The sequence below is a fragment of the Sphaerospermopsis sp. LEGE 08334 genome (assembly GCF_015207205.1).
GTDB lineage: Bacteria > Cyanobacteriota > Cyanobacteriia > Cyanobacteriales > Nostocaceae > Sphaerospermopsis.
The window spans coordinates 1-115,343 of record NZ_JADEXH010000009.1; the positions used below are offsets into that span (position 1 = coordinate 1).

General features: G+C 37.0%; 116 protein-coding genes, 1 tRNA gene, 1 other RNA gene, 4 pseudogenes and 2 CRISPR repeat arrays (1 of these 124 running past the window's edge). Of the genes and pseudogenes, 56 read left to right on the top strand and 66 right to left on the bottom strand.

All coding sequences use genetic code 11. The annotated features are described in order from the left end of the window. Positions 1–181: 181 nt before the first annotated feature. The 7 genes from bioD to IQ237_RS06625 all read left to right on the top strand — a co-directional run bounded on the left by bioD (position 182) and on the right by IQ237_RS06625 (position 7,941). Positions 182–859 (top strand): dethiobiotin synthase, encoded by a 678-nt coding sequence (gene bioD / locus IQ237_RS06595; protein ID WP_194053501.1) that lies wholly within the window; start codon positions 182–184, stop codon positions 857–859. 140 nt (positions 860–999) lie between these two features. Beyond that, the gene (locus IQ237_RS06600) at positions 1,000–2,217 is read left to right on the top strand and encodes a M20 family metallopeptidase (RefSeq protein ID WP_194053730.1); all 1,218 of its coding nucleotides are present in this window, start codon (positions 1,000–1,002) and stop codon (positions 2,215–2,217) included. 87 nt (positions 2,218–2,304) lie between these two features. Next, on the top strand, positions 2,305–2,670 hold the full coding sequence (locus IQ237_RS06605) for a VOC family protein (protein ID WP_194053503.1): 366 nt from the start codon (positions 2,305–2,307) through the stop codon (positions 2,668–2,670). Between the two features lie 48 nt (positions 2,671–2,718). Further along, the gene (gene ylqF / locus IQ237_RS06610; protein WP_194053505.1) at positions 2,719–3,600 is read left to right on the top strand and encodes a ribosome biogenesis GTPase YlqF; all 882 of its coding nucleotides are present in this window, start codon (positions 2,719–2,721) and stop codon (positions 3,598–3,600) included. Between the two features lie 240 nt (positions 3,601–3,840). Beyond that, positions 3,841–5,208 (top strand): NAD-dependent succinate-semialdehyde dehydrogenase, encoded by a 1,368-nt coding sequence (locus tag IQ237_RS06615; protein WP_194053507.1) that lies wholly within the window; start codon positions 3,841–3,843, stop codon positions 5,206–5,208. 142 nt (positions 5,209–5,350) lie between these two features. Next, the gene (locus tag IQ237_RS06620) at positions 5,351–6,994 is read left to right on the top strand and encodes an acetolactate synthase large subunit (RefSeq protein WP_194053509.1); all 1,644 of its coding nucleotides are present in this window, start codon (positions 5,351–5,353) and stop codon (positions 6,992–6,994) included. Between the two features lie 389 nt (positions 6,995–7,383). After that, on the top strand, positions 7,384–7,941 hold the full coding sequence (locus IQ237_RS06625; protein ID WP_194053512.1) for a Uma2 family endonuclease: 558 nt from the start codon (positions 7,384–7,386) through the stop codon (positions 7,939–7,941). A 79-nt stretch (positions 7,942–8,020) separates the two neighbouring features. Here the strand turns inward: IQ237_RS06625 and IQ237_RS06630 are convergent, their stop codons facing one another. Then, positions 8,021–8,749 carry a Uma2 family endonuclease gene (locus IQ237_RS06630; RefSeq protein ID WP_194053514.1) on the bottom strand — a complete coding sequence of 243 codons (729 nt, stop codon included), beginning with the start codon at positions 8,747–8,749 and terminating at the stop codon, positions 8,021–8,023. A 248-nt stretch (positions 8,750–8,997) separates the two neighbouring features. Between IQ237_RS06630 and IQ237_RS06635 the strand changes: the two genes are divergently transcribed. The 5 genes from IQ237_RS06635 (at position 8,998) to IQ237_RS06660 (ending at position 14,414) form a co-directional block, all read left to right on the top strand. Beyond that, the gene (locus IQ237_RS06635; RefSeq protein WP_194053731.1) at positions 8,998–9,744 is read left to right on the top strand and encodes a sucrose-phosphate phosphatase; all 747 of its coding nucleotides are present in this window, start codon (positions 8,998–9,000) and stop codon (positions 9,742–9,744) included. Beyond that, positions 9,741–10,394: a Holliday junction branch migration protein RuvA gene (gene ruvA / locus IQ237_RS06640; RefSeq protein WP_194053516.1), complete on the top strand. Its 654-nt coding sequence runs from the start codon at positions 9,741–9,743 to the stop codon at positions 10,392–10,394. The genes IQ237_RS06635 and ruvA overlap by 4 nt, the downstream gene beginning before the upstream one ends. A gap of 181 nt (positions 10,395–10,575) precedes the next feature. After that, entirely contained in the window at positions 10,576–11,766 is a 1,191-nt protein-coding gene (bioF, locus tag IQ237_RS06650) for an 8-amino-7-oxononanoate synthase (RefSeq protein ID WP_194053520.1), read from the top strand. Positions 11,767–12,012: 246 nt separating this feature from the next. Continuing rightward, a complete protein-coding gene (locus IQ237_RS06655) occupies positions 12,013–13,440 on the top strand; it encodes an ATP-binding protein (protein WP_194053522.1) in 1,428 nt (475 codons plus the stop codon). Beyond that, a complete protein-coding gene (locus IQ237_RS06660) occupies positions 13,437–14,414 on the top strand; it encodes an O-methyltransferase (RefSeq protein ID WP_194053524.1) in 978 nt (325 codons plus the stop codon). The genes IQ237_RS06655 and IQ237_RS06660 overlap by 4 nt, the downstream gene beginning before the upstream one ends. Positions 14,415–14,482: 68 nt before the next feature. Here the strand turns inward: IQ237_RS06660 and IQ237_RS06665 are convergent, their stop codons facing one another. From IQ237_RS06665 to IQ237_RS06675, 3 genes are all read right to left on the bottom strand, one after another. After that, a complete protein-coding gene (locus IQ237_RS06665; protein ID WP_194053526.1) occupies positions 14,483–14,815 on the bottom strand; it encodes a hypothetical protein in 333 nt (110 codons plus the stop codon). Between the two features lie 213 nt (positions 14,816–15,028). Then, positions 15,029–15,892: an oxaloacetate decarboxylase gene (locus IQ237_RS06670; protein WP_194053528.1), complete on the bottom strand. Its 864-nt coding sequence runs from the start codon at positions 15,890–15,892 to the stop codon at positions 15,029–15,031. A 42-nt stretch (positions 15,893–15,934) separates the two neighbouring features. Further along, positions 15,935–16,192 carry a hypothetical protein gene (locus IQ237_RS06675; RefSeq protein ID WP_194053529.1) on the bottom strand — a complete coding sequence of 86 codons (258 nt, stop codon included), beginning with the start codon at positions 16,190–16,192 and terminating at the stop codon, positions 15,935–15,937. A 173-nt stretch (positions 16,193–16,365) separates the two neighbouring features. On the opposite strand from IQ237_RS06675, the pseudogene IQ237_RS26155 reads away from it, so the two are divergent. The 4 genes and pseudogenes from IQ237_RS26155 to IQ237_RS06690 all read left to right on the top strand — a co-directional run. After that, positions 16,366–16,534 (top strand): annotated as a pseudogene (locus IQ237_RS26155) (nitrilase); the annotation flags it as partial. A 24-nt stretch (positions 16,535–16,558) separates the two neighbouring features. Continuing rightward, the gene (locus IQ237_RS06680; protein WP_194053530.1) at positions 16,559–17,980 is read left to right on the top strand and encodes an aldehyde dehydrogenase family protein; all 1,422 of its coding nucleotides are present in this window, start codon (positions 16,559–16,561) and stop codon (positions 17,978–17,980) included. Between the two features lie 373 nt (positions 17,981–18,353). Beyond that, on the top strand, positions 18,354–19,757 hold the full coding sequence (gene hisS, locus IQ237_RS06685; protein WP_194053531.1) for a histidine--tRNA ligase: 1,404 nt from the start codon (positions 18,354–18,356) through the stop codon (positions 19,755–19,757). Between the two features lie 308 nt (positions 19,758–20,065). Then, entirely contained in the window at positions 20,066–20,464 is a 399-nt protein-coding gene (locus tag IQ237_RS06690; protein ID WP_194053532.1) for a nuclear transport factor 2 family protein, read from the top strand. Positions 20,465–20,548: 84 nt separating this feature from the next. Here the strand turns inward: IQ237_RS06690 and IQ237_RS06695 are convergent, their stop codons facing one another. Further along, positions 20,549–21,013, bottom strand: coding sequence for a hypothetical protein (locus IQ237_RS06695; protein ID WP_194053534.1), 465 nt, complete (start codon positions 21,011–21,013; stop codon positions 20,549–20,551). Between the two features lie 85 nt (positions 21,014–21,098). On the opposite strand from IQ237_RS06695, the gene IQ237_RS06700 reads away from it, so the two are divergent. After that, the gene (locus IQ237_RS06700; protein ID WP_194053732.1) at positions 21,099–21,230 is read left to right on the top strand and encodes a WD40 repeat domain-containing protein; all 132 of its coding nucleotides are present in this window, start codon (positions 21,099–21,101) and stop codon (positions 21,228–21,230) included. Positions 21,231–21,402: 172 nt separating this feature from the next. After that, a CRISPR array of direct repeats spans positions 21,403–22,603; the repeat unit is 37 nt; unit sequence GTTTCAATCCCTAATAGGGATTATTGTTAATTGCAAT. Between the two features lie 638 nt (positions 22,604–23,241). Here IQ237_RS06700 and ald read toward each other — a convergent pair. Next, positions 23,242–24,333 carry an alanine dehydrogenase gene (ald, locus tag IQ237_RS06705; protein ID WP_194053536.1) on the bottom strand — a complete coding sequence of 364 codons (1,092 nt, stop codon included), beginning with the start codon at positions 24,331–24,333 and terminating at the stop codon, positions 23,242–23,244. Between the two features lie 313 nt (positions 24,334–24,646). Here ald and IQ237_RS06710 point away from each other — a divergent pair, with 313 nt between their 5' ends. After that, complete coding sequence (locus IQ237_RS06710) at positions 24,647–24,817, top strand: chlorophyll a/b-binding protein (protein WP_096569692.1); 171 nt, start codon at positions 24,647–24,649, stop codon at positions 24,815–24,817. 359 nt (positions 24,818–25,176) lie between these two features. After that, positions 25,177–25,476, top strand: a complete 300-nt coding sequence (locus tag IQ237_RS06715; RefSeq protein WP_194053538.1) for a hypothetical protein — start codon at positions 25,177–25,179, stop codon at positions 25,474–25,476. Between the two features lie 427 nt (positions 25,477–25,903). On the opposite strand, the gene IQ237_RS06720 is transcribed toward IQ237_RS06715, so the two are convergent. From IQ237_RS06720 to IQ237_RS06730, 3 genes are all read right to left on the bottom strand, one after another. Continuing rightward, the gene (locus IQ237_RS06720) at positions 25,904–26,521 is read right to left on the bottom strand and encodes a heme-copper oxidase subunit III (RefSeq protein WP_194053540.1); all 618 of its coding nucleotides are present in this window, start codon (positions 26,519–26,521) and stop codon (positions 25,904–25,906) included. A gap of 138 nt (positions 26,522–26,659) precedes the next feature. Next, positions 26,660–28,354, bottom strand: a complete 1,695-nt coding sequence (gene ctaD / locus IQ237_RS06725; RefSeq protein WP_194053542.1) for a cytochrome c oxidase subunit I — start codon at positions 28,352–28,354, stop codon at positions 26,660–26,662. Positions 28,355–28,482: 128 nt separating this feature from the next. After that, positions 28,483–29,559 carry a cytochrome c oxidase subunit II gene (locus IQ237_RS06730; protein ID WP_194053544.1) on the bottom strand — a complete coding sequence of 359 codons (1,077 nt, stop codon included), beginning with the start codon at positions 29,557–29,559 and terminating at the stop codon, positions 28,483–28,485. Positions 29,560–30,134: 575 nt separating this feature from the next. Between IQ237_RS06730 and IQ237_RS06735 the strand changes: the two genes are divergently transcribed. Further along, positions 30,135–31,058: a heme A synthase gene (locus IQ237_RS06735; protein ID WP_194053546.1), complete on the top strand. Its 924-nt coding sequence runs from the start codon at positions 30,135–30,137 to the stop codon at positions 31,056–31,058. A gap of 145 nt (positions 31,059–31,203) precedes the next feature. Further along, positions 31,204–32,160 (top strand): heme o synthase, encoded by a 957-nt coding sequence (locus tag IQ237_RS06740; protein ID WP_194053548.1) that lies wholly within the window; start codon positions 31,204–31,206, stop codon positions 32,158–32,160. Between the two features lie 180 nt (positions 32,161–32,340). Here IQ237_RS06740 and IQ237_RS06745 read toward each other — a convergent pair whose 3' ends face one another. The 18 genes from IQ237_RS06745 to csx18 all read right to left on the bottom strand — a co-directional run bounded on the left by IQ237_RS06745 (position 32,341) and on the right by csx18 (position 47,795). Next, positions 32,341–32,616, bottom strand: a complete 276-nt coding sequence (locus IQ237_RS06745) for a Calvin cycle protein CP12 (protein ID WP_194053549.1) — start codon at positions 32,614–32,616, stop codon at positions 32,341–32,343. Positions 32,617–32,986: 370 nt separating this feature from the next. Next, positions 32,987–33,391, bottom strand: a complete 405-nt coding sequence (locus IQ237_RS06750; protein ID WP_194053550.1) for a HEPN domain-containing protein — start codon at positions 33,389–33,391, stop codon at positions 32,987–32,989. 55 nt (positions 33,392–33,446) lie between these two features. Continuing rightward, positions 33,447–33,923 (bottom strand): hypothetical protein, encoded by a 477-nt coding sequence (locus tag IQ237_RS06755; protein WP_194053551.1) that lies wholly within the window; start codon positions 33,921–33,923, stop codon positions 33,447–33,449. Between the two features lie 32 nt (positions 33,924–33,955). Next, a complete protein-coding gene (locus tag IQ237_RS06760) occupies positions 33,956–34,177 on the bottom strand; it encodes a hypothetical protein (RefSeq protein WP_194053552.1) in 222 nt (73 codons plus the stop codon). 403 nt (positions 34,178–34,580) lie between these two features. Beyond that, on the bottom strand, positions 34,581–35,201 hold the full coding sequence (locus IQ237_RS06765) for a hypothetical protein (RefSeq protein WP_194053553.1): 621 nt from the start codon (positions 35,199–35,201) through the stop codon (positions 34,581–34,583). A gap of 2 nt (positions 35,202–35,203) precedes the next feature. Further along, positions 35,204–36,235 (bottom strand): RAMP superfamily CRISPR-associated protein, encoded by a 1,032-nt coding sequence (locus tag IQ237_RS06770; RefSeq protein WP_194053554.1) that lies wholly within the window; start codon positions 36,233–36,235, stop codon positions 35,204–35,206. 8 nt (positions 36,236–36,243) lie between these two features. Further along, positions 36,244–36,705, bottom strand: a complete 462-nt coding sequence (locus tag IQ237_RS06775) for a hypothetical protein (RefSeq protein ID WP_194053556.1) — start codon at positions 36,703–36,705, stop codon at positions 36,244–36,246. Positions 36,706–36,876: 171 nt separating this feature from the next. Then, a complete protein-coding gene (locus tag IQ237_RS06780) occupies positions 36,877–37,803 on the bottom strand; it encodes an RAMP superfamily CRISPR-associated protein (RefSeq protein WP_194053557.1) in 927 nt (308 codons plus the stop codon). A gap of 27 nt (positions 37,804–37,830) precedes the next feature. Then, complete coding sequence (locus IQ237_RS06785; protein WP_194053559.1) at positions 37,831–38,460, bottom strand: hypothetical protein; 630 nt, start codon at positions 38,458–38,460, stop codon at positions 37,831–37,833. Between the two features lie 121 nt (positions 38,461–38,581). Continuing rightward, entirely contained in the window at positions 38,582–39,445 is an 864-nt protein-coding gene (csx7, locus tag IQ237_RS06790) for a CRISPR-associated RAMP protein Csx7 (protein ID WP_194053561.1), read from the bottom strand. Positions 39,446–39,469: 24 nt separating this feature from the next. Then, positions 39,470–40,036, bottom strand: a complete 567-nt coding sequence (locus tag IQ237_RS06795) for a Uma2 family endonuclease (RefSeq protein WP_194053563.1) — start codon at positions 40,034–40,036, stop codon at positions 39,470–39,472. 68 nt (positions 40,037–40,104) lie between these two features. Continuing rightward, the gene (locus IQ237_RS06800; RefSeq protein ID WP_194053565.1) at positions 40,105–41,421 is read right to left on the bottom strand and encodes a TIGR02710 family CRISPR-associated CARF protein; all 1,317 of its coding nucleotides are present in this window, start codon (positions 41,419–41,421) and stop codon (positions 40,105–40,107) included. A 39-nt stretch (positions 41,422–41,460) separates the two neighbouring features. Beyond that, a complete protein-coding gene (locus IQ237_RS06805) occupies positions 41,461–42,033 on the bottom strand; it encodes a hypothetical protein (RefSeq protein WP_194053567.1) in 573 nt (190 codons plus the stop codon). Between the two features lie 3 nt (positions 42,034–42,036). Then, positions 42,037–43,275, bottom strand: coding sequence for a CRISPR-associated RAMP protein Csx10 (csx10, locus tag IQ237_RS06810; protein ID WP_194053569.1), 1,239 nt, complete (start codon positions 43,273–43,275; stop codon positions 42,037–42,039). After that, entirely contained in the window at positions 43,272–43,994 is a 723-nt protein-coding gene (locus IQ237_RS06815; protein WP_194053571.1) for an RAMP superfamily CRISPR-associated protein, read from the bottom strand. Before IQ237_RS06815 ends, csx10 begins: the two co-directional genes overlap by 4 nt. Continuing rightward, positions 43,991–46,318: a type III-B CRISPR-associated protein Cas10/Cmr2 gene (gene cas10 / locus IQ237_RS06820; RefSeq protein WP_194053573.1), complete on the bottom strand. Its 2,328-nt coding sequence runs from the start codon at positions 46,316–46,318 to the stop codon at positions 43,991–43,993. Before cas10 ends, IQ237_RS06815 begins: the two co-directional genes overlap by 4 nt. A 156-nt stretch (positions 46,319–46,474) precedes the next feature. After that, complete coding sequence (crn3, locus tag IQ237_RS06825) at positions 46,475–47,488, bottom strand: CRISPR-associated ring nuclease Crn3/Csx3 (RefSeq protein WP_194053575.1); 1,014 nt, start codon at positions 47,486–47,488, stop codon at positions 46,475–46,477. Then, complete coding sequence (gene csx18, locus IQ237_RS06830; RefSeq protein ID WP_228019793.1) at positions 47,481–47,795, bottom strand: CRISPR-associated protein Csx18; 315 nt, start codon at positions 47,793–47,795, stop codon at positions 47,481–47,483. The genes crn3 and csx18 overlap by 8 nt, the downstream gene beginning before the upstream one ends. Before the next feature lie 180 nt (positions 47,796–47,975). On the opposite strand from csx18, the gene cas1 reads away from it, so the two are divergent. From cas1 to IQ237_RS06855, 5 genes are all read left to right on the top strand, one after another. Further along, positions 47,976–48,986, top strand: coding sequence for a CRISPR-associated endonuclease Cas1 (gene cas1 / locus IQ237_RS06835; RefSeq protein WP_194053579.1), 1,011 nt, complete (start codon positions 47,976–47,978; stop codon positions 48,984–48,986). A gap of 72 nt (positions 48,987–49,058) precedes the next feature. Continuing rightward, positions 49,059–49,280 carry a DUF2281 domain-containing protein gene (locus tag IQ237_RS06840; RefSeq protein WP_194053581.1) on the top strand — a complete coding sequence of 74 codons (222 nt, stop codon included), beginning with the start codon at positions 49,059–49,061 and terminating at the stop codon, positions 49,278–49,280. Next, positions 49,277–49,663 (top strand): type II toxin-antitoxin system VapC family toxin, encoded by a 387-nt coding sequence (locus IQ237_RS06845; protein ID WP_194053583.1) that lies wholly within the window; start codon positions 49,277–49,279, stop codon positions 49,661–49,663. The genes IQ237_RS06840 and IQ237_RS06845 overlap by 4 nt, the downstream gene beginning before the upstream one ends. Positions 49,664–49,682: 19 nt before the next feature. Continuing rightward, positions 49,683–49,967, top strand: coding sequence for a CRISPR-associated endonuclease Cas2 (gene cas2, locus IQ237_RS06850; RefSeq protein WP_194053592.1), 285 nt, complete (start codon positions 49,683–49,685; stop codon positions 49,965–49,967). 334 nt (positions 49,968–50,301) lie between these two features. Beyond that, a CRISPR array of direct repeats spans positions 50,302–51,825; the repeat unit is 37 nt; unit sequence GTTTTTCATAACCAATTCCCCGCAAGGGGATGGAAAC. 257 nt (positions 51,826–52,082) lie between these two features. Beyond that, positions 52,083–53,522: a TIGR03985 family CRISPR-associated protein gene (locus tag IQ237_RS06855; RefSeq protein ID WP_228019795.1), complete on the top strand. Its 1,440-nt coding sequence runs from the start codon at positions 52,083–52,085 to the stop codon at positions 53,520–53,522. Here the strand turns inward: IQ237_RS06855 and IQ237_RS06860 are convergent. After that, positions 53,519–54,748, bottom strand: coding sequence for a glycosyltransferase family 4 protein (locus tag IQ237_RS06860; protein WP_194053594.1), 1,230 nt, complete (start codon positions 54,746–54,748; stop codon positions 53,519–53,521). The two genes, IQ237_RS06855 and IQ237_RS06860, sit on opposite strands and share 4 nt — an antisense overlap. Before the next feature lie 74 nt (positions 54,749–54,822). Then, on the bottom strand, positions 54,823–55,560 hold the full coding sequence (gene psb32, locus IQ237_RS06865) for a photosystem II repair protein Psb32 (RefSeq protein ID WP_194053596.1): 738 nt from the start codon (positions 55,558–55,560) through the stop codon (positions 54,823–54,825). A 156-nt stretch (positions 55,561–55,716) separates the two neighbouring features. On the opposite strand from psb32, the gene surE reads away from it, so the two are divergent. Further along, the gene (surE, locus tag IQ237_RS06870) at positions 55,717–56,397 is read left to right on the top strand and encodes a 5'/3'-nucleotidase SurE (protein WP_194053598.1); all 681 of its coding nucleotides are present in this window, start codon (positions 55,717–55,719) and stop codon (positions 56,395–56,397) included. A gap of 145 nt (positions 56,398–56,542) precedes the next feature. On the opposite strand, the gene IQ237_RS06875 is transcribed toward surE, so the two are convergent. Next, positions 56,543–56,902, bottom strand: coding sequence for a hypothetical protein (locus IQ237_RS06875; RefSeq protein WP_194053600.1), 360 nt, complete (start codon positions 56,900–56,902; stop codon positions 56,543–56,545). Positions 56,903–57,313: 411 nt separating this feature from the next. Next, a complete protein-coding gene (locus IQ237_RS06880; protein WP_194053602.1) occupies positions 57,314–57,997 on the bottom strand; it encodes a HupE/UreJ family protein in 684 nt (227 codons plus the stop codon). 230 nt (positions 57,998–58,227) lie between these two features. Between IQ237_RS06880 and IQ237_RS06885 the strand changes: the two genes are divergently transcribed. The 7 genes from IQ237_RS06885 to vap15 all read left to right on the top strand — a co-directional run bounded on the left by IQ237_RS06885 (position 58,228) and on the right by vap15 (position 61,081). Then, positions 58,228–58,572: a translation initiation factor gene (locus IQ237_RS06885; RefSeq protein WP_194053604.1), complete on the top strand. Its 345-nt coding sequence runs from the start codon at positions 58,228–58,230 to the stop codon at positions 58,570–58,572. Between the two features lie 110 nt (positions 58,573–58,682). Next, positions 58,683–58,841: a YqaE/Pmp3 family membrane protein gene (locus tag IQ237_RS06890; protein ID WP_096559101.1), complete on the top strand. Its 159-nt coding sequence runs from the start codon at positions 58,683–58,685 to the stop codon at positions 58,839–58,841. Between the two features lie 203 nt (positions 58,842–59,044). Next, positions 59,045–59,695, top strand: coding sequence for an isoprenylcysteine carboxylmethyltransferase family protein (locus IQ237_RS06895; protein ID WP_194053606.1), 651 nt, complete (start codon positions 59,045–59,047; stop codon positions 59,693–59,695). A 72-nt stretch (positions 59,696–59,767) separates the two neighbouring features. Beyond that, positions 59,768–60,175: a hypothetical protein gene (locus tag IQ237_RS06900; protein ID WP_194053608.1), complete on the top strand. Its 408-nt coding sequence runs from the start codon at positions 59,768–59,770 to the stop codon at positions 60,173–60,175. Positions 60,176–60,327: 152 nt separating this feature from the next. Continuing rightward, the gene (locus tag IQ237_RS06905; RefSeq protein ID WP_194053610.1) at positions 60,328–60,558 is read left to right on the top strand and encodes a UPF0175 family protein; all 231 of its coding nucleotides are present in this window, start codon (positions 60,328–60,330) and stop codon (positions 60,556–60,558) included. Positions 60,559–60,589: 31 nt separating this feature from the next. Next, positions 60,590–60,805, top strand: a complete 216-nt coding sequence (locus tag IQ237_RS06910; protein WP_194053612.1) for a hypothetical protein — start codon at positions 60,590–60,592, stop codon at positions 60,803–60,805. A gap of 33 nt (positions 60,806–60,838) precedes the next feature. Further along, positions 60,839–61,081 carry a type II toxin-antitoxin system VapB15 family antitoxin gene (gene vap15 / locus IQ237_RS06915; protein WP_194053614.1) on the top strand — a complete coding sequence of 81 codons (243 nt, stop codon included), beginning with the start codon at positions 60,839–60,841 and terminating at the stop codon, positions 61,079–61,081. Positions 61,082–61,286: 205 nt separating this feature from the next. Here vap15 and nifJ read toward each other — a convergent pair whose 3' ends face one another. Beyond that, positions 61,287–64,847: a pyruvate:ferredoxin (flavodoxin) oxidoreductase gene (gene nifJ, locus IQ237_RS06920; protein WP_194053616.1), complete on the bottom strand. Its 3,561-nt coding sequence runs from the start codon at positions 64,845–64,847 to the stop codon at positions 61,287–61,289. A gap of 400 nt (positions 64,848–65,247) precedes the next feature. Here nifJ and IQ237_RS06925 point away from each other — a divergent pair, with 400 nt between their 5' ends. From IQ237_RS06925 to IQ237_RS06955, 7 genes are all read left to right on the top strand, one after another. After that, entirely contained in the window at positions 65,248–65,625 is a 378-nt protein-coding gene (locus tag IQ237_RS06925; RefSeq protein WP_194053618.1) for a hypothetical protein, read from the top strand. Positions 65,626–65,707: 82 nt separating this feature from the next. Continuing rightward, a complete protein-coding gene (locus tag IQ237_RS06930; protein WP_194053620.1) occupies positions 65,708–66,004 on the top strand; it encodes a hypothetical protein in 297 nt (98 codons plus the stop codon). A 4-nt stretch (positions 66,005–66,008) separates the two neighbouring features. Next, positions 66,009–66,407: a type II toxin-antitoxin system VapC family toxin gene (locus IQ237_RS06935; protein WP_194053622.1), complete on the top strand. Its 399-nt coding sequence runs from the start codon at positions 66,009–66,011 to the stop codon at positions 66,405–66,407. Positions 66,408–66,813: 406 nt separating this feature from the next. Further along, a complete protein-coding gene (locus tag IQ237_RS06940) occupies positions 66,814–67,554 on the top strand; it encodes a cytochrome c biogenesis protein CcdA (RefSeq protein ID WP_194053624.1) in 741 nt (246 codons plus the stop codon). A gap of 169 nt (positions 67,555–67,723) precedes the next feature. Continuing rightward, positions 67,724–69,097, top strand: a complete 1,374-nt coding sequence (locus IQ237_RS06945; protein WP_194053626.1) for a cytochrome c biogenesis protein — start codon at positions 67,724–67,726, stop codon at positions 69,095–69,097. Between the two features lie 80 nt (positions 69,098–69,177). Then, positions 69,178–69,879 carry a serine/threonine protein kinase gene (locus IQ237_RS06950; protein ID WP_194053627.1) on the top strand — a complete coding sequence of 234 codons (702 nt, stop codon included), beginning with the start codon at positions 69,178–69,180 and terminating at the stop codon, positions 69,877–69,879. Between the two features lie 234 nt (positions 69,880–70,113). After that, positions 70,114–70,335, top strand: coding sequence for a type II toxin-antitoxin system HicB family antitoxin (locus IQ237_RS06955; RefSeq protein ID WP_096572740.1), 222 nt, complete (start codon positions 70,114–70,116; stop codon positions 70,333–70,335). Positions 70,336–70,407: 72 nt separating this feature from the next. On the opposite strand, the gene queF is transcribed toward IQ237_RS06955, so the two are convergent. From queF to IQ237_RS06980, 5 genes are all read right to left on the bottom strand, one after another. After that, complete coding sequence (queF, locus tag IQ237_RS06960; RefSeq protein WP_194053628.1) at positions 70,408–70,824, bottom strand: preQ(1) synthase; 417 nt, start codon at positions 70,822–70,824, stop codon at positions 70,408–70,410. Positions 70,825–70,910: 86 nt separating this feature from the next. Beyond that, positions 70,911–71,318, bottom strand: a complete 408-nt coding sequence (locus IQ237_RS06965) for a hypothetical protein (RefSeq protein ID WP_194053629.1) — start codon at positions 71,316–71,318, stop codon at positions 70,911–70,913. Between the two features lie 198 nt (positions 71,319–71,516). Then, positions 71,517–71,900 (bottom strand): phasin family protein, encoded by a 384-nt coding sequence (locus tag IQ237_RS06970; protein WP_194053630.1) that lies wholly within the window; start codon positions 71,898–71,900, stop codon positions 71,517–71,519. 25 nt (positions 71,901–71,925) lie between these two features. Further along, an RNA gene (gene ffs, locus IQ237_RS06975) (signal recognition particle sRNA small type) lies at positions 71,926–72,022 on the bottom strand. A 37-nt stretch (positions 72,023–72,059) separates the two neighbouring features. Continuing rightward, entirely contained in the window at positions 72,060–72,326 is a 267-nt protein-coding gene (locus tag IQ237_RS06980) for a YciI family protein (RefSeq protein WP_194053631.1), read from the bottom strand. 177 nt (positions 72,327–72,503) lie between these two features. Between IQ237_RS06980 and IQ237_RS06985 the strand changes: the two genes are divergently transcribed. Both IQ237_RS06985 and IQ237_RS06990 read left to right on the top strand, forming a co-directional pair. Next, the gene (locus IQ237_RS06985) at positions 72,504–73,043 is read left to right on the top strand and encodes a 2'-5' RNA ligase family protein (RefSeq protein WP_194053632.1); all 540 of its coding nucleotides are present in this window, start codon (positions 72,504–72,506) and stop codon (positions 73,041–73,043) included. Positions 73,044–73,150: 107 nt separating this feature from the next. After that, a complete protein-coding gene (locus tag IQ237_RS06990; protein ID WP_194053639.1) occupies positions 73,151–73,903 on the top strand; it encodes a glycoside hydrolase family protein in 753 nt (250 codons plus the stop codon). A gap of 62 nt (positions 73,904–73,965) precedes the next feature. On the opposite strand, the gene IQ237_RS06995 is transcribed toward IQ237_RS06990, so the two are convergent. Then, on the bottom strand, positions 73,966–74,523 hold the full coding sequence (locus IQ237_RS06995) for a hypothetical protein (protein ID WP_194053640.1): 558 nt from the start codon (positions 74,521–74,523) through the stop codon (positions 73,966–73,968). Next, entirely contained in the window at positions 74,520–75,638 is a 1,119-nt protein-coding gene (locus tag IQ237_RS07000; protein ID WP_194053641.1) for an AAA family ATPase, read from the bottom strand. Before IQ237_RS07000 ends, IQ237_RS06995 begins: the two co-directional genes overlap by 4 nt. A 117-nt stretch (positions 75,639–75,755) precedes the next feature. Here IQ237_RS07000 and glyS point away from each other — a divergent pair, with 117 nt between their 5' ends. From glyS to IQ237_RS26170, 4 genes and pseudogenes are all read left to right on the top strand, one after another. Then, positions 75,756–77,906 carry a glycine--tRNA ligase subunit beta gene (glyS, locus tag IQ237_RS07005; protein ID WP_194053642.1) on the top strand — a complete coding sequence of 717 codons (2,151 nt, stop codon included), beginning with the start codon at positions 75,756–75,758 and terminating at the stop codon, positions 77,904–77,906. Positions 77,907–77,997: 91 nt separating this feature from the next. Then, positions 77,998–79,539 carry a UDP-N-acetylmuramoyl-L-alanine--D-glutamate ligase gene (gene murD, locus IQ237_RS07010; protein ID WP_194053643.1) on the top strand — a complete coding sequence of 514 codons (1,542 nt, stop codon included), beginning with the start codon at positions 77,998–78,000 and terminating at the stop codon, positions 79,537–79,539. A 373-nt stretch (positions 79,540–79,912) separates the two neighbouring features. Further along, complete coding sequence (locus IQ237_RS26165; RefSeq protein WP_228019798.1) at positions 79,913–80,101, top strand: hypothetical protein; 189 nt, start codon at positions 79,913–79,915, stop codon at positions 80,099–80,101. Between the two features lie 63 nt (positions 80,102–80,164). Further along, positions 80,165–80,311, top strand: a pseudogene (locus tag IQ237_RS26170) (DUF2809 domain-containing protein); the annotation flags it as partial. Positions 80,312–80,415: 104 nt separating this feature from the next. On the opposite strand, the gene ilvA reads toward IQ237_RS26170, so the two are convergent. The 5 genes from ilvA to IQ237_RS07040 all read right to left on the bottom strand — a co-directional run bounded on the left by ilvA (position 80,416) and on the right by IQ237_RS07040 (position 84,107). Continuing rightward, on the bottom strand, positions 80,416–81,927 hold the full coding sequence (gene ilvA, locus IQ237_RS07020; protein ID WP_194053644.1) for a threonine ammonia-lyase, biosynthetic: 1,512 nt from the start codon (positions 81,925–81,927) through the stop codon (positions 80,416–80,418). A 174-nt stretch (positions 81,928–82,101) separates the two neighbouring features. Beyond that, the gene (locus IQ237_RS07025) at positions 82,102–82,578 is read right to left on the bottom strand and encodes an ArsC/Spx/MgsR family protein (protein ID WP_194053646.1); all 477 of its coding nucleotides are present in this window, start codon (positions 82,576–82,578) and stop codon (positions 82,102–82,104) included. Between the two features lie 163 nt (positions 82,579–82,741). After that, positions 82,742–83,353, bottom strand: coding sequence for a cupin (locus IQ237_RS07030; protein WP_194053648.1), 612 nt, complete (start codon positions 83,351–83,353; stop codon positions 82,742–82,744). An 18-nt stretch (positions 83,354–83,371) separates the two neighbouring features. Continuing rightward, entirely contained in the window at positions 83,372–83,542 is a 171-nt protein-coding gene (locus IQ237_RS07035) for a hypothetical protein (RefSeq protein WP_194053650.1), read from the bottom strand. A gap of 82 nt (positions 83,543–83,624) precedes the next feature. Continuing rightward, the gene (locus tag IQ237_RS07040; protein ID WP_194053652.1) at positions 83,625–84,107 is read right to left on the bottom strand and encodes a hypothetical protein; all 483 of its coding nucleotides are present in this window, start codon (positions 84,105–84,107) and stop codon (positions 83,625–83,627) included. A 755-nt stretch (positions 84,108–84,862) separates the two neighbouring features. On the opposite strand from IQ237_RS07040, the gene IQ237_RS07045 reads away from it, so the two are divergent. Beyond that, positions 84,863–85,081: a hypothetical protein gene (locus IQ237_RS07045; protein WP_096568007.1), complete on the top strand. Its 219-nt coding sequence runs from the start codon at positions 84,863–84,865 to the stop codon at positions 85,079–85,081. A gap of 59 nt (positions 85,082–85,140) precedes the next feature. Here IQ237_RS07045 and ribD read toward each other — a convergent pair whose 3' ends face one another. The 4 genes from ribD to IQ237_RS07065 all read right to left on the bottom strand — a co-directional run bounded on the left by ribD (position 85,141) and on the right by IQ237_RS07065 (position 89,228). Beyond that, positions 85,141–86,238 (bottom strand): bifunctional diaminohydroxyphosphoribosylaminopyrimidine deaminase/5-amino-6-(5-phosphoribosylamino)uracil reductase RibD, encoded by a 1,098-nt coding sequence (ribD, locus tag IQ237_RS07050; RefSeq protein WP_228019800.1) that lies wholly within the window; start codon positions 86,236–86,238, stop codon positions 85,141–85,143. Between the two features lie 175 nt (positions 86,239–86,413). After that, positions 86,414–87,052: a rod shape-determining protein MreD gene (gene mreD / locus IQ237_RS07055; RefSeq protein ID WP_194053656.1), complete on the bottom strand. Its 639-nt coding sequence runs from the start codon at positions 87,050–87,052 to the stop codon at positions 86,414–86,416. Between the two features lie 147 nt (positions 87,053–87,199). Then, complete coding sequence (gene mreC / locus IQ237_RS07060; protein ID WP_194053658.1) at positions 87,200–87,979, bottom strand: rod shape-determining protein MreC; 780 nt, start codon at positions 87,977–87,979, stop codon at positions 87,200–87,202. Positions 87,980–88,223: 244 nt separating this feature from the next. Next, positions 88,224–89,228 (bottom strand): rod shape-determining protein, encoded by a 1,005-nt coding sequence (locus IQ237_RS07065; protein WP_194053660.1) that lies wholly within the window; start codon positions 89,226–89,228, stop codon positions 88,224–88,226. 400 nt (positions 89,229–89,628) lie between these two features. On the opposite strand from IQ237_RS07065, the gene IQ237_RS07070 reads away from it, so the two are divergent. Next, entirely contained in the window at positions 89,629–89,991 is a 363-nt protein-coding gene (locus IQ237_RS07070; protein ID WP_194053662.1) for a single-stranded DNA-binding protein, read from the top strand. A gap of 142 nt (positions 89,992–90,133) precedes the next feature. On the opposite strand, the gene IQ237_RS07075 is transcribed toward IQ237_RS07070, so the two are convergent. The 4 genes from IQ237_RS07075 to IQ237_RS07085 all read right to left on the bottom strand — a co-directional run bounded on the left by IQ237_RS07075 (position 90,134) and on the right by IQ237_RS07085 (position 94,889). Continuing rightward, positions 90,134–90,880, bottom strand: a complete 747-nt coding sequence (locus tag IQ237_RS07075; RefSeq protein WP_194053664.1) for an SIMPL domain-containing protein — start codon at positions 90,878–90,880, stop codon at positions 90,134–90,136. Positions 90,881–91,058: 178 nt separating this feature from the next. Then, positions 91,059–91,781 (bottom strand): M48 family metallopeptidase, encoded by a 723-nt coding sequence (locus IQ237_RS07080; RefSeq protein WP_194053666.1) that lies wholly within the window; start codon positions 91,779–91,781, stop codon positions 91,059–91,061. A gap of 63 nt (positions 91,782–91,844) precedes the next feature. Continuing rightward, positions 91,845–92,195, bottom strand: coding sequence for a hypothetical protein (locus IQ237_RS26175; protein ID WP_228019802.1), 351 nt, complete (start codon positions 92,193–92,195; stop codon positions 91,845–91,847). Positions 92,196–92,222: 27 nt separating this feature from the next. Further along, a complete protein-coding gene (locus IQ237_RS07085; RefSeq protein ID WP_228019805.1) occupies positions 92,223–94,889 on the bottom strand; it encodes a type I restriction endonuclease subunit R in 2,667 nt (888 codons plus the stop codon). A 245-nt stretch (positions 94,890–95,134) separates the two neighbouring features. Between IQ237_RS07085 and IQ237_RS07090 the strand changes: the two genes are divergently transcribed. Both IQ237_RS07090 and IQ237_RS07095 read left to right on the top strand, forming a co-directional pair. Beyond that, on the top strand, positions 95,135–95,383 hold the full coding sequence (locus tag IQ237_RS07090; RefSeq protein ID WP_194053668.1) for a hypothetical protein: 249 nt from the start codon (positions 95,135–95,137) through the stop codon (positions 95,381–95,383). After that, on the top strand, positions 95,383–95,802 hold the full coding sequence (locus IQ237_RS07095; protein WP_194053676.1) for a PIN domain-containing protein: 420 nt from the start codon (positions 95,383–95,385) through the stop codon (positions 95,800–95,802). The genes IQ237_RS07090 and IQ237_RS07095 overlap by 1 nt, the downstream gene beginning before the upstream one ends. A 332-nt stretch (positions 95,803–96,134) precedes the next feature. Here the strand turns inward: IQ237_RS07095 and IQ237_RS07100 are convergent, their stop codons facing one another. From IQ237_RS07100 to IQ237_RS07130, 8 genes are all read right to left on the bottom strand, one after another. Then, the gene (locus IQ237_RS07100; protein ID WP_194053678.1) at positions 96,135–96,737 is read right to left on the bottom strand and encodes a Uma2 family endonuclease; all 603 of its coding nucleotides are present in this window, start codon (positions 96,735–96,737) and stop codon (positions 96,135–96,137) included. A 149-nt stretch (positions 96,738–96,886) separates the two neighbouring features. Further along, the gene (locus IQ237_RS07105) at positions 96,887–98,131 is read right to left on the bottom strand and encodes a restriction endonuclease subunit S (RefSeq protein ID WP_194053680.1); all 1,245 of its coding nucleotides are present in this window, start codon (positions 98,129–98,131) and stop codon (positions 96,887–96,889) included. A gap of 209 nt (positions 98,132–98,340) precedes the next feature. Next, positions 98,341–98,499: a hypothetical protein gene (locus tag IQ237_RS07110; protein ID WP_194053682.1), complete on the bottom strand. Its 159-nt coding sequence runs from the start codon at positions 98,497–98,499 to the stop codon at positions 98,341–98,343. After that, positions 98,499–100,721: a type I restriction-modification system subunit M gene (locus IQ237_RS07115; protein ID WP_309225703.1), complete on the bottom strand. Its 2,223-nt coding sequence runs from the start codon at positions 100,719–100,721 to the stop codon at positions 98,499–98,501. Before IQ237_RS07115 ends, IQ237_RS07110 begins: the two co-directional genes overlap by 1 nt. A gap of 18 nt (positions 100,722–100,739) precedes the next feature. After that, positions 100,740–100,910 (bottom strand): type I restriction-modification system subunit M N-terminal domain-containing protein, encoded by a 171-nt coding sequence (locus IQ237_RS26180; protein ID WP_228019808.1) that lies wholly within the window; start codon positions 100,908–100,910, stop codon positions 100,740–100,742. Positions 100,911–101,056: 146 nt separating this feature from the next. After that, complete coding sequence (locus IQ237_RS07120; RefSeq protein ID WP_194053684.1) at positions 101,057–101,689, bottom strand: Uma2 family endonuclease; 633 nt, start codon at positions 101,687–101,689, stop codon at positions 101,057–101,059. Positions 101,690–101,811: 122 nt separating this feature from the next. Continuing rightward, positions 101,812–101,884 (bottom strand) — tRNA-Ala (locus IQ237_RS07125). A 16-nt stretch (positions 101,885–101,900) separates the two neighbouring features. Next, positions 101,901–102,629, bottom strand: a complete 729-nt coding sequence (locus tag IQ237_RS07130) for an HAD family phosphatase (RefSeq protein ID WP_194053686.1) — start codon at positions 102,627–102,629, stop codon at positions 101,901–101,903. 219 nt (positions 102,630–102,848) lie between these two features. Here IQ237_RS07130 and IQ237_RS07135 point away from each other — a divergent pair. The 3 genes and pseudogenes from IQ237_RS07135 to IQ237_RS07145 form a co-directional block, all read left to right on the top strand. After that, positions 102,849–103,310, top strand: a pseudogene (locus IQ237_RS07135) (RtcB family protein); the annotation flags it as partial. Positions 103,311–103,555: 245 nt separating this feature from the next. Beyond that, positions 103,556–104,365 (top strand): hypothetical protein, encoded by an 810-nt coding sequence (locus tag IQ237_RS07140; protein ID WP_194053688.1) that lies wholly within the window; start codon positions 103,556–103,558, stop codon positions 104,363–104,365. Further along, positions 104,365–105,084: pseudogene (locus IQ237_RS07145) on the top strand (RtcB family protein); the annotation flags it as partial. The gene IQ237_RS07140 and the pseudogene IQ237_RS07145, both read left to right, overlap by 1 nt. 55 nt (positions 105,085–105,139) lie before the next feature. Here IQ237_RS07145 and IQ237_RS07150 read toward each other — a convergent pair. Beyond that, entirely contained in the window at positions 105,140–106,864 is a 1,725-nt protein-coding gene (locus IQ237_RS07150; RefSeq protein WP_194053690.1) for a cation:proton antiporter, read from the bottom strand. A 639-nt stretch (positions 106,865–107,503) separates the two neighbouring features. After that, on the bottom strand, positions 107,504–108,811 hold the full coding sequence (locus IQ237_RS07155) for a dihydrolipoamide acetyltransferase family protein (protein WP_194053692.1): 1,308 nt from the start codon (positions 108,809–108,811) through the stop codon (positions 107,504–107,506). Between the two features lie 488 nt (positions 108,812–109,299). Here IQ237_RS07155 and IQ237_RS07160 point away from each other — a divergent pair, with 488 nt between their 5' ends. After that, positions 109,300–109,833 carry a hypothetical protein gene (locus tag IQ237_RS07160; protein WP_194053694.1) on the top strand — a complete coding sequence of 178 codons (534 nt, stop codon included), beginning with the start codon at positions 109,300–109,302 and terminating at the stop codon, positions 109,831–109,833. 124 nt (positions 109,834–109,957) lie between these two features. Here the strand turns inward: IQ237_RS07160 and IQ237_RS07165 are convergent, their stop codons facing one another. The 3 genes from IQ237_RS07165 to IQ237_RS26650 form a co-directional block, all read right to left on the bottom strand. Further along, the gene (locus tag IQ237_RS07165; RefSeq protein WP_194053696.1) at positions 109,958–110,407 is read right to left on the bottom strand and encodes a YlqD family protein; all 450 of its coding nucleotides are present in this window, start codon (positions 110,405–110,407) and stop codon (positions 109,958–109,960) included. A gap of 38 nt (positions 110,408–110,445) precedes the next feature. Continuing rightward, a complete protein-coding gene (locus IQ237_RS07170) occupies positions 110,446–112,446 on the bottom strand; it encodes a long-chain fatty acid--CoA ligase (protein WP_194053698.1) in 2,001 nt (666 codons plus the stop codon). A gap of 476 nt (positions 112,447–112,922) precedes the next feature. Continuing rightward, positions 112,923–113,057 carry a hypothetical protein gene (locus IQ237_RS26650; protein ID WP_255512630.1) on the bottom strand — a complete coding sequence of 45 codons (135 nt, stop codon included), beginning with the start codon at positions 113,055–113,057 and terminating at the stop codon, positions 112,923–112,925. 487 nt (positions 113,058–113,544) lie between these two features. Here IQ237_RS26650 and IQ237_RS07175 point away from each other — a divergent pair, with 487 nt between their 5' ends. Continuing rightward, positions 113,545–113,733: a hypothetical protein gene (locus tag IQ237_RS07175; RefSeq protein ID WP_194053700.1), complete on the top strand. Its 189-nt coding sequence runs from the start codon at positions 113,545–113,547 to the stop codon at positions 113,731–113,733. A gap of 394 nt (positions 113,734–114,127) precedes the next feature. Here the strand turns inward: IQ237_RS07175 and recQ are convergent, their stop codons facing one another. Next, positions 114,128–115,343, bottom strand: the 3' portion of a protein-coding gene (gene recQ, locus IQ237_RS07180; protein WP_194053702.1) for a DNA helicase RecQ. It continues 929 nt past the right edge of the window; only the last 1,216 of its 2,145 coding nucleotides appear in the window; its start codon lies beyond the right edge, outside the window — the gene reads right to left on this strand; it ends in the stop codon at positions 114,128–114,130.

The window sequence follows — 115,343 nt, forward strand, 5'->3', positions numbered from 1 at the left end:
CCCCCACACTCACGGAAACACCTAGTACAGACTCACTAGAAAATAATCCCATCCCGGAAACTACTACCACACCAGAAATTACGCCTAGTAATTAGCGCGATTAACGCTAAATTAAAGATAGTCCAGCTATTTTCCGGCTGGGTAAAATTTTCTATTTTTACAGTAATTACTCGTAAGTAAATTGTCAAACACATTACTAATTACAGGGACTGATACTGGGGCTGGTAAAACTTTTGTGACTACAGCCATAGCAGCCTATTGGCAAAAATATCGCCCTCAAAGCCGCTTGGGGATTATGAAACCCATTCAATCTGGGGAGGGTGACAAGGAGTTATATCAGTCACTTTTTACACTAAGTCAGACTCCAGAAGAACTCACGCCTTTGTATTTTCAAGCACCTTTAGCTCCACCCATTGCTGCTGCTAAGGAAAATCGGACTATAGATTTAGGTTTGGTTTGGCAAACTTTGTTAAAGTTGCAACAGCGAAGTGATTTTTTGTTGGTGGAATCTTTGGGAGGGTTAGGTTCACCAGTTACGGATGAATTGACGGTAGCTGATTTAGCGGGTGAATGGCGTTTACCTACGGTTTTAGTTGTACCTGTGCGATTAGGTGCGATCGCTCAAGCCGTGGCTAATGTAGCATTAGCAAGACAAGCTAAGATTAATTTGCGGGGAATTGTCCTTAATTGTACACAACCCCGATTTGATGAGGAAATAGCTGACTTAACACCACCGGAGTTAATTGAATCATTTACTCACATACCCGTTTTAGGTTGTTTACCTTATTTAGAAGCACCCACTAATTTAGAACTACTAGCGGAAGTTGGATCTAATTTAGATTGGGAAAGATTATTGTAAGAATTCAGGAGTCAGGAGTCAGGAGTCAGGAGTCAGGAGTCAGGAGTCAGGAGTCAGGAGTCAGGAGTCAGGAGGTAGGGGAAGTAAATAACCCAATTACCAATTACCAATTACCAATTACCAATTACCCATTAACAATTATGATTTCTACTATCCCAAATTCTGGTACTGAAAATCTCGCTCATGTGCGGTTACAAATTCGTGCTTTACAACCGCAGTTAATAGAATGGAGACGACGCATACATCAAAAACCAGAGTTAGGTTTTCAAGAAAAACTGACTGCTGAGTATATTTCCCAAAAGTTGCAAAGTTGGGGAATAGAACATCAAACCGGTATTGCGGAAACTGGCATTGTTGCTATTATTAAAGGTGAAAAATCTGGACATGGTAAAGTTTTGGGTATCCGTGCTGATATGGATGCCCTGCCAGTTAAAGAGGAAAATGAAGTACCCTATTGCTCCCAGTATGAGGGAGTGATGCACGCTTGTGGACATGATGGACATACTGCGATCGCAATGGGTACAGCATACTACCTACAACAACATCGTCAAGACTTCAGCGGTACTGTAAAAATCATCTTCCAACCCGCAGAAGAAGGTCCGGGTGGTGCAAAACCGATGATTGAAGCTGGAGTCTTGAAAAATCCAGATGTTGATGCCATGATCGGTTTACATTTGTGGAATGATTTACCTGTGGGGACTGTCGGAGTTCGTCCAGGTGCTTTTATGGCGGCTATATCCTATTTTAACTGTACAATTTTAGGCAAAGGTGGACATGGCGCACTCCCCCATCAAACCGTTGATTCAGTTATCGTTGCAGCCCAAATTGTCAACGCCTTGCAAACAATTGTAGCGCGGAACGTCAACCCCTTAGAATCAGCAGTAGTGACAATAGGTGAACTTCATGCAGGAACGAGAATGAATGTAATTGCTGATACAGCAAGGATGAGTGGATCTATCAGATATTTTAACACTGATTTAGCTGAATTTTTTGAAAAACGGATTGAACAAATTATTGCTGGAGTTTGTCAAACTCATGGCGCTAATTATGACTTAGAATATGTCAATCTTTATCCCCCAGTCATTAATGATCCAGAAATAGCGGAATTAGTCAGAAGTGTAGCAGAAACAGTAGTAGAAACACCTGTGAATATTATCCCAGAATGTCAAATTATGGGTAGTGAAGATATGTCATTTTTCCTGCAAGAAGTTCCTGGTTGTTATTTCTTTTTAGGTTCTGCCAATGCCGAGAAAAAATTAAATTATCCCCATCATCATCCGCGCTTTGATTTTGATGAAACAGCGTTAGCTATGGGTGTAGAAATGTTTGTTAGATGTGTAGAGAAATTTTTGAACTAATCTAATCTAATGTGATAATTGTGGGATAGGCATCTTGCCTGTTCCTAATTTTAATAATTTTATAAAATTTGTATAATTTATTCATTTATGGAATATAATAATGTATTAGTCACCATTGGCACGGTAAATTTTGATCAATTGGTAAATTTCTATATTCAGTTACTAGAACAAGAACCAAAAAAGATGATACCTAATGTTTATGCTGAGTTTAACATCCTGAGTTTAACTTTAGGTATATTTAAAGCAAAGAAAAATGATGAATCAGAATTTGTAAGCAATAGCAAAAGTCCGCTAAGTTTGTGTATAGAAGTGAGTAATTTAGAAAATGCGATCGCACACCTCACATCTTTCGGTTATCCCCCACCGGGAAAGATTTCTATAGCATCCCACGGCAGAGAAATTTACGCTTATGACCCCGATGGCAATCGTTTAATATTACATCAAGGTTATTAGTTATTAGTTATTAGTTATTTTTACCCAATCACCAGTCACCAATCACCAATGTCCATCACACAAAATTACAAATTAAATTTAATTCAATGGTATCCTGGCCACATTGCCAAAGCTGAAAAAAATCTCAAAGAACAGTTAAAAAGAGTAGATGTGATATTAGAAGTGCGGGATGCACGTATTCCCTTAGCTACAAACCATCCGCAAATGAATGAATGGGTGGGGAGTAAGTCGCGGGTGTTAGTAATTAACCGTTTAGATATGATTTACCCCCAAGTGCGATCGCTGTGGGTAGAATGGTTTAAAAGCCAAGAACAAGTCCCTTATTTTACTAATGCTCAACATGGCCAAGGTATCACAGCCATAGCTAAAGCAGCGCAAGCAGCAGGGGTAGAATTGAATGAACGCCGAAAACAAAGAGGAATGTTACCCCGTCCAGTGCGTGCCGTAGTGATTGGTTTTCCTAATGTGGGAAAATCAGCATTAATTAACCGTTTGTTAGGAAAGCGAGTTGTTGAAAGTGCAGCGCGTCCGGGAGTGACTCGTCAACTACGATGGGTGCGAATTTCTGAACAATTAGAATTATTAGATGCACCTGGTGTTATTCCTGCTAGATTAGATGATCAAGCAGCCGCAGTCAAATTAGCAATTTGTGATGATATTGGCGAAGCATCCTATGATAATCAATTAGTAGCTGCTGCTTTTGTAGATATTTTAAACGAACTGCAAGAAAGCCATCCTCATTTATTACCACCACACCCATTACTTTCACGCTACGAAGTTGATTCTATTATTCACACAGGAGAAGAATATTTGCACGTTCTCGCAGAACATCGTTATAAAGGAGATATCGAACGCGCTGCTAGAACTTTAGTTAGCGATTTTCGCAAAGGATTGTTAGGGAATATACCTTTAGAAATTCCACTGCAATAATTAGCTTCTAACTTTTAAATATTCTGCTCTGATTTGAAAAATCAACATTGTTCCTGTTTTTAGATTGGAGTTAACAAAAACAATCCAAAATCCAAAATCCAAAATCCAAAATAAATAACTTCTGACTCCTTGATCTCCTGCCTTTAATAAGAAACACCCAATTTTGATGGTAGCTGCTATCGTGAATGTGTGTAACACTAGGAAACTACCTGAAGTTAGTTTTTAACAGGAGATCAGGGAATGGCTATTGCTACCATTAATCCCGCTACGGGGGAAACTCTGAAAGTCTTTCAACCGCTGGAGGATGGGGAAATTGCGGCTAAAGTGGAATTAGCCCAGCAAAGTTTTCAGGAGTATCGTCAAACAAGTTTTGAGGACCGATCGCAATGGTTACTTCAAGCAGCGAATATTTTAGAACAGGAAAAGGCTGATTTTGCCAAAATAATGACTTTAGAAATGGGTAAAACCTTAAAATCTGCGATCGCAGAAGTGGAAAAATGCGCCCTCGTTTGTCGTTATTATGCCGAAAATGCCGCCAGCTTCTTAGCTGATGTCACAGTTAAAACCGATGCAAGTCATAGCTTCATAAAATATCAACCATTGGGCGTTATTCTCGCCGTTATGCCCTGGAATTTTCCTTTTTGGCAAGTTTTCCGGTTTGCAGCACCAGCATTAATGGCGGGCAATGTAGGTTTACTCAAACACGCATCTAATGTCCCCCAATGTGCCTTAGCGATAGAAGATATTATCAACCGTGCAGGTTTTCCCAAAGGAGTTTTTCAAACATTATTAATAGGTGCTACAAAAGTAGCTGATTTAATGGCAGATGATCGGATCAAAGCTGCTACATTAACTGGAAGTGAACCCGCAGGTGCTTCTTTAGCGGTTGCATCTGGTAAACAAATTAAAAAAACTGTCTTAGAATTAGGGGGAAGTGACCCTTTTATAGTCTTAGAAAGTGCTGATTTAGAATTAGCAGTAGCCACCGCAGTCACAGCACGGATGATCAATAATGGTCAATCTTGTATCGCAGCTAAACGGTTTATTGTTGCTGATCAAATTGCCGATGAGTTTGAAAAAATGCTATTAGCAAAATTTCAAACTTTGAAAATCGGTGATCCTTTTGCAGAAGATACAGATATTGGACCATTAGCAACACCCGATATTCGCCAAGATTTAGAAAATCAGGTGAAAATTGCGGTAGAAAATGGTGCTAAAGTCCTCACAGGTGGTAATGCTTTAAAAGATCAACCTGGCAATTTTTACCCACCTACTATTATCATAGATATCCCGGTAGAACATCCTATTGCTAAAGAAGAATTTTTTGGTCCAGTGGCTTTATTATTCCGAGTTGGGGATATTAATGAAGCGATCAAATTAGCTAATGATATACCCTTTGGTTTAGGTGCAAGCGCATGGACAAATAATGAACAAGAAAAAAATCGCCTCATTCAAGAAATTGAAGCCGGGGCAGTATTTATTAATGGCATGGTGAAATCAGATCCGCGTTTACCCTTTGGGGGAATTAAACGTTCTGGATATGGGCGAGAGTTGAGTATTCAAGGTATTCATGAATTTGTGAATATCAAAACGGTTTGGGTTAGGTGACAGGTGATACAATTTTGGATTTTGGATTTTGGATTTTGGATTGTTTTTGCCATCTCCAATCTAAAATCTCCAATCTAAAATCTAAAATTCCCCTGACTCCTGACTCCTGACTCCTTTAATTATTACTTTTGAGGAAATAATCATGAATACTGCTGAATTATTGGTACAGTGTTTAGAAAATGAAGGTGTACAGTACGTTTTTGGTTTACCTGGTGAAGAAAATCTCCACGTTTTAGAAGCTTTAAAAAAATCCTCCATTCAATTTATTACCACTCGTCATGAACAGGGTGCTGCATTTATGGCCGATGTTTATGGGAGGTTAACTGGTAAGGCGGGGGTTTGTCTTTCTACTCTTGGTCCTGGGGCGACAAATTTAATGACTGGTGTAGCTGATGCTAACCTGGATGGTGCGCCATTGGTAGCTATTACCGGACAGGTGGGAACAGATAGAATGCACATTGAGTCCCATCAATATTTAGATTTGGTGGCTATGTTTGCCCCAGTTACTAAGTGGAATAAACAGATAGTTAGACCGAGTATTACACCAGAAGTAGTAAGAAAAGCCTTCAAGCGATCGCAAACAGAAAAACCCGGTGCTGTTCACATTGACTTACCAGAAAATATTGCAGCCATGCCCGTAGAAGGTAAACCTTTACAAAGAGATCACACTGAAAAAACCTATGCAGCTTTTGCTAGTATTCGCGCTGCTGCTGCCATTATTTCCCAAGCAGTAAACCCGATAATTTTAGTAGGAAATGGAGCAATTCGCGCCCAAGCTAGTGACGCTGTAACCCAATTTTCTACCCAATTAAATATTCCTGTTGTTAATACCTTCATGGGTAAAGGAGTAATTCCCTATACCCATCCTTTAGCATTATGGTCTGTAGGATTACAACAAAGGGATTTTATCACCTGTGGTTTTGATCATGCCGATTTAGTCATCGCAATTGGTTATGATTTAATTGAATTTTCTCCTAAAAAATGGAATCCTGAAGGTAATATTCCCATTATCCATATTGCAGCTACTTCCTCAGAAATTGACAGTAGTTATATTCCCAAAGTGGAAGTAGTAGGGGATATTTCTGATGCACTGAATGAAATTTTAAAAGTCGCTGATAGACAAGGTAAACCTAATCCTTATGCTATTAGTTTACGTCCAAATATTCGTGCAGATTATGAAAGATATGCCAATGATGATGGATTTCCCATTAAACCACAAAAATTAATTTATGATTTGCGTCAAGTAATGGGACCCGATGATATTGTAATTTCTGATGTCGGCGCACATAAAATGTGGATGGCCAGACATTATCATTGTCATAGTCCTAATACTTGCATCATTTCTAATGGTTTTGCAGCAATGGGAATTGCAATTCCTGGTGCTTTAGCTGCTAAATTAGTCTATCCAAATCGTAAAGTTGTAGCTGTTACTGGTGACGGTGGTTTTATGATGAACTGTCAGGAATTAGAAACAGCTTTGCGGGTGGGTACTGCTTTTGTCACCTTGATTTTTAATGATGGTGGCTATGGTTTAATTGAGTGGAAACAGGAAAATCAATTTGGTAAAGGTAGTGCTGCTTTTGTCCATTTTGGTAATCCTGATTTTGTGAAGTTAGCCGAAAGTATGGGTTTAAAAGGTTATCGCGTTGAGTCTGCAACTGATTTAATTCCTGTTTTAAAAGAAGCTTTAATTCAAGATGTCCCTGCGGTGATAGATTGTAGGGTAGATTATCGGGAAAATTGCAAGTTTACGCAAAAAGCCGGTGAGTTAAGTTGTGATATTTAGGTGATTGACAATTGACAATTGACAATTGACAATTGATAATTGTTTCTTTCAAGGTTTAAAATCTCCCCTTTCAAGGGGAAAAAACCCAAAAAATCCGCTTTTTTAATCCTCTCCCTTTAAGGGAGAGGTCATTGTCAATTTTTAATTGTTAATTGTCCATTATTGAATTTATTTTATTAAAAATAACGCACATCTGATATAATAAGAATTAACCAAAAAATCAGATATTTAAACTTTACTAACTTTTATTCTTTCTCTGTGTAATCTGCGTCTGGATTTGGTATACGTTAAAAAACATCAAAAATAAAACGCAGATGAACGCAGATAGACGCAGATAAACAACATCCTGTAAATCCTTAAATCCTGGATATCCTGATTCTGACAAACTTATGATTGCTATTAAAAATCAACTGACACTACAAGAATTTCTCAACCTTCCAGAAGAGGATATAACTTATGAATTAGTTAACGGGGAAGCAAAACCAAAAATGTCACCAAAAAGATTCCATTCTCGATTGACTATTGCATTGTGTTTAATTCTCACTCAATGGGCAGAAAATAAAGGTGAAGTTGGTGTAGAATGGGCAGTTATTTTAAAGCTTCGTGGTAAAGATTGGGTCCCTGTTCCAGATTTATTATATATTTCTTATTCTCGTTTTCCTAGTGATGTAATTGAAAATGAAGCTTGTCCTATTCCCCCAGATTTAGTAATAGAAATTATATCACCTGATCAATCTTTTGGGGAGATGAGCGCCAAAGCTACAGATTATCTTGATGCTGGTGTGTTGAGAGTTTGGGTAATAGATCCGAAAGCAAAAACTGTTACTATATTTTATCCTGATGCACGTCCCCAAACAAAGCGGGGTAATGATAGTTTAGAAGATTCTCTATTTCCAGGTTTGGTAATTTCAGCAGAACAAATTTTTCAACAAGCGGGTATTCCTTAAAGTTAGGGAATAGGGAACAGGGAATAGGAAATAATTATTTACCCATTACCCATTACCCATTACCCATTACCAACATCTTTTAAATTGTATCAGGATCTACTCCTAATTCTCTCAATTTTTGCGCTAATAATTGAGCGCGATTTTCGGCTTCTTGGGCGCGTCTTTGTGCTTCTTCTTTTTCCAATCTTTCCCTTGCAGCACGTTCATCACCTGTAGGAATAATCATTCCTTGTTGATCACACCAACGTAACCAAATATCATGTCTTCCTTCAAATTCTCCTTCCCAAAATGTCACACCTAAGTTAATATCTGATAACCAGGTTTCTGAGGTTTTCACATAGTTTCTACCAACTAATTTATAAATATGTAATTGTTCTTCCCCCAGTTCTTGATTTGGATCGTAAACTAGATAATAATTCACTTTCATTCTTTCATAGATTTTCAGTTTTTTGGTAAGTTCTTCACCTTCTTGGTTAGAAACTATTTCCATGACTAATTCTGGTGATTTACCAAATTTCCACACCATGTAACAACGATTTTGTTTTTTCCACCATTCTTCGGGAGTTTGCACATCAAAACTGATAAAGACATCGGGTACTATTGCAGGTTCTCCATCGGTATGATAAATTCCTACATTGGCTTCTATTAAACAAGGTTGTAATTCTGAATAACTGTACAGTGAACTAACGAAAAGTCGTTGTTGTTTTGCAGATGGAAAGTTATCCACAGGTGTATCATCTTCTGTAATCAGTAAATTAGCATCTGGAATATAGTGATCATCAACTTTGTCTAAAAGTTGTTCAGTCATGATTTTTATTCACTTATTCAATAGCGTTATTTTAATTATACCTGGCATTAAAGTTTCGCGCAAAGTAAGAAGATAATTGATAAAATTATGATCAGAAAAATTACTTTTGTAGATTCCTGTGACAAATAAATATTCGGACTCCTCACTCCTGACTCCTCACTTCTGATAAAAAATGTAAAATTTTCCTCAGTCTGCGATAATCTTTCCAAGTATTGATGTCAATAACCACGCAAGTTGAGGATATCGCTGTGACTAAGTTCTTATTTGTAACCGATCTAGATAATACTCTTGTAGGTGATGATCAAGCTTTGCTAGAATTGAGCGATCGCCTCCAAGATCATCGTCAACAACATGGTACAAAAATAGTCTACTCCACAGGACGCTCTCCGATTCTCTACCGCGAACTGCAACAGGAAAAAAACCTCATCCAACCTGATGCACTGGTTTTATCCGTCGGTACGGAAATTTATCTCGATGGTAGCGATACTCCCGATCCCGAATGGTCAAAAATTCTTGCTCCCGGATGGCAAAGGGACACTATACTGGATATTACCCAAAAATTCCCCGAATTGGAATTACAACCAAAATCCGAACAACGTCTTTTTAAGGTCAGTTTTTTCTTAGAAGAAAAATTTGCAAGTATTATACCACAACTTGAGGCAGAATTGCAAAAACTTCAACTTAATATAAAATTAATTTATAGTAGCGGTATAGACCTTGACATTTTGCCCCTTACCAGCGATAAAGGTCAAGCAATGCAGTTTCTACGACAAAAGTGGCAATTTGCAGCCGAGCAGACTGTTGTTTGTGGTGATTCAGGTAATGATATTGCTTTATTCGCAGTAGGTGAGGAACGGGGTATCATTGTCGGTAATGCTAGACCAGAATTACTACAATGGCACAATCAGTATCCTACTGAATATCGTTACTTAGCACAAAAGCATTGTGCTGCGGGGATTATGGAAGGATTAAAATACTTTAAGTTCCTAAAATGATAAGCTATCTCAAAGGTATTGTGGCTGGTGTGCAAACGGTTAGCGCGAATCGCACGATTCTCACGTTAGAGGTAAATGGCATTGGGTATGATTTACAAATCCCCCAACGTCTCGCTAACCAATTAAGTAATACTGGTAATGTGGTACAAATTTTTACCCATTACCAGATTCGGGAAGAAGTTCCTGTACTCTATGGGTTTTCTTCCCCTGCGGAAAGAGATTTATTTCGTCATCTGCTTTCTGTGAGTGGCATTGGTTCAGCTTTAGCGATCGCTCTTTTGGATACTTTGGAATTACCAGAGTTAGTGCAAGCGATTATTGCGGCTAATATTAATATGCTCATTCAAACACCGGGTGTAGGCAAGAAAACTGCTGAACGCTTATGTTTAGAACTCAAAAACAAACTGATTGAGTGGCGTAAGTCAGCAGGGTTTTTTGTCGCTACCGGTGGTCCAGCACCGGGTATTTTGGAAGAAGTGCAAATGACTCTTTTTGCTTTGGGTTACACTCCCCATGAAGTCAGTCATGCTTTGCACGTTGTTAGCGAAGATATCGGTTTAACTAAAGATGCCTATGTGGAGGATTGGATTAAACAAGCGATCGCTCATCTGAGTAGTAGTGAAGCAGTTCAAATGGCAGGTGACAGGTGACAGGTGACAGGTGACAGATTTACAACTTCTTGTTAACGAACCGCAAAGTACGCAAAGTACACAAAGGAAAGAAGGTTACAGAGGTATTTTGCGTGAGTCATCAGTAAATTATCTGTTTATTTGTGTTGAAAATTGGGACTTGGGAATTAGAAAATCCAAAATCTAAAATCTAAAATCCAAAATGATTAATCCTTACGCTTGGATACAGGAATCACTAACAACTATTCATCGGGCTGACTGGTATCGTTCTGTACAAACCATTGGCAGTCTTCCCGGTGCTGTTGTGCTGTTATCTGGGCAAGAGGTGATTAATTTTGCTAGTAACGATTATTTAGGATTAGCAGCAGATGAAAATTTAAAAACATCGGCAATTCAAGCTATTCAACAATTCGGTACTGGCAGCACTGGTTCTAGATTAATCAGTGGACATCGGGAATTACACAGGGAATTAGAACAGGCGATCGCATCTACCAAACAAACTGAAGACGCTGTAGTCTTTAGTTCTGGTTATTTAGCAAATATCGGTACAATTACTGCTTTAGTGGGAAAGCGAGATTTAATTTTATCAGATCAATACAACCATTCCAGTTTAAAAAATGGGGCAATTCTTAGCGGTGCAACCATCATAGAATATCCCCATTGTGATGTTCTGGCGTTGACAGCTAAGTTAAAACAAGAACGTCAAAAATACCGACGTTGCTTGATTATCACCGACAGCGTTTTTAGTATGGATGGTGATTTGTGTCCTCTTCCAGAATTGTTGAATCTAGCAGAAGAGTATAGTTGTATGCTGCTAATAGATGAAGCACACGCTACCGGAGTTATGGGAAAAACGGGGGCGGGTTGTGTGGATCATTTTGGTTGTACAGGCAGAGAGTTAATCCAAATTGGCACATTAAGCAAAGCTTTGGGAAGTTTAGGCGGTTATGTAGCCGGAAGTCATCAATTAATTGACTTTCTCCGAAACCGCGCACCGAGTTGGATATACACTACTGCCCTTTCACCAGCAGACACAGCAGCAGCTTTAGCAGCAATCAAAATAGTACAACAACAACCAGAACGCCGTCAGCAGTTATGGGAAAATGTTGATTATTTAAAACATTTGGTTACAGAAAATTTACTTAACTTAACACTTAACTTAACACCTAACTTAAAAATCTTACCCTCCCAATCTCCGATCTTCTGTTTTCAATTACCTGATGCAGCTACAGCATTAACAGCAGGTAAGAAACTAAAGGAAGCGGGTATTTTTGCTCCTGCTATTCGTCCTCCCACAGTACCAACAAGTCGCATTAGGGTTACAATTATGGCAACCCATGAAAAAGAGCATATTAATAAGTTGGTGAATAGTTTAAAAGAAATGCAACTATAGATTATGTTATGTATAAAGTAAATTTTAGGTACTGTGCTAGATAATCTACTTTTTACAAATTGTCAAACTAAACGGCAGAATATCATCAAAATCCATATTTTTGTTAAAACAGATAAAATGATGGTATAATGAACTTCATAAATATCAATTAAAGGTATGTAAATACCATAAATTATATTAAGAAATAGTCAAAAAACTGCTGAATTGATTATATTTTATAGCAACTCTTTAAGTCAAAAATTAGTTATGACAGACAATAATCATATCTTAAATCAATTAGACGCATCACCTACAAAAAAATTTTTTGTAGAAATGCTCACTCGTGATATAGAAATTGAAGATGCAATTTTAGACTTGTTAGATAATTGCGTGGATGGAATACAAAGAATTGCTAACAATAATAATGAACATCACCAACCCTATAAAGGTTTTTGGGCAAAATTAACTTTATCGTCTGACCATTTTATTATAGAGGATAATTGCGGTGGCATACCAAAAGATATAGCCGAAAGCTATGCTTTTAGAATGGGAAGACCCAATAATAATATTGATAATGATGTTTACACGATTGGAACTTATGGAATTGGCATGAAAAGAGCCATATTTAAAATGGGACGTTCCAGCGAAATAGTTTCTCAAACAAATAATGAATCTTTTACAGTTAAAATTCATCCAGAATGGCTGATAGATGATAACGATTGGCATTTACCATTAGAATTCACTGATCCGATTCTGGAACAAAGTGGAACTTTGATTAAAGTTACTAATTTATATTCTCATATTCAACAAGGATTTTCACCACTCCAATCAACAGTTGTCAATTCTCTTGTCAACAAAATAGCTTATAACTATAGCTATATAATTGACAAAGGTTTCTCTATAATTGTTAATGGAAAGAAAGTAACATCCCAGCCTTTCAACCTTTTATGGGAAGGTACTGATAAGATTTCAGAAAGAGAAACTATTGCTCCGTATCTATATAAATACGATAAAGATGGAATTGAGATAAAAATAGCGGTTGGCTTTTATAGAGGTACTGCTAGTCAAACAGAAGTAGATGAAGAAATGGAAGGTAATAGAAAAAGTAGTGAAAAAGCAGGTTGGACTATTGTTTGTAATGATAGAGTTATCTTGTACTGTGATAAAACTCGTCTCACAGGTTGGGGCGAAGAAAAAGTTCCTAGTTATCATCCTCAATTTATTGCTATTTCTGGAATTGTATACTTTCGCAGTAAAGATACCAAAAAACTACCTATAACATCTACAAAAAGAGGTATAGATGCTTCCTCTGATATCTACCTTTATATCAAAAATTATATGAGAGAGGGAATGAAGTTATTTACTGCATATACTAATAAATGGAAAGAAAATCTTCCACAAGAAAAAAAGATATCAGCCAAAGCTACAGAAGTTGATCCAATAGAAATTTTTACCACTATTCCCGATAATTTATGGAAACCTGTAAGAGGTAAAAATTATGAGAAAAAATATAGCCCTAAGTTACCTATGCCACCAGCTAAAAATAGTACAATCAAGAGAAAAAATATAAAATTTGCTAGACCAATACAAGAAATTCAAATAGTTGCAGAATACTTATTTGAAGATGCTGATCGGGAAGCGTCAGAGGTTGGTGATGAATGTTTTGAAAAGGTTCTAAAAGAGGCTAACGAATGAGTGGAGAATCTATTCCTTATCAGTTACGCCCGAATAAAGCTATTGATCGATATGCTTTCTTGGAATTACTATCAAAAATTAATAAAATGTGTCCTATTTCTGACTATCACTACATAGGTTTTGGTGGACACTCTCTGGAAGATTTTAAATATATTCATACTCAATTTAATATCCAGAAGATGACCTCAATTGAAATAGATGAAGATGTTTATGAACGTCAAAAATTTAATAGACCACATAATTGTATTGATTGTTATAATCAATCTAGTGATAAGTTTATAGATGAATTTGAGAGAAGTTCAGCAACTATTATTTGGTTAGATTATACTAAAGCAAATGAATTAAGAAAGCAAATAGATGAATTACAAGCTACTCTAAGTAAGTTAGAACAATGTGATATTATCAAGATTACTGTTAATTCTCATGCAGCAAGTTATGTAGCATCAGATAGTTCTCCAGGTTTTGATATCAAACGTGAGAGAATTAGAAAGTTAAGAGATATGTTAGGAGACACTTTTCCTGCTGCTGAAATTACAGAAGATATGATGACAGAAAAAAAATTTCCAGATGCTATGTGTCTTGTTTTAAAGAATGCTGCAAACTTAGCAATGCAAGGACAAAGTGATATTTACTTTCAACCTTTAACTACCTTTACCTACCGTGATGGACAGTGTATGCTTACTTTAACAGGTACTATACTTGAACATAGCCAAGCTAAAAAATTCTTTGAGACAACAGGTATAGATAAATGGGAACTAAGTAACATACAGTGGCAGCAACCACAACGAATTAATTTACCTGAGTTAACCATTAGAGAAAGATTATTTATTGATTCTCTATTACCACAATCTTCAGCAGAAGAAATTCAACAAGCACTGAAGTTTAAATTTGATAAAAAAGAATCTCTAAAAATGTTAGAAACCTATATTCGTTTTTATCGTCAATCCCCATACTTTTCAAGGATAATGCTGTAGAAAATCAACATATTGTAAAACTAAATATACTGAAAAATTTTTTCATGCTGCCTTTTGCTTTCTGATATCTATTCACCTGCATAGATAGCCGTTGCAGCTTCGGGGTTATACCGACGACGGATAACACCAAACTTTTGAAGATTCCAGTTAAACTCATCTTCATTATCTAAGGAATAAACCCCAGTTTCATAACATTCTGCAATTGTCAGCATCATATTATTGAGGCTAGTAAAAGCTAAAGTTTCATCATGCAAAATCAAATAAATAGCAGTATCTTCCTGTGGTTCTGAACTTACAGAAATAGCAAAATATTCTCCTTGAAATTCAAACAAAGGAAATACATAAAGCGGGTTTCCATCATCTTGACGAAATTGTTGAGATAAAACAGAATTTAAACCCACATTCCGCACCCTCAACTGTCACACAACGAAAATTGGTCATTTGGAGATTTAGAATTGGCGATCGCCTACCAATATTCATTATCTTTGGTACAAAATACAACATTTGGTCGTAATGAAATTACGAAAAAACCGATTGTGACACCGGGGGGTGCGGAAGGTAGGTTAAAAGTGAATCTTTCCCAATCACCAATCACCTCTTCCCCAATCACCAACTTACTCTTGATACTCCTTTTCAACTTGCAAATATTCAGGAACACCCATCAAATTTTGAAAATCTTGAAAACGCATCAACCCAGATAAATTAGCTGTACTTCCCTGTTGTTTAAGATGTTGAAAACAATTACCCATCACCTCAGTAACAACCATCAGCGCAGTCAAGGGGAAAAAGACAATTTTAAAACCCAAACTTTGTAATTCTGCGGTGGTAATTTCCGGTGTTTTTCCACCTTCCACAATATTAGCAACTAAAGGAACATCAGGAAAACAATCAGCAATGATTTTTAATTCTGCCACAGATTGGGGAGCTTCGATAAATAACACATCTGCACCCGCATTAATATAAGATTTTCCTCGTTCAATAGCTGCTTCTAAACCTAAAGGTGCGCGTGCATCAGTTCGGGCTATAATTACCAAACCACTATCACCACGAGCATCTACAGCAGCACGAATTTTTCCCGCGTGTTCCTGCATAGAAATAACTCGCTTCCCTTCAAAATGACCACATTTTTTAGGCAATTCTTGATCCTCCAAAATTATCCCCGCTAAACCAATTTGTACCGCATCTTTTACCGTCCGCATTACATTTAAAGCATTACCATAACCAGTATCACAATCAGCAATTAATGGTATATTAATTGATTGGGTTATTCTTCCCACACTATAAAACATTTCCGTAGCAGTGAGAAAACCATAATCAGGTAAACCCAAGGTAGAAGCAGCAATACCAAAACCGCTAGTAGCAGCAACTGGAAAACCCGTTTTTTCTACCAACTTCGCACTCAGACAGTCATAGACACCGGGAATAACAATAATTTCCGAACCTGCGAGTAATTCCCGCAATTTTTGAGAAGTAGACATCACCAAAATCATACAGTTAACATCTTTAATAATACCTTAATTTCACACATCTTTACCTTTGCGCTCTTTGCGAACTTTGCGGTTCGTTTCTGTTAATATTATTGTTTGTTGAAGTTGAGCAGCTTGGGAAAATGTAATGTTAGAAAAACTCAGATTAGCAAGATGAGCTTTTATTCCCAAACTTCGCAACTCCAAGTAAATTGGTAAACCACAGAAAATATCAAAACCTCCTCCCATCCCCGCAATGAGTAAGTTTTTGCAGTTAGCGATTTGGTTAAGGATAGGTAAATTTAAGTTCATATTTGTTTATGAAAAAATAGTTGTCAATATCTACTATAAAATCTAATATTATGATAACCTAAAAACATAATACCCAGATCTCCGACTGATTCAAGAAGTCAGTGATATATCCACTTTCTAACCTACTTACCAATTACTCATTACCAAGATATGACAAATAACAATAATTTCCATTAAATAATTTACTTTCCCGTCAACGCTTTGAACGTTACGCCCAAAGTTACACTAATTCACATTTTTACTCTCCCTAACACCATGCTGGATGGTAATATAGATCAAAAACATTTCATTCAAACACAAAAAGAAACTATTGAACGCCTCACCAATTTAGGCATAATTTGAAGAATAAATAATTCCCTGTTTCCAATGACAAAACCAATAGAAGTCCGCAACCCCCGCACAGGTAAATTTGATTATGTCATCATTCCCCCACCCCCGAAATTGCTTTCTCAGCAATGTCATCGACTCCGTAGGGGACAAAATGCTTGGCAAGAAATCGGTATAGAAGGTAGAATTGAAGCATTAAAAGAATGGAAACAAGCGATATTAACAGAACGTAAATTATTAACAGATGCCTTAGTCAATGATACAGGTAGATTAGCAACATCAATATTAGAAATAGACTCTTTTTTAAATAGCATTGATAGATGGTGTAATTTAGCTCCCCAGCTATTACAAGAAACCGCAAAAAACACATCTATTCCCTTTATTGCTTTACATCAAACTGCTGTTCCTTACCCCCTAGTTGGTGTAATTAGCCCTTGGAACTTTCCCCTTTTATTATCTACAATTGATACAATTCCCGCCTTATTAGCTGGTTGTGCGGTGATAGTAAAACCGAGTGAAATTACACCCCGGTTTGTTGCACCTTTAACGACAACATTAAACACAATTCCCCATTTAAAAGATGCCTTAAATTTTGTCGAAGGTGCAGGACAAACAGGATCGGTTTTAATAGAAGAAGTAGATTTAATTTGTTTTACAGGTAGTGTAGAAACAGGAAGAGTAGTAGCAGAAACCGCTGCGAGAAACTTCATTCCCGCCTACTTAGAATTAGGTGGAAAAGATCCCGCAATTGTCTTAGAATCAGCAGATTTAGATTTAGCAACTTCAGCGATTTTATGGAGTTCTGTTGTCAACACAGGACAATCATGTTTATCAATCGAAAGAATTTATGTAGCTGAATCTATATATGAAGAATTTTATCATTTATTAGTTACAAAAGCCCATCGTTTGCAACTAGCTTATCCCACAGTTGAAAGTGGAGAAATAGGACCAATCATTTGCGAAAAACAAGCAGCAATTATTAAGGAACATTTAAAAGATGCCGTTGACAAAGGAGCAATAATTCATTGTGGTGGTAAAGTAGAAGAAATAGGTGGTGGTTGGTGGTGTCGTCCCACAGTAATCACCAACGTTCACCATTTTATGAAAATCATGAACGAAGAAACCTTTGGTCCAATTATGCCAATAATGCCTTTTTCTAGTATTGAAGAAGCCATAGATTTAGCCAATGATTCTATTTATGGATTAAGTGCTGCTATATTTGCAGAATCAGCAGAATTAGCATTAGAAATTGGAATGCAATTAGATGTAGGAGCTATTAGTATTAATGATGCCGGTTTAACAGCTATAATGCACGAAGGAGAAAAAAACGCCTTTAAATTTTCTGGTTTAGGAGGTTCGCGCATGGGTCCTGCTGGTTTAAAACGCTTCCTTAGAAAAAAAGCCTTTTTGATTAAAATGAACACCAGTAAAGACCCTTGGTGGTTTAATGATTCAGAATAGGGGAAGGTGACAGGTTACAGGTTACAGAAAGAAATCTACCAATTACCAATTACCAATTACCAATTACCAATTACCAACGGCTGAATACTTACAATTCTCACACCTATCAATTGTATATGAAACTGCACAGAATCACCGACTTCATTAATTCAGCCGTCCTTATCCGCGTTCATCTGCGTTCATCTGCGTTTAATGATTCTGAAAATCTCATCCTTTGCAGTTTCATCTTACAGCAGTTTTCATGTATTTAGACCACACCCTAAATTACTTTACTTCTTCCTTTGCGCGAAACCTAAATCAAGATGTGGTTCATTTACATGAAAATAGCTGTAATTTAGTATCATAACTACTTATTCACTAACAAGGTAAAAGTATGGCAAAAAGCGACAAAATCAACTTTTCCACTCCTAGCGGTTTTCCCGAATTTCTTCCCAGCGAAAAGCGTCTCGAAGTATATTTATTAGATATAATTCGTAAAGTTTTTGAAAGTTATGGTTTTACACCTATTGAAACCCCAGCAGTAGAAAGGTTAGAAGTGCTGCAAGCCAAGGGAAATCAAGGTGATAATATAATATATGGTATTGATCCAATTTTACCACCAAATCGCCAAGCAGAAAAAGATAAATCTGGGGAAACAGGTTCAGAAGCAAGAGCTTTAAAATTTGATCAAACTGTTCCTTTTGCTGCTTATATTGCCCGGCATTTAAATGAATTAACTTTTCCCTTTGCGCGTTATCAAATGGATGTAGTTTTTCGGGGAGAAAGGGCAAAAGATGGACGTTTTCGGCAGTTTCGCCAATGTGATATTGATGTTGTGGCTCGTGGTAAACTCAGTTTATTATATGATGCCCAAATGCCAGCAATTATCACCGAAATATTTGAAGCTATTAATATAGGTGATTTTGTCATTCGCATCAACAACAGAAAAATTCTCACCGGGTTCTTTCAATCTGTAGGAGTAGCTGAAAACCAAATTAAAGCTTGTATCAGCATCATTGATAACTTAGAAAAAATAGGAGAAACCAAAGTCAAGCAAGAATTAGAAAAAGAAGGTATTTCTTCAGAACGAACAGAGAAAATAATTGAATTTATCAAAATAGATGGTAGCGTTGATGATGTTTTAGATAAACTCAAATATCTAGGTTTAAACTTACCATCAGCCGAAGAATTTAATTTAGGAGTGAGTGAACTAGAAACCGTAATTAATGGAGTTAGAGATTTAGGAGTTGCTGATAAACGTTTCTGTATTGACTTATCAATTGCTCGTGGTTTAAACTATTATACAGGAACTGTTTACGAAACAACTTTAATTGGACATGAAGCTTTAGGTAGTATCTGTTCTGGTGGCAGATATGAAGAATTAGTAGGAATGTTTTTAGGGGAAAAAATGCCGGGCGTTGGCATTTCTATCGGCTTAACTCGGTTAATTAGTCGCTTGTTAAAAGCAGGGATTTTGAATACATTACCACCCACACCAGCGCAGGTAATGGTAGTGAATATGCAGGAAGATTTAATGCCTGTTTATTTAAAGGTATCACAACAATTAAGACAAGCAGGAATTAACGTTGTTACCAATTTTGATAAAAAACAATTGGGTAAACAATTTCAAGCCGCAGATAAACAGAGAATTAGATTTTGTGTGATCATTGGTGCTGATGAAGCAGCAGCGGAAAAATCATCACTCAAAGATTTACAAACAGGTGAACAAATAGAAGTTGTTTTGGCAAATTTAGCTGAAGAAATTAAACAAAGGTTAGGTATAATTACATCACTGTAATAAGTACCTAAACCTTCGTTTATGAGCTTTTTACGTCCCACATCTCCTGAGTGGTGAAAATTGCGGTAAGGTGGTTGTTAAATTATCAGCGTGGGGTGAGACACCTGATGGGTATAACACTACACCCAATATTCACAAGATCAGAAATATAATAATTGATGAATTGATTCCTTTGGCTAGGTGTCAATTAATTAGGGCGATCGCACAACCATAGTAAAACTATCAAGTACAACTATAACGGAACTGCGATCGCTTCTTTTATCAATTGATAATTGATAATTGATAATTGATAATTGATCACAACATAAATGAAGAATACATCAGAAAACACTTTAAAAGTAGCTCAACAAGCATTTGAGCATTTTACACAAGGACTAGAAACTGGTGAATGGCAAGCCTTGTTAGATATGCTTACCGATGATTTTACCTTTTGGTTTCCTATGGGTAAATTTCAAGGTTTAAATACAGGTAAAGAACGAGCAAAAGAATTTTTTGAATATGTTTCTGAAGCCTTTAAACCAGGACTAAAGCTAACTTCTTTAGACAACATTACCAGCAACGAAAAAACAGTCATCTTTGAATTTCGTGATGAAGGCAAATTATTTGGACAACCTTATAAAAATCGGGTTGCAGTTGCCTTTGATGTGCGCGGTGATAAGATTTGCAGCTACAGAGAATACTTTGGTAGTGATGGTAAATCGTATTAAAGTCATTAGTTATTAGTCATTAGTTATTATTCAAAAACTTTTCCTCCCCTACCTCCTCTCCTGACTCCTGACTCCTATTTAATATTAATTTTTCTCCGCATCTAAACCATTAATTTCTCGACATTTAACCTCAGCAGCTTGATAAGCATCCAAATATTTTTGATCACCTAACATTACATCCCCATAATATTCATAAGGTGCATCACCATAAATTGGTAAAGGATCATCTTCAGGATAATCTTCCTCTGATTCTTCAATAATTGCTTTTAGCTTTTTCACAGTCAAACTTTGGGCAGGAAAATACCAAATGCTCTCTGCTTTTCTTTTTAAATGAGGAAAAGTCGGATCAATAATTACATTTTCTAACTCAATCCAAGCGTGTTCAACAGGTTTATATGGATTACCACTAAAAACTATAAAACCTTGAACATACTTTGCACCCTCAGTTATCAAAACCGCTTTATAAGCATTATCAAAAGGCTTTTTCGCTTTACTTTTGATACTTTCGGCAACTTGTAAAGACAGTGATTCATCTAATAATTTATTCATGGTGAAAATTATCATCCTTTAATACAGTCAATTCTATCATCTCTTAATTTCTGCACTTTTGCGGAACAAGAAGCAACAGAATTGAATCAAAACTGGGAAATTAACCCGCACTATTGAAGGTCATGCTGGGGGTATTTATGCTTTAGCTGTGAGTAAAGATGGTAAAACTTTAATAAGTGGTAGTGGTGATAAATCTATTAAGGTTTGGCGATTATAGACAATTTATACAGCACTTCCCAGTGCTATGAGGTACAGAGAATAAAACTCTTGCGATCCGCTCACTGTGTACCTCATCTCTTCGGCAACATTTCCTCATAGATTATTTTTCTTTGTCTGAATCAGGATGTCCAGGATTCAAGGATTTACAGGATGAAATTTCAAGTTTTTCCGTTTCAATCCCTAATAGGGATTATTGTTAATTGCAATTATGCAGAAACATTAGGTTTACCACCATAGAAAGTTTCAATCCCTAATAGGGATTATTGTTAATTGCAATTCTGGCTCTCCGCACCCAGGAGCAGAGAGGAAAATATATGTTTCAATCCCTAATAGGGATTATTGTTAATTGCAATTCATTCGTTGGCTCTTTGATTTTGCCTTGGGCGTTTCAATCCCTAATAGGGATTATTGTTAATTGCAATCTGGACTACAACCATAGCCAAGTTACTGGTTTTAAAATACCGTCTCGTTTCAATCCCTAATAGGGATTATTGTTAATTGCAATGAGAATGATGAAAGCAATAATCACGTCAGACTTGTTTCAATCCCTAATAGGGATTATTGTTAATTGCAATTCTTCTGCCATTGCCTTCTCCTGCCCTCCTGATGTTTCAATCCCTAATAGGGATTATTGTTAATTGCAATTGGCAAGTCTTTGGCTATGCTTGAAGATGGGCTTAGTTTCAATCCCTAATAGGGATTATTGTTAATTGCAATAATAGATTGGGCAAAGCTACAAGGAATAAGATTGAGGTTTCAATCCCTAATAGGGATTATTGTTAATTGCAATAATAATGCTGATGGACAAATTGATTCAGTTGAGATTGAAAAGTTTCAATCCCTAATAGGGATTATTGTTAATTGCAATGGCGAAAAAATAAACTGATAATAATGACAATCGCAGTTTCAATCCCTAATAGGGATTATTGTTAATTGCAATAATAAGAACTTTTAGCCAATATTTCAATTGCTGGAGGTTTCAATCCCTAATAGGGATTATTGTTAATTGCAATACTACTGAACCTATTCCTGGTGGTATTCCCACGGATGCGTTTCAATCCCTAATAGGGATTATTGTTAATTGCAATCTGCGATCGCTCTCTTGAGTTTATCAACAGTTAGTTTCAATCCCTAATAGGGATTATTGTTAATTGCAATTGAGTCTTACCACTTCCAGAAGTACCGATAATTGCGTTTCAATCCCTAATAGGGATTATTGTTAATTGCAATACCAGACAAGGCAGCACCAGAAGCGCCAGCACTGTTTCAATCCCTAATAGGGATTATTGTTAATTGCAATAGTCGGATGGTTTTGGATCGGAATGGAACTTCACGTTTCAATCCCTAATAGGGATTATTGTTAATTGCAATAGCCGGAGTCTGAAACCCTTAGTATATTTAGTTTTCAAGGTTCGATTGCGCGGATGACATAATCATAGTCCATTTCAGGAATCGTGTCAAGAGCAAAAAACGCCCAAACCCAGTCTGTGTAAGGTGCGCGAGTGTCTGGAGAACATAAATAGCCCCAAAGTCAAGCCTATCAAGAGATACAGCCATTTTTTGACAACACCCATTTTTTACACCCCCCCATCCGCGCCAACTAGAGCTTGTCCTAAGTTGACAATTTTATAGACCAAACTATACTTATGTTGACAAAAATGGACATAAGTTGGCTCAGAAAAATGCCAACTTGATATATAATCCTCAGATATCAAGTATTGAATAAGACTATTACCGACGCGAAAACCAAGCATTGATAGTGGTAGTCTGTTTCCAAATCTTAACTTGAGAAAGTCGCGTTGGGCTACAGCGTGCAAGTCTACCGAGGGATAGCCGCTCCCATGCTCCTGTTGAAGTAGAAAATAAAGTCTAGCTTTGTCTAGGTTTTATATAGCAGAATGATAGCAACAGGCAAGAGGTCAAAAAGGTAACTAAAATAAAACCTAAACAACAACAGACTATCAAAGCTGTCACCTGTCACCTGTCACCTCTCACCTGTTACCTCTCACCTATTTACCCAAGTCAGGAAAAACCTCTTGTACAGCGGGATGTACTAAACAATGATTTTTCACATTCAAACCTTTACCTAAAGCGGGGTTAACTTCTAAAGCTTTCACACCCAAATTAGCCAACTGCACCACATAAGGCAAGGTACTATTATTTAAAGCTTGAGTAGAAGTCCAAGGTACAGCACCGGGCATATTAGGAACTCCATAATGTACCACACCTTCATCAATATATACTGGATTGGTGTGAGATGTGGCGTGTAATGTTTCCACACATCCACCTTGATCAACAGCCACATCCACAATTACCGAACCAGGACGCATTTGTTTCACCAATTCACGAGATACTAAAATAGGTGCTTTTTTACCTGGTATTAACACTGCACCAATGACTAAATCAGCTTCTTTTACAGCGGTTTCAATGTGAGCAGAATTGCTATAAAGTAATTCTACTCTAGAACCAAATAAAGTTTCTAAATAAGATAGCCGTTCTACATTGACATCTAAAATTTGTACCGAAGCACCCATACCTACAGCAATTTTAGCGGCTTCTGTTCCCACAACACCACCGCCTAAAATGACGACTTTACCAGATTTAACTCCAGGTACACCACCTAAAAGTACACCTCTACCACCTTGTTGACGTTCCAGAAATCTTGCACCAAATTGTACAGCTAACCGTCCTGCAATAATGCTCATGGGCGTGAGCAAAGGTAGTCTATTTACTCCTGGTTGTTCTACGGTTTCATAGGCGATCGCACAAGTTCCAGCATCAATCAAATTTTCTGTTAATTGCCGATCAGCCGCTAAATGTAAATAAGTAAATAATAACAGGTCTTCTCGCAAAAACTTATACTCTGTTTTTAAAGGTTCTTTGACCTTAACAACCATCTCCCGATGCCATGCAGATTCTGCTGTATCAACAATTTTTGCTCCCGCACTACGGTAATCATCATCTGTAAAACCAGCACCATCACCAGCCATAGTTTCTACAAACACAGTATGACTGCTTTCCGTTAGAACCCGCACACTAGAAGGACTCAAACCCACCCGAAATTCTTGATCTTTAGTTTCTTTAGGTACACCGATTTCCATTTATTTATAACCTCTAATTAACCTCTAATAATTTTGGATTCACTATGATTCACTCTAGAGTGCAGTATTTGTTCCACTCCGTCCGTATTCAATTATTCAAAATCGCAAATTTAGCGATCGCTCCTCCCTTGACGAATCTTCCACAGTTCTTACAATAGATAAAGAAACATTAAAAATTGTAAAGCAAGGGTTTGCATCAAGCTATCCCAGATTCTTGTATAAGAATCTCAAGCTCAAACCCCATCACTATTTCAGAAAAGACAGTTAAGTTTCGTTTGCCAATCACCATTTTTTTAGAGAGGAACTTTTGATTATGACACAACCACAACCAACCGTTACCCCCAAATTAGAAGAACCCAAATTTGGTTTTAACGAATATGCTGAACGTTTAAACGGGAGGGCAGCTATGATTGGTTTTATCTTAATGGTCGTGATTGAATATGTCACTAATCAAGGTGTACTTGCTTGGTTGGGTTTGAAATAGTTAGAGTAGGTGACAGATGACAGGTGACAGGTGACAGGTGACAGAGTTACTCAGTATCTGAGTTTTATCATCTGTTAATGTCCTCACCATCTTGGCAGTTGCTGTACCACTGCAAACCAACGATTTCAACTGTAAGCTAGAAATTAGAACAGTAAAAACCAGTTGGATCATCCAACTGGTTTTAACTTTATAGAAAACGTATGGCAATATCTGTATATAGTATGGTGAATTACCACACATCTATTTTGAACCCAGAAAACTATAATGTGAGATACCTTGATAGCTAGAAATGATAATTGAATAGCAATTGCGCTATTGTGGAACAATTTACAAGAAAAGTTAGCGGAAAGTAAGCTGTGATGAACGCTATATTACCTCGTTTTTTGAAGTCAGCCTACCGGAAAGAACCTATCATTAGTGTATTAGTTACAATGGGTATAGTAGATGCACTGATTGGTGGTTTAGATGATAGCTGGTCATTATTCACCTTTGGTTTAGGAACAACAGGAGTAGCTTTAGCCTTGAAATTATGGCGGATGCAGCAGCAACCCCCCATCTCAGAGGAAACTGTAGTGCAACATTATTTACCACCTCAACCCTCTAGTCCACCATTACCAATCATTACAGTTTCCAAAAAAAAACCACGTCAAAATAATTGATAGTTGATAATTGATAATTGATAATTAGGGGTTGCTGAGAAAGTCTTTCCGTGAGGGTATAGGAGTCAGGAGGAGATTTTCAAATTTCTTTGCCATCTCTCAAAATCCCAAAAAATGCACACTTTTTCAGGTATACCCTTCAAAACCCTTGCACTTTTTTCCTCTTTATCAACAGTTCGACAAGCTCACTGACCACCTGTAACCCTTGATATATCTGGGTTTTACATTTATTCAGCAAGCCCTAATTATGGATTAATGCAGAAGAGAGAGATAATAGCGAGCAATGAAGCAAGCAAGGGAGGTCAGAGATTTATTTCCTCGTCAATTTTCCATTGTCAATTTTCCATTGTCAATTATCAATTGATAAAAAAACCCCCTGGATGGGGGACTGGAATTCAAGTGGAGTGAATAACCACAAAATAAATACCTACAATAAATAGAGTAATCCGAACAAAATTATCCAGATTACGTCCACAAAGTGCCAGTATAATTCAGCGGCTTCTATCCCGAAATGATGTTCATTGCTATAGTGTCCGGGAGTACGCGATCGCCACAACACTGCCAAAATCGCTAAAACCCCGATGGTTACGTGCAAACCGTGAAAGCCGGTGAGAACATAAAACGCACTAGCGAAAAGATTGGTAGTTAAACCAAATTCCAGATGAGTATATTCATAAACCTGGCCTACCAAGAAAATCGCACCCATCAGCGCAGTAATAGCTAACCAAGTACGCATTCCCTTAGCATCATTTTTTTTGATGGCAGTATCAGCATTGTGCATGACAAAACTACTGGCAATCAAAATTATAGTATTCACACCAGGTAACAACAGTTCTAACTCTGGTGTACCTTCCGGTGGCCAGACAGGTAAGGTAGAACGGAAAGCTAAATAAGCTCCGAACATACCCATAAAAATCATACCTTCAGCAATCAGAAACACGACCAAACCAAACAAACGATGATCTGGATGTGCTTCATGATGGGCATCTACAGCCTCATGACGATTTTGTTCAATGATCGTAGTGTTAGCTATTTGACTTTGCATGAATTTTTTATTTGGTAATTGGTAATTGGTAATTGGTAATGGGTAATGGGTAATTGGGAATGGGGAATTGGGAATTGGGAATGGGTAAACATCAAACTTATTAAACAATCACCAATCACCAATCACCCATTACCGAATTTACACGCCAGACTCAATGGTGGGATAGGGTTCGTCTGGTTTAGCACTTAATACTTTACTGACATCAACATTTTTGTGTTTCACGCCGTAGTCGTAGGGACCAGTAGTTAAAACCGGCAGTTTCTCAAAATTCTCAATTGCCGGTGGTGAAGTCGTCATCCACTCTAGGGTAAGTCCGCGCCAAGGGTTATTAGGTGCTTTTTCACCATAGAACCAACTCCATACCGCATTGATAATAAAGGGTAATGTGGAAATGGCGAGAATATAAGCTCCATAGGTGCAGATTTCATTCAAAGTGGTAAATTTCGGGTCATATTGGGCAACACGGCGATTCATACCCATCATTCCTAGTTTGTGCATGGGTAAGAAAGACATATTTAAACCCACAATGGTTAAGGCAAAATGAACCTTACCCCAAAATTCGTTCATCATCCGCCCTGTCATTTTCGGAAACCAGTGATAGATAGCGGAGAAAATGCCTAACACACTACCACCAAACAGGACATAATGCAGATGGGCAACGACAAAATAGGTATCGTGAACGTGAATATCAAAGGGGACAGAGGCCAACATCACACCACTGACACCGCCCATCACAAATGTACCCACAAAACCCATTGCAAACAACATAGGGGTATTGAGTTCAATTTTGCCACCCCACATAGTTGCTAACCAGCTAAAGATTTTGATCCCTGTGGGTACAGCAATGATCATGGTAGTGATCATAAAGAACATCCGCAACCAACCGGGAATACCACTGGTAAACATATGGTGCGCCCAGACGATTAAACCTAAAAAGCTGATAGCCAAAGAAGAATAGGCGATCGCCTTATAACCAAATATCGGTTTCCGGGAATGTACAGGGATAATCTCAGAAATTGCCCCAAAGAAAGGCAAAATCATGATATACACCGCCGGGTGAGAGTAAAACCAGAACATATGCTGGTAAACTACCGGATCACCGCCCCCAGTGGGATTAAAAAATGTAGTCCCTGCTAATAAGTCAAAAGATAGGAGAATTAACGCCCCAGCGAGAACTGGTGTAGATAGCAATACTAAAGCCGAAGTTGCCAACATCGCCCAACAAAACAAAGGCATTTGATGGACTCCCATACTGGGAACACGCATTTTTAAGAGGGTGACAATAAAATTAATCGCCCCCAAAATTGACGATGTACCCAATAGCAGGACGCTAATGATCCAGATCGCTTCACCCACTTGGCCTGTTACCAAACTGAGGGGAGGGTAAGAAGTCCAACCAGCATCTGGGGCATCACCCACAACCAAACTAGCGATCAGTAATAGACCGGCTGGGGGGATCATCCAAAAAGCCACCGCATTTAAACGAGGAAAAGCCATATCCCTAGCCCCGATCATCAGCGGGATGAGATAGTTAGCAAAACCCGCCCCTGCTGGCACGATCCACAAAAAGATCATGATCGTGGCGTGGAGTGTAAACAAGCTGTTATAAACTTCCGGGGTGACAAAATCCACCTCTGGGGTGCGTAATTCTGTCCGCACCAAATCAGCCATTACTCCGCCAATACAGTAAAAAATAAAGGATGTAACCAGATATTGAATGCCGATTACTTTATGGTCGGTATTAAAGGTGAAAAATTCCCACCACTTTCTTACCCCTGGTTCTTCCTGGAGGTGAGAAATATTGGTAGTTTCTTGTAATTGTGCTTGGGTCATTCGATTTTGGATTTTAGATTTTAGATTTTAGATTTTGGATTTACAGAACTTACAGAAAAAACTTCTCAAAACCTCTTACCTTCGTGTCCTTAGTGGTTCATTCTTCCGTAACTTCTGCGTAAGTCTTGTTAGTGAACTTGATGTAGCATTTCCGAGTGAATACCCATTTCCTGGATATAGGGGGCGAGAAATTCATCTACTGACATATCTGCTGGGTTCATGGCCACAGCTTGATTTAAGTTGTCTTTACTGGCTACTAGCTGTTCTTGCATCCAACTATCAAAAGCTGCTTGGGACTCTACTATTACTTGAGTTTGCATTGCGCCGTGGTATGGTCCACAGAGTTCCGCACACACTACAGTATAAGTACCTTCTTTTCTGGGTGTAAAACGAACTTCTGTTTGTCTACCGGGGATCACATCTTGTTTGAGGCGAAATTCTGGCACCCAAAAAGCATGAATGACATCGTTGGCGCTCATGTTCAGTTCTACTTCTTGGCTAATGGGAACATGAAGTTCTCCCACTGTCACCTCTGTATCTGGGTAGGTGAACAACCAAGCATATTGTAAGGCAGAGACGTTAACAACTAACTGCGGCGCTTGTCCTTCTTTTTCCCGACTTGCGCCCAAGGTGGGAGCGACACTACCCACACCAGGAGCATTTTGCATTTGGGGAATTTCTGTATTACGAACTGCTGCGGTGGCTGGATCTTCCATAGCAGCGTCAAATTTTTCTTGATTCAGATTTGGTTTTGTGCTGCCAGGTGTATCGCTTAAAGTGGCTGCAATAGCAGTTCCCGCCATGGACATTGATTCTTCCATGATTGGTGCTTCATGGGCTGAATGGGGATTTAATCCACCAATTTGGTTGTACACATCAAAGCTGTAAACGGAAATACCAATAACGATAATTGCTGGGATCGCTGTCCAGAGTATTTCTAAAGGTACATTACCTTCAATTGGTGGACCATCTTCGTTGTCACCTGGACGGCGACGGTATTTTAAGACAGAGTAGAGTAAAACGCCTTCAACTATGAGAAATATTCCTATAGAGACGGTCAACATCGCACTAAATAGACCATCTATCAATACGGCTTCATCTGCTGCGGCTGCGGGTAACAGCCCGTGATTTTGACCGTACCAAAGACTGACCAGGGTTAGCACGATGCCTATGATTAGTGTCCAGATCGAACTTGGAATTTTCACGGCTTAACTTAATGGAATTAACTACGTTGATTTCACAGTAACTCACTTACTAAGGTAGTGCAGGGTTGGGTATCTTGACTCTCAATGTCTGAAATTTTTATTAAATTTTTTAACTATGTCGCTAATCTTGAGTAAAGGTATCCATAGTCATGTTGTCAAGAATAAATGATAATTAAAAGCCAAATTTAAGGAAAATTTTAGAAAATTTCCAGTGAAATTTAAATAAATGTCAACAATTAATTATTGCTATCTTAAAAAATGCCTAAATCTTACAGCGAAAAGTTGTGTTGGTGATTCAAAGTATAAGGTAACGTCAATTTTTCAACCCTAGTTCATAAGTTAGGGTGGAGATAGGTGACTGGTGACTGGGGACTGGGGACTGGTGACTGGTGACTGGTGACAGAAAGTAAAAAGCAAAAGTTAATATTCTCCCCCCTGCACCCTGCACCCTGCTTCTTCTTCCCCTGCCTCCCCATCTCTCCACATCTCCATTTCCCAACGGTTCAACTCACGCAATTTAGGTCAACAGACTATTTTAAATAGCTTCTACCTCAAGCGGTGATAAGGTATCTTTGATGAACGAATTTGTCCTAGAACAACAAAATGAAGCGGCCGCACCACAAAACAGCCCCAAGGAAGTGATTCGTCGCTTGGTGTGGAAAATTTGCATAGCTACTTTAATTTTGATGGCTATAGGCAGTGCCACCCGCGTGATGAATGCTGGTCTTGCTTGTCCAGACTGGCCTTTGTGTTATGGGGAATTAGTGCCGGCTAAACAAATGAATCTCCAGGTTTTCTTGGAGTGGTTTCACAGATTAGATGCAGCTTTGATTGGTTTTAGCGCGATCGCCTTAGCTGGTTTATCCTGGTGGCATCGTCGGGTTTTACCTCACTGGTTGCCTTGGGCTGCAACTTTTGCTTTGTTTTTAATTGTCTTCCAAGGAATTTTAGGAGGACTTACCGTTACCGAATTGTTGCGGTTTGATATTGTGACTGCCCATTTGGGAACGGCGTTATTATTTTTCACTACCCTTTTAGTCATTGGTACGGCACTTAGCCCTTATCAAGGTACGGGAACTGTAGGAAAACTGCCTTGGGTGGGTTTGGTTGCTGCGGTTTTGGTTTATCTGCAAAGTTTACTTGGCGCTTTGGTAGGTTCTCGCTGGGCTTTGCATCAATGTTTTGTCGGGGATCAACTTTGTGGTGTGATGTATAGCCACATTTTTGGTTTAGTACCACCAACGTTAGCAATTTTAGCTGTTGTCTTAATTTCCTGGCGTACACCTGCTTTACATCCTGCTTTACGAAAATTGGCAAATATGGCAGGTGGGTTATTGATTTTACAACTGCTGTTAGGTGTTGCCACCTTCCGGTTACATCTACAAGTCGAACCTCTCACCGTAACTCACCAAGCTGTCGGTGCTACTTTGTTGGGTACTTTGGTGGTATTTACGGTTTTAGCTTTGCGTGACAGCACGGTTAGTCATGCTAATGGGTAATGGGTAATGGGGCATGGGGCATTGGGCATTGGGCATTGGGCATTGGGTTATTAATCTCCCTACCCTGCTTCCCCTACCTCTTTACTGTCACCTGTCACCTATTCCCTCAGTTATTAACAAATTTAAGCAAAGAGAGAGAGCTAACATGATTGAGACTAATGTCTCTCGTCGCCACCATGATTCATTTTTTCAGGTGATTCAAAGTTATTATCAGCTAACTAAGCCCCGGATCATTCCGTTGCTGTTAATTACAACGGCTGGTAGTATGTGGATTGCTGCTAAAGGGCAAGTTGATCCTTGGCTATTGTTAGTAACGCTGCTTGGTGGTACTTTGGCTGCTGCCAGCGCCCAAACAATTAATTGTATCTATGACCGCGATATAGATTATGACATGGAAAGGACGCGCCATCGTCCTATGCCTTCTGGTAGGGTGCAGCCTCGTGATGCGTTGATTTTTGCGATCGCTCTGGCTGTGGGTTCTTTTACTCTCTTGGCTGTTTTCGCCAATCTCTTGGCTGCACTTTTAGCATTTTCTGGTATCGTTTTTTATGTCTTGGTCTATACCCATTGGCTAAAACGCCACAGCACTCAAAATATTGTTATTGGTGGTGCTGCGGGTGCAATTCCGGCTTTGGTTGGTTGGGCTGCGGTGACAGATACTTTAAGTTGGGCAGCTTGGTTAATTTTTGCCATTGTCTTTTTATGGACTCCCCCTCATTTCTGGGCTTTGGCGTTAATGATTCGGGATGATTACGCAAAAGTAGGGATTCCGATGTTACCTGTGGTTGCAGGTGATAAAGCCACGGTGAGACAAATTTGGTTTTACACGGTAATTACTGTAACTGCTACAGTATTACTGTTTTATCCTTTACACGCTAGTGGTATTGTGTATATGGTAATTGCTTTGACTTTGGGTGGGGTATTTGTCCATAAGTCTTGGCGGTTGTTACAAAACCCAGAGGATAAAACTGTTGCTAGGGAGTTGTTTCTATATTCCATCTCTTACATGATGTTGCTGTGTTTGGGGATGGTGGTGGATAGTTTACCAATTACTCATCATCTTGTGAGTACAATTCTTAGTCAGTTGCATTTGCTTGGTTAAGAAATTTACACAAATAAATGCAACGAAAAAGCGATCGCATTCCTGGGTTTTGGGGGTGCGATCGTTTTTTTAGGATAGGTAACAGGGAACAGAAGGCAAGAAGCAAGAGGTAAATATTTCTCCCCATCTTCGCTGTCAACTGTCAACTGTCAACTGTCAACTGTCAACTGTCACCTATTTCTACAGATCATAAATTAAACACTCTAGAGCATCTGGATACATTTCACAGTAACTTTCTAGGGATGTCTGACGATGTTTTGCTTGTTGTTGATGGGCTTTTTCTGCTTGCAATTCTTCAACTATATCCCAAGCTACTGCACAGTTAGGGGAATTAATACCGTTTTGATCACAAGCTTCTCTGGCTTCGGCAATAGCATCTAGTATTGCTTGTTCAATGGTTTTTTGTTGATTTTTTTCGGAGTTGTTTGCAGCGTTAACTCCGTTGAAGGTTGTCATGATACTTTCACCTTTTTTCGAGTGAGATAAAGATTGATATGGGGGTAATAAGGGATATCAATTAATTCTGATCCTGATGGTGATATCCTCTGAAAACTTCATCAAGCAGTATTGGCTCAACTCTGATTAATGTTAACAATTTAAAGAGAATTTTTTAGTTAATTACTATACTGTTTTTGTGGTTGAGATTTAATCCCCTTGCGGGGAAGAGAGATGGGAGATTGGTAAATTTAATCATCCAGCATCTCACGGATTAATATTTTCGTCATGGCATGGAATCAATCTTGTAATGGGATTGGACTCCAATTCAGCATAGGACGATAGTTTGTTTCCGTCCCCTGACGGGGAATTTTACATACAGACTATTTTATCATTTTATTTTATTCAAAATATCTTTTATCTGCTGTAATTTCTCAAAACACTTACCTACTTCTGATTCATGTCCTTGGAAATAATCTATTGCACTGGTGTATTTGACACCTTCTAAGTATCTAGATTTTCTACTCGCACTTTCCAGATCATTATACAATTTCTCTAGACTTCTGTTATTCAGTTTCTTTGCAAGTTGACGAACATAACCCCGACGAGAGTCATGAGGAGATTTTTCTGGAAATTGATTTGATATATCATCGCCTTTATGACAAGCATAATACTCTACCCAGTGCAATGCTGCATAAAAACACATAGTTATCGACCAATCGGGATAAACACTTTCGATACTGCGTGCTGCATTCTCATTACTTTGAGCTTGCACAAGGTAACGTTCACAAGTCATGATTTATTGGCAGAGCGAGACTAGAGATAATTAAAGCACAATGAAGCTAGGATAATTACTTGACTACATTGAATTTAGGAGAATTACTTAACCACATTTTTGGTCTAGTTACCTCCTTGCCTTGTTTGTGGTCAGAATCAGCTACTATGGCATCTCTGTGCAAATACAATTTATCTACTATTTGAGGGCGAAAATACCACTCTTCCGCAGAATCATCTATTAATTTCCATTCACAATCAATTACCAGATCCTGAATTTTTTCCCAGGTTTGGTCGGATAATTCAGTATCTGCTTTTAGCTTAATTTGAAAATCAAGCCAATGAATATCTGGAAAGCTAGTAGCTATTGCTATAACTCTTTCTACCTCGTCTATTTCTGTAACTATTTCTTCAACTAATTTTTGGATTTCAGGAAGAATCAAACCATAAGTTTTTGCTGAGTTGGCAGGAATTAAGCGTAAATAACCTAAAGGAGACGAATTAAGTTGACTCCAAGTCGTGTTAGTCTCAAGTTGTCTGCAAGACTTTGGCAATAAGTTTTCCTGCCTTGAACTACTATTATAAGTCATACTTCTCCGTTCAAAAATTCATCTAGTCTATCTCTTAAAAATGCTGCGTGCTGTCTAGTAAATGCAAAATTTATCGGATTTGCAGTTGATGATTGTTGGTCATCTTCCACAAATGGACTTTTTGAAAGCATTCCTGCTATTAATATCCTATGTTCCTCATCAATTGCTACTTGCACACCAGTAACCAACAACACCTGATTTTGTTCCTGTTTGCTCATAATTTACTTTTAACCTCTACTTTCTATAAAAACTGGAGAGCTAAATACTGCTGTTAAACCTAGATTTACTCTACCTAGAATTTTATGATAACTCTACAAGAAGTAGAGCTATCATAATCAAGCAGGCTTGTTTTTAAGCTACTTTAATGATGAAAGTAGGATTTAAAGCCAGGAAAATAGAAGAATTAGTAACAACCTGGAGTGTTACTTGAGACTGAGTAACAGTTTTGTACTGTTGTTGAAAAGATTCACAATGCGTCCATGCGGAATATGAGTCAAATCCTGTTTTGAAGCTTGACCCTGATCCAGTCATAATCTGACCTCTTAAAACTACTCTTTGATTATAAAGAATTTTGCGGTCAATAGCATCAAATTTATCCCTAAGTTGGTAAAAAACTATTAATCAAATACATTTAACACTTTTAATACTCCCATCTTCTTTCAAAGCAACAATTTTCACATTTACTATCTGTCCTTCCTTCAAAACACTTGCTTTTTTCGGTTCTTTCTCAGTCAGCTTAATGACTCCCAATATTTCATAAGTAACCCTGTTACCACTGTTAATTTTAGTAACTTTTGCTTCTATTACATCCCCTTCTTTAAACTCTTGAGACTCCCTAACTTTAGCTATTTCCGCTTGACGTGCTGACTCGACAACTGGTGCTGCGGGTGTGATAATTTCCCCCACAGGAACACCTGCATCTTTGTAATATCGCATTAAGCGAGATACCCAACCTAAAATTTGCAGAATAGTTTGAGCATCACTGTTAGGTTTAAAATACTGACTACAGGTAATTTCTATATTGCGATAATATCCAAAAGTTTTACCACTGTGTCCAATTTGTTTACCGTCTTTAACTAAGGTTTTGAGATAGGTTAAAAATCGGGATGTAGCATCAGATTTATCAATTATTGTCCGCAGATATGCAAGGATTTTACCTACTTCGTTGACATCTGTATCTTCTTGGACTAAAGTTTGTGCGATCGCATGAGCAATTTCCCATTGTCCATCTGTTAAACTCATAATTAATACATTCCTTCTGGTGGTAGTCTATCACTGGGATAACGTAAAATAGCTGCAAGTTCTTCTAGTTGTGGTTTTTGAATCAAGCGTGAATGTGCAATTTGAATATATTTCTGGATAAATTGCACTAATTTAGCTCCATTTAATTCGTCATCTTCACTTATTTCATAAGTTGAATAACGCTGTTTTAGATTTTGCGGTTGATTGATTTTATCTACATTTACTGTCATTGTTCCCATTCCAATAGGTTTACCACCTCCTACTTTTAAAGCAATGGGATATTTTTTGTCTTGTCCTAAAACAATTAATAATGTTCCTAATTCTTCAGGAAGTAAATTTTTAAATTGTATTTCTGTTTTAAATGTATATTCTCTTCCTGCTTGTTGTACAGAAATTCCTTCTTTTTGTCCTTTGTCAATCGCTTTAGAAGTATTAAAATAAAACTTCCTTCCAGCAACTTTACCCCTTTCATAATATGCTTCACATTTGGGACGTGGAGCATATAAAGAAGGCATAAATCCTGTGGAGAAATTGACTGTTTCACAGTTAGCATCATTAAATTCTATCAAACCCTGCCAATCTAATGCACCAAATACCCGACTAGCAGGACAAAGTTTTTCTTTATTTTTACAAGGTAAACGTTCTGGAGGAATTTTATCTTTATATCTAGAAGTGATAACTGGTAAGGTGCTATTAGTAATTGCTTCATAGACAGAACGAATGCAACCTTTTAAAGAACTACCTTGAATTGATAATTTATTATCAACTCCTTGCACCATTGTTTTAATTAGAGAAATTTTTGTCCCAATATCGCTACCCAAAACTACAGCACCAGTGGAAACATGAAGGGGTGTTTGCACTTTTAAAGTCAGGTAAAGTGTACCGTGTAACCTATTTGAATCATATTTATGATGTCCATAGGGACGCTGTAAATTAGGTCTTTCTTTGGGAAAAGATACAAAATCATAAGGTTTGGGATTTTCTGAATCAGATGCACGTTTAGGAATTGGTTTTTTCGGTGGTTGGTAAGTCATGTTTATGATTATAATGTGAGTGCTACAAAATGTACAGTTGCGGTTGTTTGATCTAGAAAATATCGTTGTTTTATTTCTAGATGTTTGGGATAATTAAAACCTTTGGGAAAGCGGGTTTCTGTAGATGGATAAAAATACGCATTTCTTTCTTCTAGTTGCCATTTTTTTTCTAATGGTTTAAATTCTGAATTTGCCCCATTAATACTTAAAAGTAAAACTTCATAAGTATTATCTTTTTTGTATTTCCATCTTAGTTCAAACTCATGATTAAACATTTGTCCTTCTAACATGGGAAATTGAAATTGCTCACTAATCGAGGTTTTCTCGAATTTATTAATTCCACTGACTCTATGAGTCCAACGTAGAAAATAATAGGTATGATCTGTGAGTGATTTATTGATTAATTCTAATAAATCTAATAAATCTGAAACTGATAAAGGATGTTCTTTATATCCTACAAAAGCTGTCATTTTGCACCTACCAGATACTTGTCAAGTCATTCATTATAAAAAACCTCTCTCCAAACCTCTCTCCTGCAAGGAGAGAGGCTTTATAATCCCCATTCCCTTGTAGGGAAGGGGGGTAGGGGGGTTAGGTTTTTAAGGCTTATTTGTCTCATATAGTCTTCTGAAAATACCCGTCTAAACTAATACTTGACTCCAAGACTTAACACTGCGGGAAAATAAATCATGAACATTTCCCTCTTGCCAAGTTAATTTTACACCAAAATCTAAATCCATCAATTGTGCTGCTACTGGTGTATCTTGACTATCTTCTAATGGAAAATTATAAGATTTTGCATCATTTTCGGTTAAAAATTCACCTACACCTAATAAAAAAGTGTTTCGCCATTTTTTGTTAGTACCGAAAGCGCAGATTTCTTGTTTATCTTCTGATAAAACACAACCAGGATATTCAACAACGGCTTTATTTAGTTTGATTTTTACAGTTCCTAAACCGCGAGATTTAGCAAAACCTAAACCAAACCAACCATCGTTTAAATCACGCAATACCAAACCAATTAAACCTAATTGTGCTAAGGTGAAGTTTTTTAAATGTAGTTTGGTTTTAAATTCTCCCGCAGTACAAACTTGATAATTGAATGGTCCGACAGCGACAGAACCAAATACTCTATCTATTGCTACACCGTTTCTTTCTTCTGTTTTTAATGGTTTAGAATTATCAGGATAAGCATCTTCTATTCTGATTCTACTGGCAATAGAAGTATTACCAAACATTTGATCTGTAAATGATGATTGTTTATATATTTCATGACTTGATAAGTTTTTAGGTAAATAATCACCTTTCATTGGATCACTTGCCCAAAGTTTTTGGGTATTATTATCACCTCCTACTGTTCTGACAATACGTTCAGCATGAGCGCGAATAGCACCTTTTAAACTGCTTCCCGGTAAATATATTGTACGTCCTCCAGCGTGATAGGTTTCCACAAATTCCATGTCTGGTTTTGTGGGATCTGCTCCTTCTTTACCCGATTTTATCAGAATTGGACCATCGGGAATGATGGTTAAATCTATGGTGCAGTGATTGACGAGTTTTTTGTGCATATCTTTTAAATTGATGGTAAATAGAAATTAAGCAGCAACTAAATTATTTAACTGTATTTCACATTGTTTAAAAATGAAATTTACAGCCCTAAATAATTTATCTAAATCTTGAATGGTGTAGTAAGTGCTATTTCTGGTAAATTGTTCACCTTCTAATTTTCCAAATTGCCATGTTATACCATTAGAAACAATACCAAAAATAATAATTTGGTATTCTCCATTTAATCTTTGAGCAGCAATCATTTCTGCTAAACATTGCGCCCAACCTGTTTCAAAGTTATCTTGTTTTGCTTCAACCAAAATAAAGTATGGTTGATCAAAAACAACTTTACCTAATGGGGAACGTTTAGCTAAGATGTATTGAGGAAATAGTGATATTTCTTCATTATTATCATCATAATTTAAGAACTTTTGACTCCATACAATAAAATGTTCACGGTAAATTTTCCAAATTTCTTTAATGACTGGATAAATCAGATTTTGACAGATAGCTAAGTCTGAATTATCAACTACTCCTTCGCGCATCATGAATTGTAAATCTTCGCGGAAGTAGTCAGAAATACTATAAGCAATTTCATTGATAAAGTCAATTTCAGTGTAAGTAACTTGAAATATTTTTAGCACTTCGCCAATGGTTTTGTAATTACTGAATGCCATATTTACCTCTTATTAGTTTGGTTTTTAGCCCGCCTCAGAATGAATTCTGAGGCTAATAGCGCAAGTCGTCTAAAGACGACTATATTTCATAGATTTAGTCCGTTTTAACGGACTTTGACTATTAGCCCGGAACTTCAGTTCTGGGCGGGTGATTGGGTATTTTTTCCCTTAAATGTTTGATAAGTGCTTTAGTCCAAGCATCTTTAAAATCTTTAGCGTCTTGATAACTAGGTAATTTATCTCCTATTTTACTATTAACTAATTCTGTTAAATAAGTTAATAATTTTTCGGGATTGTTGTTAACATCTAGCCACCACATTGTATCTATATTTAGTTTAACAACTCCTAAACCGCGAGAACGTCCACCACCCAGGGGAATTTGTTGGGTTTCAAATTGATGTAACCCAATCATTAATAATCCTAATTCCCAATCTTCGGCATTTTCAATTATGGCATGAAATTGGAATTGTGTACTTGCTGGTACTACTTGAAAGTCGTATAATTTACCATCTGCTGCGGTTTCTGTGTCTCTATCTATTGCTACTCCATCTCTTTCTTGATATTGTCCAAACCAGGTGTCAGGTACTACGTTTAAATCTCTTATTTGAAATTTACTTGCTATCCAAGGTGAACCAAAGAGACGAGAGATTAAATCTGTCATTTCTACCAAATTTTCTGTTAATTGAAAGTCATTATTTTTGTATTTTTCTTTTAAATCTTTAACCTCATTGTTTCTATTTGTAGTTGTGAAATCTGCGGGATCTTCTGCAAAACTGGGATCTATTCCTCTGAGGAAACTTTCTAAGCGCGATCGCATTGCACCTTTGAAGCTAGAACCAGGTATTAATGGTTGTCCTAATGCGTCTTTGATGACGGGTAAATCTGTGCCGATAGGTTCGGTGGAACGTCCTGCACTTATGCGTAATGCGGTGATTGTTGTGAGTTTTCCGGTGATTTCTAGGCGGTTTTTGAATGTGTCGAACATAATGATTATACCACTTATAATTAATTAATTGAGACGGAGACAACTAAATATATCCTCAACAGATATTTCCCATGCTGTTAAAGAATTTAAAACAGGTAAAAAGTCTTGATTTTGCTTAACTTCTGGTAGTTGATGGGGTAAAAAAGTCATAATTAAACCTTCTTGAGGGTCAATAAGCCAACCTAATTCAGTACCATGTTTTAAGCAAAATAATATATTGTTAATTACACGGGTTGAACTTTGTTCTGGTGCTAAAATTTCAATTGTCCAATTAGGAGGTATTGTAAATTCATTTTGAATTTCTCCATTCTCATCAAGGGGAATTAATTCCCAATTAAAAATACTGATATCTGGAACAAGAGAACGACCTGCAAAGGTGCAACGCAGTTCTGTAAATGCACCAGCTATTTTTTTAGGTATGCTAATTTGATTAATAGCAGGTGCTAAATATGTTTGTATGGCGCTGTGTTTACCTTTAGGCATGGGTTTTTGGTAGATGTTACCATCAATATATTCACTCGCTGGTTTGGTTTCTGGTAGTTTGAGGAAGTCTGTTAAGGAGATTAAGTTGGAGATGGGAGTGGAAGTCATAGTTTTAGAAACTATATAGTAGGAATAAATCTATTTATTCTGTGGACATTATAGACTTAATCAAGGGATTAAATTTCTAGGTCAGTTGGAAATTGAGGAGGTTGTATTTGTGGTTTATTGCTAACTACAGAACTAATGGAAGATTTAATGAAGTTAACAAATACTTCACTAACATTCTCATAGTCAGTGCTAGTAATTGGCTGAAAGCCATGAGCAAATAAGGAGTTATTCCTAACTTCTAAAGCATTGATGATTTTATTAGCATTTTCTTGATATATTTTGCCTATGGGATCATCAGGAATTTCACTTAAAAGATCATAGCTACTTCTTAAAGCTATTTGTATTTTTCCCTTAATATTAGAACGTTTTTTCTCATATTTATCCCGTAAATTTTCTGGTAATTTGGCAGTATCAATATCACCTGTTTTAATACCATAGGTTTTCAATAAACGAATCTGAGCTAATAATTCTAAAGCTCGATACAGTCTTCCTACTGCATCATCATAACGTTGTTGTTCAGCGCGTCTTTCTGCATTTAATATTAAATCTTGAACTATTTCATAACCATGTCCTTCTGTACCATTACTAGAATCAAATTTTTCATCTATTTGTCCTCTACTATTAATTACTTTCTTGAGAAATAGAACTAAATTCCTAATTACAGGATTTCTCATTTGAGGTTCTAATAACTCTAAAGCGTCTCTATGTTCAAATCTATCCCAAGCATCTAAACCTGAACAAAAAGCATATAAAGTTTGTATTTGCCGTCTAACCTCTGCTGGCAATGCCATTGATGATAATAAACGTCTCAGTTGTGCGATCGCTGCTGGATAGTTGTACTGTTGTAGGAAAATAGGTAAAAATTGTTCTATAGTGCGTTGTGCAACTACAGGGGCGACTGTTGCTTGTCCTGTTAGTTCTCCTCGTTCAACTTTGATAATATTTGTGCGGACTGCTGTAGTTACATATAGTGTCAGTTGATAATCCACAGATGCCATTGCTAAACCTACAGACATAGATTTAGTACCACCTGTATAATCAGCCATCATCTGAGCATCTGTAACAGTTTCCTGAATCTTCTGAATACATAATGATGCTTTCAGATAAGATTCTGATAAATCATCTGGTTCTTCAATCAAGATTATGTCTCTATCTGGTTGAAATTTATCACCTAATCCTACTTGTGTAGGAATATTTGGTAATTTTTCAATTACTTCTGTTCCGCGTCTTACTTCACAAGGTGTTCCGCTTCCTATTACTTGTGATTTACTACCTTTAGGACCATCAGAACAAAGAAAAACAACTCTATCTGGTTGTAGTTCACGAATAGCGGTGATGATAGGTTGGTGAGAACCACCGACTGTAATTAAAAGAATTTTTGGCATGATTTAATTGTCTCCTGTATTTAAATTACTATGAATTAATTAAGCTATTAAAGCTGTGTGTTCACGGCTGAGATAACCAAGATAAAGTTGCGTTAATTTCAGATGAATATGTTTACTGATACTGGATTCATTTTTCTGTAAATATTCTTTGAGTGACTCTAGTTTCTCTCGTTGCTGATTATTCATTTTAGGGTTGATACAATCTTGATCATTTTCTCCTAAAAATGGGTTTAATTCTTTATCTATACTGGATTTTATAGATTGAAAGATATTGTTAATGTTGCTAATTAAACCATCAATTTGGTTAATTACTGCATGAGCAAATATTTCCTTTTTTCCATTCTCTATTTTTTCCAGTTTCCAGATTTTACTAGCATCCTTACGGCCTACTTGATAACGGATGTAGTTTTTAATTACTTCTATAGAAGATGTTGGATCTGTAGCTGTTGTAAGAACATTTTTTAAGGGAGAACGTTCTTTCACTTGCTTAATATCAAAATTTTTAGCCATCTCTTGCATCTTTGTTATGACATCATCCAATTGTTTACTTAACTCTTGATTAATTCTTAAAGTTACTTGTTGTTCTAATTCAATAACAGAAATCTTTGACATAATTTATACAGCCTCTTCTCTTAATACATTATGAAACTCATTGCAAATTTGCACTTGTCCGAAACCTTCAGAAGTTCTTTCTCCAACTCCTTTAAGTTCCAATTCTGTCAATTTATCAATCCATATTTTTTCCTTTTCTTTATCTACACTAAATAAATACACACCCCCTCTATTTGTTACTAATTCGATATCTTTCATTAAACCCCAAGCAGCATTCCAACCTGAACGATAATCATAACTACTATAAACTGTATGTAGTTTTAAAGATGAATTTTCCAATCCTGTAAATTCCTTGAGCATTGCTTCAGAAATTACGGTTGTGTATTGCCAATTTTCTGTTAAAATCGCATCTGCTTGTAAATCAATTGTGAAATAAATTCTATTGTTTGGTATTTCTGATATTATACCAAATATATTACTCCATTCATGCCATCTTTTACGTAATTTTACATTAAATTGATTCAGGCGATCGCCCAAATTTGTTTTGATATCACTTGGTTTTTTAGCTGTTATTTTGACTTTTCCTAAACCTCGTGAAATTGAACCCCCTAAGCGAAAATTATCTTGATGATTATCAATGAATGTGTGCAAAGATGCTGCTAAATCATCAGGTACTAAAATTGCACTTTTATATATTACAGCTTCTTTTTGATGTTGTTTTGATTCATTCAAAACTTGAATACTGTACAGTACACTTTCTTCAGAAGTTGCACGTCTTCTATTTATACCTACTCTGGTTAATAATCGAGAATTAGCTGCTTTTTTCTCATAGTTACTGATATTTTGACTATAAAATCCTGTAAAGTTATCTACTCTATCTCCTTCTAATTCATTGTTCTGGGGTTGTACAGGACTATTAAAATCATATACTTGACCATAATTTTCTGCACAAAAACGGTCTATTAAGGTGTCAAAAACACCATCCCCTTTTGATATTTTAAACCCCGGTTTGATTTTAGAGCTTAAAGCAGTTGCAGGTATGACTCTTACTTCTGATTTAATTTTACCATGTCCTGGATACGCATTTTGAAAAATCGCGGGATTTTCACTCAAAAATAATTGATGAAAATCATCACCATCTGTAATTTCTTGATTTGATTGTTGTAAAATTTGATTAGCAACTGCACCACGAATTACACCCCCAGGAATAAATGTTTCTACTTCACTAATATTACCTCCTGGTTTCTTTTGTCCAATTGCTAAAGGTGATAAAGCTTTGATTTCTAATTCAATTTTTTTCATTCTTTCCCACTTCCTTTAGCTAAAAATTCCCATGCTTCTTTTTCTATTGTTAAATCTGGTAATTCCCAATGTAACCAACCTAAACCGGCTGATTTACTTCCACCTAAAGCGTTAATATGTTTCAGTCCTGCTAATATTAATGGTTTGGTATATTTGGGTGCATCATGTAATAGGTGAATATTTCCTGTAAATCTTAGTTTTGTATTTGGGGGTGAGGTTTCTAAAAAGTAAAGTTTACTTTCTTCAGCAGTGCGACGACGACGGTTAATAGTTACACCAGGACGAATAATTTCTGGTAAGTTTTCTGGTTCTTCTTCACAAATTAAATCATCAAATATTATCCGAGAAGGTAAAACGGGATTTCCAAAGATTTGACAAATTAAACAATGATAGTTTTTATCATCTTCTAATTCTGATATCTTATACTCTTTTCTGGTAAAATTTCCCACTAAACCCGCTCTTTGGGGACACATTGTTTGCGGGTTGGGAGAATAGCAAACATCCCATTTTAAACCTCTAACTATTTTCTCACATTCATGGCGCAATCTCCCTTTTAATTGGGAAGCGGGTATGAGTAAATTTCCTTCTGCGTTGCGAACTATGGGTTTATCTGCGAGTGAACCAGATGAACCTCCAGCACCTATACATAATGCTGTGTCAATGATAGCGGTGATGGTTTTTGTTTGGATTGAATTATTAATTGTTTCTAATTTAATCATGACTCAACCCCCGGAGTTATATCTCCTAACTGTTCTAACTGTTCTAACTGTTCTAACTGTCCTAACTGTCCTAACTGTCCTGTGTTATCTGATTCTTCTACAAATCCATAAATATCAACCATATCGCGCCAAATTGTTTCATAAACTTTGTCGTCTGTATCATACATCCAAGGAGCTAAGTTTCCTCCATTTTTATCATCTTTTGGTAAACACCAAGCATCTTCAAAATGTTGTTGTAATTCTGTTTTTCCCTGTTTCAGTCTGACTCGAAAATAGCGATAGTTGAGAATTGCTGTATGTTTACCCCGTTCTAATAAACTGCGAATTTGATAAAGTTGTGATTTGGGGAATTTGGTTTTTTTCAATGCTAATATTGATTTAATTAATCCCCCTATTTCATGTAATGTGTAAGGTCCTGCGTAGAGTTTTAATTTCTGCGGACTTTCTTTAGTTAATGCTTCTTGGCGAAAATCTTTAATATTAGATGCAATCATGGTGACAGATTTTAAGGTGATAAAATCTATTGTTCCTCCATGATATTCTACTTTTTTTAATTTCTTGGCTTTTTCTTTGGCTGATTTCAGTAATTGAGTTACTAAGTCTTGGGCATAGTAAATTGGTGTATCATCAGCGGTAATTAAAACGCCTATGGATGTGCTAAGTTTGCACTCTGAAGGTTTTGCTGTTTGTGGTTGATAACGATGGATTTTTTTCTTGTCTACTGGTTTAGTTTGTTCAATTCTATAATCTGCTATTTCATCTGATTTGTCAATCATTATTTCTTCAAATTTTTCTCCTATGATTTGCGAAATTTCTAATGCTTTGTTAGCAGGAACGATGGTAAAAATGTCGTCACCACCTATGGTAATGATTTCAAAAGGATGAACAAGTTGACCATTTTTTAGTTGTGAATCTTCATCATTTAAATTTCTGAGTTCATGAGGATGTAAGTTTTCTGCTAGTGCGTAAAATACAGCTTCTTCTGTAGCTACACTGACATCTAAACTAAATTTCTTGTATTTCTCAGGAGTGCGAATTTTTTGGATATATCCACCCATGTTATTACCGTCTGCATAAATATAAGCAATAAAACCTTTACTAGCATTAGATACATGAGTTAATGTTTTGGGAATTTCTACATTTTGAGGTTGGATATTTCCATAATATTTAGTTTTTAAATGGGGATGTTCTTCTAAAAATCTGTCGAATCTTTTTACCCAACTTTCAAATATTCCTCTGTGCCATTTTAAGTTTGTTTTAAGATACCATTCTGGTTCTTTTGTGTCTCCGTCTTTTGCTCGATCACCAACTAGATATTTTCTGACTGATGCTTCAGAAAAGTTCGTTTCTCTGGCTAAACCTTCATCTACTCTCATCATAGCAGAACGTCTATCACTCCCATCTCTTATTAAATAAGGATGGGTTTCAAACATTGCTGGATAACGACGGTTTGTATTACGTCCAGGAATATCATTACCGCTACGTCTTTGATTAAATAAAACCGCTAATTTGGTGGTAATTTCGTTAAAACTTTTGCGGTTTCTGAATCCTTCTAACCGTTCTTTTTCATCTTTGGGAAATCCAAAATAAGCTTGAACTATTGGTTTTTGATAATTCTGATTATACCAATCTAACCAAGGTGTATCTTCTATTTTTTCTTTGAATAAACCAAATCTAATTTCTAATGGTCTAAATGTATCACCAACTGCACAGGAATTAGCGGTTAATGTTTCATGGGTATAGCGTTTTTCAATAGCATCTGCTAAGTCATTTACATAAGCAGCAGGACAAAAAGCCAGAATATTTCCCCCTGTAGAATAAATGATTAATTCGGGAATGAGAACTTCTGATAATTTGTAATCTTGATCAAAGTTTTTATTTAACCATGCTCTCACATCGCTACATTGAGCGTTATAAATTTGCGGAAGATTTTTAACATTGAAAAAAGCAGGTAAATCAACTAAATTGATTCTATCCAATAAACCAGAAGCACCTCGCACTTCTTGAATTTTAGCTGATTCAAATACATATTGTTTAACCTTAGTCACACCCCCATAAACTAAACCGATATTAGTTGTTTGATTCCATAAAACAGGATAATGTTTTTTTAGCTGTTCCAAAGTCTCAGGAAAATAATCTTCCTTAATTTTTTGCAAATCTTCAACTTGTTCAACAATAGTTCTTACCTCTACTGGAACTTCTCCCCCAGTTCTCAAAGCTTCCCACATTTCCCGCAAAACAGAAATATCAAATTGCGGTTTTCTTCCATTACCCCAAGCTAAACACCAACTAATTCCTATAGCTACCGAACTTTTAACTTGCATCACCCTTTTTTCCCTTGCTTGACTACTATTTTATTCATTCTTTGCACTTCTTAAACACTGGATAATTGACAATTACCTATTTCTCATTCCTGAAAAGCAGAAGATTCAAACCTTGACTGAAACCATTATCAATTATCAATTATCAATTATCAATTTTCAATTAATCATATCTTGTACCCTTTCTAGTAAAATATCAGGAACAGGACGCGCTTTACCTCTAACCCAAGCACCACAAGTCATTTCTACATAAGGTTCTAATTGATGAACTATCTCCGTTTCTGTGAGAGTGCTGAAAATGACACCAACTGGTATTAAATTAGCACGAATACCACAAAAATTATGCCACCCATCCACCGCTTCTAGTCGAGAACTAATTATTAAATAATGTGTACAAACTTCCAAAAGTGGTAACTTTTCTGGTTGTACCATCCCACCCACATCTACTATTACTAAAGATTTCTGTTTTCTTAACTGAAGAATAGCTTGCGCTTGGTAGGGAAAAAACCTCTCTGTTAAAGATCCGCGATTACGCGCTTTAAAAGCTTCGATTTCTTCATCGGTAGCTTCTGCACCCATTTCTAACACATAATTTCCTTCACCGTCCCAATGTGCGCGTTGTAAATAAATATCAGGATTTTCTTTTAGCAAAGCTTGAAATAACCCATGGGAAAAAACACTTTTACCACTGTCGGGGGGACCAACTACCATCAACGCTGGACACAATTTTTCTGGTTTTGTGACGGGAGAATTTGCGCTATTATTTGATCTCAATTCTCCCAGTTGACGAAAATAATTAGACCATTGTTGTTCTGGTGTGGTTTCCCCGTCTTGGGTTCTTCCGTTGGGGGGAATAATTTTGAACACTTGTCCAATATGCACTAAGCGAGTGTGAGTAGCTACGATTATCGCACCGATGCGGGGATCATAACAAGCAACCCAAGCGGTAGGATGTAATTCATGGATCAGATAACCATATAACCAAATGGGTGCGCGTCCCGAAATTACCACACCACCGGTTGTATCAATTCCTGCTGGAAGTTCTAAACCGGTCAAGTCTTGGGGTTCGATAATGCGATCGCTCCTAGTTAATTCAATCAATAAAACCTGATAATGTAAAGCCTCTACCATCAGGGTTTCACTTAATAGCAAGCGTAAAGCAGGTTCAGTCATCAGCTTTTCTCCGTTCCTGTATTTGTAAATTCCAGTTTTCTCCATCTGTAAAATTGATACTTTGGAAAACTCGATCAGCGGACATTACCTCTCTATCGTTTTCACGTAGCAATTTAAATAAAGCTTTGTCGCAAATTACCCCCACTAATAAACTACCCAAAAACACCGATAAAGTGCAAATAATTACCGCAAATAATCCCAAAGGCGCAATAATTAGCACTATCCAGGTAATTCCCCCATTGACAACCGCAACTAACCAGCTACGGTATCGTACCAATTTTTTCGCTACAGATGGAGACATGACCATAAAACTGTCTTTTCCAGTTCGATGAGTGTATTATTTCACCCTGATAGAAAAGGGGTCTTCTAACCTCAAGGCAAAATGATTACTGGTAAAGGAGGAAACATTAATACTTCATTTATACCTCCTGAATGTTGTAAGGGTTTAGCACTGCTGAACCCCTACTTTCTTAATTTGCTGTTTCCTATGACTACACTTTATTTAACCGAACCAGGAACAATCCTGCGCTATCGCAATGAATCTCTGATGATCATTAAACAAGATCAAACTCAAACCTGTCGTTTAGCAGAAGTTACCTTGGTAGTGGTTTTACCTGGTATCCAATTAACAGATGTGGTAATTGCCCAATTATTAGATCGAGGAATTGAAACCATATTCCTCAGACAAGATGGGCAATTTCGCGGTAGGCTGCAAGGATATTATATCAGTAATACTACTATTAGATTAGCTCAATATCGCACAGTAGAAACCACCTTTGGTATGGCCTTAGCTCAAAAATTGGTTTTGGGTAAAGTCCGTAATCAAAGAGTATTATTACAAAAGCGTAACCGGGCAACTGCAAGTACAATTACGGAATTAGCAGAGGCAATAGATTTAATCAATTCCTATTCTTCCCGTCTCGTTCATGTTGCTACCCCCTTTAACCGCGATGAGTTAATGGGAATTGAGGGAATTTGCGCTCGCACCTATTACCAAGCATTACGTCATTATTTTCCCCCAGAGTGGAAGTTTAATGGCCGCAACCGCCGACCACCTCTTGATCCGATTAATGCGCTTTTGAGTTGGGGTTATGGAGTTTTATTAGCTCGTGTATTTTCTGCTACCGTTCAAGCGGGACTTGATCCTTATTTGGGTTTTTTCCATGCGACAGAACCCTATCGACCGAATTTAGTTTTAGATTTAATGGAGGAATTTCGGCCTGTGGTGGTGGACCAAGCGGTAATTTCCATTGTTGAATCTAACATTTTGGGAACTGAGGATTTTCAAGATTCTCCTGATGGGGTGGGGATATGGTTAGGACCTTTGGCGAAAAAGTTGTTTTTGGGAGAGTTAGAACGACGACTGCGTACTCCTCTTTTATATCCTCCTCAAAATCGTCGTTTGACTTTAAATCAAATTCTTTTGGAACAAGCGCGGTGGTTGGGACGGTGTTTGATGCGTTCTGAGTTGGATTATGAGGCGTTTGTAATTAAGTAATGGACTGGGTAAGGCATCATTATATATTTCAAATGTGTCAAAATCAAAGTAGAGAGTTGATTGATTCCAATTATGACTATTTTGGAAACTATTATAGAGGAATTGTCCTCAGCACCAGAGGCATTACTATTACAGGTTTACAATTTTATCAAAGTTGCCAAAGAAGAACCTAATTTACCATCTAATTCTTCTAATTTGCCACGAACTGCGGGTTTACATCAAGGTGAAATTTGGATGAGTGATGATTTTAATGAACCTTTACCGGATGAGTTTTGGTTGGGTGAAGAGGAATGAGAGTTTTAATTGATACTCATGTATTTATTTGGTGGACAAGTGATTTTCCAAGAATTTCACCTGCTGTTTATCAACTTCTTTGTAATCCCAAAACTCAGGTATTTTTAAGCGTTGTCAGTATTTGGGAAATGCAAATTAAATTATCCTTGGGTAAGATTCAATTTAAGTCAGCATTACCTCAAGTTATTGAGGATGAAATGAAGCAAAATAAAATTCAGTTATTATCTCTTGATTTATCTCATATTTATGATCTAAATAATTTGCCTCATTATCATAAAGATCCTTTTGATCGCTTATTAATATCTCAAGCTAGAAGCGAAAATTTAATTATTATCAGTATTGATGAAAAGTTTGATGGTTATGACATAGAAAGATTTTGGTAAAACCACCAATTACTATCTTATGCCTAAATTATGGTTGGTTTGTTATGACGTATCCGATGATAAACGTCGGACAAAGTTGGCCAAGTTGTTGGAACAGCGTTGTCAACGGGTGCAATATTCGGTGTTTGAATGTCCGCTGGATGATAAGGAGTTGAATTTTCAGTTAGAAAAGCGGTGGTTAAAGGTGCTGAAGTTGAGTGAGGATAATTTGCGGGTTTATCCTCTGGATGAAACTGCTAAACAGAAAACACGAGTCTACGGAAGTGAACCACCTTATGAACCTCCTGATTATTTAATTTTGTAAAGTTTGATATTCCTGGTTATGGTGGTATGGAGATGGTTGAAATATCCCTCAGTTCTGGTTTTGGGCATTTGTAACGAAATGTAAAGGAATGTTTGGGTTTTGGCGCAGGAAGCTAGAAAGATTTACATTTAGTAATCTTTGGTAATTTTCAAAAAATGTTGGTTTTTTGGATTGACATCTTGGAGTTTTTCGGTTAAATTATTTTTATTGGCTGGAAACGGCAATCTGCACCTTGAAAATTAAATACTGACTTTGCTTGTTACATTGTTGTTTCCGTAGCTTGGCGCAAACGCTCCTTGAAAGCTATTTGTAACAAGGTCTCCATGAGTGTAGGGTTTTTCATAACCAATTCCCCGCAAGGGGATGGAAACACTCTATCGCCAACTACCACATCAGCAACAGCCTGAGGTTTTTCATAACCAATTCCCCGCAAGGGGATGGAAACGATTAACTTCTTGGTAGAAGCAGAGTCACAGAGACTATCCAAGGTTTTTCATAACCAATTCCCCGCAAGGGGATGGAAACTGCCTTGGGGCTTGCTGACACCCTTGTTCTCAAGTGTCCAGCAAGTTTTTCATAACCAATTCCCCGCAAGGGGATGGAAACCTTACTTCCAACTAGTTAATGGAAAGGTTCAGACCAGAGAGGAGTTTTTCATAACCAATTCCCCGCAAGGGGATGGAAACCTCACTGCCAACATGGCAGATAACAGACTTCCAGTAAGCAGTCTGGTTTTTCATAACCAATTCCCCGCAAGGGGATGGAAACGCCCAGAAGGCTCTGCGCTCCGGCTGTGGGAGGAGTACAGTTGTTTTTCATAACCAATTCCCCGCAAGGGGATGGAAACACTATTGCTTCTGCCCATGTGATAGTTTCAGTTTTATTAGTTTTTCATAACCAATTCCCCGCAAGGGGATGGAAACTCCAGAAGGCTGCTCTCACATCTTTGACTTTAAAAACAATGAGTCTGTTTTTCATAACCAATTCCCCGCAAGGGGATGGAAACTGCGACGGGAGAAGAGGCTAGAGACTTAACTTTGGCTTGTTTTTCATAACCAATTCCCCGCAAGGGGATGGAAACAAGTCTTGAGGAATCCAGCTGGGTTCTTTTCTATATTCTGTTTTTCATAACCAATTCCCCGCAAGGGGATGGAAACTGCGACGGGAGAAGAGGCTAGAGACTTAACTTTGGCTTGTTTTTCATAACCAATTCCCCGCAAGGGGATGGAAACAAGTCTTGAGGAATCCAGCTGGGTTCTTTTCTATATTCTGTTTTTCATAACCAATTCCCCGCAAGGGGATGGAAACGAGACTTGTTTTATCTTGAACTCGATATTTGTGCAAGCTGCATAAAGGTTTTTCATAACCAATTCCCCGCAAGGGGATGGAAACGATTGTTCTGGAAGAAAAAGTTTAGAGTCTGTGTACATGATGTCGTTTTTCATAACCAATTCCCCGCAAGGGGATGGAAACGTAGTGCTTTATAAAGGAAGTTGGGAGCGATCGCGCTCTGTTTTTCATAACCAATTCCCCGCAAGGGGATGGAAACTGCTCTCTTAAACTCATCATAAAGTTGTCTTTCAGTCCCATTTAATGTTTTTCATAACCAATTCCCCGCAAGGGGATGGAAACCAGTGGGGTGCATTTAGAAGCCTTGGCTGAAAAACCGTTTTTCATAACCAATTCCCCGCAAGGGGATGGAAACAATTCAACTATTAGCCGAGAGAGTGACTTCATTGGTGTTTTTCATAACCAATTCCCCGCAAGGGGATGGAAACTGGGTAGTCCTGTTTTTCATCAATCAATGTTATATTCATCTTGGTTTTTCATAACCAATTCCCCGCAAGGGGATGGAAACAAAACTTGGGGAGAAAAAAGATAGAATTACTAAAAAATGCGATCGCTTAGTTTTGATGAATATTCAATAAACTTTGATAGTGATTTAATCAGCTTTTGCAGTACCAATACAAAAAAATTGAACTTTCCAAAATAGACAAGAAACAATGTACAATTGAAAATTATATTGACTGCAATTAGTTCTTTTTTTCCCCTAAAAAGAAAAAGTTTGAAACCTTAAATTAAACAATTGTCAATTATCAAATATCAATTATCAAATTGAACAGCTTTCCCTATCCACCCACACCGCAAATATTACATTGGTTAGCAGCAGGACAACTAGCCAACCGTTTGCAGCGTTCAATTAGACTATGGGTAATATTAAACAAACTGTATGGGGAAGAAAACTGGACAACGGACTTAGCAAAAAAATTTACCTACGCACAACTACGCGATCGCCTATTTTCCTACTATCACCCCAAAAGCGAAAAACTCAACGCCGAACAAATAACCACCAAATGTCAGGACCCTACCTGCATCTGTCATCAAAGCGGATGGCAAATTATTCAAACTGCAAATAGCCACATTTGCCAAACCCAATGGCAACAAGAAATACAACAACTCACCGGCATCAGTTCCCAACAACTGCACCAACAACTACAACAACCCCCCTTTGCAACCGTTCATCGTTCCCTCAGAGATGATCTCAAACAGCTAACTCATTTAGGATGGCTGCAAACAGTAGTCAAAGGAGAATATCAAACCCTAGCTAAAACCGAACTACCAGCACCAACAATTTCTGCAACAGCACAAACCACCTTTACCCAACTCTCCCTACCCCAAACCTGGGAACTACTGCACGTCTTAGAGTCCATATCCTTTGTCCAGCCAAACCTAGATATCATCATTCAAAATTTGTGGGAACAAATAGTAGATCATACCCATACATCCCCCACCACCCAAGAACCACAACAACGGATATTTCTGCATTTAGACTATATACTCTCTCAAGAAATGCAGGATCAGGTAGACAACTATCAAGAACAGCTAGAACAACTGTGGCGTATACCTGCTGCTGGAGTAGTGCAGTTTGAATATTGGATCGCAGCTACAGCAAGCAAAGTACAAATAACCGTTTATCCCGTGTGTTTGCATTATCTCCGACGTGCCAAATATCTCAGCGCCTATGGTATAGATCCCCAAGGAAATATCAAATGGCACAACTACCGACTAGACCGCATCGCCTCAGAAAAATTGCAAATTCTTCCCTGGGGAGATCCAGGTATACCCAAAGAATTAAAAGAAATGTGGCACAGTGGCAACTTACCCACCCCAGAATATGTAGAGACAGAATTAGAAAAAGCTTGGGGTTTCAACTTTTACCTACAACGGGAATTATTGATCATTCGTTTTCCGCCAGCTTTTGCCCAATGGTATGTAGATAAAACATTTCGCCATCATTCCTTCCAGCGTATTGCCTATGAACAACTAGCAAATTTAATTACAGCAGACATTCCCGAAACCCAACAGCGGCAAATATTAGATATTATCAAACACAGAAATAAACAAGATATTTATTATCAAGCTTGGATACGTACTGGGGATATTAATGTTTTGATGCGGTTACGAGACTGGCGACCAAATGGAGAGGTGATAGCACCTTTGTCTATTCGTCAACGACTCAAAGAAGAAGCGATCAAAGAATTAGCTAATTATTAATTGCCCAACATCCAATCTAAATGTTGTGGTAATAATATTCCTAAATCATAATTATTAACTATTGTCTTGCGTGCGGCGTTACGAATAGAAATCATATCTGGAGAATTATCTAAAGCTGTATTCACTTTTTCGGCAATTTGTTGGGGAGAAAAGAAATCTACCAACAGTCCATTTTTACCATCTTTAATTACTTCCTTAACTGGTGCAGTATCAGAAGCTATTAACAAACATCCTGCGGACATTGCTTCTAACATTGACCAGGATAAAACAAAAGGAAAAGTTAAATAAATATGGGCTGAGGATGCTTGTAAAACTTGCAAATATTCAGAGTAAGGTAGTAAACCTGTAAAGTGTAATCTGGTTAAATCTAAATCTAATTTTTCTAACATTAATTGTTTATAAGTTTTACCATCAGGAAGATTTTTTCCATAGGCTACTCTATCTTCTCCCACAACTACAATATGACAGTTTGGGCGTTGTTGTTGAATTAATGCTACTGCTTCCATAAACTGAGGAAAACCGCGATAAGGTTCCATTCCTCTGGCCACATAGGTAATTAATTCTGAAACATGGGAAAGATCAAGATTAATTCGGGGTAAAATTAATTTAGCATCTGGCTGAGGACTAAAATAATTAGTATCAATTCCATCGTGACAAACAGTGATTTTTTGATGATATTCTGGGGGAAATTGTTGACGTTGCCAATTAGTAGGAGAAAGTCCGCGATCGCAATGGTATAAATCTAGTAAAATTGGTGAATTTTTGACTTTAATACGACACAAATCATCTGCATTTAATGGATCACTGGGATCAAAATCGGCATCAGAACCGCAAGCATGATAAAACCATTCAAAGAAACATAATAATTCGGCTTTCGGGAAAATTTCTTTCATAAATAATGTTAGACCCCAGCCAGAATGACCATAAATTATATCGGGAATAAAACCCTGTCTTTTAAGTTTTTCTGCCATGCGATATACAGCTTGTCCGGTGAGAATTGCATTTTCTAAATTGCGGATATAATGATGAGTTTGGGGTGCTGCTGTGCGGGAAGGTTCATAAATAGCTTTCAATACTCCTGGTATTGATCCTTCCTGACGATTTGTACCAAATACTACTTGATATTTATCATCTTTGCCTAAAGCTGTAGCCAGGTGACGAAATTGGGCGGGAAAGTTGGGATGTAAAAATAAAATACGTTTGGGATGTTGAGAAGTATTTTTCATGATAGTCAACTGTGTACAAAACCGTCAATGGAAAAATAGGGAATGGTAAAAAATTCTACCTATTCCCTCATTACTTACCCCTGATTTGATGGCTGATTGATTTGGTATAAATAGTAAGTTGCCATAGGAATGACAGTAGCTGCAATTAACAATCCTACTACCCAAGCAGTAGCATTACCTTTGTTTTTGTCGGTTTCTTCCGCATTGCTAAAAGTGCTTTCTACCTGTACAGTTTGTTTTTCTGCTGGTGGACCAGGATCAGGTTTACCAGAAAGGACTGCTACTAGGCGATCGCGCACGTCCAAAAATCCTTGATTATATTTGTTACCATCCCGCAATGCTGCCCCTAGTGTTTCTTCTGTGACACTATTACCGATCTCATCAGTCAAGAGAGTTTTCACTTGATCCCCGCTGACAATAGTTGCACCATTAGTTAGAGTATCAACGATCAAAATCGCTTGGTTAGCTTGTGCTTCTGGTGTAGGAAACCATTTTGTAAATAGTCCTTTGGCAAAACTTTCCGGTGTTTCCCCATAGTCGAAACGGTGAATGGTAACAATTCTTACTTCATTACCAGTTTCTTTGGCTAAGTCTTTAAAAGCACCGCTGATTTGACCTTCATTAAAACGGCTAAGAACATCACCTTCATCTATAATCCAAGTATCTGCTGTGAGGTTGGGTATTTGATATACTCCAGTAGCAAAAGCAGGTGTGACAAAAACAGAAATAGCCATCATCATCACCAATACAGGTACAATGAGACGGGTAAGGTATGAATGACCACTAAATAATTGCTTGAGTAGCTGTTTCATGAAATGAATCCTACTAAAATACTCTTGCAATCAAAATACTACATAATCTAGGTCAAAAGCATCTGATTTGAGGATAATTCCTGGATGGTAAAATTACCAGGATTTATTTCAGGATTTATTTGTCAAATCAATCTAAAATCTAAAATCTAAAATCTCATGACAATCATCTTAACTAACGACGACGGTATCGACGCACCAGGTATTCAAGCTTTACTGAAAGCGGTAAACGACAAAAATGTAATTATTGCAGCGCCCGCTTCCCATCAGTCTGGTTGTGGACATCAAGTAACGACAACTGAAGCGATTAAACTAGAACGTCGTTCTGATTTTGAATATGCTATTGCTGGTACTCCTGCTGATTGTGTGAGAATTGCCATAACACAAATTAGTCAAGATGTCAAGTTTGTACTGTCAGGAATTAATGCTGGTGGTAATTTGGGGGTGGATGCGTACATTTCTGGGACTGTTGCTGCTGTGAGAGAAGCTGCGATGCACGGTATTCCCGGTGTGGCGATTTCTCATTATCGCAAAGCTAAACTCAATTATAATTGGGATTTAGCGGCTAAATGGACATCAGTAATATTAGCAGATTTACTGAAAAAACCTTTAGAACCTGGTAGCTTTTGGAATGTGAATTTACCCCATCTACTACCGGGAGATGCTGACCCAGAAATGGTTTTTTGTCCACCCTGTACCAAACCTTTACCTGTAAATTATCGCATAGAAGGTGATAATTTTTATTATGTTGGTGAATATGGTAAACGCGATCGCACTCCTGGTAGTGATGTAGATATATGTTTTTCTGGCAATATTGCAATTACTCAGTTAAAGGTTTGATCATGCCAATTTTGGATTTTGGATTTTGGATTTTGGATTTGAGATTTTGGATTGAAAAAATTGGTTTCATAAGCTAACCAAAAGTTTATCTTGCTACGGTTGTAATTTTCATCCCTATCTGAGACCGTGAGTGTTTTTGAATTGTTCATGTTTCTTCATCGACACTTTGCAGCAAAAACACAATTTTATCTACAGATTTTGTGAGTTGATTGATTTCTTGTAGTGAATCTTTTTGTGTTTCAGCGAGACTTTGTACAGCATCACACAAGGCAAAAATTTGATATCCTTGCTGCTGTACTTGCTTTCCTTGTGCTTCTACTTGTACGCTCAAAGCATCTACTCTTTGAGCTAAACGTTCAATAGTATCGGTAGTAGAAAGCACAGCTTCACCAATTTGCTCAACAATAGATTCTAAGCGGTTTATTTTAGCTTCTATTCCTGCGGATATCATTTCTGGAGCGCCCCAATTTTGAGAAATCATCATAGTAATATTGTTAATATTCATCAAATAATTTCCTAATCAGCACTAAACTGTACTAAGTGAAATTTGAGAATCAAACAAAAATGCCATCTGTAGCAATGCTATCTAATTAAGGATTGGTAAATCCTGTAATTAGCAGAGTAATTAGCAGATGTTTAGTAGCAATATTAACCTGATTTTCGGAAGCATTTGGGATATTTAAAAAATAATACAAAATTGGGTAATTGTGCAAAATTGTGTGAATTTTTTTAACGATAATTATCAATCTATAGGACTCCTATTTGATTTTTGAACAGAACTGAGTACATACTGAAAGCCTTCTTTCCTGTTCCCTGTTCCCTGTTCCCTGCCTCCACGAACAATTCATGAATCAAATCGGATCACTATAGTGATAATTAAAAGTTATACAACTACCCTCAAAGTATTTCCTGGGTATTAGATTACTGCATTGGCGAAAAATACGACACCAATTGTACAAAAAGTTAACCCAACCCAACGAATTGTTTTGTGAAATATCTGCTTACTTGCTTGTTTTGTGAATATAATACCAATTTTTCTAGCAGACAAGACAATTGCAGTTTGAGTTAAGCTAACACCGAGCAAATATGTGGCCATGGTTGATATTTGAGCGCCTATAATTGCTTGACTATCAGCATAACCATGAAATAACCCAGCGATAACACTGAGTACGGTACAAGCTAACCAACTGATTTGGGTAGGTAGGAGGAAAATGATACCAAAGATGATAGAGAAAAAGGCGATCGCTATTTCCATACCTGGGGCTATAGCTGGTAGATTTAAGGAACCTAAATGTATTATTTGTCCCAAGAAAGCAGCAAATACAAAAGCTAAACCGATCCAAGCACCACGTACAAATCTAGCAGAGAGTAAACCAACAGCGACAATACCAGCTAATCGATCCAAAGCAATAACTGGATCAGCGATACCCCAAATAAACCCTTCCCAACAGTTAGAAATAGTGTGTTTCATAGGTGATCCCCCGGATGAAGTGATCAGACTGATGAGAATTAAAGCAGCGATCGCACCCATGAGACGATACTGTTGAGAAGTAGGTACTGCATTAGTACCATCAGATACAGATAATGTAGTTTTGAACATAGTGATAATAGATCAGATTATTCTTATTGGTAGTTTATATTACCCCAATCTTGAAAAAAAATGTCAGAATTTAGGAGTCAGGACTCAGAATATTTGACTTAAGGAATGCTGGATGAGAATCTTCTAATATTAGTCAGTAATTAGTGAACAGTAATTAGTTAAAATAGCGGTAGGAAATAAATTGGAGTCTACTTGAGATTATTTCTGGATTGAATTAAGAATTAAATTGTATGTCTTCCTCTAAATCAAAATCTGACAAACGCATAATTTACCAAGAATTTGGTAATGATAATTCACCTGCTTTAGAACGTCCAGTACAAGAACTACCCCCAAACCAACAAAATGTGAGGGTACAAGCAACCCGCGCAGGGAGGAAGGGAAAAACAGTTACGGTTATTACTGGGTTTCAAACCAAACCAGAAACCTTAAATGCGTTACTTAAACAGTTAAAAACCCAATGTGGTACTGGGGGAACATTAAAAGAGAATGAAATTGAAATTCAAGGAGATCATAAACAGAAAATTTTAGAGATTTTAGTTAAGTTAGGTTACAAAGCTAAAATCAGCGGTGGTTAATGTAGGTGTTATATCTGGGTGTTAGTTCGGGTTACTGTATCTTTTCAGGAATGCGAGTGAGAGAAAGTGATGTTAACTGTAGAGAAGTGGAACATTAACAGGAGGCTGAAATGGATTTAGTAAGAATATTATGCGCGATTTTTCTGCCACCTCTAGGAGTATTTTTGCAAGTAGGTTTTGGTTTGGACTTTTGGATTAATATTGTGTTAACTTTATTCGGTTATATTCCTGGTATTATTCATGCAGTTTGGGTGATTGCCAAGAAATAATATCAGCATTCAGCCATCAGCTATCAGCAGTCAGCAAGACACTAAAACCATCAATAATAGGCTGTAAATTGCTCTCATTAATACTGGTGTAATTTTACAGAACCGGAACAAGATCCCTGTTATTAATTCATTGTCTTTCTAGAGAATAGCTGATTACTGATAGCTGAATAATTACGTAAAAAATTATCACAAAAAGCCAAAATATGAAAGTAAAATATCCTATTAATTTTCACAAAGGTCTAACTTTTTTTATAGTGTTAGGGCTAATGTTTTTCTACCATAACTTTACCATTGGAGCTTGGGTTTATCTTGCCCTTCATGGTACTTATGGTTTTCTTTGGTTACTCAAAGATCGTATTTTTCCAGATAGACAATGGGAACAAGAAATTCCCAATTTGATGGGAATTATTGGCTTTTTTGTCTTAGGTTTATATTGGGTAGCACCATTTATTCTCATTAGTAGTGGTACTGTTCCACCTTTACCGCTAGTAGCTGCGGCTATTTCTTTAAATATTGTGGGTGTGTTTTTGCATTTTGCTAGTGATGCTCAAAAATACTATACTCTCAAATACAAAACTGGACTAATTACAGAAGGTTTCTTTGCTAGATGCAGGAATACAAACTATCTGGGAGAAGTCTTGATTTATCTAGCATTTGCTATGTTAGCACAGCATTGGCTACCTTTTCTAATTCTGGGGTTATTTATAGCGATGGTATTTGTTCCCAATATGCTGAAAAAAGATCAATCTTTGTCTCGATATCCTGAGTTTGAGGAATATAAAGAAAGTTCTGGGTTGCTGTTTCCTAAACTATTTATTTCCAGGAATCTGAATAAAGAAGAAACAACAGCTTAAAGCGAAATTGATTTGCTATAGAGTGAATCCATAAATATAGAATTTTTACCTGTTTAGCAGAAGGAAAGTTTTATGAATTACAAAGCAATAACATTAGCAGCAATTTTGGGGATTTCTACACCTGCAATTATAGATGTAGCAATGACTCAACCTGCGCTGGCACAAAAGTTTAATTATCCCAAGGGACATTTTGGTGATCAAGATTGGGAAGTAAGTTTATATTTTCAAAATAATGTCTATTCCTATTATGGAGAAAATCGCCGTAATCGTAATTCCAACATTAATCTATCTGGTGCTGTAACTTCAGGAACTAATGATCGGCAAGTTTATACTTGGAATAATAATGGTATGAAATATCGAGTAACTTGGCGGCCTAGTGATCCTAATTTTATTCGTGTTCAGGTGATTAATTCAAAAGGGAAGGTGATTTTAAATCGGCTACTTCAGGCTATTAATTATGATGATGTGATCTCTCCATAGATTAAGTTTAGGTTTGATGATATTGGGTAATTGGTGATAACTGATTACCTGTTTTTATTGTTGTTAATAAAAATTACTGTTAGTAACTAAATTTTGATAGACAATACATATATGCTATAATTTTTCTAGTCTGTATTAACAAGAGGATCACAATGAGTTTAGTAATTTCCGAAGATATTGTTCAAGCCAGTGGATTATCAGAAAAAGAATTAATTTTAGAATTAATCATTCTATTATTTCAAATAAAAAAAATTAGTATTGGTAAAGCATCTGAACTAGCGCAAATGCCTTTACTGCAATTTCAACATGAATTAGCAATTAGAAATATCCCTGTTCATTATGATGAAAGTGATTTGGAAGTTGATTTAAAGAATCTGCTATAATCTACCTATATAAAATCAACATCACAAAACTATGAAAAAAATAGAAATTGAACTTAATCAAGCAACTTACGACAAAATAGAAAAATTGACACAAACTCATCATTGCCAAGTTTCAGATTTAATCAAAGCTATGATTGATCAACTAACTAAACCAGAAATGATCAATAATTCATTTATTGGTGAATGGTCAAATGATGCTGAGTTAGTAGATCAAATGATTGAAGATATTTTACTAACCAGAAATTGATAAATAGTGTATCAAGATAAGAGACTTGAAACAATGTTACAGAACACTTATCAACTCCCCTTGACATTTGAGCAAATTCTAACTTTAGTTAAACAACTTTCTGATTCAGAGAAGTTATTACTCAGTAAAGAACTAGAAAAAGAAACGTTGAATAAAAAGTTAACAGAATTACTGGAAATATTTCAAACTGATGAATTGTCATTAGCAGAAATTACAGAAGAAGTAGAAATTGTCCGTTCTCAAATTTATGCCAGAAAACAACAAAATAGATGCTAATTATTACTATTTAATTTTGAACACAACCCGCCCAGAACTGATAGCGTAGCGTGGCGTTAGCCATAGTTCAGGGCTAATAAATAAAGTCCGTTAAAACGGACTCGGAAATTTTGTTTAGTCGTCTTTAGATGACTTCTGCTATTAGACATGGCTACGCCACGCTTCGCTATCAGAATTCATTCTGAGGCGGGCTATTAATTACCAATTACCTATTAGCCAAATATTGATACATCTCCCATCGTGCATCCACTTCCGCTTGCGCTTGCGCTAACAATTGTTTAGCAATTTCCGGTTTACTCTTAATTAACATCTTAAACCGGTTCTCCTGATACATGGATTTTTCCACTGACTCAGAAGGTGCTTTCATATCCAATTGTAGGGGATTTTTACCCTGTTCTTGCAATGCAGGATTATAACGATATAACAACCATCTACCAGAGTCAACTAAGGCTTTTTGTTGTTGTAAACCAGTGGTCATATCAATCCCATGAGCAATACAATGACTGTAGGCAATAATTAAGGATGGACCATCAAAAGCTTCCGCTTCTAAGAATACTTTTAATGTGTGTTCATCCTTCGCACCTAAAGCGACACTGGCCACATAAACATTACCGTAAGTCATGGCCATTAAACCTAAATCTTTCTTCGCTGCGGGTTTACCACTTGCGGCAAATTTAGCGACTGCTGCGGTAGGAGTTGCTTTAGAAGATTGACCACCTGTGTTAGAATAAACTTCTGTATCCATAACCAAGATATTGACATTTTTACCACTGGCTAAAACGTGATCAATTCCATGAAAGTCAATGTCATAAGCCCATCCATCACCACCAACTATCCACACACTTTTCTTGACTAAATAATCAGCAAGAGATGTGAGATTTGCGATTTTTGTTTTTAGATTTTGGTCATGTTTAGATGCGGAAATTTCATCAAGTTTTTGCTTGAGAACTTCCACATTTTCCCGTTGTTCCCAAATATCAGCTTCGGTTTTTTGTTCATTTTTGAGGATATCATTAACTAAATTATCCCCAATTTCACTACTTAATTGTTGCAGTAATTCGGCTGCAAATTCTGCTTGTTTATCAATAGATAAACGATAACCAAAACCAAATTCGGCGTTATCTTCAAATAAACTATTGGACCATGCTGGACCCCTTCCTTCTGCGTTTTGAGTCCAGGGAGTTGTGGGGAGGTTTCCACCATAAATAGAAGAACAACCGGTTGCGTTGGCAATGAGTGAGCGATCGCCAAATAATTGTGTTAATAATTTCAGATATGGTGTTTCTCCACATCCTGCACAAGCACCGGAAAATTCAAACAATGGTTCTTGCAGTTGTTGTTGACGAATTTGATTTAATTTCAACTTTCTGCGGTCGGGATTTGGTAAACTTAAAAAGAAATCCCAATTTTCTCTTTCCTGTTCTCTCAGGGGTAACTGCGGACTCATGTTGATAGCTTTTTTGGTGGGTTCTGCTTTATTTTTCGCAGGACAAACATCCACACAAATACTACAACCTGTACAGTCTTCCGGTGCAACTTGAATAGTAAATTTCTGACCAGCAAAGCTTTTATCTTTTGCATTTGCTGACTTAAAACTTACAGGTGCATTTGCTAATTTATCCGCTTCATAAACCTTAGCGCGGATAGTTGCATGAGGACAAACCATCACACATTTACCACATTGAACGCAGACATCCTCATCCCAAACCGGAATTTCTTCCGCAACGTTGCGTTTTTCCCATTTTGCGGTTGCAGTGGGGAAAGTTCCATCTGCGGGTAAAGCGCTTACAGGTAAGTCATCACCTTCCCAAATCATAATTTTACCCAGAACATCATTGACAAATTTGGGTATGTTGTTCTGTAAAGATTTGGGTTTTTCTGGGACAGCTTTTACCTTTCCTACCTTCACAGGATAGAGATTTTCTAAGGTGTTATCAACAGCTTTTAAATTCATGTTGACAACATCTGCACCTTTTTTACCGTAGGTTTTTTCAATCGCTTGTTTAATTTTGGCGATCGCCTCTTTTTCTGGCAATACCCCCGCTAATTTGAAGAAACACACCTGCATAATAGTGTTAATTCTTCTTCCCATCCCGCTATTTTTTGCCACCTGACTAGCATTAATAGCATAAACTTTCAGGTCTTTATCAATAATTTGCTGTTGCACCTTTACAGGTAAATTTTTCCAAACTTCCTTCGCAGGATAGGGACTATTTAATAAAAATGTCGCTCCAGTGGCAGCATTTTTTAAGATATCAATTGTCTCCAGAAAACCCCAATGATGACAACCGATAAAATTAGCTTGGTTGATCAGATAAGTGGAGCGAATTTTCTCAGCACCAAACCGTAAATGAGAAACCGTCATTGAACCAGACTTTTTAGAATCATACACAAAATAACCTTGAGCATTATTTTCTGTACCTTCTCCAATAATTTTAATAGAGTTCTTATTTGCACCTACCGTACCATCAGAACCCAAACCATAAAACATTGCACGCACAACGCTATCTGGTTCTGTAGAGAAGTTGGGATCAAAATTCAAAGAAGTAAAAGTGACATCATCATTAATCCCAATAGTAAAATGATTCTTGGGTTTTGATTGACGGAGATGATCAAAAACCGCTTTTACCATTGCAGGGGTAAACTCTTTAGAAGATAACCCATATCTACCTCCGACAATTTTCGGGAATGTGGTTTTTTTCCATCCTTCATGGATAGCGGTGACTACTTCTAAATATAAAGGTTCACCTGCGCTTCCTGGTTCTTTAGTTCTATCCAAAACCGCAATAGATTTGACACTATTAGGTAAAGATTCGATAAATCTGCCCACATCAAAAGGTTGAAAAAGTCGAACTTTGATAACTCCCACTTTTTCACCTTGTTTATTCAGATAATCTACAGTTTCATGGACAGTTTCACAACCAGAACCCATGAGAATAATTACCCGATCCGCTAGGGGATGTCCATGATATTCAAACAATTTATAATACCGTCCTGTTTGTTCTCCAAACTTATCCATAATACGTTGCACAATATCAGGACAAGCATTATAAAAAGGGTTTGCACCTTCACGGGATTGAAAGTAAACATCGGGGTTTTGTGCTGTTCCTCTTAACACTGGTTTATCAGGAGTTAAACAGCGTTGACGATGTGCAGATATTAATTCTAAAGGTATTAATTCCTCTAAAACTTCATCAGATAATAACTCAATTTTTTGCACTTCATGGGAAGTTCTAAAACCATCAAAAAAGTGCATAAAAGGTACTCTAGTTTCTAAAGTTGCAGCTTGAGAAATAAGAGCAAAATCATGACTTTCCTGTACAGAAGCAGAACATAAAAATGCAAAACCTGTGCTTCTAGCTGCCATCACATCACTATGATCACCGAAAATAGATAAAGCGTGGGTAGCTAAAGAACGTGCGGAAACATGAAGGACAAAACTAGTTAATTCTCCCGCAATTTTAAACAAATTGGGAATCATTAATAACAAACCTTGGGAAGCGGTGAAAGTTGTACTTAAAGCACCTGTTTGTAATGCACCATGCACCGCAGCAGCAGCACCACCTTCACTTTGCATCTGGGTGACATTAGGAATTGTACCCCATAAATTAGGTTTATTTTCTGCCATCCAAGCATCCGCCCATTCACCCATATTTGATGATGGTGTGATGGGATAAATTGCAATTACTTCATTTAATTTGTAAGCTACACGCGCAACCGCTTCATTACCATCAATTGCCGCATAAGATTTAGCTAATTTAGCCATGATTTTTCTTCCTGTGTCTGTTGTGGTTATTTCAAATTTACGCAGATCATCGTAAAATATAAGATTTGAAACTTGCTAAACTCAGGAAGTAATTTTGTAATGTTTTCTACTTTTTTAAAGCTCACGCCAAGACGCCAAGACGCAAAGGAAGAGTTTTTTTAAAATATATTAAATCTGCTGTAATTACAAATCATTAATTATTGTAGCAGATGGTGAAGATGATATGTATTTCTATATTAATGATGTACTCAAGATGGGAAAGGTTTGATTTGTTAAAGTTTTCTGATTTTCAAGGGGTAGGGGTGCAGGATATTTTGAAAAATGATGTTTGACATTGTTGGTTTTTTGTGGGTATAATTAAGTTATAAGTTTCTGTGTTTTTACATATTCAAGGTAAATTATGAATTTTCCAGACTGGGAAATAGAAGCTGAACTAGAACGGATGAAAAGAGAGTTAAATATCTCTAAGAGTAATAATGATAATGCTAATTCTCAAGGTTTAGATGATGTAATTAATAAATTAAATCATTTGGTGGGAATGGAAAATGTAAAAAGTGACATTAACACCTACATTAATTTCTTAAAAGTTCAAAAAATGCGAAAAGAACAAGGTTTACCTAATATCTCTGTTTCCTTGCATTCGGTTTTTTGTGGTCCTCCGGGAACAGGTAAAACTACGGTTGCGCGGTTGATGGGTGAAATATACAAAGAATTAGGAATACTTGCAAAATTCGTTTTTCAATCTTTCCCAGTTGTCAAACGAATAATTTCAACCTAGATATTTATTGGGTATCTGGGTATGTATATATTTTTATTTTATATGCTAAAATAGTATCTATCCTAAAAAAAGAGGTGAAAACATGAACAACACATCTATTAAAGAACAAACAACCTATCAACGAATTTCTGCAATTGTGAAAAATCTGATTGCTAATAATAGTGTGTATCAAGAAAGATTAGAACGAGAACAGATGATTGAAAAAATGTTGGAACTTTTTACTAAACCAAATTCAGGAGATGACGTAGAAACCATAGCTGATGATGACTTATCACAAATAATTAATAAAATTTTAGCACTACACGCAATGGCAGGTTTATTAGATGATCTAACACCTGAAGAAATGGCAATATTTGATGAAGCGGTGAAACGGAAATAAGTCAATGGCATATCTACTAGATACCAACATTGTTACAGCAATTATCAAGCGTAATCCAAAAATAACTACCAAGCTAGAAATTGCTACTCGTCACCAGCAAAAACTTTTTATTAGTGGGATGACTTATTATGAAATTCAAAGAGGTCTTTTAGCTATAAACGCTACGAGAAAGTTAATTGATTTCGAGAAGTTATCCCATGAATACACGATATTGCTATTAGATGATATGGCAATTTTCAAAAAAGCATCAGAAATTTATGCTGACTTAAAACAAAGAGGTTTACCAATTCAAGATGCAGATATATTTATAGCCGCTACCGCAATAATTCACGATTTAACCTTAGTTTCCCATGATTCCGATTTATCAAGAATTACAGGTTTAAAATTAGAAAATTGGTTATAGAAATCAGTAATGACTCGTTCCTAGTCTCCAGACTGGGAATGCAAACCCAGAGGTTCTACCTCTGCAAACGTAAACTCAGAGATACTACGTCAAACATAACTTATAAAAACCCCTTGGATCATACATGAAATTATTATAAACACAGAACAACAAAATAATCAATCCCCAAACCTTGAAAATTCGTGAGTTATTGACACCATTCTCAATAGTATTCTCAATAAGTCCCTAACTATTGCGAAAAACTGCCAGTCGCAACTTTTTTCCCACAAAATAGATTTAAAAAAATTATCATTCAGCAAAAAACTAAATTACAGCTATTTTTTCCCACATTCAAAATCAGGGAGAAACAAAAAACTGAATAAGCTAAAATACAAACAGAGTCAGTCTTTCTATTGAAAATATACCCATGCTGGAGAATCTGCAAACCCAAATTTATCAAATCGAACAATTTGCCAACACCCTGGTTACTAACCAACTCACTCACCTCAGCGTGATCAGTATTGCGATTATTTTCGCTGCGGGTTTGTTGACAAGTTTAACACCATGTATGCTATCCATGCTGCCAATTACTATTGGTTATATTGGCGGTTATGAAGCAAAAAGTAGATTACAAGCTGCTGCACAATCAACCTGGTTTGCATTAGGATTAGCTACTACATTAGCAGGTTTAGGAATTATAGCAGGTTTGGTAGGAAAAGTCTACGGTCAAGTAGGAATTGGTCTACCAATTATTGTTAGTATTCTCGCTATTATTATGGGGTTGAATTTATTAGAAGCCTTACCTTTACAATTCCCATCTTTAGGTGAAACAAATTGGATATCTAATGATTTACCTCCTGGTATTCGTTCCTACTCTATTGGTTTAACATTCGGGTTAGTTGCTTCCCCGTGTAGCACACCAGTTTTAGCCAGTTTATTAGGTTGGGTTGCTAATACTCAAGATTTGCTTTTAGGTGCAGTTTTACTACTTGCTTATACTGCGGGATATGTGACACCTTTAATTTTAGCAGGTACTTTTACTGCAACAATTAAAAAACTGCTAGAATTGCGTCGTTGGTCTGGTTGGATCAACCCGGTTAGCGGTGCTTTGTTAGTGGGTTTCGGGGTGTTTTCTTTACTTTCTCGTCTTCCTTTTGGTAGTTTATAAAGAAGCTTTCAGCTATCAGTAATCAGCTTTCAGCTTTTATTAATCAACTATGAGACTATGATTGAGTTAAATGATAACAGGATGAACTTTCAATATATTTCCTGTTCCCTGTTCCCTATTCCCTATTCCCTATTCCCTATTCCCTATTCCCTATTCCCTCAAATAAACCATGACTGTAGATAATTCGACATCCAAAGAATTTAATTTTTTTTCTGTTCCGGTTCGCTTTTTGAAACGGGAAATTTTACCTGTTATTACTGATTTAAGGTTAGCAATTATTCTGTTATTAATTATTGCTATTTTCAGTGTCAGTGGTACGGTAATTGAACAAGGACAAACACCCGCTTTTTACCAAGCAAATTACCCTGAACATCCCGCTTTATTTGGTTTTTTGACTTGGAAAGTTATTCAAGTTGTGGGTTTGGATCATGTTTATCGTACTTGGTGGTTTTTGGCTTTATTAGTGTTATTTGGTACGAGTTTAACTGCTTGTACTTTTACCCGTCAGTTACCAGCTTTAAAAGCTGCCCAAAAATGGCAATATTATGATGATCCGAAGAAGTTTAAAAAGTTAGCTTTGAGTGCAGAATTAAATGATGTTGCTTTAAATTCCATCACTCCAATTTTAACCAAAAACCGTTATAAAATCTTTCAATCATCAGAAAAAAATGATATTCTCTATGCTCGCAAAGGTATCATCGGACGCATTGGACCGATTATTGTACATATCGGTATTGTGATGATTTTACTGGGGGGTATTTGGGGAGCAATGACGGGTTTTATGGCTCAAGAAATGATTGCTTCTGGTGATACTTTCCAGGTAAAAAATATCATTGATGCGGGTGCTTGGTCTTCTCAAGATGTATTAAAAGATTGGTCATTGAAGGTAAATAGATTTTGGATTGATTATACTCCCAAAGGAGGTATTGATCAGTTTTATTCTGATTTATCTGTTGTGGATCATGAAGGTAAAGAAATAGATCATGAAAAAATTTATGTGAATAAACCTTTGCGTTATCATGGTGTGGTTTTTTATCAAACAGATTGGGGTATTTCCAGCGTTAGAATTAAACTCAATAATAGTCCCATTTTCCAATTACCAATGGCGTTGTTAGATACCCAAGGTAAAGGTAGACTTTGGGGTACTTGGATACCTACAAAACCAGATTTAAGTGAAGGTGTTTCTCTGTTAGCTAAAGATTTACAAGGCATGGTTTTAATATATGATGGTCAAGGAAAACTAATTAATACCGTGCGTTCAGGAATGTCTATTCCTGTAAATGGGGTAAATTTGAAAGTTGTTGATGTGGTAGGTAGCACGGGTTTACAAATTAAATATGATCCGGGTATTCCTATTGTTTATAGTGGTTTTGCTTTGTTGATGTTGGGTGTGGTGATGAGTTATTTTTCCCATTCCCAAATTTGGGCTTTGCAAAAAGGTGATGTTTTGTATATTGGTGGTAAAACTAACCGCGCTCAAGTTACCTTTGAAAGAGAGGTTCTGGGAATTTTAGAACAACTGACTCAACCAGCTACAAAATAATTTTTTAAATTTGGGCAACAATAGCAATTAAGTGGTGTATTTTATAGGTATAATACCGCTAATTAAGGTGCGTATATCCTATGGATAAATCAAAAATACAGTCACTAATTGCTATTATCCACCAAGAACTCATTCCCAATTTCGTAATTGAAAGTGTCCATCCCCACAACCCGATAGAAGTACGCGCTATCCCCTCTCCCTGGGAGTTGTTGGGTACAGGAAACTATGCAGCGGTGGTTGTTCATCCTGAATATCCTGATGTGGTGGTGAAAATGTACGCACCTGGTCGGCCTGGGTTTGAGGAGGAATTGGAGGTTTACCAGCGTCTTGGTTCTCATCCTGCTTTTTCTGAGTGTTTTTATGCTCATGATGGTTTGTTGGTTTTGAAAAGATTATTTGGTGTTACTCTTTATGATTGTTTACATCGAGGTTTGCGTATTCCTCCCAAGGTAATTAAAGATATTGATTATGCTTTGGACTATGCTCGCACTCGCAGACTTTACCCCCATGATGTACATGGTAAAAATGTGATGATGTTTGAGGGTAGGGGTTTGGTGGTGGATATTTCTGATTTTCTGCAACAGGAAAAATGCTCAAAATGGGATGATTTAAAAAGAGCTTATTATTTGATATATTTGCCTATTTTTTACACTTTGCGGTTACGAGTTCCTTATGCTTTGTTAAATACAGTCCGTAAAACTTACCGTTTTATTAGGTTTATTTCTGGTCATATTTTGGCATTTATTAATAGGTTAATGGGTAAGAAGTCTCTCAAAAATTAATCAGGTTAATTATGCCTAAGAAAATTAGGGAATTAAAGAAAATGCTCAAAAAATCAGGTTTCACAGAACGTCTAGGTAAAGGAAGTCACACTAACTAGACTCATCCATTATATCCTGGAAGAATTACAATATCAGGTAAGGATAGTAAAGATGCTAAACCATATCAAGAAAGTGAAATTCTAGCAGCAATAGAAATTATTAACGCCAAAGAAAATGAACAAAATTAATGGGACAATGGATAAATTAAGATATCAAATGATCATTCAATGGTCAGAGGAAGATGATTGTTTTTTAGTTAGTTTACCTGATTTTCCTGGACAAAAATGGCGCACTCATGGAGAAACTTATGAAGAAGCTGTTGCTAATGGTAAAGAAGCTCTAGAATCTTTAATAATTTCTTATGAAGCTGATGGTGAATCTTTACCTGAACCTAATATTTATAAAATGGCTGGTTAGTGATAAAAAAATCTCCAAAACATTATGTAATGAGGACTGAAGTCCTCACTACATAACTTATTAGATAACTGCTTATTTGCGTTTTTTATGCTTTACTTCCACCACTGTATGCACATTTCCACGGGGAGTAAAATCAGCTTTTACTGTCATTTTCAAAGGATCGCAAGCTGCAACTACATCATCTAAAATTTGATTTGCTGTTTCTTCGTGGGAAATATAGCGATCGCGGTAACTGTTAATATACAGTTTTAAAGCTTTCAATTCTACTACCTTTTCATCCGGTACGTAGGAAATGTAAATAGTCGCAAAGTCAGGATACCCAGAAAAGGGACATTTACAGGTAAATTCGGGTAAAGTAATATCAATATCATATTCTCTACCTGGACGCGGATTGGGAAATGTAATTAGTTTTCCTTCTTCAATCTCACGTTCACCATATTTCATTTCTGGTTTTGCGGTGGTTACTGTTTCAGACAAGGAATTACTCATAAACTGATTTGGGAAAATATTCTAGAAAAATGCAGAGATTCATGAATACTAATAATAATTTAACATTGACAACACCTATTTCACACTTAAAATTCACTGTTGCTCTTTTCCCAGTCTGGGCAATTTTCGTCATCCCAACCGTGGGGGTGCATTGCACAAACTAACAAATTACCACCATAAGCTTGACCATGATAATTGTTGCAACCTATACAAGCGGGATTTTGTTCCTTTGTTGCTTCCACCTGATATGGAAAACCTGGATCTACATCTGTCACCACGTCTTCCAGTTCCCAGTATGCTTCCATCAGCGGTTCTGCTAATTCCTGTAAATACTGGTCAATTTCCGCAGCAATGTTATTCTGTACCTCGAAGGTAATTTCTTCCGTTAGCTCAAAAAAAGCATCTACCATGTCATTAATTCCTTGGAAGAAGTTTTCGACTTCATCAGCCACAGTTTCGATGATATCAACTAAGTCTTTTTGCCACGGTTCCATAAGCTTAACTGTCTTACTGGCTACAAACAGGACGCTTCCGGTTTCTCGGTTGTCAGTGTGATCATAACTGGAATATAGTCATAAATGCACATCCAACCAGTTTTAGTTTTAGCGTCATTCCCCAAATTAACCCAAATTAAACATTTCAATCACAACTCCTGCTGAGGTTCAGGGTAGAAATTAGTTTTTACTGAGTTCTTACTGATCGCGTTTAAGCTGTTCTAATTGTTTTTTCAGGTCTAGCACTTGTTGACGCAGGTGATCCACGTTTTCTTTGGGAGTTTGTTTAACAGTCGGTTCTTCATCTTCCCCTATTATTTCGATGCGACGGGGTTCAGAAGCTTCTGTTTTTTCTGTGGTTTCACCAGATGTTTGGTGCTGTTGGGCTTGTCTCATCATATCTTCTACGAAACGACGAGCTTCTTCTGTGTTCATTTCGCCCTTGGCCACCATTTCGTCAGCCAGTTTTTGGACTTGCGATCGCAGTTCCGCTAATTTCCCCCCTGCTTTTTCGCCTGCGTAAGAAGCCAAGCCTACACCCAGGTAAAAAGCTTTTTGTACAATATCTCCAAAACCAGGCATTGCTGCAAAGCACTCCTAAAAATAGGGCGACCCGGAGACTACGCCTATCGCAAGCATCCCGTATTGCTGCTACCTTCCGGTCCTGACAAAGTTTGGGCGTTGAGATCGCATAGATCCAGGTCTGAAATCATCATAACATCAAATTTCTAAAAATGTGCATCATTCCACAACAATTTTCCATTCGTAAAGTTGATAACTCACACAACCGTTGACTACTAAGGGATCAGCAGCCACGATGGACTGCGCTTCATCCATTGAAGTTGCCTCAAACAACATCATCCCCCCTCCTTTTTGCGCCCAATAGCCCGTTTTGGCTTGGTGTCCTTTATCTATCAATGCTTTTACGTAAGCTGTATGGGCTGGTACGTATTTATCAAAAGTGGGCTTATCCACTAAACCTGCTTCAATTTTGACAAACCAAGGCATAATAATTAAGTAGTTTAGATTTTTCTTAAATTATCATATTGGTAATTGGTGATTGGTGATTGGTGATTGGTGATTGGTGATTGGGGATAATCAAGTCAAAAGTCAAAATTCACAATCTCAGAAACTTTTGCCTTTTGCCTTTTTCTTTCTGTTCCCTGTTCCCTGTTCCCTTAAATTATGAATCGCTTTTTTATTGCTATCCTTCCACCCCAACATATTCAAGATTACGCTAACGAAATTAAACAACATTTTGTTAATAATTATGGTAGTCGGGGCGCTCAAAATTCCCCTCCACATATCACTCTACAGCCTCCTTTTATGTGGGAAAAAAAGGAAATATCAATTTTAGAAACCTTTATGGAAACTTTCGCCAAAAAGCAGAATTACTTACCCATTACACTTGATGGTTTTGCGGCTTTTCCTCCTCGTGTTATATACATAAATGTAGTAAAAAGTCAAGCAATTTTAAAATTACAATCAGATTTAATGAATGATATAGAAAGTAGTTTGGGAATCATCGGTAAAGATGGGAAAAATCACTCTTTTACCCCTCATCTTACCGTCGCCAGGAGAGATTTAAAAAAAGATGATTTTCCTGCTGCATGGAATGACTTTAAAGAACGTCAGGTATATTTTGAATTTACGCCTTCTCATCTTACCTTACTACTCCATGACGGCAGACAGTGGAACGTTAAATCAGAGTTTTCTTTTCAGTAATAAATCTTGAAAAAAAATTTACCTTTCTTTAACCATAAAAATCTATCCTTTGGTGGATAATGAGGGAATAGTAAGTTAATTTTCCAACTATCTCCCAGTATAACTTTATGACAACCAAATTAATTCTCAATTCTAATGAAATCCTTAAATTAGGATCTGAAGGGGCAAAAGTTGAGCAGTTGCAACAAATATTAAAAATTCTCAACTTTGATCCTGGCATCATAGATGGTAATTTTGGGAATAAGACTGTAGTAGCAGTGAAACAGTTTCAAACAGCAAAAAGACTTGAAGCTGATGGGGTAGTGGGAACAGGCACTCAGACGGTTTTAAACAATGCTTTAAATGATTTAGAGAAGGCGAGTTTAGTTCTTTATGGTGGTGCAACTGGTAAACTACCTTTACCAGGGGTAGCGCTGATTAAAGAATTTGAAGGTTTATTTCTTAAAGCTTATCCTGATCCGTTAAGTGGTGGTAAACCTATTACTATTGGTTGGGGAACCACTCGCAAGAAAAATGGTGGTGAGTGGAAATTAGGTGAAACAATTACTAAAGCAGAAGCAGACGAGTTGTTAATGTTGCAGTTAGAAAATAGCTATCTGCCAACTTTAGAGAAAATTCCTGTATGGGATGTGTTAAATGTTAACCAACAGGGTGCTTTATTGAGTTTTGGTTATAATTTAGGTGCTAATTTCTATGGTGCAAAGAATTTTGAGAGTATAACCAGAGTTTTAAAGAATCAACAATGGGATCAAATTGAAGAGACGTTTGTTAAATATAGAAACCCTGGTAGTTCAGTGGAAGCAGGGTTGAGAAGGAGGAGATTAGCAGAAGCTAAATTGTTTTTAACTCCAGTAAGTTAGTGTTGAGGTAATGTCTCTTCCTCCGGTAGCCTTGCATTATTGGATAGGGAATAAACTGTGATTTATAACTTATCCAATAACGGTAAAATTCTTTGTAATTCTCCACAAGCAACTTTGAGAGAAGGAGGAGCATTATTATCTAAATTACCTTGATAACATTGATTGACTAATTGTTCAACATAAGGTTTACATTCTGACTGCTTTTTAAATTTGGTATATTCTGTTTCCTCATCAACATTTTCACTGTGGAGATAATGTATCCAAGTTTCAATATTTCTTTTAGGAACAAATACTGCTATAGCTTCATCAGGTTGACGCAGTGGATGAGAATTTTCTGTGAGTACATCATTTAATTGTTGTAGTCTTTCTGCGACAGTTTTTTTATCTGCGTCAATTAAAACAATTAACATTCCCGCACGTTTATTTTTTTGTCTGCGATATTCTACAACTTCTTTAGCATATTTTTCCCTGACAAACTGCTCACCTGCACCTTTAGGACAAATTTCAGTGCGGATATTTCTATCTATAATAAAACCACGCTTCTGCAAAAAATGAATTGCAAAAACTTCCTGTTGTTTATCCTCACATAAAATCACAATTTGCACTCTTTTTTGGCTCATGATAACCATCCCCGTGCAATTAGTTCAGAAATTTTTAATCCTGCATCATCAGCTTCTTCATTGCTAATTTTTCTCACTCTTACAGGTGCGTTGCTTTGACGTTCAAACCAATAACCAATAGGGGAAGCTAATAGATAATTAATACATTCGGGATGATGGGAAATTAATAAAGATTGTAGTTTTCCTTCATCACAAAAATCATATAGTTGTCTTAACCAAGGTTGAATTTCTAGAAGTGCTAAAAAGTTTTCTGGTTCATCAATACAAATTGTATAATCAATAGTATTTTCTTCTGATTTCATAAAGTAAATTAATGTATATAAGATAATTAAAACTTTTTGTCCATCTGATAATTCACCCAAATGATAATCAATAGTATTTTTACTATCTGTATCTGATGCAAATTTTAATTTTAACCCTACATATTGTTCTCCTAGAGATTCAAATTTAAAACTTCTAAAACCATCTAATACTTCTTTTAAGACATTGATTAATTCTGCTACTTTGCCCTGATCTTGGGAAATGTATTTATACCAAGCAACAAAATTTTCAGCTTTAGAACCTAAATCTTTTGTTTCCACACCACCACTTTTTATTAAAATAGGAACAATTTGGACAATTATAATTTTTTCTATTCTTTCTGTAAACCAAGTTAATTTTGTGTTATCACTTCTTGGTACTAAAGAAGATAAGATAGATTGATATGATAAAAATGGATATTTTGCACTTTGGGAATAATCATCTTTTAAAAGCGTAACTTCACTATTTTCATATTTTAAGAGTGGATAACCGTTAAACCATAATTTTTCAGAGAAAATAGATATTTTATTTTCCTTAGCTTCTATGGCTAATTCATATTTATATTTACCACCATTACCATCAATTTCTAATTCATATCTTTGTATGGGTAAAGTTTGCCAACGAGTAAAATCAAAATAATCAAAAATAGCTTCTAATTTAGCATCACCTAATATAAAACTTTGTAATTTTCTCAAAGCTTCAAAAATTGTTGACTTACCTGAACCGTTACCACCAAGAAATAAGTTAATTGAGTCAAAATTAAGTTCAAAATTTACCAAACACCGAAAATTATCAATATAAATACGCTTTAACATAAAAATTCCCTCCTTATCAAACCCTATCATACAACGCCAATTACTAGAGGATCTTGTTCACCACAGCCTGATCACAAGGTAAACTGATGGAATTGACTGATCAACATTAGTGAACTTATGACTGCGTTTTTATTAGAAGTTGGTACAGAAGAACTACCCGCAAGCTTTCTGAGTGGTGCGATCGCACAATGGCGATCGCGTATTCCTCAAACTCTAGAAGCTAATAGTCTCAAAGCGGAAACGGTGGAAGTTTTTGGAACTCCCCGACGGTTAGCAGTTCTCATCACCGGTTTACCATCTCAACAACCCGACAAAGAAGAAGAAATAAAAGGACCACCTGCACAAGCTGCATTTAAAGATGGTCAACCTACCAAAGCAGCAGAAGGTTTCGCTAAAAAACAAGGTGTGGAACTGTCAGCTTTAGAAGTGCGTTCTACGGATAAAGGTGATTTTGTTTTTGTTAATAAAAAGACACTTGGACGACCAGTAGCAGAAATTTTAACCGAACTTGTACCCCAGTGGGTTTGGAATTTGGAAGGAAAGCGGTTAATGCGGTGGGGAAGCGGTGATGGTAGGTTTTCCCGTCCTATTCGCTGGTTAGTTGCTTTATTAGATGGGGATGTTTTACCCTTAGAATTGCAGAACGGTGAGAAGATAGTTAAAAGCGATCGCATTTCTCCAACCCATCGCGTTTTACATCCCGAACCTGTCACCATTTCCCACGCAACAGAATATGTAAATACTCTCCGTTCTGGTTATGTGATCGTTTCCCTAGAAGAACGGGAAAACATCATTGTTGAACAAGTCAAAACCGCAGTGCAAAAATTAGGCGGTTTCACAGAAATTTACCCAGACTTATTAGAAGAAACCACCAATTTAGTAGAATATCCTACCGCAGTAGTTGGAAAATTTGAAGATGAATTTCTCAAATTACCTACAGAAGTTTCAACCACAGTTATGGTAACGCACCAGCGTTATTTCCCTGTTTTCAAAACTGCGGAAAATAAAGAACTTTTACCTAATTTCGTCACCGTTTCTAACGGCGATCCGACAAAATCAGATATCATTGCTGTAGGAAATGAAAGAGTAATTCGGGCGCGTTTAGCAGATGGTAGATTTTTCTATGAAGCTGATTTAGCAAAACCCTTAGAAAGCTTTTTACCACAATTAGAAACCGTCACATTTCAAGAAGATTTAGGTTCAGTTAGAGGTAAAGTTGAGAGAGTTGTAAATATTGCCAATCTCATTTCTCAACAATTGCAATTAACAGAAAGTGAAAGTAATAAAATTCAACGTGCAGCTTTATTATGTAAAGCAGATTTAGTAACCCAAATGGTGTATGAATTTCCTGAATTACAAGGAATTATGGGGGAAAAATACGCCTTAGCTAGTGGTGAAGATGCAGAAGTAGCCAGGGCAATTTTTGAACATTATTTACCCAGAAATGCAGATGATATTTTCCCGGAAACTCTCACAGGGCAAATAGTAGGTTTAGCAGATAGATTAGATACTTTAATTAGTATCTTTGGTTTGGGGTTAATTCCCTCCGGTTCTTCCGATCCTTTTGCTTTAAGAAGGGCTGCAAATGCTATCATTAATATTACTTGGGTTTCTAATTTGCAGATCAATTTAGAAAAGCTATTAGAACAGATAGCAACGAATTTTGCATCTACATTTAATAAAGATGCCAAATCTTTAATTAGCACATTACGGGAATTTTTCCTGCAACGTATCCGCACCTTATTACAAGAAGAAAAACAGATAGATTATGACTTGGTAAATGCGGTATTGGGAGAAAACGATCCAGAGTACACAGAACGCGCATTACAGGATTTATTGGATGTACGCGATCGCGCAATTTATTTACAACAAATCCGCAAAGATGGTACATTAGAAAAAATCTATGAAACCATTAACCGTTCTACTAGACTGGCTGCACAAGGTGATTTAGATTTCCAACAATTAGAACCAAAAACATTAATAAATCCTGAATTATTCCAAAAATCATCGGAATCAGCATTTTATAACACCCTAGTAGAATTAGTACCCCAAACCCAAACCGCACAGCAAACACGCAACTATCAACTGTTAATAGCAGCACTAGAAAAAATTGCTCCCACCGTGAGTAAATTCTTTGATGGAGAAGATAGCGTTTTAGTCATGGACCCAGACCCCAATATTAAGCGAAATCGGTTAAATTTGCTGGGATTATTGCGAAATCATAGCCGTGTATTAGCTGACTTTGGCGCAATTGTGAAAAATTTGTAAAAAATCTGTAGCAAAAGTAATCAAAAAGTGGTGTAATTTTTGCCAATTAACGCTAGTATAGGGTAGCTTAACCAGGGATGCTACACAGTCTATGCCAGAAGCTCTTGTGATAGGATTGGGAAAGTCCGGTGTTGCTGCGGCAAGATTGTTGAAACAGGAAGGATGGGAGGTGGAACTTTGCGATCGCAATACCTCCCCAAACCTCCTGGAACAACAACAAGAACTTGCTAAAGAACAAATTACCGTCAAATTAGGACACACCCCAGATTTTGAAAGTTTAAATTTAGCTAACAAATTACCTAAATTAATAGTAGTTAGTCCTGGTGTACCTTGGGACATTCCTATCTTGTTAAAAGCGCGAGATTTAGGAATAGAAACCATTGGGGAAATGGAACTCGCATGGAGACATTTACAAGATATTCCTTGGGTGGCAATTACAGGTACAAACGGTAAAACCACCACCACCGCGTTAACTGCTGCTATTTTTCAAGCTGCCGGTTTTAATGCTCCTGCTTGTGGTAATATCGGTTATGCTGCTTGTGAGGTGGCTTTAAATGAAAAGCAAATTGAAGAAAACGAACCGCAAAGTACGCAAAGTACACAAAGGGAAGAGGGTTTTAAAGAGATTGTAAATGAGTCTTTTTTGGTTGAAGAAAGAAGTAAGGAAGATATACAAGGAACTATCGAAAATCCAAAGTCTAAAATTCAAGGTTCTGTAGATTGGGTAATAGGTGAATTAAGTAGTTATCAAATAGAATCTTCTGTAACTCTTGCACCGAAAATTGGTATTTGGACGACGTTTACACCAGATCATTTAGCCCGTCATCAAACCTTAGAAAATTACTACAATATTAAAGCCAAACTGTTAAAAAATTCCCAGTTGCAAATATTTAACGGTGATGATGTTTATTTAAACAAAATTGGTTTAAATCAATGGGATAATGCTTATTGGACAAGTGTAAAAGGTGCAGATTTTTTAATAGGTGAAAAAGGCTTTTATATAGAAAATGGCTGGGTCATAGAAAAATTATCTGCAAATTCCCCACCTCAGAAAATTGTCGAAGTTTCTGCTTTGCGAATGGTAGGAGAACATAACCAACAAAATTTATTAATGTCAGTTGGTGCAGCGAGACTAGCAGGAATAGAAATAGCAGCAATTTGTCGCGCTGTGAGTGAATTTCCTGGTGTTCCCCATCGCTTAGAACATATTTGTACATGGTCAGAAATTGACTTTATTAATGATAGTAAAGCCACAAATTATGATGCTGCTGAAGTTGGTTTAGCATCAGTAAAAAGTCCAGTAATTTTAATAGCTGGTGGTGAAGCAAAAGCAGGGGATGATACAGCTTGGTTAAAGAAAATTCAAGATAAAGCTGCTGCTGTTTTACTCATTGGAAGTGCTGCAAATGCGTTTTCTCAAAGATTAAAAGAAGTGGGATATAATAACTTTGAAATTGTGGAAACAATGGATCAAGCTATTCCCAGATCCGCAGAATTAGCTAAAAAATATCAAGCGTCAGTAGTGTTATTATCTCCTGCGTGTGCGAGTTTTGATCAATATCCTAATTTTGAAATTAGGGGTGAACATTTCCGGGAGTTGTGTTTAAGTTGGGTAGATAAAATGCAGGGATAATTTAACGCAGGTACACGCAGATAGACGCAGATGAAAGAAAAAATTAATTAAAATATCTGCGTTTATCCCAAAAACCCCAATTTAAAAAACATCACCGGAACAAAACGAAAAAGTCTTACCTTTGCGTACTTTGCGTCCTTTGCGGTTAAAATAAAAATAAATGTACACATTTAGGATCATCCCCATTCATCTATGGATAAAAAATATAAATTAACTCTGAAGATAGATAAATTATCAAGTTCATAAATGGTTAAATTCAATAGAGTCTTTCACTTCTGTAAAACAAGGTTTGGTAAAAAAACCAAGCCTTTTTTATCAATTGATAATTGATAATTGACAATTGACAATTGTTTCATTAAAATTTTAAGTAGTCGTGCAAAATCTGAAAACTATTCGTTTACGCACTTTTATTTCTTTAATCATTATTCTCATTACAGGACTTTTATACAGTAAATACCGTTATTCTGTTTCTTGGTTAAATCAAGAGGTAGGAGGTGTTTTTTATGTGATATTTTGGTGTTTATTGGCATTTCTATTTATTCCCACCCGTCGCGCAGTTTAGCAAATTCCATTATGGGTATTAGCAATTACTTGTTTCATAAAATTCTTGTAATTATGGCATCCCCCATTTTTAGATTATTTACCTTCATTTTGGTGGGGAAAAATGGTATTAGGAAACGTATTTAATTGGGCAGACTTTACCTATTATTTTATTGGTAGTGGTTTAGGATTGCTAGGATTAAAATTGTTAATTCAGGTAAATAAAAAGTAAAAAATGGCGGGCAAGATGCCCACCCCACAAGAATTTTCTTATTACTTCTTTCCCTTCCTTTCTTCCTTTGCGTCTTTGCGTCTTTGCGTGAGATATAAAATAAACTAACCCAAAAACAACTTATAAGCAGGATTTTGACTTTCATCCCAATAACAATAACCCAAAGAATCAAGAAACTCCTGCCATTGATTCATTTCATGGGGTGGAACTTGCATTCCTACCACAATTCGCCCATAATCTGCCCCATTATTGCGATAATGAAATAAGCTAATATTCCAATCAGGAGACATAGAACCCACAAATTTCATCAACGCACCAGGACGTTCAGGAAATTCAAACCGATATAATAATTCATGATCAGCAAGGCTAGAATGTCCCCCTACCATGTGCCGTAAATGTAATTTTGTTAATTCATCATCTGTTAAATCAATAGTTTTTAAACCATTAGCTTCAAACTTTTCTACTATTTTCGCTGCATCGGCGCGGTTTTCAATTTGCACACCCACAAATATATGAGCTTCTTTGGTATCGGCAATGCGATAATTAAATTCTGTTAAATTGCGATCGCCTAAACATTCACAAAACTGACGCAGACTTCCCGGTTTTTCAGGAATATTCACCGCAAAAATCGCTTCTCGACGTTCTCCAAATTCTGCCCTTTCTGCCACGAAACGCAAGCGATCAAAGTTCATGTTAGCACCGCAAGCCACAGCAACCAGGTTTTCCCCTTGTATTTGTTCTCGTTCTGCATAAACTTTAGCAGCAGCTACAGCCAATGCTCCCGCAGGTTCTAAAATAGAACGGGTATCTTCAAAAACATCTTTGATCGCTGCACAGGTAGCATCGGTATCCACCAAAATAATTTCATCTACATATTGCTGACACAAGCGAAAGGTTTCTTCTCCCACTTCCCGCACCGCTACCCCATCAGCAAACAAACCCACCTGAGACAAGCGTACACGATGACCGGCTTTGAGAGATTGAGACATAGCATCAGCGTCTACCGGTTCGACACCGATAATTTTGATTTCGGGACGCAAGCGTTTCACGTAAGCAGCGATACCAGCAATTAAACCACCGCCACCAATAGCGACGAAAATGGCGTGAATAGGTTGTTGATATTGGCGGAGAATTTCCATACCGATAGTTCCCTGGCCTGCGATGACATCAGGATCATCAAAGGGATGTATAAAGGTTAACCCTTTTTCCGCCTCTAATTGACGGGCGTGGGCGTAAGCGTCATCATAGGTATTTCCATATAAAACCACCTCTCCCCCCCGTGCTTTGACGGCGTTAATTTTTACTTGGGGAGTGGTAACGGGCATAACAATAATAGCTTTTGTACCTAAGCGACTAGCAGATAAGGCCACACCTTGGGCATGGTTGCCGGCGGATGCAGCAATTACACCTTGTTTGAGTAAGTCTGGGGGCAGGTTAGCCATTTTGTTATATGCACCCCGCAGTTTGAAGGAGAAGACAGACTGCATATCTTCACGCTTTAGTAGCAGTTTGTTGTTGATGCGGTTCGAGAGGTTGGGTGCATATTCCAGTGGTGTTTCCTGGGCTACATCGTAAACGCGGGCTGTAAGGATTTGTACCAGGTAGTCGCAATACATGGGCTATAGATGCAATGTGGGGTTGGATTGTTAATTTTACCGCTTGTTGGGTAGTTGGGGGGATGGGTTTGGAAAATGGTTTCGCACCTCTGAGATTACAGCAATTCCGGCATTATTAGAGTTATTGGATATCACATTACCCTGGTTGATGGGTTTCTACAAAAATTTCCATCATTAACCGTGATTTTTACAACTACCTTCCCCATGATGGTGGTGTTCGTGATTATTTCCATGAGCGCAACCTTGTAAGTCTTGCTGCATTAAATTTTCACTCATTTGTTTAAAAGACTCATCCACGGGTTTTAAACCTATCCATGCGTCGATTTTTTCCACATCAAAACCTACTTCTCTTTGTTCCCCTACTTCTAATAAAGGACGACGGATCAATAGGGGATCTCTCAACATCATCATTAAAGCGGTTTCTGCGTCAACATTTTCCGGGTTTACCTCTCCTGATTTTATGCTAGGTGCAGCTTTGTTGAACCATTCAATCACGGGGCGATCGCCAAAAAATGATTTTAATCTTTCTTTTGTCCAAGGTTCTGTTAATAAGCTATATGCTATCACTTGATGACCTGCTGCTGTGAGTAATACTTTCTGTCTGGTGTTGTTTTTACAGCCTGGTTTTTCATAGAAAATTACTCTGGCCATTGTTGTTTCTCCTATAGGTTTCAAGTTTGATTTTTGGATGGGAAATCATGAAACGCAGATGAACACAGATAAACGCAGATGAAAAAATAAATCATTCATTCAGGATTCTATATTTATCAAAATAATATGTTATTTCTCTTTTTGCCACTACAATTTAAAAAAATTAGAATTTTTTAGCAAGGTGATTAGTTACATAAAATTCAAATCTTTCTTTAGGATCGGTTTCACCATAAATATTAAATGTAACCGTAGGTTCATTACCCACAGCTTGAACTTGATGTATTGTCTCAGGTGTAAAACTAATTAAATCACCAGGTTGTAAATTTAGTTCTCCCACTTTTTCAATTTTATCAGGAAATTCATCTGTGGGATTACGTCGCCAAAATGTGTTTTTTTCCTGACCTTTTAAAATAGCAACTATTCCCCAAGTTCCATGATTATGAATATTAGAAGTTGTTCCTGGTGCAAATGTGACTGTTTGCAATGTTAAGGGAAAACCCAATTCATCGTATAATAATAAAACTGATGTTCCGGTTTTCGGATCTGGTTCTAAAACTTGACTTTGTACCCAATAGGAATTAATCATTAATCGCCTCACTAACATTCTCAGTTGAGGAAGACAAGTTGATTCATCCTCAACTTGATTGAGAACATCTTCTACTTCTGTAAGAAAGCGATAAAGGCGATAATTATCACGTAATAAATCCCAGTCTCTCGCGGATTTACAAATTTGATGTTTTCCATCTCCAGAGATAAACCAATCCTGACCTTGCATAATTTATATCGTATAAATCTAGAGTGTAAACTGTGAATATTTAGGTAAAAAAACCATAGGAGGATTAGCTTGAGGATTTCTAATTTCAGGAATTGGAGGATTTTCCGGTTGTCCTGGTAAAATAATGGTATTATTGCTAGATGCGGATAAGTTGAAATAGGGAATTTTTACAGAAAACCAAGTGTTCATAGTTAGTGATTGGTGATTGGTGACTAGGGAGAATTAATTTAAAAGTCAAATATTCTGTTCCCTGTTCCCTAAGAATTACAAATTATTCATCTTCTTCTGGGGGACGGGTTAAAATGTCGAAAAGAATACTAGCACCAAAATCATTTTTATTATCAATACCTTGAATTTTGGTACTGATTTCTTTAGCTTCTTCTAACTTTCCTAGTTTAGCTACAACTAAACCAGAAGCAGCATAAGCATTTAAGAATAATCTGATATTGGGTTCTTCTTTTCTTAGTTTTAGTATCGGTTGCAGTTCTTCCCAATTATCAGGTAAATTCTCTATTTCTTTTATTTTAGCAATTATTTTTTCGGCTGTTGTCAGTGCTAAACTATAATTATTTTTGTAATAAAAATATCTGTAAGCTGCAACTAAAATATCTGTATTTTCTCCGGTTTTAGCTAAAGCTTGCTGCATATATTTTGCTGATTCTTCTGTATTTTCCCATGTTTTTGCGGCTAATATTAATAGTTCTTTGACTTCATCAGATACATCAAGCCAGGAGAATTTGTTTTTGGTTTGCATAAGATTTCAAAAATATAAATTGATTGTCAGAATCAGGATTTTCAGGATTAAATTTACCAATTCCCAATTCCCACTCTAAGTTATTTTATAGCATGGACTAGAAGTAATTATGTAAAATTTTATATTATCTAAATATCTATATATAGGGGTTGCTGAGAAAGTCTTTTCGTGGAGGCAGGGAACTCTTAACAGGGAACAGGGAACAGTTTTAGCTATCTGTCATCCCCCCATTTTGGGATTTCTTGGTTTCAAAATGCACGGTTTTTCAGGTATACCCTTCAAAAGTCTTGCACTTTTTTCCTCTTTATCAACCTCAAACCTTTGATTTATAAAGGGTTGCGCTTTATTCAGCAAACCCTATATAGCGTTTCCCAGTCTCATGAGGTACACCCACAAGTGTTGAATCCTGCAATAAAACTTTACAATCTTGGCGTTTTACCCAGGTAAAACCTATTCTCTATTGAGAATAGAGTCATTAATTGCTCAAATTTGGTATCACTGATACCAATGCACAAATTGGACAATATCCTCAAAATCTTAACATTCAACACTTCTGCTATAAAGCTTATCTAAGTTAGGTAAACTATTGTAAAGTTAATTTTTGATAATTAATATTTTTTAAACTTTATCAAGATATAAATCAGTTTGTTAAGCCTTTAATAATAGTTATCTCAACTTGTACATTTATTCATTCAGCTCATATCGAAATTGTGTAATCTGGAAAAAACTAAGCTAAATAATTAAATAGAGGTCTAATGACTCCTACAATTATGCGTCAGCTTTGGTCTATAGTTGAAGCTGCTCAAACTGTAACTCTTTTGCAGCTGGACGATGCCAGCTTGGTACAGTGGTTAGTCAAACAGACCACAAAACAAGCCCTATTAGATCCCCATGAAATAGATTTTCTTTGTGACTACATCCGCGCTCGGCTCAGTCTTATCCGTGATCTTGCTTATGAACGTCAACAGTCATAGGGTATTGGTGATTGGGAAAAATAACCAATGACTAATAACCAATGACTAATAACTAATGACTACTGACTTTTTTGTGGTAAATAACCTTCAACTAAACAGTCAGAACCGACGACACGCCAATTAACTCTTTCTAGGGGTATAGCTTCTGTCATAGAAGTAAAACCTAAATCACCTACGGGTGTAGGAGCATGACGACCACCAATGATTTTAGGAGCGATAAAAGCCAGAATTTTTTGGACTGCATTTTGAGCGATCGCACTTGCGGCTAAAGTTCCTCCGCATTCCCATAATACGCTGCAAAAACCACGCTCATATAGATAAGCCATAACATGATCTGGTGTGAGCAAGGGAAATTCCACCACTTCCACACCCCTGTTAAGCAACATCTGTTGAAAATCTGGGGAACTGCCCACTGCTGTTAACACCAAAGTATGAGCTTCCGCCACTTCCCACAGACGGGCATTTTCTGGCAAATTCAAACTGCGACTCATCACCACCCGCAAAGGATTATGTCCTTCTTGCTGACGAGTTGTTAAATAAGGATTATCCTGTCTAACGGTATTACCACCGACAATGACAGCATCACAAGCTGCCCTGAGTTGATGTACTTCGCTGCGGGCATCGGGATTTGTGATCCAAGCACTATGACCAGAATTAGTAGCAATTTTGCCATCCAGGGTCATAGCATATTTCAAAATGCCTAAAGGACGTTTGTGGAGAATGCGATGGATAAAACCTTCATTTAGTTTTTGACAAGCTTCTTCTTCCACCCCTACGACTACTTCTATTCCCGCATCACGTAAACGAGCAATACCACCTCCTGCTACCAAAGGGTTAGGATCGACCATACCCACAACTACCTTAGATACACCAGCTTTGATTAAGCCTTCGGAACAGGGAGGAGTGCGTCCGTAATGGTTACAGGGTTCGAGGCTGACATAAATTGTAGCGCCACGAGCTTTTTCTCCTGCGGCTCGGAGGGCAAAAACTTCGGCATGAGGTTCACCTGCACGGGGATGAAAACCTTCCCCGACAATTTCCCCATCTTTGACAACCACTGCCCCCACCAATGGATTTGGTGAAGTGCGTCCCAAAGCACGCCGGGCTAATTGCAAACACCGTTGCATCATCAGGGAATCAAATTCACTACTTACCATATTTGAGGACATTGTGACTGGGGAAGAGGTGATTGGGGACTGGTGACTGGTGACTGGGTACTGGGAAAAATTTTAGATTTTAGATTTTAGATTTTAGATTGGAGTTAACAAAAACAATCCAAAATCCAAAATCCAAAATAAAAAAACTCCTGCCTCCTGTTCCCTGTTTTATGAATTATGAATTATGAATTAATTTCATTTTTTGCCACCAACGATTGAGAGGGTAATAAAGCACAGGAGCCCATAGACTACTAAGAATAGCAGAAGCTAAGGCCACACGTTGGTAATATATCCAGATGTCTTCCGCTTTGCGGAAACATTCTGCACCACAGCTACCACCCATGAAAGAAAATTGCAATGCCAAAATAGTATTTGACACCACCGCCATGCCAAAGACGATTAAAGCAATAGAAATAAAGTCTTCTTGGATAAAACGCTGCTTTTGAATTAAGCTGCTCAGAATTCCTACAATTCCTAAACTGATGGCATGGGACGGGTGAGGCGCTGTCAAAGCATCTTGCAGTAGACCTAAAATGATACCTGCCAATGCACCTGCAAATATAGAGCGTTTCACACTCCACGCTACTACCCAAATCAGTAACCAGTTAGGTCCAATACCCAATAATTCCATGCCTGGGAATCGAGTTGGCAACATCAATAAACATAACAGCACTGAGCCAGATGTCACTGTCCAATCCATGACTTGACGTAGCCAGGGATGCCAATCTGTTAGTTGGGGAATTAAGGATTTGGATTTGCGGACTGGCTTTCTTCCTTTATTGCTTGTGCTGCCAGGAAATCCAGGAATTTTCATGGTTTTGCTCAATTTTTCAGGTAATTGGTGATCGGTGATTGGTAATTGGTAATTGGTAATTGGTAATTGGGTTATAAATCTTCCCCTGCTTCCCCTGCTTCCCCTGCCCAGTCACCAGTCACCAATCACCTCTTCCTCAGTCACCTATTAGTTTGGTTGTTCCGGATCTGTATTTTCTGGACCTGGATATACTGTTACCCAATCTAAATAGCGTATTGGTGGGAATAATTCAACTTTGGCTACTGAGGTGGGGAGTTTCTTTAAATCTAAAGATTTGATTCTGCCTACTGGTACACCAGCGGGAAATTTCTGACTGTAAGTAGAGGTAGAAACTAAATCTCCAACTTTGACATTGGGGACTTTTTCATAAAACTCTAGCACTCCTTCGCCGGAAGAATCACCTCGTAAAACTCCTTTAGCAGATGTACGGCTAATAGTGACACCTACTTGACTTTTCAGATCGCTAACTAATAATACACGGCTAGTATTGGGAGTGACGCTTTCTACTAAACCCACTAAACCGCCTTCTGCTTTGACCACAAAACCTTTCTGAATACCTGCTTTTGTGCCACTATTTAAGGTTACTTGCTGCCACCAATGGCCAGCACTGCGTCCTATTACCCTGGCTACTATTGGGCGTTTTGCAAGTGGTTCTTTCTCTACGTATCCCAATAAACTTTGTAGTTTTTGATTTTGGCTTTCTAGCTCTACTATCCGGGTTTGCAATTCTAATAACTTGGCTTCACGGATGCGATTTTCAGGAGTGTTTCCTGGCTGCAACGTCTTTAATGGAGTGGCAATACCTAGATATATCTCCATCACTAGCGCCCCTTGAGTCTGTCGTAGTGTCCAAGCACTACCAAAGACTAGTGCTAACAAAACGATTTGTAATCCCTTATTTTCCCACCAACGGCGTGCCGTAAACATTTATGCCTGTTTATATTTGATAAATTATTAAGATAGAGCAGAATTAAGAAGTCAGGAGTCAGGAGTAAAACTGGCGAAAGTGTATAGGTTTCAATTTAGATTTTGTACCTCATTGTTCTGCAATCTGCTGTATAACAGATAGGAGTTTTAAAAGCTGACTGCTGACTGCTAACTGCTATATTAAAATAATGGCGGCTATATTATTTTATAGCTACAGAATCCATTATCTTGTTTTCGCTTTTGGCTACATATTGCGAGAGTGTCCGCTGAATACTCTTTCTAGCTGCTTGAAGTTTTCTAGCACACGACCTGTACCCAAGACAACACAACTTAAAGGATCTGCTGCAATATGAGTGACTATACCTGTTTCATGACTAATTAGGGTATCTATTCCTTTAAGTAATGCGCCCCCACCTGCTAACATAATTCCTCTGTCAATAATATCTGCTGCTAGTTCTGGGGGGGTGCGTTCTAGTGTACGTTTAACAGCTTCTATAATTACTGACAATGGTTCTAACATACTTTCTCGAATTTCTGCACCTTTGATTGTGACTGTTCTTGGTAATCCAGAAAGCAGGTGTAAACCGCGGACCTCCATGATAGCATCGTGATCATCGTCGGTAGGATAGGCAGAACCAATGCGAATTTTGATGTCTTCTGCTGTTCTTTCACCAATTACCAGGTTATGAACTTTTTTCATATACTGAATAATTGAGTCTGTTAATTCATCTCCGGCAATACGTACTGATTCGCTGATGACTGTTCCTTGTAAACTGAGTACAGCTACTTCTGTTGTCCCACCACCAATATCAATGATCATGTTACCGGTGGGTTCGGCGACTGGTAAACCAGCACCAATGGCTGCTGCTACTGGTTCATCAATTAAATATACTTCCCTGGCTCCGTGAGAAGCGGCAGTCATTACAGCTTGTCTTTCTACCCCTGTAACACCGCTGGGAATACCAATGACTATCCGTGGTAAAATCAGTGACTTACCTTCATTTACTCGCTGGATAAAGCTTTTTAGCATCAGTTCGGCCGTCTCAAAATCAGCAATGACACCATCACGCAGGGGGCGGACTGCTATTACATTACCCGGTGTCCGTCCGAGCATTTTTTTGGCATCTTCTCCTACTGCTAGTGCTATTTTTTCATTTTGATCAATGGCAACTACTGACGGTTCTTGTAGTACAATTCCTTTACCAGATACATAAACTAGGGTGTTGGCTGTACCGAGGTCGATACCCATATCCCATGATGAGCGAAAGTTACGAAAAAGACCCACGCGTATCTATGCCCCCTATATGCGCTAAGAATTTGATGATAAGTGTGAGATTTAATTTTCCTGGATTTTATGATCTTTCGTTGCCTGACTCCAGTAAATCAGACTATTTTTTTCTATAATTTTTGTCAATGTTGATGGCTGTTGCAGTCATCTTGTTTTCTCTCTTCTCAAGTTCCTACGTATAACCGTATAATTTTGGCGATGATGACAAGTAATTTTTAAAGCATCTGGGAAAATTAATATATATTATGGTTAATTACTTAACATATTTTCCAGGTTTTTACAATTGGTTATTATAGGATCAAAAATCAATCAGTACAATCATACTCAAGTTGAACAGTAATTTAAGACTAAGGTAAGACCGATGAGCATTAATGTTGTCACTCTGGTTGGACGGGTAGGTGGCGATCCGAATATCAGGTATTTTGAGTCGGGCAAGGTTAAATGTGAGTTAACTTTAGCGGTTAATAGAAAAACTCGCAATAGTGATCAACCGGACTGGTTTAATTTGGAACTGTGGGGAAAAACTGCGGAAATAGCAGGTAATTATGTGCGTAAAGGCAGTTTAATAGGGGTTAAAGGTTCTCTGAAATTTGATAGTTGGAGCGATCGCCAAACAGGTGCTAACCGTTCAAAACCAGTCATCCAAGTAGAACAACTAGACTTACTCGGTTCTAAGCGCGACGGAGATGGTGGTATGGGGGATATGTCTCCAGATAATTTTTAGGTCTAGGAGTCAGGAGTCAGGAGTCAGGAGTCAGGAGTCAGGAGTCAGGAGTCAGGAGTCAGGAGTCAGGAGTCAGGAGTCAGAATAAAGATAAATATTCCCTGTTCCCTGTTCCCTGTTCCCTGTTCCCTGTTCCCTGTTCCTAATAACTAATTTGCAAAGTTACTGATGCTTGTACTTCCTGTTCACCACCGACTATGGGGGTAGAAGCATCTGCGAGGTTTGCTTTAGCAATTTCAACCCGTTGTAGCATTGGTGGTGGGGGCGCACTTGCCCCATTAATTTGAATACTCACTATTTCTTTTGGTTGAAAACCCAAGGTGTCAAGAACTGCATCGGCTTGTTGTTGGGCATCCTGGGTAGCTTTTTTCAATGCTTGTTTTTGGGCGTTACTAATAGCTTCATCTGTAGCTACAAAACTGATACCATTAATTTGTGTGGCTCCGGTTTTGACTGCTTCATCTAATAATGAACCGACTCGCTCGGTGGGAAAGCGAAAACTAACGGTGTTGCTGGCTGCATAACCTGTAATTCTTTGGACGTTGTTGGTATAACTATAAACTGGGTTTAGGCGCACTCCTGTGGTTTCTAATTTCTGCACATTCCGGCTTTTCAGTAAGGCTACCACGGCGGATGACCTGCGGGCGGCTTCTTTTTGTACTTCTTGGGCTGTTTTTCCTTGAACTTCTACACCTAAACTAACTTCTGATAAGGTGGTAGCAATTCTTTCTACTCCGCGACCGCTAACGGTTAAGGTGCGCCATAATTTGGCTTTTTCTTCGGCTGATGCTGGTAGGGTAAATATCATACATATTAATAAGGTGGAATAGAGTATTTTTCCCAGGTTCTTGATTGGCAGGGAAGAAACTGATAAAGTATTTCTAGACATAAAATGCACACTCCTCAACAAAATCAATATATACACACTGTAAACTTTTCAGGGTTAACAGTTCACTCCTATTGTTTGATAGGATTGCTATGTTGATAGTTTGGCACTGTCTAAATACAAGTTTGCTTTGGTTACATTTTTGGTAACAAATTATTTAATTATTTATTTAATTATTTATTTAATTATTTTTATTCAATTCTTGTTTATATTCTCGCCAATTTGGCATAAATTGATCCATTAAAGCTTGAAATTTAGCGTTATGGGTGCGTTCTAACAGGTGGGTAATTTCATGCACTACTACATATTCTAAGCAATGAATAGGTTTTTTTGCGAGTTCTAAATTTAACCAAATGCGTTTAGCTTGTATATTGCAAGTTCCCCATTTTGTTTTCATGGTTTTTATTCCCCATTCGTTAATATTTACACCTATGATTTTTTCCCATTTAGCTATTAATGGGGGAATTTGTATTTTTAATTGTTGACGATACCAAGAATTTAAGACTTTTTGCCGTTGTTCTGTATTACTTCCTGGTTTAATATACAAATCAATATATGTATTATTTCTAATTTCTATTTGTGCATTTCCAGGTTTTTCAATCACGTTTAATATATAGATTTTACCTTGAAAATAATGATTTTCTCCTGATGAATATGCTATTTTTTCTGGTGTGTTTTGGGTTTGATAATTAGATTGATTATTATATTGAAACTTAATTTGATGTTTTTTTATCCATGCTAATTTTTCAATTACAAATAATCGCAAAGATTCATCATTTATATGTAAAGGTGTGGCAATTCTTACTCTTCCATCTGGGGGATAAACTGCTAAATGTAGGTTTTTAATGTCTTTTCTGACGACATCTATGGTTAATTCTCCGATGGTTATTTGATAGGTTTGCATAGTTTTTAAAGGAGTCAGGAGTCAGGAGAATAAATAATTACCAATTACCAATTACCAATCACCTTAATATTCACTTTGCTGTTTTATTATCTCAAATATACTTTCTAAATCTTCCGGTTTGATATATTTCTTAATGGCGTTTTTAATTAATTTCTCTTTCATTTTATTTTCTCTCCAACTATCTTGTTTACTATTCCTCACTGCTGCATCTATATCTAACGCTAATTGTTCATTTTGCTCTAAATTATCATATAATGATCTTTTAGCTGGTGTGTCTAAACTCTCAGGATATGCTGATGATGTACTCGGTTGGTGAATTTGTTTAGCTAAGGCGACTATTTTTTGTAGGTATTCTTGATATGCTGCGGTTTCGTTTTCGCGTTTTTCTATTAGTTCATTTAACAAGGTTGACATTTTCTCAAAGTATTTGGGGTTGGTGGGTTATTGTTCTATAATTAATTTCCGCAGGTTGTTTTCTATGGTTTCTGCAACAGCGGTTTTATTATTTTTAATTCCTGGAGGTAAGCTATTAACAGCACTCACTCCATTATTAACTATTAATTCTACCAAAGTCAGATTTTCAAAGTTGGCTAAAATTTGACTTTCTGCTGCACCAATATAACTATCTATCAGGTGACGCATATCATTTTGATAGACTTTAAAATCTATTTTATCACCACTTGCCAATTTAATTTCTTCTGAGACAACTTGGTAATGTTTTACTTCTTGTTGAATATCAAATATTTCTCTAGTTGTATATCCTGCGGTTTCTAGTTCATTGGCGATATTTGCGTATTTTCTTACCAAAGCAGCTACACTTTTATATAATACTAATCTTCTGGGTTCGGTGGTTTGTAAATCTTCTGGGTTTTGGGTATTACCACAAAAATATTTAATATAATCTGGTGTATGATAAGGCGGGTTTACGGGTTCACAAAGGGCTTTTAGGGCTTCTCTGGCGGTTTCGAGGTCGTTTTTGCCTTTTTCTAATCTATCGGTTAATAAGCCGTTTATATCATCCTGATCATATTCGCTAAATGCTTCTGATGTGTAATCATGAACTGATTTTTCTAAACTTTTAAATAGGTCTTTATAATCTATAATATAACCATATTCTTTGTCTGGAGTATGTAAACGGTTGACTCGACAAACTGCTTGAAATAAATCATGATCTCGCATTGACTTATCTATATATAAATAAGTTGCGGGTGGTGCATCAAAACCAGTTAACAGTTTACTCACAACTATTAATAATTGCATCTTTTCAGGATGGTGAATAAAGTCATTTTTTACTTGGGTTTCAAATTTATCTGGTTTTTGTCCGTTGAGCATTTTTTGATAGATTTCATATTGATGAATTTTATCGGTTTTTCCTTCGCCGGTGGTTTCTCCTTTGATGCTTTGCAGTGAACCATCATAAGATGTAATTATGGCGCATTTGGTAAAACCGGCATTTTGGAAGATTTCATAATATTTACAAGCTTCGTAAATACTTCCAGCTACGAGAATGGCGTTACCTTTATGATTTTGTAATCGGTCTTTTGTGCTAAAATCAAATATGATATCTTTGACTATTATCTCTAGTCGAGATTTGGAACTGAGGAGTTTTTGCATTGTTCCCCAGCGTTTTTTGAGTTCTGCTTTGGCGGTTTCTGTTAATTGTTTGGTTTTACTTTCAAACCATTGGTCAATTTTGCTTTGGGAGGTGATATACTGCTCTACATTGCGAGCTTCATAACGTAAGTCTAAAACTACTTGATCTGCTACTGCTTCGTTAAATTTATAGGTATGAATATAGTTCCCAAAAACTTCGATGCTTTTCTGTTTGTCTTGTTTTAATAATGGTGTTCCGGTAAAACCGATAAATAAAGCTTTGGGTAATATTTGTTTCATGGCTTTATGTAGTTTACCGGACTGGGTGCGGTGACATTCATCGACAAATACATAAAATTCTCCCTGGGGTTGGAAGTTTTGGGGGAGGTGGCGTTTTAGTTGTTTGATAAATTCTTGGTAGTCTTGAGATTCGTCATTACTGCTATTTCTCCCGAATTTATGAATCAAGGAACATATTAATGAGTATTTGGTATTTTGTAATTGGGTAATGAGATCCTGACTGCTTTGGGTGCGGTAGATGTTTTCGTTGACACCTAAAAATATACTTTCTATTTGTGCGTCTAGTTCTTCGCGGTCGGTAATGATTAATACTCTGGCTTTTGGGTTATATTCTCGTATCCATTTGGTTAACCACACCATTGTTAAGCTTTTTACGCTGCCTTGGGTGTGCCAGATAATACCACCTTCTCGACGTTTGATATATTCTTGGGCGGCTTTGATACCTAAGTATTGATGAGAGCGACAAATTTTTTTAATACCTCCATCAAATAGGGTAAAGTCGTGGATGATTTCTAAAAAGCGTTGTTTTTCGCATAGTTGTAATATGTGTTTGTCTAAGATATTTGTAATTTCGCTGTGGGTGTCTTCTTTCCAGGTAAGGTAATATTTTTCTGGGGTTTCTATTGTGCCGTAGCGTAGTCCTTGGGTGTCGTTACCTGCCATGACTAGCTGTATGGTGTTAAAAAAGGATTTGATAAATATTGATTGTTGATTATCTAGGTTTTGGCGAATTGCTTCGGAAACGGGTACGGTACTGCGTTTTAGTTCCAGCACTGCTAAAGCGATGCCGTTAATGTATAAAACTATATCTGGTCGTTTGCTGTTTTCGCCTTTGATGCTGACTTCTTCGGCAATGTAAAAGCTGTTTTTTAAGGGTTCTTCCCAGTTGATCAGGTAAAGGGTTTGTGTGTTTTCCCCTGCTTCGGGTTTGATTTTGATACCGTAACGCAGCAAGGTGTATATTTCTTTGTTGATGTTGTAGAGGTTTTGGGTTTTGTTGTTGGTGTGTTTTGTTAGTTCGTGAAGTGCTTTGTTGATGAGTTCTGGGGGGTATTTTTGTCTGTCTCGTAAAAATGCGGTGAGTAAGTCGGTTTCTATGTTGCTGTTGTTTGCGCGGTTGTACCAGTTTCCTATGTATTGATAACCTAGTTTTTGGGTTAGTAGTGCGATGACTCGGTTCTGGGTTGCGCGTTCTGGTTGTCCGACTTTACTCATGGTTTTTACTGTTTATTTCTTAGTATATTATTTCTCACGCAGAGTCGCAGAGGCGCAGAGAGGGGTTTTTGTAATGAGTATTGTAATCTGGTTTGATTTCTTATGTTATAATTAAGGTCATTTACTAATTAATTAAATGATAAAATCTAGAAGATAAATGTCAAGATATGTCATGTAATGAAAAATAATTTTTGGAAAATACAACTGCTAAAGTATAACTGCAAGTTTACAGGAGGTAACAATCAATGATAAGTTTAGAAATGGCGATCGCTAAAATTAAAAAATTACCTATTGAACAACGGAATGAGGTGATTAAGTTTGTGGAGTTTTTGGAATTTAAAGCAGAACATTTTGATCTAAGTTCGGAAGATGAAAAAAAACCAGAAAAACAAGTTTCTTTTGCAGAAGTGGCACAAGATTTTATAGGTTGTTTAGATAGTAATTTGGAAGATTTATCTTATAATCCCAAGTATATGGAAGGGTTCGGTAAATAGTGCAAAAAGGTATAATTATAGATACAGGGGTTTTAGTAGCTTTTCTGATGTCTAGGGATAAATTTCATGACTGGGCTGTAAATTCACTCACAAATATTGAGTATCCTTTGTTGACTTGTGAAGCTGTTTTAACTGAAGTTTGCTTTTTATTACAAAGAGTTCATTCAGGTTCAAATAAGGCTTTACAATTAGTCAAACAGGGATATATTGATGTTTCTTTTTGTTTAGATCAAGAAATTGAAGCTGTGGAAATGTTAATGCAGCGTTATGAGTCTGTACCTATGTCTTTAGCAGATGCTTGTTTAGTCAGAATGTCTGAAATTTATCCAAATTCTTCAATACTGACATTAGATAGTGATTTTACTATTTACCGTAAAAATCGCCATCAAATCATTCCTTTAATTATGCCAGATTTTTGATTTTACTGTTTATTTTTTAGTATATTATTTCTCACGCAAAGGCGCAAAGTCGCAAAGGTTTAAGATCGCAAAGAGGGGTTTTGGTAATGAGTATTGTAATCTGGTTTGATTTCTTATGTTATAATTAAGGTCATTTACTAATTAATTAAATTTTTACTATTTACCGTAAACATCGCCATCAAATCATTCCTTTAATTATGCCAGATTTTTGATTTTACTGTTTATTTTTCAGTATATTATTTTTCACGCAGAGTCGCAGGGGCGCAGAGAGGTTTTAAGAGGTTGGTTGGGTTTCACTTTGTTCTACCCAACCTACAATTACAATTACAATTTTATGGCATTATATCATCTAATTTAAGTTTTAATTCTGGAAATAGTGGAGAGGTTATACTCTCTCCTAAGGGATATCTTTGTTGTTGATATACTCCATTAATTAATTGACAAATTGTTAATGTTGGTTGTTTTGGGTTGCCTATAAATTGTATTCCTCCTAATGCACGAAAGTCTACTATCCAATATTCTGGTATTTCTAAAAAGGCATATTCTTCTATTTTTCTAGCATAGTCATCTTGCCAGTTTGTACTGACAACTTCTGCAACTAATTTAATGGTTTTACCGTTACAAATTATCGGTTCTTTTTGCCAAAGTGGTTCTTGACTCAGTTGGTTTTTATCTAATACAATGACATCTGGACGGAGTGCTGTAGCTTCCGCAGCAGGGGGTTTAATTAAGCAAGTTTTTGGTATTAACCAGTTTAATTTATGATGTATAATTTGTGTATAAATTCTCCCGGCTATATTTCCCGCAACTTCTTCATGGGGTCCTGTTGGTTCCATATCTCTGAGTTCTCCATCAATTAGTTCATAACGGGTATTTTCCCCATATTCTTTTAAAAATTGCTCAAAGGTGAGTGCTTTTATTGGGGTATAAGTCATAAGTTTATATTGTATTTGCGGTTGGTTTTATTTTAACTAATTTTTAAGTTCTATTCAATATTACTGATTTTATAGGGTCTTGGTTTCGCGCAAAGGCGCTAAGGTGCAAAGTCGCTAAGGAAGATCATATAATTATCAATTGTCAATTATCAATTGTCAATTATTCTCGTTTTTCCTGTTAGTAGTTCTTGCATCATTCCCTGTTTAATGTTTTTGTATTTCTCTCTTTTCTTTTCTAATGCTTCTATTTCTTCATCCATTTCTGTTAGTATTTTCGCTATTGCTTTTTGTTCAGGAAGTGGGGGGATAGGAATTTCTATATTTTTTAAATTAATTGTATAAATATGAATAACAGAACTTCCTTGCCCTAGATTAGATTTTTGAACATTTGCTTGATAGGAATTGAGTAAATAACTCAGAAAATAACTATCATCTTTATTAGGACTTAATATTATAATATCACCACCAGCATAGGCTTTTTCGATTCCAAGATAAGCAAAACATTTCCCAATTTCTTCAAAAGTTTCACCTGATCCAGCAAATAAAATATCTCCAGTATTAATTTCAATTGATTCTTTTGCTAAGTCATAAGATATTCGTGAGTATAAAACTTTGGAGTAGTAGTTATATTTAGTATAAATTTCACCATATAAAACGCATGGTTGACCGTCTTGAGTTATAGATTTTTTAGGTAGATTTTTTCCTTTTTTAAATTTTCCAATATCCCCCAATTTCTTCACCTCCCACTCACCACTAAAACCAGGTAAGCGTTTTTTACCAGTCAGGAGTTCTTGTATTGTTCCCTGTTTGATGTTACGCTTTTTGGTGATGAGTTTATCTATTGCTGTAATTAGGTTATCTACATCACTGAGAGATTGAGCGATCGCTTTTTGTTCAGTAAGTGGGGGAAGGGGAATTTTTAATTTTTGGAAATAGGGAATACCTATAGTTTTTATAGTAGTACCAATAGCAATTCTTTCAAACTCTGACTTTTTAAATTGAAACCAATAATATAGAAAATGGTTATCCAATTGTAACCCACATTGCCAAGCGAAAAAATGCTGACTAACAGCCATTACATCTTTAGTAATAGCACTTTTTCCAACACCTGCATCTCGTGATAAAACAACTGATTCCGATGGATGTAATACTGCTGAAGAGTTAGCAATACCAGCCATAGTTATCTTTTCAGTAGTATCATAAATATATATTTGATCAAAGCGATTTGAGTCTTTTAATGATATCCACTTTATATTACCATTCCAATATTCAGAATGTTTTTTATCAGGTGTATGGCCACTTCCTCGTTTCGCAACCGAATCCAGTAGAACTGCTTCCCAATCTACAGGAATAACCCCCACCTCAGAAACCTTAAAACCATCAGGAACACTCATAAAACCCCCAAAAAAAACAAACAAAATATCAAATCCATCCGCGTTTATCTGCGTTCATCTGCGTTCTACCTTGGGAATATCTGTTTTCCCAATAACCCGCCCAGAAATGAATTTCCGGGCTAATAACCAAAGTCTGTTAAAACAGACTATATAATTATAATTATATTCAGTCGTCTTTAGACGACTTTTGCTATTAGCGTCATAATTCATTATGAGGCGGAATTGTTAGCTTTATTTCTAATCTTCTGTAAATCTTTAAAAAACTCCTCTCTTGTCACTTGATCTAAAATTCCCCTCCTTTCCTTTGTATAGTCACCTTTGTTATTTTCAGGTTGTTGTAAAAAATCAATCTTCTCAATTTTATCCATCACCAAACAAACCCCATATTTTGTAAATGCTGATCAACCAAACTCGTCAACCTATCCACCTCATCACTCAACTCAAACAAAGGAGTATCATAACGTTCACCTAACTCCTTAATTCTTTGCGTCAACCGTTGAGAAATACGATCCATTTCTGCATTTATCCCCTGTTTTAAAGTCCGCATCCATTTATCATCCACCACCAAAGTCTTCACTTCCTCCTCCGTCAACTCCTTATATTTCCTTAACACCTTATTATGTAATTCTTGGGTAGCGTCTTTAATTTTTTTATTCAAAATTGCTTCTGACTCTAGCAATTGTAAATAGGATTTTAACACCTGCAACTCTTCCGCATCTGCAAATAAAGGATTTTTTTTGATTTCCTTAATTCTCACATTAATATTAGTCTTGGTAATTTTCCCACTGTCATTAGTCACTTCTTCTAATAAACCTTCTTCTCCTGCATATTCTTCCTGCATTTCTTCCTGTTGTCTGATTATATCATCTTTTTGATTTTCCAACTTTTCTATTTTACCCTGTTCCGTAGCAAAATAATTGTTAATGATTAAATCTTCTGGTATCAATTCACAAACATAATCTATAGTTACACCTTTTTTATTAGTTATCGGTGTCAGTTCTGCTTTCCAACCATCTTCCACTATCATATACACATCATCCCGCATCACTTCCAACCAATAGGTTAAAAGATATTGATAAACGTCATATTTATCTATTAACTTTTGTCCCGTAAATGCTGCGAGTAAATTCTCACCTAATTTATAGATAATGTCCTTGGGTTGATCTCCTGGTTGGATAGCTTTTAATAATGGTGTATGTTGTTTTTCCCAAGTTGTAAAAACCTGCTCTATTTGCTGACTATATTGGATAAATTCAGGATGATGAAAAATACAATTTTTGACATCATTTGCAGCAACTTTTAACTGTTGATATCCATGGTTTTTCGTTGGTGCAAATAATTCTTGTTGTAAGTTGGGGTAAACTTGCCAAAATTCTCCTAATGCTTGAATATCATTCTCTGGTATTCCTCCCAACAAATGCGCTGCAATATCTTGAATGTCTTCCGCTTCTTGGGAGTCTATATAACGGGGAATGTTCAAATTAAAATCATTTTCGGCAATTTCCGCTATAGACACCATGCGGGAATATTTAGCAATTGCTAATTGCTTATTAAACACATCGACAATTTTGTGTATATCCTGTTCCCGCAAACGGTTTTTATTGCCATCTTTGACAAATCCTTTACTAGCATCTAGCATAAAAATGCCTTGAGATTTACCCGTGTTTGCTTTATCAATGACAATAATACAAGCAGGAATTCCCGTTCCATAAAAAAGGTTAGGAGGTAAACCAATTATACCTTTGATGATACCTTGATTAATGATTTTTTTTCTAATATCTGCCTCGGCATTACCCCGAAATAACACCCCATGCGGTAAAATTATCGCTCCTTTTCCCTGGGGTTTTAAGGAGGCAATTAAATGTAATAAAAAAGCATAATCTCCGTTTTTCGCTGGGGGTATTCCATAACCATAAAAACGCTCAAATTCATCCTTTTCTAAGTCAATTCCTGTACTCCAAGCTTTTGCGGAAAAGGGAGGGTTAGCAACTGCAAAGTCAAAGGTTTTTAAACTACCATCGCTATTTTTAAAGTGGGGAGTTGATAAAGTATTATCTTGTTTAATTTCTGCGGTAGGATGTCCATGTAAAATCATATTCATCCGCGCTAGGGAGTAGGTAGCGTTATCCATTTCTTGTCCAAAAATGCTGATTTTAATATCTGTTTCATCAGCAGCTTTTAATAATAATGAACCACTCCCACAGGTAGGATCATATATACTTTGTTGGGGACTGGTAACGCTGTTAATTCCGATGACTTTTGCAATAACGCGGGAAACTTCCGCAGGGGTGTAAAATTGTCCTTTACTTTTTCCTGACTGGGTGGCAAAGTTCCGCATTAAATATTCATAAGCATCTCCTAAAATATCATCTCCATCGGCGCGGTTTTTGCTAAAATTTAAAGCAGGATTTTCAAAAATGGCGACTAAATTTGTTAGTCGTTCTTTCATTTCCTGACCTTTTCCCAGTTTATCCTCGTCGTTAAAATCTGCATCATTAAAAATATTACCTAAGTCGTTAGCTTCAGCGAGATTTTTAATAATGAGATTGATTTTTTCACCGATATCTTTTTTACCTTTTAAGTTAACAATATCCTGAAAACTGCCATTTTATGGTATTTCTATAAGTGCATCTTCCGCATTTGCATATTTATCAGATACGTATTTAACAAATAATAAAACTAGGACATAGTTTTTATATTGGGAAGCATCCATCCCTCCCCGCAGTTCATCGCAGCTTTTCCATAAAGAACTGTAAAGTTCGCTTTTTTTAATTGCCATTTTGTGTATCCTGGAGATGCCCGAATTAAAGAATTTTTAGGAATTATATTTTAACAATTATATTCATTATATATTATTAACAATTGATTTGTAAAGTTAAAAATTAGATTTCCCCTTATTAATGGTGGTTAGGGGGGATCTGAATTTTACAATATCCTCTGATTATTAACCCAATTTTTAACAGCTTTTCTAATTGCCCTTCTACCTTCGTTTCTATGTTCTTCTATCAATTTTGGTAATTCTCTAATTGGTAAACCAGGAAAAACTAAACTTGTTTCTGATTCTATATATTCACCATTTTCTAAGAGATAAATCTTCAATTTTCCAGCATCATAACACCAAATTTCTGGTACTCCCAAGCGGGCATAAATAGGAAAACGATTTAAAGATTTACTGGTAATATCAATTTCTAAAGCTAAATCTGGGGGCGGATCTTGGGTTAAATCTAAATCTAATTTACCTCTAACTTTTGCTTCATTTTGTAGGTAAAAACAATTATCTGATTCTAAACCTGCTAGTCTGGTTTCACGCTTCCAAGTAGTTGAACCATAACTTTCATAATCTAAATCTAAAGTATCAGCAATATCTTTAACTAAATCACTAATTACTTCTTTATAATGTTCATGTTCTGGTAAAGGTGTCATAATTTCTAAAGTTCCGCTATCATAAGCTATGGTAGCAGCGCGAGATTGTCCTAAATTTTGTAAAATATTTTCAAATTGTTGCCAGCTAATATCATATAATACGACTCTATCAGCGCGATTTTTTACAGCTATCATATTTTTTCTCGCTCCTAAATTCTGGCAAGGCTATGATCACAACTAGGAGTAAGATGCTCCTAATACTCAAATTTTACGTTTTTATGTGTGAAATTTGGCAAATTGAAATGCAGATGAATAAATGGAGAATAGGAGACTCGAACCCCTGACCTCTGCGGTGCGATCGCAGCACTCTACCAACTGAGCTAATTCCCCTTGATCATATCCTATTTTAACACTCGGTTTTGATATTGTTCACATCTTGCTGCAAAAAAATTTCCTGTACCCGTTCTAATTCCAACTCTGTCAAATAGTCAACTGTCCAGTTAGCTTGACGCTGTAACATATGAAATGGGTAAGTATTGGCAACTCCTACAACTTGCATCTGAGCGCGTTTTGCTGCTTGAATACCCGCAGGAGTATCTTCAATAGCTAAACATTCCTGACTTTGCAAATTTAAATCTGGATATACTTGATTTAATTTTTCTACAGCCAGCAAATAACCTTCAGGTTGAGGTTTACTGGTAGTGATGTCATCACCTGCAACGATAACCGTAAAATATTCAATCAGGTTAGCACGTTCTAGCACCAGTTGGATTTCTTGACGCAAAGCACCGCTAACTAAACCGAGTTTAAGGTTTTGCGATCGCACCTGAAAAATTAAATCTTCTATTCCTGGATACAAAGGCAATTTTTCCAGTGTCTCCAGTTCTTGCACATAAGCCTCAGCTTTACGTTGCAGCAATTCCATTAAATACTCTTCTGTAGCCACTCTACCACGATTTTTCAGTAAATCTTGAAAACAAGCGCGATCGCTCCTTCCCAAACAACCTTGACGCTCATGCAGCTTTTGCGGTTGCAAATTTTCCTGCACTAGAATTTCATCTATTAATTTTAAATGAATTGGCTCATCTTTGACAATGACACCATTGAAATCGAATAAAACCGTCTTTAAACTCATGTAAATACGCCAATACCATAATAATTAAGATCCTTACCAATAATTATTATGTATTTTGGCGTGCATGACCAGCAAAGATACCCGACTTCTGAAAAAATTAGGTTATGCGGTTTTTTTCTGCTCAGAAGTTGACAGATAAAGATAAATGTATTATGTTTGTAATACAAACAAAAATAGCTGATTACTGATTACTGATTACTAATAGCTGAATACTTTTTTATGCCTTACGAACAACTAGAAATTAACACAAAATCCCCCGTTTTATCCTGGGCAAATCATCCATTAGGCTCAGATGAAATGACAATGGCCAAGAATGTTGCATCCTTGCCATTTGTATATAAACACGTTGCCTTAATGCCCGATGTTCACTTAGGAAAAGGAGCGTTAGTTGGTTCAGTTATTGCCACTAAAGAAGCCATTATTCCTGCGGCTGTCGGTGTAGATATTGGTTGCGGAATGTGTGCCATAAAAACACCATTTACAGGTGAACAATTAGCAGGTAAACTAAAGAAAATTCGCCAAGATATAGAAGCAGCAATTCCCACAGGATTTAATGAAAATAAAGATGTAGAAAAAGCTGTAACAAATTGGCAGAAATGGCGCTCATTTAAAGACTTGCATCGGGGAGTGCAAGACTTAGAAAGTAAAGCCATGAAACAAATGGGTTCTTTGGGTGGGGGTGAAAGATTGCCCCATCTTACAGTAATGTAAGATTAAAAACTCGTCCAAATCGGTGAAAGCTGGGATGCTAATACCGAGGGAAGCGGTAAAACGCCCCGTAGAGAGTAGAGGGACTTGGGCATCCTAAGAAATTAACTAATTGATTAGGATGAAGGTGTACTCCGAACTATACCGAACAAGAAGGTATAGAATCAAGCAGAAATGACTTGATCGATTGCTACTTTCATCTATGATATTGTGGAATCATGGAAACCACTAATATCACACTCAATAACCCCGAATATGCCTACTTATTTGGCTTCATTCAAACCGATGGTCATCTATACAACAACACTCGTGATCGAGGCCGTTTAAGTATAGAAATCAATAAACAAGATGAAGATATATTGTGGGCTTTTAAGAATCTGATACCGTTTAATTCCTCCATTACTGAACGCACTCGCAATACCAATTTTAGTCAGAATTACACCTCAGTTATTTGGAGAGTTTATGATAAACGGTTTCGAGAGTATCTTGAATCTTGGGGTTTACCAATAGGTAGTAAATCAGATGTAATTAAACCACCGAGTTGTAGTTTCTCAAAAGTTGATTATTTTAGAGGTTTAGTAGATGGAGATGGATCTTTAGGGTTTACCTCAAATGGCTTTCCTTTTCTATCCTTCGTTACATCTAGTTCCCATATTTGTTTTGAATATATAGACTTAATTCAGCAAATTGTGGGTAAAACAAAAACCTCTAATAGAAATACTAGAGATAACATTTACAACATCATGGTTTATAAAGAGGACGCTCAAATACTGGCAAAATATTTATATTATGATGGTTGTCTGGCTTTATCTAGAAAAATCATCAAGGCTAATGAAATATTAAGTTGGAGCCGTCCTCCTGATATGAAGAGGGTTAACAATAGGAAATTTTGGACACCTCAAGAAGATCAGTTTATTACTACCCATTCGGTTGAGTGTTCAATGAAAGTATTAGGCAGAAGTCGAAACAGTATTGAAATGAGACTGTGGCGACTTAATAAGCTTAACCAGCAATCAGTAACAAATTGAACCACTTTATCGAAGTTTGTCTCGATACAGAGAACCAAGTTTGGCTAATGTTACATTCCGGTTCTAGAAACATTGGCAATAAATTAGCACAATGTCATATTGACACAGCTAAACAACTAGCAAAAATGGCAGGTGAGAAATTACCAGATCCAGATTTAGCCTATTTTGTAGCAGGAACACCAGAATTTAAAGCCTACTGGGAAGACTTACAATGGGCGCAAAATTACGCACTTTCTAACCGTGATGTCATGATGGCACGGGTGAAAAAAATCATTGAAAAACATCTCTCAGGAGGTAAAACCTTTAAACCTTTATTAGAGGTAAATTGTCATCACAACTACGCCGAAAAAGAAGTACATTTTGGCGAAGAAGTGTATGTCACTCGTAAAGGTGCAGTGAGAGCGAAACAAGAAGATTATGGTATTATTCCTGGTTCAATGGGAGCAAAATCTTTCATTGTTAAAGGTAAAGGAAACGCTCATAGTTTTTGTAGTTGTAGTCACGGTGCAGGGCGTTTAATGTCAAGAAATAAAGCCAAAAACGTCTATACTCTTGATGATTTAATCGAGCAAACAAAAGGAGTAGAATGTCGGAAAGATACAGGGGTTTTAGATGAAATTCCTGGAGCATATAAACCCATTGAGCAAGTCATGGAAAACCAAGCAGACTTAGTACAAGTGGTAGCAACACTTAAACAGGTTTTGTGTGTAAAAGGATAAGGAAATAGGGAACAGGGAACAGGGAACAGGTAGTAATTTATGTTTATCCTGACTCCTATTCTTTATCTGGCCTAACACTTAAATATCTATCTTTGCGAATAGTATTAATTACAGCTTGAATGTAACTTTCTGCTGCTCCTAAAGTTTTTAATAAATGATTTCCTAACTCTAAAGCTGCTTCAAATTCAGGTTGTACGACTTCCTTCGCACCCATTTGGGTTAAAATATCAATTTCCTTGTTATTATGTGAACGAGCAATGACATCTAAATGGGGTGCAATAGTCAAAGCATTTTTTAAAAGTAAACGGGTACTAGCAGCATCAGGAAGGGCGATCGCTAAAGCTTTGGCAGTGGCTAAATGTGCTTTTTCTAATACTAATTCTGAATCTGCATCACCAAAAATATAAGGTATTTGACGCATTCTTAATCTTTGTACAGATGCTTCGCTATTTTCAATAACTAAAACTGGATATCCTTCACTTTGTAAGATATTAACAACTACTTGCCCGACTCTACCATAACCTGCTACCACTACATGATCAGTCATTATTTCTGGCATAGATATGGTTTTGGGTGCAGAAAATCTTTGTAAGAAATTCGCTAGTACGGGATTTTGATTTAAATTATCGGCAATACAAGGAGCAACTTTGAGAGAGAATGGTGTAAGAATGAGAGTAATTGCTGTTGTTCCTAATAATAAAGAATAGGTTTGTTGAGATATCAATTCTAATTGCAACCCTACCAAAGCTAATACAAAAGAAAATTCACCAATTTGGTTAATTCCCAAACTGACTATAATTGCATTTTTGAGAGAGTAGCCAAACTTTAAAACAATTCCGAAAATAATTACTGCTTTACCTAGTAATACCAAAGCCACAAGTTCTAAAATTATAGCAAAATTGCTGATCAGAATAGCCGGATCAATCAACATTCCAATAGAAGCAAAAAACAAACTAGCAAAAGTATCTCGCAAAGGTAAAATTTTCGCTAAAGCCTGATCAGCATAATCAATTTCTGATATCATTAAACCAGCAACAAACGCCCCCATAGCAATAGAAAGACCCAATTTTGCAGTTATTACAGCAACTCCTAAACATAAAGCAATTAGAACTAATAAAAATAATTCATTGCTTTCTGTTGCAGCAATATTGCTTAACACACGAGGCACTACCCAGCGACTAAATATAATTGCAATTACTACAAATATTGTAATTTTAACTAAAGCCAAACCGAGAGCTACTGCAATATTTTCAGGTTGTTGTAAAGCTGGAATTATTGCCAACATCACACCCAAAGCTAAATCTTGAGCGATTAAAATTGCCAGCATAATTTGCCCATGTACTGTATTAACTTCACCCTTTTCTGTGAGGGTTTTTAATACTATTGCTGTGGAAGAAAGAGATAAAACTGCACCTAAAAAAATGCCTTTTGTAATTCCAGAAGCCCAGCCTGTGGAGAGGGTAACTATTGTTACTAAGGCAATTGTTAAACCAATTTGTAATAAACTACCTTTAATAGCAATATCTTTAACTCGTTTGAGTTCTGCTAAAGAAAATTCTACACCCAGCGCAAACAACAGGAAAGCAACTCCAATTTCTGCTAAAGATTTAATATCATCAACATTGCTTAATAACTTAAAACCAAAAGGTCCAATAGCAAAACCACTAACTAAATAACCAAGTATCACAGGTTGACGCAACCGATGGGCAAAAAATCCTCCTAAAGCAGTAGCGACTAACACTGTTGTGATATCCAAAATTAAACTATGTTCTGTTGGCATCTTTTTTTTGACTTTATGAATTTATTTTGTTATCAACTGATGTCACTTACTTTCAGAGTAGCTTGAATTGATAACAGTAAACAGGTAAACAGGTAAACAGATACCCGACTTCTTGAAGAAGTCACGGATCTATATCCAGGGATATAAAAAAACTGGGAATTAAAAAAAACTTGGAATTTAAAAAACTTGGAATTTAAAAAAACTCCAAGTCTGAAATTAAGATTTATTGGTTTTGTAAGTAGGGGTTGCTGATAGCGTAGCGTGGCGTTAGCCATATAAATCCGAAAACTTTACAGGTAAAGGGTTTTAGCTATTTTGACTTTCAAAAAGTGCAAGCTTTTCTGAGGTGGTAACTGAAAAACCTTGCACTTAATTCCTACTTAAAGAAAAAATCGTTCCTATCCAACTCTTGAAACTGTCACCTGTCACCTGCCACCTGTTACCTGTCACTGGTCCTTCACAGATAACTTTTTCAGCAAACCCTAAGTATTCAGCCGTCAGCTTTCAAGGCTAAAATACAAACAATGATCACCATGCACAGAGTGTAAACTTCCTCAATTAATGGTGCTAAATCTTTGTTTTTGCCGTGATAAGCTGATTACTGATTACTGATAGCTGAATGCTTACTAAAGTTTTTCCTTACAGTGTCAAAGATTGAGGATTGGTTTCAATCAATTTTGCTAAATCTTGCAAAAATGCAGCCGCATGAGCGCCGTAAATAATACGATGGTCACAGGTGATATTAACTTTCATTTGTTGACGTACACCAAATAAACCATCTGGGGTAGCGACAACTTGGGGACGAGCAGCAGCGATCGCTAAAATTGAACCTTGTCCCGGTGGTAAAATCGCATCAAAGGTATCAACACCAAACATTCCCAAATTAGACAGAGTAAATGTACCAGTGCTATATTCCTCTGGTTGTAGTTGTTTCGCTCTCGCTCTATCTACCAAAGATTTCCAGTTGCGTGACAGAGAATAGATATCTACCTGATCGGCATTTTGTAACACTGGTGTAATCAAACCGCCATCATCCATTGCCACAGCTACGGAAACATTGATATTGGAATGATAAACAATACCTTGATCTGAATAACTGGCATTGAGTAAAGGATGTTTTTGTAATGTCACCGCTACAGCTTTCGCTAATAGCGCCGTCATGGTGACACCTTTAGATTTAATTTGTTTGTAAAGTTTATCTAATCCATCAGTGGTAATAGTGTAACCAACATGGAATGTAGGTACTGCTAGGCTGGCCATCATATTGCGTACCACTGCATTTTGCAGAGTAGTTAATGGTACGACTTGACCAGGAACGGCAGCAGCAACTGGGGCGGGTGCGGGTACGGATGCTGGTTTTGCGGGTGCGGGTGCGGGTGTCGGTGCAATAGAAGTAATAGCCGGAGTAGTAGGTTGGGGAACTTTACCAACAGCAACTTCCACATCTTCGGCGACAATGCGACCGTAAGGACCACTACCTTTAAGGTTATTTAAATCAACTCTTAATTCTTTCGCCAACTTGCGAGCGCGGGGCGAAGCTACTAACCGACCTTCCCGATGGTTTGAGCCATTTTGAGAAGCTGTTGCAGGTGCGTCAACGGTTGCAGCAGCAGCTACGGGTACAGGTGCGGGTGCGGATGCAGGTGCGGCTTCAGCCACAGCACTACCACCACCAGCCATAGCCTTAGCGGCTTCTATTTCTGCTTCTGTTTCGGCAACGTAAGCGATCGCAGCACCTACAGGGGCGCTTTCACCAGCTTGGACAATGATATGAGCGAGAAACCCTTCATAGAAAGTTTCCACATCCATATCAGCCTTATCTGACTCGACAACCACCACTGTTTCGCCTTTTTCCACTTTATCCCCCGGCGACTTCACCCAAGAGACTATCTTTCCCTCAGTCATGGTGGAACTCAGCGCCGGCATAAATACTTCATGAATGCTCATAATGGTGGTTTCAGAATCAATAATTTTATGGACTTTAACAAATGTCGCCAGATCGAATTGTATCTTGCTACGAGGATTTTGGAGCAATTGATTGGTGACTGGTGACTGGTGACTGGTGACTGGGTAATTAATTTTATTTTTCCCAATTATCAATTATCAATTACCAATGCCAATTGGAACTCAAAACAAAGGTAGATGTCTATAAATAAAGCAATCATTAATAGTTCGTCAATAGCAACTAAGATTGCTGTATGTAGCCAGAGTCAAGGTATTTAGGAAATCAGCTGATAGCGCAGCTTGGCGTAAGCCATTGACAAAACCAAGATATATAAAGACTTTCCACTCTGTCACCTGTCACCTGTCACCTGTCACCTGCTATATATATGCTGCTTACCACTCCTTCACACACAAAACCTGCTCATCAGCAGTTACTAGGGGTGAGAGTTAAATCTAAAACTCTTGGAACTTTCCCTTTCAATACTATTATTATGTCGGCAAAGCTCAAATTTCTTTTAATTTTGATACTCAGCATCTTTGCCACTGCTGCTGGGGTTTATGTGATGCAGCGACAGCCTTCTGCTTTGATGACTGGAACTGCTAATGGACAACAGCAGCAGTTATATGTAGAACAAGATTCATCAGCATTGCTGACTTATCCTGAACGTTCTCATTATAAAACTATTCCTTTAGAAAGTATCAATTCTATTCTCCAAGGCAGTGACCCTGCTACTCTGGCTTTAAATATTCTAGATGATGTGAAATCTATAGAGGTCAAGCCGCAAGTAGAGGTAGCTTATCCCCAACCAAACCAAGCTTTAGTGACAATTACAAAACTCAATCCAGTAAAAAATAATTCAGTTAATTCAGTAAGTGCAATTAAATATCGAGTAGAGATGAGCCGCTTTGGGCGATCGCTCTTGGTTAGTTCACCCCCAGTCTGGGAAATTATCTGGGCTGGTTCTCAAGTAAAATGTTTATCTCAAAGTCCAACCCAGTATAATTTTAGCCAAAACTGCGATTAGTAGGTGACAGGTGACAGGTGACAGGTGACAGAAGGCAAATATTTCTCCCCATCTCCCCATCCCCCCATCTTACTGTTCCCTGTTCCCTGTTCCCTGTTCCCTGTTCCCTGTTCCCTGTTAATAACTAAACATCTCCGCGAATTTCCTCGACTACGCCATCTCTGAGTACAATTTCAACCTGCATTTTACTAATGAGGTTGTCTCCGGTTTCTATTTTGAAAAAGCCTTCCATTTGAAACTGGTTGACTTCTTGATCTAACTCCAGATACTGCACTTGCTGAAGGTTTTGTAGTAATTGGTTTTTTTGCTCTAGCAGTTCACTTTTCTTTTGATTAACCTGAAGTTGGATATTGTCAATTTGTTGTATGGTTTGGGGTCCTGGTGGTTGTAAACTCTGTTTTTGAATGGCGGTTATTGCTCTTTGTCCTTCAATATCTAGCTGTTGCAGTTGCTGATCTAGTTGGTTGATCTGCTCTTGCAGTTGCTGTTGTACTTCCTCTTTCCAAAGAGGAGTAACAATAGCTTTGACGTTAACGACACGCTTTAAAAGCAATTGAGGGTTGGATACATCCATAAAAATTTCACGTTCACTCTGATAGTTTGCAAGTGGAGTTATTTGGCAAACATTCCGTCAATAATATCTCGATATCGTTCCATGACAACGTGACGACGAATTTTTAAAGTTTGTGTCATCATGCCATTTTCAATGGAAAAAGGTTCGAGAATTAGTGTGAATGGTCCAATTCTGTCATCGGCTCTGTAACCTGGACGGTTTTTGACTTCCCGATTCAATTCCTGCCGATATAAATCCTGGATTATTTTACTCTCTAAGTCAATTTTTTGACTGGTCGAGCCAGTATGATCATCTTGGGTGCTTAATTTCAAATTCTGACTTTCTGCCCATTTTTCTAAGGCTTCCAGGTTGGGAACAATTAAAGCTCCTAGACTGCGCTCGTCTTGTCCTACGAGCATAATTTGATCAATATAGGGCGATCGCAAACAAGCATCTTCTATCGGTTGCGGTTCAATATTTTCCCCATTGGTCAAAACAATTGTATCTTTAGCCCTACCAGTCAGCACCAAATCATTGTGAGGTGTCACCCAGCCCAGATCACCGCTATCAAACCAACCTTCCGCATCTATGACTTTTTTTGTCGCTTCCGGATTTTTGTAATATCCTTGCATCACTTGTGGTCCTTTGAGCAACACCAAACCTCGTTTTCCTGCTGGTAGAGGCTGTCTTGTCTCTGGATCAACTATTTTAACTTCTGTTCCCGGTATTGGTTGCCCTGATGAACCCCGCAAATTTCGCCACGGACGACGGGCATTTGTCACTGGTGAGGTTTCTGTTAAACCATACCCTTGTAAAATCTCTACACCAATAATTTCAAAAAAGTTATCTATATGTCGGGGTAGCGCCCCACCACCACTAATGACTTGTTTTATTCTGCCCCCTGTGGCTTCTCGCACTTTAGCATAAACTAATTTTTCTCCCAGTGCTTGAAACGGTGACAAGGCTAATTTTACTATTTTCGCCCCTATTCGCTCCATATCTGAAGCATTAACATGATCTAAACTCAATCCCTGGGCAATGCGTCGCGCTGTGATATATTTCTGGCTCATGTCCAGTAAAAATTTAATCAGCTTTTGTTTATTGGCTGGTTGGCTGCGGAACTGCTTTTGTACTCCTTCATAAATTGATTCCCACAACCGAGGTACAGCAATCATGAAGTTAGGTTTAAATTCTTTCAGGTCTTCTTTAACTGAACGTAAGTTTGTATAAACTTGTGTACAACCTTGAGAAAGTAAAAAATATTCTCCACTGCGTTCATAACTATGCCATGTGGGTAAAATGCTCAGGACTATATCTCCTGGTTGTGGTTGAACTATAGTTCCCAATGTCTTGACTTGGTGCAGCAAATTTTTATGAGAAAGCATCACACCTTTAGGTTTGCCTGTAGTCCCAGAGGTATAAATTAAGGTTGCCAAGGTATCACCGCTGGGTTTATTTGCTACTAATGTTCGGTTGCTGCCCAGGTCTAACAACTGGGTAAAATTCACCACTTGATAATTTTCTGCTGTTGGTGGTGTTTCATCAGAAAGTAAGACTACGAATTTAATCGGTAAGTCTTGCAAACCTGTCTCTAATTTATTCAGTGTCTTGATATCTTCAACTACCAGCCCCGTACTACCACTATTGGCGATAATATATAGTAATTCTTCCCTTTCAGCTTGGGCGCTACGCACTGCGTTTACTGCTCCCGCAGTCATGATCCCTTGATCAGCAATAAACCAGCGCGGACTGTTATCTGCTATCAGGGAAATGCGTTCTCCAGTGCTAGATGTTTCGTCCTCACCCATATTCACCCCTAAAACCTGCAAACCCGCTGCAAATCGTTGAATTTGTAAGGATAGCTGAGAATAGGTAATCTTTACTTCGGGTTTTGCGTGGGGGTTATGCAAGGCAACAATGTTACCAAATTTCCTGGCAGCCAAAGTCCATATTTCTGGCAACGACTCAACATTTGTGTAATCTGCCAAACTTTGCAATGCTCGGTATTCTCGCTCAGTGACGTTGGATAAAAAAGAGGAATCAGGTTGTATTTTTGACATAGCACTTAGTTGTTTAGTAAATTTGTGATTTTTCTAATAACAGTATTTAATATCAGCTTTCCTGACTATGTATGACACTAGCACAACTTCAACATTTCTATTGACCAAACTTTATGCTAAACTAAATTTATATAGATTAAATGCAATGGTTCTTTCTTTGTATAGTTCCATGTATTTTACTGTGTCAGCTACCCAATGACCAAATAATTCATAGTTACTAATTCGTAATTCGTAATTCGTAATTATCTAAAACTTCATTACAGAAGTCGAAAAACGTAAGTATTCAGCAGTCAGTAATCATTAATCAGCTATTATCTGGGATTTATGAGCATTTTTAGCGAGGAATGAGGAATTGATTTGGTATCAGTCTCCCCTAAAAATCCTGGAAAATTAAACAGAAAAGCAGTTTTAACTGACTACTGACTGCTGACTGCTTACCGAAAAACCAGGTTGCTCTACAGTCTAGAGATGATGAATTATGAATTATTACTGCCTAATTTCTCAAGGAGGTGATTACCTATCGGTGTAGTTGAGGCATTATTAATTACTATCATCAATGCTTTTGCTTGTCTAGCTTTGCCCAAGTTTCTATCTATGCTGTCTTCTTGCAAAACTAAACTACCTAAACCTTCACTGATAGATTCTAGGTTGAATACAGCTAAAGTAGAAGTTACGAGTTTTCCCTATTGTACAGTTTACCATTTGACTGGTAGCCAATTTTGTAAATTTAGCCCTCAATTTTGTTCTCAGTGTTCTCCTGGTTGGGGAGAATAAATAGCTTATTTAGCTTATTTTGTTTGGGGAAAGGTTAAAGGTTTTTGCTTTTTCCTTTACCTCTTCCTCTGAATTTTAATTTTTTTAAATTTATAATTAGTTACAGCAGCAGTCAGGAGTCAGGAGTCAGGAGTAAAACTAGCTTAGTGTATAGGTTTCAATTTAGATTCTGTACCTAATGGATCTGCAATCTGCTGTATGTAAAGTATTTGATTTATTTATATACAACAAAAGAAATTCAAAATCGAATAATTGCCCTAATATCAAAGTTATAGTTCATACTAGATAATACCAGCAACCAAGTTTCACAAGGGAGAATGATCTATGAGTTTAATAGATGGCATACTTATAACTTTGTTAAATACGGTTGTCTGTTTGGTTTTACCTAAATTTTTATCTATAATTCTTCCTAACCAAAAGACGCAAATAAATCAGGAAGAAGAGAAGATGAATATTCCTCCATCAGCCACATCAGAACCTATTCCAGAAATTCCCAGTTTTTCGTTAAGATAGGCGACTGTGGATTAAATTAGTGGTGAAGATAAAAAACAGCATATTTTAACAGCATATTTTATCTGATTGAGTTACACCTGTGGCCAACAAGATTCCCATACCACAATATTTTCAAGATTCAATGTTGTACCTCATTTACCTGAAATACTGGGAGCATCCCAAATGTGTAAATTTATTTTGATCTAGGGAAATAAAATGCTACAAGACTTGATATGATTGAACCGCAAAGGACACAAAGATAAGAGATTGTGAGAGATTTTTTAGTGTTGCTGCATTCATTTTTTCAAAATTGGGATGCTCCCGAAATACTCTGTGAAATAGTAATTTCAGGAATAGGATGTTTCTTAGTCTGAATATACCTAGACTTCATCGAAAGATTTTAACTAAATCACCGCTATTTTTTATTTTCTTTGCGCCATCTAGCTCTAACTAAACGAATTTCATCAAAACTATAACTTTCTCCTAAATATTCCCTAATGGGAGTTAAAGAAATATCACCCAAAACATCTATAACTTGCCAAATTTTCTTTTGTCTATCAAAAGGTACTAATAAATTTAAATCTACAGGTTGATTTTTTTCAATTAAATCTGAGAGATGTCGGATAATTGTCGTAGTTCTCACATTACGCTTTTCGGCAATTTCTTGAATGCTAAAACCTTGTTGATATAACTCAAATGTAGTTGATTCCGTATCAGTTGGATAGTGATCAGTATTTTTGGGTGGGGGAAAACTTTGTTCTTGACAATGTGCTTGAATTACTGATAAAAACTTTTCCCCATATTGACTGACTTTATAACTCACCACACCATCCAAATTAGCAAATTCTTCTAAAGTTTTAGGTTTGACTTGTGCCATTAATTTTAAAGTCGAATCTTGAAAAATCATATAAGGTGGAAAACCCTGTTCATCGGCGATTTGTTTCCGCAAAGTTCGCAACCTGTTCATCAAAAGTTCTACATCTAAAGCTTTGCTATTAACATCTACTACATTTAATCTTTGAGAAACAGGAACAGCAATAGAAACTTGTCGTTGTTTTCGCATAACTTCCCAACTCAAAGCATTAAGTTTTAAAACCGAATAACCATCATTAGTTTGTTCTAATAAACCTTGATGTAAAAGGGATCTTCCTAACATTCGCCATTCATCAGCAGTTTTATCTTTACCAATACCATAGGTAGATAATTGCTCATGTTTATTCAGGGCAATTTTTTGAGTTTTTGCACCTCGTAACACATCAATAATATAACTCATGCCATATCTTTCCTTACATCTTGCTACACAAGATAAAAACTTCATTGCTTCAATAGTCCAATCTTGTACAGGTTTGGGATAACGACAATTATCACAATTTCCACAATTTCCGGGAAATCTTTCCCCAAAATAACCTAATTGAATAGTGCGTCTACAGTCTGTTCCTTCAGCATAATCTATCACTTGTCTGAGTTGTTGTTTAGCTATTAATTGTTCGTGAGGATCGGTTTTTTGGTTAATACTCCATTCAATAGTTTTTACATCACCAAAACTAAAAAATAAAGTACACCGTGAGGGTTCACTATCTCTTCCTGCACGTCCTGATTCTTGATAATAACTTTCTAAATTTCTCGGTAAA

Excerpts from the sequence above, each read along its gene's own strand:
- IQ237_RS06910 (WP_194053612.1), top strand. The coding sequence starts at position 60,590 with ATGAAAAAAATAGAAATTGAACTTAATCAAGCAACTTACGACAAAATA.
- IQ237_RS07045 (WP_096568007.1), top strand. The coding sequence starts at position 84,863 with ATGACTCCTACAATTATGCGTCAGCTTTGGTCTATAGTTGAAGCTGCT.
- IQ237_RS06745 (WP_194053549.1), bottom strand. The coding sequence starts at position 32,616 with ATGACAACCTTCAACGGAGTTAACGCTGCAAACAACTCCGAAAAAAAT.
- IQ237_RS07075 (WP_194053664.1), bottom strand. The coding sequence starts at position 90,880 with ATGTCTAGAAATACTTTATCAGTTTCTTCCCTGCCAATCAAGAACCTG.
- csx7 (WP_194053561.1), bottom strand. The coding sequence starts at position 39,445 with ATGTTCGACACATTCAAAAACCGCCTAGAAATCACCGGAAAACTCACA.
- IQ237_RS06625 (WP_194053512.1), top strand. The coding sequence starts at position 7,384 with ATGATTGCTATTAAAAATCAACTGACACTACAAGAATTTCTCAACCTT.
- IQ237_RS06740 (WP_194053548.1), top strand. The coding sequence starts at position 31,204 with ATGATTGAGACTAATGTCTCTCGTCGCCACCATGATTCATTTTTTCAG.
- ribD (WP_228019800.1), bottom strand. The coding sequence starts at position 86,238 with ATGGTAAGTAGTGAATTTGATTCCCTGATGATGCAACGGTGTTTGCAA.
- IQ237_RS07065 (WP_194053660.1), bottom strand. The coding sequence starts at position 89,228 with ATGGGTATCGACCTCGGTACAGCCAACACCCTAGTTTATGTATCTGGT.
- IQ237_RS06900 (WP_194053608.1), top strand. The coding sequence starts at position 59,768 with ATGAATTACAAAGCAATAACATTAGCAGCAATTTTGGGGATTTCTACA.
- IQ237_RS07035 (WP_194053650.1), bottom strand. The coding sequence starts at position 83,542 with ATGAACACTTGGTTTTCTGTAAAAATTCCCTATTTCAACTTATCCGCA.
- cas1 (WP_194053579.1), top strand. The coding sequence starts at position 47,976 with ATGACTACACTTTATTTAACCGAACCAGGAACAATCCTGCGCTATCGC.
- csx10 (WP_194053569.1), bottom strand. The coding sequence starts at position 43,275 with ATGAAAAAAATTGAATTAGAAATCAAAGCTTTATCACCTTTAGCAATT.
- csx18 (WP_228019793.1), bottom strand. The coding sequence starts at position 47,795 with ATGGTCATGTCTCCATCTGTAGCGAAAAAATTGGTACGATACCGTAGC.
- IQ237_RS06965 (WP_194053629.1), bottom strand. The coding sequence starts at position 71,318 with ATGGAACCGTGGCAAAAAGACTTAGTTGATATCATCGAAACTGTGGCT.
- IQ237_RS06840 (WP_194053581.1), top strand. The coding sequence starts at position 49,059 with ATGACTATTTTGGAAACTATTATAGAGGAATTGTCCTCAGCACCAGAG.
- IQ237_RS06880 (WP_194053602.1), bottom strand. The coding sequence starts at position 57,997 with ATGTTCAAAACTACATTATCTGTATCTGATGGTACTAATGCAGTACCT.
- IQ237_RS06940 (WP_194053624.1), top strand. The coding sequence starts at position 66,814 with ATGCTGGAGAATCTGCAAACCCAAATTTATCAAATCGAACAATTTGCC.
- IQ237_RS07110 (WP_194053682.1), bottom strand. The coding sequence starts at position 98,499 with ATGGATAAAATTGAGAAGATTGATTTTTTACAACAACCTGAAAATAAC.
- IQ237_RS06785 (WP_194053559.1), bottom strand. The coding sequence starts at position 38,460 with ATGGCATTCAGTAATTACAAAACCATTGGCGAAGTGCTAAAAATATTT.
- IQ237_RS07030 (WP_194053648.1), bottom strand. The coding sequence starts at position 83,353 with ATGCAAGGTCAGGATTGGTTTATCTCTGGAGATGGAAAACATCAAATT.
- IQ237_RS06875 (WP_194053600.1), bottom strand. The coding sequence starts at position 56,902 with ATGAATATTAACAATATTACTATGATGATTTCTCAAAATTGGGGCGCT.
- IQ237_RS07040 (WP_194053652.1), bottom strand. The coding sequence starts at position 84,107 with ATGCAAACCAAAAACAAATTCTCCTGGCTTGATGTATCTGATGAAGTC.
- IQ237_RS06955 (WP_096572740.1), top strand. The coding sequence starts at position 70,114 with ATGGATAAATTAAGATATCAAATGATCATTCAATGGTCAGAGGAAGAT.
- psb32 (WP_194053596.1), bottom strand. The coding sequence starts at position 55,560 with ATGAAACAGCTACTCAAGCAATTATTTAGTGGTCATTCATACCTTACC.
- IQ237_RS06765 (WP_194053553.1), bottom strand. The coding sequence starts at position 35,201 with ATGAGTTTAACAGATGGACAATGGGAAATTGCTCATGCGATCGCACAA.
- IQ237_RS07155 (WP_194053692.1), bottom strand. The coding sequence starts at position 108,811 with ATGAGCATTCATGAAGTATTTATGCCGGCGCTGAGTTCCACCATGACT.
- IQ237_RS06620 (WP_194053509.1), top strand. The coding sequence starts at position 5,351 with ATGAATACTGCTGAATTATTGGTACAGTGTTTAGAAAATGAAGGTGTA.
- IQ237_RS07085 (WP_228019805.1), bottom strand. The coding sequence starts at position 94,889 with ATGAGTAAAGTCGGACAACCAGAACGCGCAACCCAGAACCGAGTCATC.
- IQ237_RS06945 (WP_194053626.1), top strand. The coding sequence starts at position 67,724 with ATGACTGTAGATAATTCGACATCCAAAGAATTTAATTTTTTTTCTGTT.
- ylqF (WP_194053505.1), top strand. The coding sequence starts at position 2,719 with ATGTCCATCACACAAAATTACAAATTAAATTTAATTCAATGGTATCCT.
- IQ237_RS07140 (WP_194053688.1), top strand. The coding sequence starts at position 103,556 with ATGGAAACCACTAATATCACACTCAATAACCCCGAATATGCCTACTTA.
- IQ237_RS07105 (WP_194053680.1), bottom strand. The coding sequence starts at position 98,131 with ATGAGTGTTCCTGATGGTTTTAAGGTTTCTGAGGTGGGGGTTATTCCT.
- IQ237_RS06980 (WP_194053631.1), bottom strand. The coding sequence starts at position 72,326 with ATGCCTTGGTTTGTCAAAATTGAAGCAGGTTTAGTGGATAAGCCCACT.
- IQ237_RS06710 (WP_096569692.1), top strand. The coding sequence starts at position 24,647 with ATGACACAACCACAACCAACCGTTACCCCCAAATTAGAAGAACCCAAA.
- IQ237_RS06615 (WP_194053507.1), top strand. The coding sequence starts at position 3,841 with ATGGCTATTGCTACCATTAATCCCGCTACGGGGGAAACTCTGAAAGTC.
- queF (WP_194053628.1), bottom strand. The coding sequence starts at position 70,824 with ATGAGTAATTCCTTGTCTGAAACAGTAACCACCGCAAAACCAGAAATG.
- IQ237_RS06890 (WP_096559101.1), top strand. The coding sequence starts at position 58,683 with ATGGATTTAGTAAGAATATTATGCGCGATTTTTCTGCCACCTCTAGGA.
- IQ237_RS06895 (WP_194053606.1), top strand. The coding sequence starts at position 59,045 with ATGAAAGTAAAATATCCTATTAATTTTCACAAAGGTCTAACTTTTTTT.
- ald (WP_194053536.1), bottom strand. The coding sequence starts at position 24,333 with ATGGAAATCGGTGTACCTAAAGAAACTAAAGATCAAGAATTTCGGGTG.
- IQ237_RS06930 (WP_194053620.1), top strand. The coding sequence starts at position 65,708 with ATGAACAACACATCTATTAAAGAACAAACAACCTATCAACGAATTTCT.
- IQ237_RS07000 (WP_194053641.1), bottom strand. The coding sequence starts at position 75,638 with ATGTTAAAGCGTATTTATATTGATAATTTTCGGTGTTTGGTAAATTTT.
- IQ237_RS06735 (WP_194053546.1), top strand. The coding sequence starts at position 30,135 with ATGAACGAATTTGTCCTAGAACAACAAAATGAAGCGGCCGCACCACAA.
- IQ237_RS06995 (WP_194053640.1), bottom strand. The coding sequence starts at position 74,523 with ATGAGCCAAAAAAGAGTGCAAATTGTGATTTTATGTGAGGATAAACAA.
- IQ237_RS07175 (WP_194053700.1), top strand. The coding sequence starts at position 113,545 with ATGAGTTTAATAGATGGCATACTTATAACTTTGTTAAATACGGTTGTC.
- IQ237_RS07170 (WP_194053698.1), bottom strand. The coding sequence starts at position 112,446 with ATGTCAAAAATACAACCTGATTCCTCTTTTTTATCCAACGTCACTGAG.
- surE (WP_194053598.1), top strand. The coding sequence starts at position 55,717 with ATGACAATCATCTTAACTAACGACGACGGTATCGACGCACCAGGTATT.
- IQ237_RS07080 (WP_194053666.1), bottom strand. The coding sequence starts at position 91,781 with ATGCAAACCTATCAAATAACCATCGGAGAATTAACCATAGATGTCGTC.
- IQ237_RS06970 (WP_194053630.1), bottom strand. The coding sequence starts at position 71,900 with ATGCCTGGTTTTGGAGATATTGTACAAAAAGCTTTTTACCTGGGTGTA.
- IQ237_RS07120 (WP_194053684.1), bottom strand. The coding sequence starts at position 101,689 with ATGATAGCTGTAAAAAATCGCGCTGATAGAGTCGTATTATATGATATT.
- IQ237_RS06935 (WP_194053622.1), top strand. The coding sequence starts at position 66,009 with ATGGCATATCTACTAGATACCAACATTGTTACAGCAATTATCAAGCGT.
- murD (WP_194053643.1), top strand. The coding sequence starts at position 77,998 with ATGCCAGAAGCTCTTGTGATAGGATTGGGAAAGTCCGGTGTTGCTGCG.
- mreC (WP_194053658.1), bottom strand. The coding sequence starts at position 87,979 with ATGTTTACGGCACGCCGTTGGTGGGAAAATAAGGGATTACAAATCGTT.
- IQ237_RS07025 (WP_194053646.1), bottom strand. The coding sequence starts at position 82,578 with ATGGCCAGAGTAATTTTCTATGAAAAACCAGGCTGTAAAAACAACACC.
- IQ237_RS06780 (WP_194053557.1), bottom strand. The coding sequence starts at position 37,803 with ATGCACAAAAAACTCGTCAATCACTGCACCATAGATTTAACCATCATT.
- vap15 (WP_194053614.1), top strand. The coding sequence starts at position 60,839 with ATGTTACAGAACACTTATCAACTCCCCTTGACATTTGAGCAAATTCTA.
- nifJ (WP_194053616.1), bottom strand. The coding sequence starts at position 64,847 with ATGGCTAAATTAGCTAAATCTTATGCGGCAATTGATGGTAATGAAGCG.
- ilvA (WP_194053644.1), bottom strand. The coding sequence starts at position 81,927 with ATGTATTGCGACTACCTGGTACAAATCCTTACAGCCCGCGTTTACGAT.
- IQ237_RS06805 (WP_194053567.1), bottom strand. The coding sequence starts at position 42,033 with ATGTCAAAGATTTCTGTTATTGAATTAGAACAACAAGTAACTTTAAGA.
- IQ237_RS06925 (WP_194053618.1), top strand. The coding sequence starts at position 65,248 with ATGAATTTTCCAGACTGGGAAATAGAAGCTGAACTAGAACGGATGAAA.
- IQ237_RS06670 (WP_194053528.1), bottom strand. The coding sequence starts at position 15,892 with ATGTCTACTTCTCAAAAATTGCGGGAATTACTCGCAGGTTCGGAAATT.
- IQ237_RS06680 (WP_194053530.1), top strand. The coding sequence starts at position 16,559 with ATGACAAAACCAATAGAAGTCCGCAACCCCCGCACAGGTAAATTTGAT.
- IQ237_RS06605 (WP_194053503.1), top strand. The coding sequence starts at position 2,305 with ATGGAATATAATAATGTATTAGTCACCATTGGCACGGTAAATTTTGAT.
- IQ237_RS07165 (WP_194053696.1), bottom strand. The coding sequence starts at position 110,407 with ATGGATGTATCCAACCCTCAATTGCTTTTAAAGCGTGTCGTTAACGTC.
- IQ237_RS06715 (WP_194053538.1), top strand. The coding sequence starts at position 25,177 with ATGAACGCTATATTACCTCGTTTTTTGAAGTCAGCCTACCGGAAAGAA.
- IQ237_RS07150 (WP_194053690.1), bottom strand. The coding sequence starts at position 106,864 with ATGCCAACAGAACATAGTTTAATTTTGGATATCACAACAGTGTTAGTC.
- IQ237_RS06655 (WP_194053522.1), top strand. The coding sequence starts at position 12,013 with ATGACAGACAATAATCATATCTTAAATCAATTAGACGCATCACCTACA.
- IQ237_RS06750 (WP_194053550.1), bottom strand. The coding sequence starts at position 33,391 with ATGACTTGTGAACGTTACCTTGTGCAAGCTCAAAGTAATGAGAATGCA.
- IQ237_RS06985 (WP_194053632.1), top strand. The coding sequence starts at position 72,504 with ATGAATCGCTTTTTTATTGCTATCCTTCCACCCCAACATATTCAAGAT.
- IQ237_RS06695 (WP_194053534.1), bottom strand. The coding sequence starts at position 21,013 with ATGAATAAATTATTAGATGAATCACTGTCTTTACAAGTTGCCGAAAGT.
- IQ237_RS06720 (WP_194053540.1), bottom strand. The coding sequence starts at position 26,521 with ATGCAAAGTCAAATAGCTAACACTACGATCATTGAACAAAATCGTCAT.
- hisS (WP_194053531.1), top strand. The coding sequence starts at position 18,354 with ATGGCAAAAAGCGACAAAATCAACTTTTCCACTCCTAGCGGTTTTCCC.
- mreD (WP_194053656.1), bottom strand. The coding sequence starts at position 87,052 with ATGAAAATTCCTGGATTTCCTGGCAGCACAAGCAATAAAGGAAGAAAG.
- IQ237_RS06660 (WP_194053524.1), top strand. The coding sequence starts at position 13,437 with ATGAGTGGAGAATCTATTCCTTATCAGTTACGCCCGAATAAAGCTATT.
- IQ237_RS06815 (WP_194053571.1), bottom strand. The coding sequence starts at position 43,994 with ATGATTAAATTAGAAACAATTAATAATTCAATCCAAACAAAAACCATC.
- IQ237_RS06905 (WP_194053610.1), top strand. The coding sequence starts at position 60,328 with ATGAGTTTAGTAATTTCCGAAGATATTGTTCAAGCCAGTGGATTATCA.
- IQ237_RS07130 (WP_194053686.1), bottom strand. The coding sequence starts at position 102,629 with ATGAGTTTAAAGACGGTTTTATTCGATTTCAATGGTGTCATTGTCAAA.
- IQ237_RS06630 (WP_194053514.1), bottom strand. The coding sequence starts at position 8,749 with ATGACTGAACAACTTTTAGACAAAGTTGATGATCACTATATTCCAGAT.
- IQ237_RS26180 (WP_228019808.1), bottom strand. The coding sequence starts at position 100,910 with ATGGCAATTAAAAAAAGCGAACTTTACAGTTCTTTATGGAAAAGCTGC.
- IQ237_RS06800 (WP_194053565.1), bottom strand. The coding sequence starts at position 41,421 with ATGCCAAAAATTCTTTTAATTACAGTCGGTGGTTCTCACCAACCTATC.
- bioF (WP_194053520.1), top strand. The coding sequence starts at position 10,576 with ATGATTAATCCTTACGCTTGGATACAGGAATCACTAACAACTATTCAT.
- IQ237_RS06885 (WP_194053604.1), top strand. The coding sequence starts at position 58,228 with ATGTCTTCCTCTAAATCAAAATCTGACAAACGCATAATTTACCAAGAA.
- ruvA (WP_194053516.1), top strand. The coding sequence starts at position 9,741 with ATGATAAGCTATCTCAAAGGTATTGTGGCTGGTGTGCAAACGGTTAGC.
- glyS (WP_194053642.1), top strand. The coding sequence starts at position 75,756 with ATGACTGCGTTTTTATTAGAAGTTGGTACAGAAGAACTACCCGCAAGC.
- IQ237_RS06950 (WP_194053627.1), top strand. The coding sequence starts at position 69,178 with ATGGATAAATCAAAAATACAGTCACTAATTGCTATTATCCACCAAGAA.
- IQ237_RS06690 (WP_194053532.1), top strand. The coding sequence starts at position 20,066 with ATGAAGAATACATCAGAAAACACTTTAAAAGTAGCTCAACAAGCATTT.
- ctaD (WP_194053542.1), bottom strand. The coding sequence starts at position 28,354 with ATGACCCAAGCACAATTACAAGAAACTACCAATATTTCTCACCTCCAG.
- IQ237_RS07090 (WP_194053668.1), top strand. The coding sequence starts at position 95,135 with ATGATAAGTTTAGAAATGGCGATCGCTAAAATTAAAAAATTACCTATT.
- IQ237_RS06860 (WP_194053594.1), bottom strand. The coding sequence starts at position 54,748 with ATGAAAAATACTTCTCAACATCCCAAACGTATTTTATTTTTACATCCC.
- crn3 (WP_194053575.1), bottom strand. The coding sequence starts at position 47,488 with ATGACTGAACCTGCTTTACGCTTGCTATTAAGTGAAACCCTGATGGTA.
- IQ237_RS06600 (WP_194053730.1), top strand. The coding sequence starts at position 1,000 with ATGATTTCTACTATCCCAAATTCTGGTACTGAAAATCTCGCTCATGTG.
- cas10 (WP_194053573.1), bottom strand. The coding sequence starts at position 46,318 with ATGCAAGTTAAAAGTTCGGTAGCTATAGGAATTAGTTGGTGTTTAGCT.
- IQ237_RS06845 (WP_194053583.1), top strand. The coding sequence starts at position 49,277 with ATGAGAGTTTTAATTGATACTCATGTATTTATTTGGTGGACAAGTGAT.
- IQ237_RS07070 (WP_194053662.1), top strand. The coding sequence starts at position 89,629 with ATGAGCATTAATGTTGTCACTCTGGTTGGACGGGTAGGTGGCGATCCG.
- IQ237_RS07160 (WP_194053694.1), top strand. The coding sequence starts at position 109,300 with ATGTCGGCAAAGCTCAAATTTCTTTTAATTTTGATACTCAGCATCTTT.
- cas2 (WP_194053592.1), top strand. The coding sequence starts at position 49,683 with ATGCCTAAATTATGGTTGGTTTGTTATGACGTATCCGATGATAAACGT.
- IQ237_RS06675 (WP_194053529.1), bottom strand. The coding sequence starts at position 16,192 with ATGAACTTAAATTTACCTATCCTTAACCAAATCGCTAACTGCAAAAAC.
- IQ237_RS26175 (WP_228019802.1), bottom strand. The coding sequence starts at position 92,195 with ATGTCAACCTTGTTAAATGAACTAATAGAAAAACGCGAAAACGAAACC.
- IQ237_RS06760 (WP_194053552.1), bottom strand. The coding sequence starts at position 34,177 with ATGAGCAAACAGGAACAAAATCAGGTGTTGTTGGTTACTGGTGTGCAA.
- IQ237_RS06990 (WP_194053639.1), top strand. The coding sequence starts at position 73,151 with ATGACAACCAAATTAATTCTCAATTCTAATGAAATCCTTAAATTAGGA.
- IQ237_RS07100 (WP_194053678.1), bottom strand. The coding sequence starts at position 96,737 with ATGACTTATACCCCAATAAAAGCACTCACCTTTGAGCAATTTTTAAAA.
- IQ237_RS06775 (WP_194053556.1), bottom strand. The coding sequence starts at position 36,705 with ATGACAGCTTTTGTAGGATATAAAGAACATCCTTTATCAGTTTCAGAT.
- IQ237_RS06795 (WP_194053563.1), bottom strand. The coding sequence starts at position 40,036 with ATGACTTCCACTCCCATCTCCAACTTAATCTCCTTAACAGACTTCCTC.
- IQ237_RS06770 (WP_194053554.1), bottom strand. The coding sequence starts at position 36,235 with ATGACTTACCAACCACCGAAAAAACCAATTCCTAAACGTGCATCTGAT.